Consider the following 110,395-nt stretch of genomic DNA (forward strand, 5'->3'; position numbering starts at 1 on the left):
TTACCGCCCATGTTCGGGCCAGTCAGGAGCCAGATGGCGCCGTCCTTGCCGTCGGCCTGCGGCGAAAGATCGCAATTATTGGCGACGAACGGGCCGCCGGCCTGACGGCGCAAGGCCTGCTCGACGACAGGATGACGGCCGCCCTCGATGGCAAACATGCGGCTTGCATCGACGGCAGGCCGGCAATAGGCCTGCTCCTCGGCAAGCAGCGCAAGCCCGGCCGCGACATCGATCACCGACAGAGCGCGGGCGCCGGCTTTGATCGCCTCTGCATTGGCCACTACGGCCGCGACCATGCGATCGAAGGCCTCGAGTTCGATCGCCAGCGCTTTGTCGGCGGCGTTGGCGATGCGGCTTTCGAGATCGGCAAGCTCGGTCGTGGTGAAGCGCATGGCGTTCGCCATGGTCTGACGATGAATGAAGCGCGCCTTCGCTTCGCTCGTGTCGGTCATCGGACCGGCATTGCCGGCCGTGACCTCGATAAAATAGCCAAGCACATTGTTATGCTTGATCTTCAGCGACTTGATGCCGGTTTCCTCGGCATATTGCAGCTGCAGGCCGGCAATGACGCGGCGTGATTGATCGCGCAGTGCCCGCACTTCGTCCAGCTCGGCATTCGCCCCATCCCGCAGAAAGCCGCCGTCCCGCTTCAGCAGGGGTAGTTCTTCGGCAAGCGTTGCGGCAAGCATGTCTTCGAGATCGGCAGGCAGGGCGCGCAGGCCGGCGAGCGCGGCGGCAAGCTCTTCCGGCAGCAAGGCACTACAGAGCAGACGGGCGAGATCGGCGGCAGCGGCCAATCCCTGGCGGATCGCCCAGAGGTCACGCGGGCCGCCGCGATCGAGCGCGAGGCGCGACAGGGCGCGCGGCATGTCAGGCACATGCTTCAGTGCTGAGCGCAGTTCGCTGCAGAGAGACGGCTCCTCCGCCAGAAAGCCGATCGAATCCAGCCGCTCGTTGATGCGCTGGGGGTCAGTCAGCGGCGACATCAGCCGCTCGGCGAGAAGACGGGCGCCGCCGCCGGTGACGGTGCGATCGATCGCCTTCAGGAGCGAACCATTGCGGTCGCCGGAGAGCGTGCGCACCAGCTCGAGATTGGCGCGCGTGGCGGGATCGATGAACAGCGTCGATGCGCCGCTTTCCCGCTCCGGAAGCCCGAGCGGCGGCCGCTCGGCAAGCTGGGTCTTCTCGACATAGGCGATGGCGGCGGCGGCAGCGGCCATTTCGGCGCGGCTGAAGGTGCCGAAACCATCGAGCGTCGACACGCCGAAGTAACGGGTGATGCGCCCCTCGGCACTGGCGCTGTCGAAGAGCACCGCCGGCTGCGGAACGGCGGTGCGACCGAGGATGTCAAAGACCGGCTTCAATTCCGGATCGTGGAACATCGTATCCGGCAGGATCAGCTCTCTCGGATCGATGCGCAGGATATCGGCGAGCAGCCGCGAGCCCTCCGTCTCCGCCAGCCGGAACACACCCGTCGAAATATCGATCCAGGCGAGCGCCAGCTGCGGTTCGGCGCTACCGCGAATACGGGTGAGCGCCATCAGATAGTTGGATTCGGAAGGCGAGAGCAGCTTTTCCTCGGTGATCGTGCCTGGCGTAACCAGGCGCACGACATCGCGCCGCACCACCGACTTGCCACCGCGTTTCTTTGCCTCGGCCGGATCTTCCACCTGCTCGCAGACGGCGACGCGGAAGCCAAGAGCGATCAGCTTCTGCAGATAGTCGTCGGCGGCGTGAACCGGCACGCCGCACATCGGGATATCCTGCCCCATGTGCTGGCCGCGCTTCGTCAGCGTGATGCCGAGCGCGCGCGAGGCATCGACGGCGTCTTCGAAGAACAATTCGTAGAAGTCGCCCATGCGATAGAACAGCAGCGAACCGGGATTGTTCGCCTTGATCTCGATATACTGCTCCATCATCGGAGTGGCCGAAGCGCGGCTCTCCTCCGAGGCAAGCTCGGCGGCCGAGAAAGCATCGATGCTGGCGGTAATACGTTCGTTCACGGAGGTGCAGTTTTTCCAAAAAAATGAGGTGCCACCCTATCCGCGCGCCGCTATAGAAGACAACAGCTATCGGGCAAGAGGGACCGGTCGCCCACAGGAGGTTTGGAGGAACAATGGCTGACAGCAAGAGCAAGTCGCGTCCGGGGACGGGGATCACCGATCAGGAAGCACTCGATTTCCACAGGAACGGCCGCCCCGGCAAGCTTGAGATCAACCCGACCAAGCCGATGGCGACCCAGCGCGATCTTTCCCTTGCCTATTCGCCCGGAGTGGCCGTTCCCGTGAAGGCGATCGCCGCCGATCCGGCCACCGCCTACGACTATACCTCGCGCGGCAACATGGTCGCCGTCATCTCGAACGGTACGGCCATTCTCGGCCTCGGCAATCTCGGGGCTCTGGCCTCCAAGCCGGTCATGGAAGGCAAGGCGGTTCTCTTCAAGCGCTTCGCCGACGTCGATTCGATCGACCTTGAAATCGACACGGAGAATGTCGACGAGTTCATCAATTGCGTGCGCTATCTCGGCCCCTCTTTCGGCGGCATCAATCTCGAGGACATCAAGGCGCCGGACTGCTTCATCATCGAGCAGCGGCTGCGCGAGCTCATGGACATCCCGGTATTCCATGACGACCAGCATGGCACCGCCATCATCGCCGCCGCCGGGCTGATCAACGCGCTTGAGCTGACCGGGCGAGACCTGAAGAACACCAAGCTCGTCTGCAACGGCGCCGGCGCTGCAGCCATCGCCTGCATCGAGCTGATCAAGGCCATGGGCTTCAACCCGGAAAACATCGTCCTTTGCGATACGAAGGGCGTGATCTATCAGGGCCGCAGCGAAGGCATGAATCAGTGGAAGTCGGCCCATGCCGTCAAGACCGACAAGCGCACGCTGGCTGAAGCGATGGCGGGTGCCGACGTGGTTCTCGGCCTTTCGCAGAAGGATGCCTTTTCCGAAGACATGATCCGCTCCCTGGCGGACAGACCGATCATCTTCGCCATGGCCAATCCCGATCCGGAAATCACGCCGGAGGAAGTCGCCCGCATCCGCGACGACGCCATCATGGCGACCGGACGCTCGGACTATCCGAACCAGGTCAACAACGTCCTCGGCTTTCCCTATATCTTCCGCGGAGCGCTCGACGTGCGTGCCACCACCATCAATGACGAGATGAAGATCGCCGCCGTCAACGCGTTGGCAAGCCTTGCGCGAGAAGACGTGCCTGATGATGTGGTCGCCGCCTATCAGGGCGCAAGGCCGCGCTTCGGCGCGCAATACATCATCCCCGTGCCGTTCGATCCGCGTCTGATCTCGGCAATTCCGGTGGCCGTCGCCAAGGCGGCGATCGAAAGCGGCGTCGCCCGCCGCGAAATATCGGATATGGCGGCCTATGCGCGCGAACTCTCGGCCCGGCGCGATCCGATCGCCTCGACGCTCGCTCAGCTCTACGAGCGTGTCCGCCGGTATCAGAAGCGCATCGTCTTTGCCGAGGCGGAAGAAGAACAGGTCATGCGTGCCGCCCTTTCCTATGCCAATCAGGGGCTCGGCACCGCAATCCTGCTCGGCCGCGAGGATCTGATCGAGGCCACCGCCGAGCGCGCTGGCATCGATCTCAATCGCCCCGGCCTTGAAATCGTCAACGCGCGTATTTCCAAGCGTGGCGATTCCTATATCGACTATCTCTATGCCCGGCTGCAGCGCCAGGGCTACCTGCATCGCGATGTGACGCGCCTGATCCACAACGACCGCAATCACTTCGCCGCCTGCATGGTGGCGCTGGGCGACGCCGACGGCATGGTAACCGGCGTGACGCGCAACTATTCGACGGCGCTCGGCGACGTGCGCCGCTGCATCGACGCCAAGCCGGGGCACCGGGTGATCGGCATATCGATCGTGCTCGCCCGCGGCCGCACCGTCTTCGTCGCCGATACCGCGGTGCACGATATGCCGACGGCCGTGGAGCTCGCCGATATCGCCGAGGAAGCAGCCGGCTTTGCCCGTCGCATGGGCTATGAGCCGCGTGTCGCCATGCTCGCCTATTCCACCTTCGGCCATCCCTCGGGCGAGCGCTCCGAGCGGGTGCGCGAAGCTGTCAGCATCCTCGATCATCGCCATGTGAACTTCGAATTCGACGGCGAAATGTCCGCCGACGTGGCGCTGGACCGCAAGATCATGGAGAGCCTCTATCCCTTCTCGCGGCTTTCCGGGCCGGCAAATGTGCTCGTCATGCCCGCGTTCCATTCGGCGGCGATCTCCACCAAGATGCTGCAGGAACTCGGCGGCTCCACGGTGATCGGGCCGTTGCTCGTCGGCCTCGACAAGCCGGTGCAGATCACTTCCATGGGTGCCAAGGATTCCGACATCGTCAACATGGCTGCAATCGCAGCCTATGGCGCGGGCACGTGACTTTTGCCACTGGTGGGGCAGCCGAACAAAGATGATGGCTGCCCTCTGAAATAGGTGTAGAATAGGGGATGACTGAAGCTCAGCCCCTATTCGAAGTGCTGCGCCATTCAGCGCGGCCGGATATCGTCGACGCAATCGAGCGGATGGTCCTTGAGGCGCCCGACCGCAAGCTCAACCGCATGAATGCGCTCGCCTTTGCCGGTGAACATGGCTTCGACGAAGAACAAACCATCAGTGCCTTTCTCCATGCCGCGCGCCTTGGCCTGTTCGAGATGTCCTGGAATGTGCTGTGTCCCGGATGCGGCGGCGTGCTGGATGCCAATACATCGCTGAAGTCGGTCCAGAGCGAAACCTACAGCTGTACCTTGTGCGCAGCCGGCTACGAGCCGACGCTCGACGAGATGGTCGAAGTCACCTTCACCGTCAGCCCGCGCTTGCGCCACATCGGCGCCCACAATCCGCATGATTTGCCGCCTCATGAATATTTTCGCCAGATATACTGGAGTTCGGGCGTCGACCTTCCGGAGGACGGCTATGAGGAAAAGGTCGACGAATTCCTGTTGGAAGCCCTGGAGCTGCCGGCGGGGGAAAAGGCTGTCGTATCGCTGCAGCTGCCAGCCGAATTCGTCATTATTTTTGAACCGGTTACCCATAGCGCGCAGTTCCTCGACATAAAGGGCGAACCAACCAGGGAGCGGCAGAGCATATCGCTCGTCTTCGATCGCATGCATCGGCACCACGACACGATCGGGCTTCGACCCGGCCCGCTGCGCATCGTCATAGAAAACCATACGGAGGTCCGCACCCTGCCGTCGGTGTGCATCGCCAACGACGCACTTCACACGCTGCTCGGCCAACGCCGGCCATTCCTGACCGCCAAGCGGCTGCTCTCCAACCAGACCTTCCGGGACATATACCGGACTGACACGATCGACATCAACCAGCGGCTGAAAATCGCGAGCCTCACCTTTCTCTTCACCGATCTGCGCGGTTCGACGGAGCTCTATGAGAGGGTCGGCGATCTGGCGGCCTTCGATCTGGTCAAGACACATTTCAGCATCCTGCACGAAATCGTGGGCGCGGAGGCCGGTGCGGTCGTCAAGACCATCGGCGACGCGGTCATGGCCACTTTCCCGACGCCAGACCGGGCGCTCGCCGCGGCGATGCGGATGCGCGAGGCCATGTCCAGCCTCAACAGGGAACGCGGCAACGACGACCTCCTTCTGAAGATCGGCATCCACGAGGGACCGTGCATTGCGGTCAGCCTGAACGAGCGGCAGGATTATTTCGGACAAACGGTCAATATCGCCTCGCGCGTGCAGCATCTGGCGACGTCGAGCGAGATATTTGCCACGGGTGCGGTGCTGGAGAATGCCCGCGCCGCCGAATTGCTGACAATGCGAGGCGTAAAGCCGCAATCGCATCATGTCGCGCTTCGCGGCATCACGGATGCGATCGATATCTTTGCTATCCCTTAATACCTATCAGCTCGCGAAGCGGCCGGCGTCCGCGCCGTAGTAATTCACGTAGCGATCCGAGATGCTGGCGATCGGCAGGACGATCAGCACGTCGGTTGTATTGAAGGCCTGATCGACCACCGCGTTCGAACCGACCATCGCGCCGAGGCGCAGATAACCCTTGATCAGCGGCGGCAGCGCCATCAGCGCCTTCTTTGGATTGACGGCTTCGACCGGCATCAAGTCCATGTTGCGGGCAAGCGACGGCAAAGCGCCGACAGTCCATTCGTCCTTGGCGACAACATTGTGATAAAGGAAGGACAAAGCCAGCGCATGCTGCTCAGGAAGGACGCCCGGGAAAGAGGCGCAACCGATCATCGCGCCCATGCCATGCTTCAGCGCATAGGCCCAATTGCCCTGCCACAGCAGCTCGACCGTGCGCTTGTTGCGATATGCCGGCAGTACGCAGGAGCGGCCGAGCTCCATGAAGCGTTTGTCCGCATGGCGCGCAAGCAGCGCGTCGATGTCGAATTCCGAAGAGGAATAGAAGCCGCCATTGGCCATGGCTACTTCCTGGCGCAGCAGGCGATAGGTGCCTACGATCTGATCTTCCGAATCGCCCTCGATCGAACGGTCCAACACCAGAAGGTGGTCGCAAATGGCGTCCCAGCTGTCGACGTCGCGCTGACGACGCATGGCGTCGGCCGGCAGTTGCGCGTTCATCTCCTCGACGAAAACGCGATAGCGGACGGCCTGAGCGGCATCGATTTCACGCGCCGTGCGGGCAAGGCGCGTTTCTAAATTTCCGATGCGTCCGAGCACATCGCTGGCAACCGGTTCAACCGTTGCCTTTGAAGACTGAACCATTTCGCCCTGAGCTTCGCGATTCAAGATTTCGATGGACATGGCGATTCTCCCCCTGCGGGCCGATATAGCGCCATAAACCAAATTCGTGCGACAGGAAAGTGACACGCAGCATTCCTAAAAGCAAGAAGTGTGCCCATTTCAATTTTGGAATGGAGGCACCGTCCCCAACTTAGCAACGGCAATTGCCTTAGGTTGAGCCATATTGCCGGCCGCTGTCGAGCATTGATGAGCCGGCTTTCGTAAGCTTTATCCGAAGACGCGCGATGATGTCTGGGCGCGCTCGAAAACCGACCTCGACAAGCCCTGCAGCGTTGCCGACAGCTTTTCAGGATCGACCGGCTTGACGATCACGGCATCGGCCCCGGCCAGCAAAGCCTGACGGCGGACCGAATCGCGGCTGTCCGCGGTCAATACGACGATCGGAAGCGGCGGCAAACCGTGCCGACGCTCGTAGGCCCGCAATTGCGCGAGCACGGCGGCACCCGAGCCGCCGGGCATATTGAGATCGGTCACCAACACCTCCGGCCGCGCCTCGACGTTTTCGACGCGAACGCGAAGGCCGTCGAAATCCTCGACGAGGCGAACCCTGTGGCCTGCCTTGGAGAGCATGGCCCGCACCAGCATCGCATTGACCGGATCATCCTCGCCAAGCAGGATATCCAGCGTGCGATCTTCCGCCTCCGGTGTCGTTATGCCGATCTCGGAGACCGCTTCGATAAAGGCATCGCGCTTTTCCATGCCCCGCATGCGGCCCCTCAGCACATCGATCAGCGACTGCTCGCGCAGCGGCCGGATGAGCCAGGCATCGAAGAGATCGAGCGGATGGGTGTTGCGCTCCTCCGGATTGACCAGGAAGATCTTGCGCAGGCCTGGCACGGCAATCGCAGTTCCCTCACTGAAGTACCAGGGCGCCATGCGGTGGTCGACAACGAGATCCGTCCATATCCCCTCCTCGCCCATCGGAAACGAGCGAAGGAGATCGTCCATGTCGCCGGCGTCGATCAGCCTGCAATGGCCGCCAAGGGTCCGGATGGTTTGCGTGATTGCCTCGCTTGCGGCCCCTTCGGGTGCCAGCAGCAGCACGCGCGATCCCTTGAGCATGATGTCGCGCCACTCATGTCCGCTCTCCCCGGCATCCAGGCCGACCGGAAAGGAAATGATGAACTCGCTGCCCTTGCCGCGCTCGCTGGCGACGCTGAGCCTGCCGCCGAATTCGCGCAGGATGCGGGCGGAAATGGCCAGGCCCAGGCCGGTGCCGGCGCTTTTTTCCACGATCGTGCCGGCCTGTTCGAACTCGCCGAAGACACGCGCCTGTTCTTCCTCGGTCATGCCGGGGCCGCTATCCCGCACCGATATCGTCAAATCCTGTTCCCGGAGATCGACACGGACAAGCACGCCACCGGCCTGGGTGAACTTCACGGCGTTGCCGATGACGTTGAACAGGATCTGGCGCAGACGGGCCGGATCGAATTCCATGCTCTCGGGGACCTTGGCCGCAACGCTCGCAGCGATTTCGATGCCCTTTTCATGGGCTCGATGGGCGAGCATCTCGATGACGCCTTCCAGCAGCGGGCGCAAAGCCTCCTTGCGCGGATGCAACTGGAAGCGGCCGACCTCGATCGTGGAGAAATCAAGCAGGTCTTCGACCAATTGCACCAGCGCATGACCCGATTGGCGAATGCCCGTCAGGTAATTTGCCTGTTCCAAGTTCAACGGCGTCTGGGCAAGCAGATGGTTCATGCCGAGAATGCCCGACAGCGGCGTGCGGATCTCATGGCTGACGGTGGCCAGAAGCCGAGACTTGGCCGCGCTGTTATATTCGGCCTTCAGCCGCGCATCCTCGCGCAGGCGGGCGATCTGCCGCTCTTCCGTCACGTCGCGCGCGATGCTCTGTATGCACAATTGCCCGGTCGTCGGGTCGCGAAACATGACATCGTGCCAAGCAAAGATGCGTCGGCCCTCGGGTGTGGCGATTTCCGCGTCCTGATGTTTTGCGTCGGTGACGGCACGGAATACGAGGCCGGCCTCTTCCAGCGTCAAGCCTTCCGGATGCGGCTTGCCGGTCAGTTTGCGGAAGGTGGCGTTGGCGTGCAGAATCCGGCGATCGATGCTGCGCGTGACTGCGATGTCGCCAAGCGCATCGTGGACGGTGGCAAGCAGGCTGGTGCTTTCCCTGTGTTCCCAAAGACGGTCGTGTTCGCTTTCGCTGAAATCGGCTGCGACAATTGCAGGCTTTTGCGATGCAGTGCGGGCATTGAAAATGCCAACGGCGGCAAGGACAAGGGCAACAAGGCCAAGAACGCCTGCGAGCGTCAGCGGACCGCCGGCAAAGCCGATCGCAAGAAGAGCGGCGCCGGTCACGAGACCACCGCCATTCAGCCAATGGCCTTCCAGCCACCATGCCTTTGCCGGCGATGGCGGCTGGCGGAGTGCATCCTGCGATGGCTCGATCGGTTTCGCAGGCGACAGCTCGCTCTCGGCCGGTCCTTCGATCGGTCCCGCATGGCCGCGGATTTCGGCTGCGGCAAGCTTTTCCCGCAGATTTGCCAGAGTGCTCATGCAATCTGGCTAACACATGCAACCTTCCCGATGCCTTCAGGGATTCGCTAGAATTTTAGGTTTTCGGCTTTTTCGGCATCAAAAGCTCATCGAGAATGACGCAGCCCGCCCCGACGGTGATGAAACTGTCGGCGAGATTGAACACCGCAAAAGACCATGTCTGCGTGTGGAAGAGGATATAGTCGATCACATGGCCATAGAGAAAGCGGTCGATCAGATTGCCGAGCGCCCCGGCAATGATCAGGGCAAAGCCCAAATGGGCAAGCCAGCGATGATCGGGCGTGCGCCACCAGAGCCACAGCACGAAGGCGACGATGACGAGCCGCATACCGACGATGAACCAGCCGTCCATGCCTGAGAGCATGGAGAACGCGACGCCGAGATTGTAGGTGCGGTAGAGCGCCAGCATCGGAATGACCGGCACCATCTCCTGCAGCGGCAGCCAGTGATCGACCATGATCTTGATGGCCTGGTCGAGGACGACCGCAACCACGATGAAGATCAGGATGGGCAGGGGCCGTGAAAACAGGGCCGGCTTCGCGGTCGACTGTCCGTGGGTCTCGCTTTCGGTCATCGGGTCTCGCTAGTTAAGTGTCAGGATATGGCGGCGGGCCTCGAACAGCATGACCGCCGTCGCAACCGCCAGATTGAGGCTGTCGGCGCGGCCGGCCTGCGGGATGCGGGCAAGCGCATCGGCCTCTTTCGCCAGGGCATCCGGCAGGCCGGACTGCTCGTTGCCCATCAGGATGACGACGGGCTTCTTCTTGTAATCGATGGTACGATAGTCCACCGCGCCAGCCAGATGGGTGGCAACAACGGAAACCTCAGCCTTCTTTTTCCAGGCCAGGAAATCTTCCGGTGTCGCCTTGACGACAGGAACGGCGAAGACCGAGCCCATGGTGGCGCGTACGGTTTCCAGCGAAAAGGGATCGGTCGTCTCACCGACGAGGATGACGCCGGAAGCGCCGGCCGCATCGGCGGTGCGGATGATCGTGCCGAGATTGCCGGGATCGCGGACGCGGTCGAGCGCTACCCAGGTTTCGCCGGCCTTCGGCTTGACGTCCCGAAGCTGCTGCCAGCGCTGCTCGAAGACGCCGACTACCATCTGCGGATTGTCGCGGCGGGTGATCGAGCCGATGACCTTTTCGCTGACCTCCAGCACCAGCCCGCCGGCCGCGACCGTCTTGGCGGCCACCTGTTCGACGAGAGGCTTGCCCTTGGCGGCCTTGGCATAGACCAGCGTGCGGATCGTCCAGCCGAGCTCGAGCGCGTCGATGACGAGCTTCAGGCCCTCGGCCAGGAACGCGCCGCTTTCCTCGCGGGACTTCTTGACCGTCAGCGCCTTGATATCCTTGACGATCGGATTGGCAAGCGAGGTAACCTCCTTGACCTGTCCGACCTTGCGCGGGCCGTCGTTACGGAAATCCTGGTTCATTTCGGCACCCAGCGGCTGAAGAGAGAGGTGGAAAGCGCCCGGCCCGGCGTGCGCCCGTCAGGGCCTGCCTCGCGAATGACGAGCTCGCCGGATTCGACGGCACCGCCGGCGCCGCGCATCGTTTCGCGCATCAGCTCGTGGATCGAATAGAAGCTGGCGCGGATGGAATAGGCCGTCAGCACGAGGCCGAGCGCCTTCGGCGACAGGATCTCGCGGCAGACATCGAGCATCAGCGGCAAATGCTCGAACAGATGCCAGACCTCGCCATTCGGGCCGCGGCCGAACTTGGGCGGGTCGGTCAAGATGATGTCGTATTTGCTGCCGCGCCGCTCCTCGCGCAGGATGAATTTCATCGCATCCTCGCAGATCCAGCGGATCGGCAGCTTTTCCATGCGGCCCAAGGCCTGGTTTTCACGCGCCCAGCCGATCGCCTTCTTCGAGGCGTCGACGTGGGTCACTTCCGCGCCCGCCGCAGCCGCCACCAGCGACGCGACACCGGTATAACCGAAGAGATTCAGGACCTTGAGCGGCCGTTTCGCCGCCTCGACCTGTTCCTTCATCCAGGCCCAGTGCACGATCTGCTCCGGGAAGACGCCGACATGGCGGAAGGCGGTGAAGCGGCCGAGAAAATCGACGCCGAGCAATTGCAGCGGCCAGGTCTCGCCGAGCGCTTCGCGCTGGAAACGCCACCGGCCCATGCCGTCCTCATCCGTATCGCCGGTGAAGATGGCGTCGGCATTGTCCCAGACATGCGGGGCAAGCGACGGCGGCCACAGTGCCTGTGCTTCCGGCCGGACGATGCGGTAGGGACCGTACTGCTCGAGCTTCAGCCCATTGCCGCTGTCGATGAGGTGAAAATCCCCGGCACCCAGCGACTCGAGGATAACCGGCACACGTTCGGCCGGTCGCTCGCCGCTTCGCGTCATCAGCGGGCGCTCGGGCGCCACATCGCGCGGCTCTGTCACCCGCTCGCCGTGATCGCGTGAAGGCTTGGCTGGCTTTGAAGCATGCGCGGGCTTTGCCGGCGGTTTGCCGGACATGTCGCGCCGGGGTCTTGCCCCAAGACCGCCGGCGGCCTTATGGCCGGGGCGGCTTTCCCTGTGTTTCACCATGCTTGTCTCAAAATTGATATGTTCGTGCAAATAGCATCTGACCGCCACTTGGCAAAGCGCTTTCCGATCTGCGATGATCCATGCACAAAATGTCACATTGGGAGGATTGCGCATGGACATGACCGGCGAGGAGCGGATCGCAGCACCCAGGGACGCGGTGTGGGCGGCGTTGAACGATCCGGAAATCCTCAAGCAATGTATTCCGGGCTGTCAAAGCCTGGAGAGGATTTCTCCGACGGAGCTGACAGCGACCGTGAAGCTGAAGATCGGCCCGGTTTCCGCCTCCTTCAATGGCGAGGTCAAGCTTTCCAACATCAATGCGCCGGAAAGCTACACGATATCGGGCGAGGGAAAGGGCGGCATCGCCGGTTTCGCCAAGGGCGGCGCCGACGTCGTCCTCAAGCAGGACGGCAACGAGACGATCCTGCAATATGAGGCGAAGGCGCAGGTCGGCGGCAAGATCGCCCAGCTCGGCTCACGACTGGTCGATTCCAGCGCCAAGAAGCTTGCTCAGCAATTTTTTGCCGATTTCACCGCTGCGATCAACGGTCAGGCCAACGCCTGATTGCCGTGGGCATATTTGGCGCCCATATAAACGATCATGACATCGAAATCCGAGACGTGGGCTGTCCGGCCGGCACGCGAACAAGACATGCAAACCCTCGCGGAGATCTATCTCCACGTCCGCCGCGGGACATTCCGATGGGTCGATCCCGGCCGCTTCAGCCTCGAGGATTTCGCCGTTCATACGAACGGCGAGCGCCTATTCGTCTGCGAAGACAAGGATGGCATGGTTGCAGGCTTTGCCGCTGTGTGGGAGCCGGACGACTTCATCCATATGCTCTATATCCTGCCGGCTTTCCAGGGACGCGGTGCCGGCAAGGCCCTGCTCACCGCCCTGCCGGATTGGCCAGCGCGCCGCTATCGGCTGAAGTGCCTGGTCAAAAACACGCACGCCATGACCTTCTATCGAAAAATCGGCTTCGAGATCATTGGCGACGGCGCGTCGCCCGAGGGCGACTATAAAGAGATGCGGCTTGACGGCAGCCCGTCATTTTGACGGAAGCTGGCCGGCGATTTCTTCCGCTCGCGTGCGATGCTTGTCGGCCTCTGCCTGCCAGCGTACCGCCTCCCGAGACTGGTTGCGGGCACGCTTGCGGTGTTTTCCCTGATTGAACCAGGTAACCGCTGCTCCGACGACCATGCCGAGGATCAGAGCGACAAACATCAGCACGAACAGAGGAGCATTCAGCGACAGAACCTGATCGTCTGGCCTGAACGGGTTGAGAGCCAGCGTCACGGTTTGCCTGTTGGCAACGCAGAATATTACGAGGATGATGCCGAGCGGCAGCAATATCAGCAGATTGACGATCTTTTTGGCCATTGCGCTGCTCCTTTATCCGCAGTCATGGATGCCCACACCCATGACGCCTCCAGCCGCAGAATAGAAAAGAGGCGGCTGAATTCAAGTGCCACCGCGTCGCGGCACAATCATGTCCAACGGCATTCCATCGCAAGATTTTCGGGCACGGCATTTTCGGGAGAGCTCGGCGCGATCGGGCCGATCAGTTGTCGTCTTCGTCGTCGCCGGCGCCCGGATTCAGGCGCTCGCGCAGCTCCTTGCCAGTCTTGAAGAAAGGGACCCATTTTTCCTCGACGAAAACCGTGTCGCCCGTGCGCGGGTTGCGACCGGAGCGCGAAGGCCGGTTCTTGACGGAAAAAGCGCCGAAGCCGCGAAGTTCAACCCGGTTTCCCGCGGCGAGCGCATCGGTGATCTCATCCAAGACGGCATTGACAATATTTTCGACGTCGCGGTGATAGAGATGCGGGTTGCGGGCGGCAACAATCTGCACCAGTTCCGACTTGATCACAGCTATCCCCTTAAATCATTGATTTATCAATTGGCTGCACCCTGCCAAACAGAAAGCAGGCCGTCAAGAAACAACTTATCGGTCATGATTTTCTGGAGACTCTCTCCTTTAATAAAATCATCATAACCGAGACGATTTAGCAACCAGGAAGCGGCACCCGGCCAAAAGAAGGACGAAGTTTTGTCTTCCGGCTTCCAATCGACGATCGGCAGGTCCTTCTTGACCTTGCGCGTCTCGAGATAGGCAAGAATTTCGTCTTCGCCGCCGAGCGTATCGATCAGCTTGTTCTGCAGCGCCTGCCGGCCGGTGAAGATGCTGCCGTCGGCAAGCTTCAATACGTCTTCACGCGGCAGCTTGCGACGATCCGCCACGAGGTCCACAAACCAGCCATAGCTGTCCATGACCATGCTGCGGATCATGCTCTTGGCCTCCTCGCTTGCCGGATGAAAGGGCGACGGCTCGGCTTTCAGCGGCGCCGACTTGATTTCGTCGAGAGAAACGCCGAGCTTGTCGAACAGATCCTTGAGTTGCGGATACTGGAAGATGACGCCGATCGACCCGGTGATCGAGGTATCGCCGGCAACGATATCGTCGCCGGCGGTCGCGATCATGTAGCCGGCCGAGGCGGCAACCGTGCGAATGTCCGATACGACGGGCTTCTTGGCGGCGACGGCGCGGATCGCCTTGAAGATGCGCTCGCCGCCATAGGTGGTCCCGCCGGTCGACGAAATCGAGACGATCAGCGCCTTGACCTGGTCATTGTCGCGGATCTTCTTCAGCCGTTCCAGGAGTTCCGGATCGTCCTGGATGAGCCCGGAAATCTTGACACGGGCTATTTGCGGACCGCGGCTGTCGGGGAGGTCTCCGGCAACGAAGCGATAGAGCGCGAAGCCGAGCCCAATAAGGAGCAAAACGGCAACAACGCGCCAAAAACCAACCTTGCGGCGCAATTGTCGCCGATCCGCGATTGCAGAACTGTCCATCACGCCTTATTTCTCCCTGCAACAAATCGAATGCACTGCCAACCGGATAATGACACCTTGAAACGGGCACAATCCTCAGAGAAAAGCGTTTCCCGTTCTCGATGTCGTCGGCGGGCGGCCGCTCTGCTGTTCATCAGATAGGACATTGCCCGACCTGATGAAACGGGCCAACGGGATATTTTTCTGCCGAAATTCGTCGGCTGCGGGAAAAAATCCATATTGGCAAGCCAGTGCAATAATGCGAAACGATCCGATGGGCTTTTTAGCGCAGCCTCGCATAGCGTGAATGCGGTTCCCGGATCAAAAAAGACGGACCTGTTGCATGCTCAATACGATCGAGACCCCCGGCGAGGCAATCCGCCCGGTGCCGGAACGGAATGTGTATAAGGACGCAATCTTCCACTCTGCGCGCGTGAAGCGGCTGAGGGTATTGCTGCCGCTTGCCGCCCTCATCGTCTCGCTCATCTTCATCACCGTCTCGTTGATCCGCGCTTATTTGCCGGCGGACATACAGATCGAGGGTGCCAGGATCGAGGACGGCAAGGTGGTCATGGAGCGTCCCGCCATCGCCGGCCGCAACAAGGACGGCATCAATTATTCCCTGCTCGCGGAGAAAGCGCTGCAGGATATCAAGAACCCGAACATGATCACGCTCAAGACCATCAAGGCATCCATGCCGGTCAATACCGACGTGATCGCCCACGTGACGGCCCAGAGCGCGGATTTCGATCGCCAGGCCGACACGCTGAAGCTGACGGAGCCCTTCGTCGTCCAGATGGACAATGGCCTGCGCGCGGAGTTCAAGACCGCGTTCCTCGATGTCAAGAAGGGCGACCTGTCCAGCCAGGATCAGGTTGCAATCCAGCGAGGCGGCATGTCGGTTGTTGCGCGTTCGCTCAAGATGACGGATAAGGGGAGCGTAATCGAATTCGACGGACAGGTTCAGATGCATATCGAACCGTCCGCACTCCACAATTCAGCTAGCGAACAGAAGCCGGGCGGTTCATGATAAAGTATTGGCCAAACTCAATTTTCAACTCCGGCCTGCGCAAAGCGGGCCTTCTTGGCGCTTTCAGCGCGCTCGCCTTCTTCGCAGCAGCAGAGGCAGGTGCGCAGTCGACGACCAGCTCCATGCCGGGCCTTGCCCTTTCCAGCGATCAGCCGATCCAGATCGAAAGCGACAAGCTGGAAATCCACGACCAGGAAAGCCAGGCCGTGTTCACCGGCAACGTCAAGGTCGTTCAGGGCACCACGACCATGCAGGCTGGCAAGATGACGGTCTTCTACAAGAAGAAGCAGCCGACAGATGCCAAGCAGGCTGACAATCCCGTCGCCAAGGTCGCCAAGGAGCAGAACCAGTCGCTGGTGTCAGGCGATGCCAACATCGACCATATTCTGGTCACCGACAAGGTTTACCTCGTTTCCGGCACGCAGACGGCAACGGCGGAGGACGGCTCCTTCGACATGGCCAACCAGCTTGCTATCCTCAAGGGCAAGAAAGTGGTTTTGACCGACGGCCCGAACGTTTTCACCGGCTGCCAGCTCACCGTGCACATGGCGACGGGCGAAGCACAGCTGGATTCCTGCGGAGGCCGCGTTCAGATCCAGCTCGATCCGAAGTCGCAGCAAGTGCAGCAGCAGCAACAAAAGAAAAATTGATACCGGCCCTCCCGTGACCACATCGACCACTTCCACTTTGCCCGGCGTGCCCGGGCCGTCTTCCGCGGCATCGGGCGCACCGGCCGCGGACAAAGCACGCTATAAGGGCACCCTGATAGCGCGCGGCCTCACCAAAACCTACGGTAGGCGGCGCGTCGTCAATGGCGTTTCGCTGGTGGTACGGCGCGGCGAAGCCGTTGGCCTGCTCGGGCCGAACGGCGCTGGCAAGACGACCTGTTTCTACATGATCACCGGTCTGGTGCCGGTCGATGAGGGTACGATCGAGATCGACGGCAACAATGTCACGTCGATGCCGATGTACCGCCGCGCGCGGCTCGGCGTTGGCTACCTGCCGCAGGAAGCTTCGATCTTTCGCGGCCTGACGGTGGAGCAAAACATCCGCGCCGTGCTCGAGGTCCATGAAAAGGACAAGACGAAGCGGGAGCGCAAGATCGACGAACTGCTGGAGGAATTCCACATTCGCAATCTGCGCACGGTGCCGGCGATCGCGCTTTCGGGCGGTGAGCGGCGGCGACTGGAAATTGCCCGCGCATTGGCGACCGATCCAACCTTCATGCTCCTCGACGAGCCTTTCGCCGGCGTCGACCCGATTTCGGTCGCCGACATCCAAAACCTGGTGCACCACCTGACGGCGCGCGGCATCGGCGTGTTGATCACTGACCACAATGTCCGCGAAACGCTCGGCCTGATAGACCGCGCCTATATCATCCATGCGGGTGAGGTGCTGACACACGGCAGGGCGAACGACATCGTCAGCAATCCTGAAGTACGCAAGCTTTATCTTGGTGATAATTTCAGCCTCTGATAGGCTGAAATTCAATTCCTTCACGCACTAATATTACCGGGCGCCGGCGCGCCCCGTAAATTTACTTTCGCTTCACAGTTCCACTTGACCAAATCCCATAAAAAAGCAATTTTTGGGCCAGTTGGAATTTCGCGAAGATTTTATTAATCGAAGACGCGGAATCCCGAGGAGTTCAAGGGGAGTCCCGCGTCCGCCATGGCATTATCGGCCAATCTTTTCCTGCGCCAAAGCCAGAGCCTGGTGATGACTCCGCAACTGATGCAATCCATTCAGTTGCTGCAGATGACCCATTTCGAGCTGAGCCAGTTCATCGCCCAGGAGGTCGAGAAAAATCCGCTGCTGGAATTTGCGTCAAATGACGAAGATCTGGGCAGCAACGGCGAACGCGAACCCAAGGACGATCCTTTCGAAGCCCAGGAAGAACCGCGCGGAGAAGATGGCTTCGAAGGCGGTGCCGGCGACCTTGCGAGCGACTGGTACGAAAACGACAATACAGGCAACGCCAAGCGGCTGAGCGACGAACTCGATACCAATTTCAACGATGTCTTTCCGGATGATGGCCCGCCGCAGCGCGCCGATGCGCCGGAGCTGCTGAGCCAGTGGAAATCCATGCCTGGTGGCGAGGCCGGCGAAAGCTACGACCTCGACGACTTCGTCGCCGGCCAGGTGTCGTTGCGCGATCATCTCAACGAACAGATCCCCTTTTCGCTGCCCGCCGTGGGCGACCGGCTGATCGCCCAGCATCTCGTCGACCAGCTTGACGACGCCGGCTACCTCCGCGCCGATCTCGGGGAAACGGCGGGGCGCTTCGGCGCTACCCCGAAAGATGTGGAGCGCGTGCTGGAGGCCCTGCAGCAACTCGATCCGCCCGGCGTCTTCGCCCGCTCTCTCAGCGAATGCCTGGCAATCCAGCTCCGGCAGAAGGATCGCTTCGACCCGGCGATGGAACGCCTCGTCCAGAACCTGGAACTGCTCGCGAGGCGCGATTTTGCTTCGATGAAACGGCTCTGCGGCGTCGATGAGGAAGACCTGCTCGACATGATGGCGGAAATCCGCCAGCTGAACCCCAAGCCCGGCAGCTGCTTCGAGACCGACATATCCGAGGCGATCATGCCCGATATCGTCGTGCGCTCTTCGGCCGACGGCAGCTGGCTGGTGGAGCTCAACCCCGATGCGCTGCCGCGCGTGCTGGTGAACCAATCCTACTTCGCCTGCGTTTCCAAGACCGGGCAGGATCACGCCTTCCTGTCGGAATGCCTGCAGAATGCCAACTGGCTGACCCGCAGCCTCGACCAGCGCGCCAAGACGATCATGAAGGTGGCAAGCGAGATCGTGCGGCAGCAGGACGCATTCCTCTTGCACGGCGTCGATCATCTGAGGCCGCTCAACCTGAAGACCGTAGCCGACGCCATCAAGATGCACGAGTCTACGGTCAGCCGCGTGACCTCTAACAAGTACATGCTGACGCCGCGCGGGCTGTTCGAGCTCAAATATTTCTTCACGGTTTCGATCAGCGCCGTCGAGGGCGGCGACAGCCATTCCGCCGAAGCCGTGCGCCACAAGATCCGCCTGATGATCACGAACGAGAGCCCGGATGCGGTGCTGTCCGACGACGATATCGTCGATACGCTGAAGAAGGGCGGGATAGAGCTTGCTCGCCGCACGGTTGCAAAGTACCGGGAGGCCATGAACATCCCCTCCTCCGTTCAACGACGCCGGGAGAAGCGGGCACTGGCCAAAGTTTCCGGTTTCTGACGACCGCCGACCGTCAACCACAGGATGCATATCTCCTAACAGTCCGTTAAGATGCAGTTGACTTTCGCATGCGGCGGGGCTAGAAGCCCGCCGCAATCGCTGCAGGACAGCAGACCATGAAACTTATCCCCACCATCCCAAAGGCGGTCGATATACGCAATTTGCCTTTGACTGCGTGAAGTGCTTGGATGAGCTTGAGGCTTGGCGTAAACTGGTACGCGCAATAACCACTACAAGAAGGGAAACTCCATGAGTGTGCGTGTCTCCGGTAAACATATGGAAATTGGTGACTCCTTCCGGCAGCGGATCGAGGACCAGATCGGTATGGCCGTGACCAAATACTTCGACGGGGGGTATTCGGGTCAGGTAACTGTACATAAGTCCAGTTCGCGCTTTGCGGCCGATTGCAAGCTTCATCTCGATAGCGGGGTCGTGCTGCATGCTGCCGGTGAAGCTATGGACCCGCAGCTTGCTTTCGATGCAGCGTCCGAGCGCATCGAGAAGCGCCTGCGCCGCTACAAACGCAAACTCAAGGACCATCAGGCCGGCAATCATGTCAACGGACAGGCGGAAGTCGCCTATACCGTCATGGATGGCGTTCCGGATGACGACGAGGAGATTGCTGCCGATTTCGCGCCGGCGATCGTCGCAGAGAGCACGAAGCAATTGAAGACCATGTCGGTGGCGACTGCCGTGATGGCACTCGACATGACCGACGAGCCGCTGCTGCTTTTCCGCAGCCCCGGCAACGAACACTTGAACATCGTCTACCGCCGACAGGACGGTAACATTGGCTGGATCGACGCCGCCAATATTAAAGGCTGAGAATAGAAGATAAGCGGCGGCTGCGCATCATCGCAGCTGGCCGCCGCTTGCCCGTCATCGGCTCTCGGCGACACGAAGGATAAAGAGAATGGCATTGGCAGATTTGCTACAGCAAGATGCGATCATCCCCGCCTTGAAGGCAAATTCCAAAAAACAACTGCTTCAGGAGCTGGCCGCCAAAGCCTCCAAGCTGACCGGATTGCCGGAGCGCGAAATTTTCGACGTTGTGCTGCAGCGCGAGCGCCTGGGCTCCACCGGAGTCGGCAACGGCATCGCCATTCCGCATGGCAAGCTTGCCAGCATCAAGTCCATCGCCGGCATTTTCGCGCGCCTTGAGGCGCCTGTCGATTTCGAGGCTCTGGACGACCAGCCCGTCGATCTCGTCTTTTTGCTGCTTGCGCCGGAAGGCGCAGGTGCAGACCACCTGAAGGCGTTGTCGCGCATTGCCCGCGTTCTGCGGGACCAGGATCTCGTCGCGAAGCTCCGCGCCACCGAATCCGCCTCAGCCATCTACGCCTTCCTCAACGAGGAGCAGGCGTCCAACGCCGCGTGACGCCCTGCGTCGCATCGGACCAAGGCCAAAATAAGAGCCGGATGATCTGACATCATCCGGCTCTTTTCATTTGCCAGTGCCTGAAAAGAATCAGGCGTCTTTTTCATCCAGCGGACTGTTGGCGCCCTGCTCGGCATTTTCCACGATCTTCGGGCCACCCTTGGCGACGCCGACCATGGCCGGGCGCAGAACGCGGTCGCCGATGGCGAAACCGGCCTGCACGACCTGAACGACGGTGTTGTTCGGTACCTCGGGATTGGGCACTTCGAACATTGCCTGGTGGAAATTGGGGTCGAACTTCTGCCCGACCGGCTCCAGCTGGCGCACGCCATGGCGCTCGAGAGCAGAGAGCATGGAACGCTCGGTCATCTCAACACCTTCGATCAGCGTCTGCAGGCCGGCATCACCGCCGGCGCGTGCTTCAGCCGGAATGGCATCCAGCGTACGGCGCAGATTGTCCGCCACCGAAAGCATGTCGCGGGCGAAGCTTGCCACGGAATAGGACTTTGCATCCTTTACATCGCGCTCGGTGCGGCGACGCAGGTTGTCCATCTCGGCAGCGAGGCGCAGATAGCGATCACGCAGTTCGCCGTTCTCGGCCTTCAGCAGCTCAACCGGATCCGGCTGAGACGGCTCGGCCGCATCAACGGCTTCGGCTGCGTCCTGCGCGAAATCCGCTGACGTGTCGGCCGCCGTGGCGTCAGGTCCGGTTTTTGTTGTTTCGTCGGTCATGACGGTCTCCGAATTGCTTGGTCTTTGGATGTGCCCGATATCGAGGTTTGGCCGGAAAAAATCAAGGCTTTGTCGAGAAGAACAGCCAATTCGCAGCTATGTGTCGACAGCAATGTGCTCCCCCGCCCCTGAATGCCGTTCGAGACATCGACTGTTCAGCCCTCCTCCCCGGTGGTATGTTGAAACGCAGCTGAGCACAGCGTGGGGTGAGATCAATGTCTAATGGCAAATCCCTTTCAGGCAAGTGTTTCTGTGGGGCAGTGGAAATTGCAGTCGACGGCGAGCCAATGGCAATGGGCTACTGTCATTGCGACTCCTGCCGCGAATGGTCGGCGGGACCGGTCAATGCCTTTTCGCTCTGGCCGCCGCAGGCCGTTCACGTCACCAGGGGTGCGGACAAGATCGGCAGCTACCAGAAAACCGAGAAGAGCGTGCGCAAGTGGTGCACGGTCTGCGGCGGTCATCTGCTGACCGAACATCCGCCGTGGGGCGTAACCGATGTCTACGCCGGCGTCCTGCCCGGCCTCGATTTCCAGCCGGCACTGCACGTCAATTATGAAACGACGGTGCTGCACCTGAGCGACGGGCTGCCGAAGCAGAAGGACGTTCCGGCTGAGATGGGCGGATCGGGAATGCTGCTTCCCGATTGAGCGCCGCCGTCAGATCCGTCTCGTCAAATCCCTGGCCGCGTCAGCCGCGAAATCAGTTGCGCCGTATAATCGACCATGGGCACGATGCGGGCATAGTTCAGCCGCGTCGGACCGATGACGCCGACCGCGCCGACGATACGATCGTCGTCGTCGCGATAGGGCGCAACGATCAGCGAGGAGCCGGACAGCGAAAAGAGCTTGTTTTCCGAGCCGATGAAGATGCGCACGCCCGGCCCGCTTTCGGCGAGGTTGAGGATCTCGATAAGGCTGTCCTTCTTTTCGAGGTCGTCGAAAAGAAGGCGCAGACGATCCAGATCCTCGACGCCGCCGATCTCGGCGAGCAGATTGGAATGCCCTCGCACGATGAGCTGCGTCGGCTTGCCATCGTCATCGCCACCGGACCAGACGGCAATGCCGCGCTCGACCAGCTGATGGGACAGGCTGTCCAGCTCCTGGCGCACGCTCTGCTTGAGGCTCTGCAATTGCCGCCGCAATTCCGGCAGCGTCTGGCCGGTCATATGCGCATTGAGGAAGTTGGCAGCTTCCGTCAGTTGCGATGACGTCGTGCCGGCCGGCAGTTCGATGATGCGGTTTTCGACCTGATCGTGATCGCCGACGAGCACGGCAAGCGCCTTGGTCGGTTCAAGCCGAATGAACTCCACATGCTTGAGCACCGGGTCGCTCTTGGCGGTGATCACTAGGCCGGCGCCGCGCGAAATGCCCGACAGCACCCGGCTTGCCTCCGACATCATCGATTCCATCGGCTGATCGCGATTGCTGCCGCGCACCTGCCGGTCGATGTTGGCCCGATCCTCGGCGGAGAGATCGCCGACCTGCATGAAGGCATCGACGAAGAAGCGCAGCCCCACCTGCGTCGGCAACCGGCCGGCGCTCACATGCGGCGAATAGATGAGCCCGAGCTCTTCCAGATCGCTCATGACATTGCGCACCGAGGCCGGCGACAGGGACATGGGCAACAGGCGAGACAGATTGCGCGAACCAAGGGGTTCGCCGTTTTCCAGATAGCCTTCGACGATGCGACGGAAGATTTCCTTGGAGCGTTCGTCCAGTGCGGCAATGACATCCGAGACCGATGATGTCGTGAATACCATTTCGCTGTCAAATCCATTCCGTTGAGCCTTATGCAAAATATAATCATTCAGTTAGCAATGGCAAAAGGGAAAATGCGACTGGGAATGCAGACGGGCGTCGCAACCTGCTTTTCCTTTGCAAAAGCGGCCTGTGGGTCGTAGAAGCGGTCAACGAACATTCAGGAGAGTGGAATGCGGCCTTCAGGCAGAAAAACCGACCAGATGCGTAAGGTGTCGTTCGAGCGCAATTTTTCCAAGCATGCGGAAGGCTCGTGCCTGGTCAAGTTCGGCGATACGCATGTGCTCTGCACGGCAAGCCTGGAAGACAAGACGCCGCCATGGCTGCGCAACAGCGGCAAGGGCTGGGTCACGGCCGAATACGGCATGCTGCCGCGCGCGACCGGCGAGCGCATGAAGCGCGAAGCCGCTGCCGGCAAGCAGGGCGGCCGCACGCAGGAAATCCAGCGCCTCATCGGCCGGTCGCTACGCGCCGTCGTCGATCTCAAGGAACTGGGCGAACGTCAGATCACCGTCGACTGCGACGTCATCCAGGCGGATGGCGGCACGCGCACGGCGTCGATCACCGGCGGCTGGATCGCGCTTTACGACTGCCTGAAGTGGATGGAAAGCCGCAACATGGTGAAGGTCGAGCGTGTGCTGAAGGATCACATCGCCGCCATCTCCTGCGGCATCTTCGCCGGTCAACCTGTCATCGACCTCGACTATCTCGAGGATTCCTCGGCCGAAACCGACGCCAATTTCGTCATGACGGGCAAGGGCGGCATCGTCGAGATCCAGGGAACCGCCGAGGGCGCGCCCTTCAGCGAAGAAGAATTCGCCACTCTGATGCATCTTGCCAAGACCGGCATCGCCGAACTGGTGGAGCTGCAGAAGCAGGCCATCGCCTGAGGATATCAACGAATGTGGAGCGTGCAGCTTGCCCTTCATCCGGCCCCTGAGTTTATCGAAGGGCGGCCACCTCCTTCCCGTCTCGGCGGCGAGAAGAGGCAAGACGCACCTTCCGTCACCTCTCTTCATCATGCGGGAATCGGAGGACGATCGAGATTGAGGTCGTCTCCCCGCCTGCGGGGAGAGGGTTAGGGTGAGGGGCTAATCGGTTGAGCAAGGCGATACTCGTAGGCATATTGGAAACCGCGCTTTACGCGGACGATCTCGATGCCGCCGAAGCTTTCTATGGCGGCATACTCGGACTGCAGAAGATTTCGCGTGGCGGCAATCGCCACGTTTTCTATCGCTGCGGGCCGGGCGTGCTGCTCATTTTCAATAGCGAAGAGACCGTCAAGCCGCATGAGCCGGGCGCCCTGCCCGTGCCGCCGCATGGCACCAAGGGGCACGGGCACGTTTGTTTCCGCCTCGACAACGACGAGATCGAAGCGATGACGCGAAAGCTGCAAGCGGCCGGTGTCGATATCGAAGCCGATTTCCACTGGCCGAATGGCGGCCGTTCGATCTATTTCCGCGATCCGGCCGGCAACAGCCTGGAATGCGCCGAACCCCGCATCTGGGGGCTATGACAGGACAGCACATGCGCAAGCTCGATACCAAGACCATCGTCGTCGCCAGCCACAATGCCGGCAAGATCCAGGAAATTCGCGATCTCATCGGCCCGCTCGGCTTTACCGCCAAATCCGCCGCCGATCTCAACTTCATCGAACCGGACGAGACAGGCACCACCTTCGAGGAAAATGCGACGATCAAGGCGCTTGCCTCCGCCAATGCTTCCGGTCTGCCGGCGCTCTCGGACGATTCCGGCCTGGTCATCGATGCACTCGGCGGCGATCCCGGCGTCTATACGGCCAACTGGGGGGAAAGGCCTGACGGCACGCGCGACTTCGCCATGGCGATGCAAAAAGTCGAGACCGCACTCGAGAAGGTCGGTGCCACATCGCCGGAGAGCCGTACGGCGCGTTTCGTCAGCGTACTTTGCCTTGCCTGGCCTGATGGGCATACCGAGCTTTTCCGCGGCGAAGTGGAAGGCAACGTCGTCTGGCCGCCGCGCGGCACGCAGGGCTTCGGCTACGATCCGATCTTCCAGCCGCAGGGATACGAGACCACATTCGGCGAGATGAGCAGCGACCAGAAACATGGCTGGAAGCATGGCGATCAGCATGCACTGTCGCATCGCGCCCGCGCTTTCAAGACCTTTGTCGAAACCTGCCTGGAGGCGTAAGCTAACCCCGTGGAAATCGTGGACACACAGGACCTGATGCGCGGGGCGCAATTACTGCCCGATACCGGTGAACCCGGTTTCGGCGTCTATGTGCATTGGCCCTTCTGCGCGGCCAAGTGTCCCTACTGCGATTTCAATAGCCATGTCCGCCACCAGCCTGTGGATCAGGAGCGCTTCGCGGCCGCCTTCCTGAAGGAAATGGCGACGATGCGGATGATCAGCGGCCCGAAGACGGTCACCAGCGTCTTCCTCGGCGGCGGCACGCCTTCGCTGATGAAGCCGGAAACCGTTGCCGCGATCCTGGAGGGCATCGCCAAGGCCTGGCACGTGCCCGATGGTATCGAGATCACCATGGAAGCCAATCCGTCGAGCGTCGAAGCGGAGCGCTTTCGCGGCTATCGCGCCGCCGGCGTCAATCGCGTGTCGATGGGCGTGCAGGCACTGAACGACCGCGACCTGAAATTCCTGGGCCGTCTGCACAATGTCGAGGATGCGCTGAAGGCGATCAAGTTGGCGCGCGAGATTTTTCCGCGCATGTCCTTCGATCTCATCTATGCCCGCCCGAACCAGACCGTCGAGGAATGGGAGCGCGAGCTGAAGGAGGCGATGTCCTACGCGGTCGATCACCTCTCACTCTATCAATTGACCATCGAAGAAGGGACGCCCTTCTATGGCCTCCACAAGGCCGGCAAATTGATCGTGCCGGACGGAGATCAATCGGCGCTGCTCTACGAGGCGACACAGGAGATCACCGAGCGCGAGGGCATGCCGGCCTACGAGGTCTCCAATCATGCCCGTCCGGGCGCCGAGAGCAGGCACAATCTCACCTATTGGCGCTATGGCGACTATGCCGGGATCGGTCCCGGCGCCCATGGCCGCTTGACCCGCGGACCACAGAAGCTGGCGACGGCGACCGAGCGCAAACCGGAGAGCTGGCTTGAGATGGTCGAGCGCGACGGCCACGGCATGATCGATCAGGAAATGCTTGGGTTCGACGAACAGGCCGACGAATTGCTGCTGATGGGCCTGCGGCTCAGGGAGGGCGTCGATCTCGCCCGCTGGCAGCAACTTTCCGGCCGCGATCCCGATCCGCAGCGCGAGGCGTTTTTACTGGAACACGGCTTCATCGAGCGGATCGGCAATTCCCGCCTGCGCTGCACACCGGCGGGAATGCTGGTTCTCGATTCGGTGGTCGCCGATCTCGCTTGCTAGTTACGTCCCTTTTGAATGAGTGGTCTCAACGCTTGCCGAGATCACCCCACCCGGCACTACGTGCCGACCCTCCTCCTCAAGGGGAGGGTAAGCAGGCGCCCATCGATTGCCGCAAGGCCGACCGCGATCAGTGCCATGCCGATGAAATGCTTCGGCTGCAGGCTCTCGCCGAGGACAAGCGCGCCGAGCAGGATGGCACTGACGGGAATGAGGAAAGTCACCAGCATCAGGTTGGTGGCGCCGGCGGCCGCGAGGATGCGGAAGAACAATACATAGGCGATGGCGGTCGACAGGAGCGCCAGGCCGGCGAGCGCCAGCCAGATTTCGGTCGATGGAATTGCGAGCGTCCAGGGGCGGTCGACAAAGAGCGCGATCGGCAGAAGCAATATGGCCGAGCCGGTGACCTGACCGGCGGCCGGAATGATGGGCGCCAGCCCCATGCGGCGGAAACGACGCCCGAATATGCCGGCCAGCGAGTAGCTGAAGGCGGCACCCAGCACGGCAAGCTGCGCCAGCACGTTAGAGCCTAGGCTTGCAAGCACCGAAGGGCCGATCATCAGGGCGACGCCGGCAAAGCCGACGATGACCCCGATCAGGCGATTGCCGGTCATCTTCTCATCCTCGGTCAGGAAATGGGCGACGACGACAGCAAAGAGCGGCGTGGTGGCATTGAGGATCGAGGCGAGGCCGCTGGCAATATGAGTCTGGCCCCAGACGATCAGCAGGAATGGGATGACATTGTTGAGGAAGCCCATGCCGAAGAAGGCGAGCCAAGTTTCACGGTCTCTCGGCATGGAATGTCCGGTTGCACGTACAATGACATGCAAGGCAATGGCGGCGAGCGCGACACGCGCGGCAACGATGGTAAAGGGCGGCAGTTCATGCACCAGAATGCCGTTGAACAGGAAGGAGCCGCCCCAAAGGATGGATAGGCCCACCAACATGCTCCATTCGACTGCGCCCATGGTTTTCTGCAGCATGAGATTATCTCCAGCATGTTCCAATTGAGTTTTACTTGTCGATTGATGGTCTCGACATGATTGCTAACCATCCGTATTATCGCAATAATACTCGCGGTATCGAGGCTTGAGCAAACGAGTCTTTCTCGGATCATGATTTAGCTGAACTCAATCATCATGGATCAATTGCCATCCCTTTCGGCGCTCCGCGCCTTCGAAGCGTCCGCCCGGCATCTCAGCATGACGCTGGCGGCGAACGAACTGCATGTGACGCCGGGAGCCGTCAGCCTGCAGATCCGCGATCTCGAAAGCGCACTCGGCGTGCGTCTTTTCGAGCGGCGGACGCGCAGCCTCGCATTGACGAGCGACGGCGCGGAATATTTCGCGACCATGCGCACAGCCTTCCGCCTCATTCGCGAGGCGACCGCGACGCTGACAATGCGCTCGAAGGATACGGTGCTGACCGTCACCTGTACCGCCGGCTTTGCCACGCACTGGCTGGTGCCGCGGCTGCGGCGGTTCGAGGAGGCGCACCCGGATATCGACCTGCGCATCAGCGCCTCGCACCGCATGATGGATTTCCAACGGGATGGAATAGATATCGCCATTCGTCACGGTCTCGGCGGGTATGAGGGACTGGCAAGCGAAAGGCTGCTGGATGACGAATATGTGCCGGTCTGTACGCCCGAGACGGCAGCGACGCTTGGTCCTTCTCCCACGGTCGACGATCTCGCAAATCTGACGCTGATCCACGATGTCTATCGGCGGGACTGGGAGCTCTGGCTGCAGGCCGCCGGTGCGACACGCGTCAATGCCATGCATGGACCGGTCTTTACCGACGGCGCGGGTGCCTATCACGCCATGAAGGCAGGCCTCGGCATTGCGCTGATGCGCCGGTCCTTCGTGGAGCAGGAACTGGCTGAAGGCACGCTCGTTGCGCCCTTCCCGATCGGACTTGCGAGCGCGCTTGCCTATCACCTCGTCTATCCCACCGGCGCACTGGAGCGGCCGGCGATTGCGGTCTTGCGATCCTGGCTGTTTTCGGAAGTGTCTCGCACGGCGCCGCCGGCGTGAAACGGCACACGCTTTCGCAGGACATAGAGCGGTTCAGCTTTTCACGGATCTCCTGAGCCGCTCTATTCCTTTGTTTTCCCGCGATTCCGGACGGAAAACCGCTGCGCACTTTTCCTGGAATTGCTCTAGCGATTCCGGTTGGATTGCGGCCTGCCGCTCGCAGCGGCAGGACAAAGACTTACAAAAGAAACGGCCGGCGGTTAGGCCGGCCGTGAAACACGGAGTGAAGGCTGCCCGCGCCTACTCGTTGATGAGGCGCTTCAGCAGCTCGATTTCATGCGACAGCTTGCTGTCGCCGGAAATCAGTTCCTCGATCTTGCGCACGGCGTGCAGCACGGTCGTATGATCGCGACCACCGAAACGGCGGCCGATTTCCGGGAAGGAACGCGGCGTCAGGGTCTTCGACAGATACATGGCGATCTGGCGCGGCTTGACGATGACGCGCGTGCGGCGGTTCGAAACCAGCTCCTGGCGCGAGACATTATAGTGGCGGGCCACGATGCGCTGGATGTCCTCGATGCGGACGCGGCGCGGCTCACCGGAGCCGACCAGATGTGCCAGCAATTCGTCGACGCGCTCGACCGTCAGGTTCGGCTCGAAGGAGCGGCGGAAGATCAGCTGGTTGAAGGCTCCTTCCAGCTCGCGGCCGCTTGCCGTGACATTACGGGCGACATGCGAAAGAAGCTCGGCCGGGATTTCCAGCGACGGATCGTCCTGACGGGCAGCATCAAGGCGGCGCTTGAGGATCTCAAGGCGCATTTCATAGTCCGGTGCCTCGACTTCGATGGCAACACCGCCCTGCAGGCGCGACCGCACGCGCGGGTCGAGCGATTCCAGCTCCCAGGGCGCGCGATCGGCGGCAACGACGACCTGCTTGGCGCTGTCGAGCAGCATGTTCAAGAGATGGCAGAACTCGTGCTGGATCATCTTGCCCTGCAAGAACTGCATGTCGTCGATGATGAGCAGATCGATATTGCGCAGCGAATCCTTCAGCGTCAGTGCATCATTGTCACGGATCGCGGTGGCGAAGCGCCACATGAAATATTCCGCCGTCAGATAGACGACACGCAGGCCGCGCGGGTTCTGCACGGCGGCATTGGCGATCGCCTGAAGAAGGTGCGTCTTGCCGAGACCGACCGTCGCATGGACGAAGAGCGGGTTGAAGCGCACGGCGCCCGTACCGGCTTCGGCGATGGTCTTTGCAGCAGCAAGGCCGACGCGGTTCGAGCTGCCTTCGACGAAGGTGTCGAAGGTGAAGCGGGAATCGAGCGGAGAGCCAAACAGCGGCGTACCTGCCATTGCGGGCCGCGCGGCAGCAGCCGCATTCACCGCCTGTGCCACTGCATGGCCGGCCGGCTGCGCGGTGGGACGGCGGATCGGCGCCACAGCCGCTTGATCCGGCATCGCGGGCTGCTCGTCGGCGATGGGCTTTATGCCCTGCCGCGTCGCGGTGCGGACCAGAATTTCGACTTTCAGGATCTCGGCATCCTCAGCCTTGAACAGGCCGGTGATCAAATCGAGATAACGATTGTTGATCCACGACTTCAGAAAGGTCGTCGGAACTGTGAGACGAACGACGCTCTTCGATACCGAATGGAGCTTAAGTCGTGCAAACCAGCTGGCGTAGACATCGGGTCCGACCTGGGCCTTCAAGCGCGCGCTGACGCGCTCGAACAGATTATTTTGCGCCACGTCACCCTTTTCCCCCGCCGCCTCTAAGCAAACCGCACCGAACGTCTGCGCATTGTCCCCATTCTCCAATGCGCCCCTCGTCCTCGTATGTATCTGCATTATAATTGCCGCCTTCCACAGTCTCTTATAGGGCGGGAGAGCAATGCACCGCCGCCCCTAGGTTCTTCGCCATAGCATGACAATCGCGCCCGTTGTCCCAAGCCGCGCCGCATACCGGTTCATCAGCCATGCCCGACCAACGGGCACTACAGAAACACTGTGGCGAAAACCGCTCTTGAAGCAGCCTTCGTCTAGGCATCTGCATATGGAGCGTCAATCGGCCCTCGTATTCCGACCGGCTGCCCCGATGGCTGTCAATTTTTCTCCCCTCCCCGCAGCCACGCCACTAACTCAGGCTGCAAAGGACAGACAAGCTTCCTCGTTCCGCAAGCGTTGCAGCTTCCAGCTTTAACTCGTCAACTGTTTGAAAAAACGGAGCTGAACTGCTCCGTCACAAGAGACAAAACCACCCACGCCGCCTAAATGACGGTGTTTGCCGAAGCCGTTTAAGGTGAAATCCGCGCCCCTTGTTGAAATGCATTTAGGCAGGATCACGGGCAGATATCAACGATGAATTTTACACAAAATTAAGAGCCGGCCATTGACTCCGGAGGCCATTTTTGACTGTCACAAGCCCTTCAAAAAAGAATCGCTGTTGAATCAAAGAGATTCCCGACAAACGCGATTCCCACAGCTTTCAAAACAAAAAAAATAAAAAATCCCTTGACTCACTTGTGAGCCGGCAATGCGTCATGCAGATCACCCAGCGCTGAGATATCCTGCTGTAAGCCCTTGTTTTAAAAGGCGTATTTCTGTCACGCCAATGACATGATCGGCCGGTCGTTTTTGGCAATACGGCAATTTTTTGGCCAAACTCAAAAAGCCCGGCACAAGGCCGGGCTCAAGTCTAACGACGGAATCGTTAAGAGAAAGTTACGCGGTCGGGGCCGAAAGGGCCTTCACACGCTTAGCAAGACGCGAAACCTTGCGGGAAGCCGTATTGGCGTGAAGCACGCCCTTCTTTGCCGCGCGAGCCAGTTCCGGCTGGGCAGCGACGAAGGCTGTCTTTGCGCGATCTGCGTCACCCGATGCGATGGCTTCTTCGACCTGGCGAACGAACGTGCGAACGCGCGAGCGACGAGCCTTGTTGACATCGGTGCGGCGGGCGATCTTGCGGGTCGCTTTTTTCGCCGAGGTAGTATTGGCCATGTATGCCTCTCTTAGAATTCGAACAAAACTCCATCGTTGCAGCGCGGGCCCTGCGGCCACCTCATCCAGCAATGCGGGAGCAATTGCGGAAAACCAGAGCGGCTTTCCAAACTGTGGCGGGCATATAGCCGGAATGAGCCCCGGCGTCAACGCGGATTCTCGCCAAACCCGCGCATTTCCGAAATCACGGCCTCACCGGTTCTTGAACTCCGGCTTGCGCTTCTCGATGAAGGCGGCCATGCCTTCCTTCTGGTCCTCCGTGGCGAACAGGCTATGGAACAGGCGGCGCTCGAAGCGCAACCCCTCCTCGAGGGTGGTTTCCAAGGCGCGGTTGACCGCTTCCTTGGCCATGAGCACGGACGGACGGGAATGGGAGGCAATCTTGGCGGCGGCGGCCATTGCCTCGTCCAAGAGCTTGTCGGCCGGCACGACGCGCGCCACCAGGCCCGAACGCTCGGCTTCAGCCGCATCCATCATCCGGCCCGTCAGCACCAGATCCATAGCCTTTGCCCTGCCGATGGCGCGGGTCAGCCGCTGCGAACCGCCCATGCCCGGGATAACGCCGAGGGTGATTTCCGGCTGGCCGAACTTGGCGGTCTCGGCGGCAATGATGAAATCGCACATCATGGCCAGCTCGCAGCCGCCGCCGAGCGCAAAGCCGCCGACAGCCGCGATGACTGGCTTGCGGGCGTTGGCGATATCAGCCCAGCCGCCGAAGAAATCATTCTTGTAGGCGTCGACGAAACCAAGCGACTGCATTTCCTTGATATCGGCACCGGCGGCGAAGGCCTTTTCCGAACCGGTCAGCACGATCGCGCCGATGGCATCATCCTCGTGAAAGGCGGCATAGGCTTGCTTCAGCTCGGTGAGCACGGTGGAATTCAGCGCGTTCAGCGCCTGTGGCCGATTGAGCCTGATAAGGCCGACAGCCCCATGAGTTTCGACGATGAGGGTTTCGTAAGCCATCTGTCTCTCCCTTTAATCAGCTTTGGCCTTCAATCAGCTTTGGCAGGAGGCGCAATAGAAAGAAGAGCGTCCCGCCTGGACGATGCGACTGACCGTACCGCCGCAGCCGGGCGTACCGCAAGGCTGGGCTTCGCGATCATAGACGGAAAAGGAGTGCTGGAAGTAGCCGAGCGATCCGTCCGTCTGGATATGATCGCGCAGCGACGAGCCGCCCGCGGCGATCGCATCGGCAATGACCTCGCGGATGGCCTCGACCAGCGTCAGCAGCGCTTTCGCCGGCTTACCGCTATCGGTGACCAGCGTGCCAGCGGCACGCAGCGGCGACAGATGCGAACGCCAAAGCGCCTCGCATACATATATATTCCCGAGACCGGCGATATTCTTCTGATCCAGCAGCGCGCTCTTCAGCGGCTGCGCCTTGCCGGCAAAGCGCTTAGCCAGATAATCGGCATCGAATTCATTGCCTGTGGGTTCCGGGCCGAGATCGCGGAAGAAGGGATGGCCGGCCATGTCGGCCCGCCTGACGATGTCCATGAAGCCGAAGCGGCGCGGGTCATTATAGATGACACGCGCATCGCCGCTGCCGCCCATCAGATGGAAGACGACATGATCATGCTTTTCGTCCTTCGAACGGGGATGATGGAAAGCTCCGGGCGCCTCGGCCGCAGCGCCCGCCTCGACCCGGAACGAACCGGACATGCCGAGATGGGCGATGATCGTCTTGCCATCGTCGAGATCGATCAGCAGGTATTTGGCGCGGCGCGACAGCGACGTGATGCCGCGCCCCGAAACCATGCGGGCGAAATCGATCGGGAACGGAAAGCGCAGATCGTTGCGGCGCAGCTCCAGCTCCTTCAGAACGGCGCCTTCCATCGAAGGCGCGAGCCCCCGCCTGACGGTTTCGACCTCTGGTAATTCCGGCATGGCTATCCATCTTTATGTTTCAACCGCTTATGATCTGAGCTATAGCCCAAGACATCGCGGCTGGTGATCAGGCTGATGAGATAGCGTGGCAAACGCGATTTCGCTATGGCCCGCCGCTGGATACTGCGTAATTCCTTAAATCGGAGTCGATTTAAGGATTAAATTATGCAGCAGATTTAAAATGCTGCAGCGACCTTTGCGCGTCGCATATGACGCGCGGCGCTGCAGTGTAACGGAGTTGAGCCGATGGCAGAAAGCCGCACCTCCGCCGATGGCGGCATGGAAACATCCTATGGCTTCCGCGAAGTGGCCGATGGCGAAAAGCAGGGCCTCGTCAACGAGGTGTTCCACAAGGTCGCCAAGCGCTACGACGTCATGAACGACGTCATGTCCATGGGCATGCATCGCGCCTGGAAGGACGCGATGATATCGGCGCTCAATCCGCGAAAGGACGCGAGTTACAAGACCCTCGATGTTGCAGGCGGCACGGGTGACATCGCCTTCCGCATCGTCGAGGCCTCGAACCGGCTGGCGCATGCAACCGTGCTCGACATCAACGGCTCTATGCTTGCCGTCGGCGCCGAGCGCGCGGAAAAGAAGAAGCTTTCAGACAACCTCACCTTCGTCGAGGCGAATGCCGAGGAATTGCCTTTCGAGCCGAACTCCTTTGACGCCTATACGATCGCTTTCGGCATCCGCAACGTGCCGCATATCGATGTCGCGCTGAAGGAGGCCTATCGCGTGCTGAAGCGCGGCGGCCGGCTGCTCGTGCTCGAATTCTCCGAAGTCGATCTGCCGCTGCTCGACCGCGTCTACGACGCCTGGTCCTTCAACGCCATTCCAAAGTTCGGCAAGGCGATCACGGGCGAGGCCGAGCCCTATCAGTATCTGGTGGAATCGATCCGCAAGTTCCCGAACCAGCAGGACTTCGCAACGATGATCCGCGAAGCCGGCTTCTCCCGCGTGAGCTTCACCAACTACACCGGCGGCATCGCCGCGCTGCACTCCGGCTGGAAGCTCTGAAGCATGATGTCGAGCCATGCAATGCGGCTGACGGCCTCCGCTCTTCGAGACCTTGAGACGCTATGAGTGCTTTCAGCGCATATTTCGGCCTCGTCCGGGTCGGCTGGGTGCTTGTGCGCGAAGGCGTGGTCATGGCGCTGCCATCGGAGGGATTGCCGCCCTCCATCAGCCTTGCCAAATCCTTCGTCAGTATCTTTGCCCGCAGGAAGGCGAAGAGCCAGGCCCGCAGCGACCGGCTTGCCAAGGCGGTCGAGCGGCTCGGGCCGTCCTATGTGAAGATCGGCCAGTTCCTGGCGACCCGCCCCGATGTCGTCGGCGTCGACATGGCCAATGACTTGTCGCAGCTCCAGGACCGCATGGCCTTCTTTCCGCATGATACGGCGACAGCGGCAATCGAGGCCTCGCTTGGCCGCCGGATCGACGATCTGTACGTGAATTTTGGCGAACCGATCGCCGCCGCCTCGATTGCACAGGTGCATCCGGCCGAAATCGAGACAGCCGAGGGCCGCAAACGCGTTGCCGTCAAGGTGGTCCGGCCGGGCGTTCGTCAGCGTTTTTCAAACGATATCAAGGCGATGTATCTCGTCTCGCGGCTGCAGGAGCGCTTCATGCCCTCCAGCCGCCGCCTTCGGCCGGTGGAGGTGACCAAGACGCTCGAGCAGACCACCAAGGTCGAGATGGATCTGCGGCTGGAGGCGGCAGCCCTCTCGGAAATTGCCGAGAACACCGGGAAGGATCCGGGTTTCCGCGTTCCGAAGGTCGACTGGGAAAGGACTGGGCGCGACGTCATCACCATGGAGTGGATCGACGGCGTGAAAATGTCCGACGTCGAGGGGCTGAAGGCCGCCGGCCACGATCTCAACGTGCTTGCCGACACGCTGATCCAGTCCTTCCTTCGTCACACGCTGCGCGACGGCTTCTTCCATGCCGACATGCATCCCGGCAATCTTTTCGTCGATCCCACCGGCACGATCGTCGCCGTCGACATGGGCATCGTCGGCCGTCTCGGCAGGAAGGAGCGGCGTTTCCTGGCCGAAATCCTCTACGGCTTCATCACCCGCGACTATATTCGCGTGGCCGAGGTGCATTTCGAAGCCGGCTATGTGCCCGCCCATCACAATACCGAGAGTTTTGCACAGGCCATCCGCGCCATCGGCGAGCCGATCCACGGCCAGCCGGCCGAGACGATCTCCATGGGCAAGCTTCTGACGCTGCTCTTCGAAGTGACCGAACTCTTCGATATGGAAACACGGCCTGAACTCGTCATGCTGCAGAAGACCATGGTCGTGGTCGAAGGCGTGTCGCGCATGCTCAATCCACGCTTCAATATGTGGAAGGCTTCGGAACCGGTCGTCGGCGACTGGATCCGCACCAATCTCGGCCCGAAACGGATCATGACGGACCTGCGGGATGGCGTGAAGGCAGCCGTGAAGCTCGCCGAAGCCGTGCCGGAAATCGCCGCCAAGACCGAGAAGTTCCATCACGAACTTCTCGCCATGAGCGAAAACGGCCTGCGTTTCGACCCACAGACCGCCGAGGCAATCGGCAAGGCCGAGGCCAAGCACAGCCGCTCCGGCCGTTTCGCATTGTGGGTGATCGCGCTGACGCTGCTCTATATCGCCTGGCATCTAAGCTGATCGGCGAAGGACTCCTTCCCTTCTCTGTCCGCTCTTTGCCTCTCCGAGCCTATATATACGTGCAAACACAGAGTTGCGCGTCGGCCTGACTCGTCCGAGAATTCATCGGCACGCGCACCTATCGAGGTGTTCGCCATTTGGGATATCCCATTGGCGACAAGGCTCGCATAGCCTTGCGAAAAAGGAGAACAACGGACATGGAGCATCGGAAAGCCGGCATCGAACTCAGCGGCCAACCCTTAGGCTTCAGCGATCTGGTGCGGATCGGCTCGGGCAGCGTGGTGCCCTCGGCTTCGGAAAGCGGCATGGCCCGGGTGCGGCTCGCGCGCGGCGTTCTTGAAAGCACGATCCAATCCGGCATGCCGGTCTATGGCTCCACCACCGGCGTCGGCGCCATGAAGGATGTGGAGTGGTCGCCGGAAGATCTCGATACCTTCAATCTCGGGCTCGTGCGCGCCCATCATTTCGGCACGGGCGCGCCTTTCTCCATGTCGGTCGTTCGCAATGCGATGGCGATCCGGATCAATACCGCGCTCACCGGCAAGGTCGGATGCTCGCAGGAGCTGATAGATGCCTATCTGCAGCTGCTCGGTGCCGATGTCATTCCCGTCGTTCGGCGCACCGGCTCGATCGGCTGTGCCGATATCGGTCTGATGGGCCAGATCGGCGCGGTTCTGACCGGCGTCGGCGAAGCGGTCTATCGCGGCCGACGGATGCAGGCGGCCGATGCCTTCGATGCCGCGGGGATTATGCCGGTCAGGATGCTGCCACGCGACAGCCTGGCCTCGCTCAGCGTCAATGCCGTCAGTTTCGCGGCTGCGGCCGAGACGACCCGCAACGCCGCCTCCTCGATCCGCGTGCTGCTCGCCACCGGCATGATGGCTTCGGGTGCGCTTGGGGCATCGCGCGATCCTTGGATATCCGTGCGCCATGTCGGTACGGCGCGGGAAGCGCTGATCGGCGCCTGGCTCTGCAACGCCTCGGACGAATGGCCATGGCCGGTCGCCACCCATGTGCAGGACCCCTTGAGCTTGCGCATGATCGCCCAGGTCTTCGGCGCCGTCATTGAGAACCTGCTGACCGCCGGCCACAAGATTCTCGCCGCCACCGGCCGTTCCGACGACAATCCCGTCATCGTCGACGGACGCGTCATGACGTCAGGCGGCTCGCTGCCGCTCGACGTCACCATCCTGCTCGAAGGCGCGCTCATCTGCATGGCCCATGCCGCGCGCAATGCCTTCAATCGCTGTGTCCTGCTCGGCAACGGCCAACGGCGCGGCCTGCCGGTCAATCTCGTGCCGGAAGGTCGGATCGCGACAGGCTTCGGCCCGATCATCAAGCTCGCCGGCGAGATCTTCTCACGCGTTCTTTCCATGTCCAATCCGGTCTCGGCGCAGTCGCTCGTCGTGGCGGCCGGCATGGAGGACGAGGCTGCCTTCCTGCCGCTGGTCATCGAACGCTTCGAACGGCAGATGCGGGCGCTAAAGCGCCTGGCCGCTCTGGAAGCGCTGCTTTCGGCACAGGCGATGGACATTCTCGGCGATAAGCCGGAGGGCGTGGCGCGCATGCTCTACGAGGTCGTGCGCAAGCATGCGGATTTCTATGTGGTCGACCGTCCCCTCTCGGCCGAAGTCGAAGCGATCGAGGAGGAACTGGCCTCCGAGGCCTTCGTTTCGGAAATGATCGCCCACAAGCCGATCCTCGCCTATGATGATTTCTTCGCGCTGGGCTCGCTGGAGCGGGTCGAAGAGCGGCTTTATCACGACACCGTTGCCATCTGAGCCAACCGACTGAACCAACCGACTGAACCAACCGACCGGCGGAGAGAATGCACATGGCCGATTTCGATCTTGTCCTGCAAGGCACCGTGGTTTTGCCTGATCGTATCGTGGAAGCCGGCTACGTCGCCGTTCGCGACGGCAAGATCGCCGAGATCGGCATTGGCGTGCCGCCGCAAGCACGCGAGCGGCATCTGCTCGGCAAGGCACTGATCCTGCCCGGCGCGATCGACGCGCAGGTCCATTCCCTCTCGCAGAAGGATCAGGAGGATTTCATCTGGTCGACCCGCTCGGCGGCGGCCGGCGGCGTCACCACCATTGTCGATATGCCCTATGACGAAGGCAATCTCGTCTGCTCGGCAGCGGCGGTGAAGAGGAAGATCGATCATGCCGCGCCACAATCGCGTGTCGACTTTGCTCTCTATGGTACGGTCGATCCGGAAGAAGGCCCGGCGCGCATTGCCGAGATGGTCGAGGCCGGCGTTTCCGCCTTCAAGTTCTCCACCTTCGGCACCGATCCGAAACGCTTTCCACGCATCCCGCCCGCCCTGCTCGATGCCTGCTTTGCCGCGATCGCCCCGACTGGCCTCACCGCCGGCGTCCACAACGAGGATGACGAAGCGGTCCGCACCTATATGGAGCAGGTGAAGGCGAGCGGCGTCACAGACTATCGCGCCCACGGCCTTTCCCGCCCACCGATATCAGAGCTGCTCGCCATGCACACAATCTTCGAGACGGGTGCGGATACCGGCTGTCCGGCGCACGTCGTGCATTGCTCGCTCGGCCGCGGCTATGACATCGCCCGCGCCTATCGCCGCGACGGCTTCGAAGCCACGGTCGAATGCTGCATCCATTATCTGACGCTCGACGAAGAAAGCGATGTGCGGCGCCTCGGCGGCAAGGCGAAAATCAATCCGCCCATCCGCCCGCGCGCCGAAGTGGAAACCTTGTGGCGCAAGGTGGCGGAAGGCAATGTCTGGCTGGTCTCGACCGACCATGTCAGCTGGTCGGAAAACCGCAAGACCAATCCGGATATGCTGGCAAACGCATCCGGCGTACCGGGACTGGAGGTCATGGTGCCGCTCTTCGTCAAGGGTGCTCTGGAACGCGGCGTGCCGCTGACCTGGGCGGCAAAGCTGATGGCCGAAAACCCGGCTAAGCATTTCTGCCTTGATCATGTCAAGGGCGCGCTGACGCCGGGCAAGGACGCCGATATCGTCGTGCTGGAACCGCGCGAAACGGTCTATGACGCCGCCGCAAGCGGCAATAACGTCGTCGGCTGGAGCCCCTATAATGGCATCCGCCTGCCCTGGACGGTGTCCGCCGCCTATCTGAGAGGCAAACAAATTACCGAGGGACAGAAGGTGCTGGCCGAACCCGGCTCCGGCAGTTTCGTCCGCCCCCTGCCTCGCCAAATTCTTGCCGGAGATGCTGCCTGATGTCCGACGCCAAGCGCCACAACCTGCCCGTCAACGCCGACCGTATCGCCGAGGATATCGATGCGCTGGCAGGGATCACCGACCCCGGCCACCCCTGGACGCGCCGTGCCTTCTCGCCGCTCTTCCTGGAAGGACGCGCCTATATCGACGCACGGATGAAGGCGGCTGGACTTGAGACGCGGATCGACGCTGCCGGCAATCTGATCGGCCGGCGCGCGGGCACAAAGCCCGGCCTCGGCACCATCCTTGTCGGCTCGCATTCCGATACCGTTCCCGACGGCGGCCGCTTTGATGGCATCGCCGGTACGATCGCGGCGCTCGAAGTGGCGCGCTCCTTGAAGGATCGCGGCATCGAGCTCGACCATGATCTGGAGATCGTCGATTTCCTGGCCGAGGAAGTTAGCATCTTCGGCGTTTCCTGCATCGGCAGCCGCGGCATGACCGGGCAGATCCCCGAGGCGTGGCTCTCCCGCGTGAGCGGCGACCGCACGTTATCGCAGGGCATTGCCGAAGTCGGCGGTGATCCCGCCGTGCTGCTCTCCCAGAAGCGTCCAGATCTTGCCGGTTTCCTGGAGCTGCATATCGAACAGGGTCCGGTGCTGGAAGCCGAGAACAAGGATATCGGCATCGTCACCGCGATCGCCGGCATCACCCGCATCGAAATCACTGTGGAAGGCCGCGCCGATCATGCCGGCACGACGCCGATGGATCGCCGCGCGGATGCGCTCGTGGCAGCTTCGCAGCTCGTACTTGATATCAGGAGCCGCGCGGCCGAACAGGCAAAGACGCCGGGTCATTTTGCCGCGACGGTCGGCGAATTCCGTATCGAGCCGAACGCGGCCAATGTCGTGCCCTCGAAGGTCGTGCTGCTGATCGACGGACGAGCCGAAATCCGCAGCGACATGGAAGATTTCCTCGCCTGGATCGACGGCGAGGTGAAGACCATCGCCGCCGATTATGGCGTCACGATCAACCCGCCGCTGCGCGTCTCCGACAATATGCCGACGCCGGGCACTCCGGCGCTGCTCGAAACGCTCGAGCGCGCCTGCGATACGGTTGGTGCAAAGCATCGCCGCATGGCCTCCGGCGCCGGCCACGACACGGCCTGGATCGCCAAGGTTGCGCCTGCCGCCATGATCTTCGTGCCCTGCAAGGAAGGCCGCAGCCATTGCGCCGAGGAATGGGCCGAGAATGACGACATCGCCATGGGCGCCGCCGTTCTTTTCGAAGCGGTGCGCGACATGGACAAGAACCTCAAACAGAACCGGGAGTAGCCGATGGGACGCGTACTCGTTGCCAAGGATGTGGAAGCGGCCGTCAAGGGCGGCTCGGTTTATGCCGCCGGCGGTGGCGGCTGGGCCGATCACGGCCGCATGCTCGGCTATGCGGCCGTCAATGTCGGCAAGCCGGAGCTGGTGTCGATCGACGAGCTTAACGACAACGACTGGATCGCGACGGCCGCCGCCATCGGCGCGCCGGCCTCCACGACCCCCTGGGAAATGCAGGGCATTGATTACGTCAAGGCCGCACAACTGCTGCAGGACGAACTCGGGGAGAAGCTTTCCGGCCTGATCATCGGCCAGAACGGCAAGTCCTCGACGCTGAACGGCTGGCTGCCATCGGCCATCCTCGGAACGAAGGTCGTGGACGCGGTCGGCGATATCCGCGCTCATCCCACGGGCGACATGGGTTCGATCGGCATGGCGAGCTCACCCGAGCAGATGATCCAGACCGCCGTCGGCGGCAATCGCGCCGAGAACCGCTATATCGAGCTGGTCGTCAAGGGCGCGACGGCGAAGATCTCGCCGATCCTGCGCGCGGCATCCGACCAGTCCGGCGGCTTCATCGCTTCCTGCCGCAATCCGCTGCGGGCTTCCTATGTCCGTACGCATGCGGCGCTCGGCGGCATTTCGATGGCGCTTTCCCTCGGCGAAGCCATCATCGAAGCGGAAAAGAAAGGCGGCAGCGCCGTCATCGACGCCATCTGCAGGACCACCGGCGGCCATATCCTGGCCGAGGGTACGATCACCAGGAAGGATGTCGTCTACACGAAGGAAGCCTTCGACATCGGCACCGTCACGGTCGGCAGCGGCGACAAGACCGTGGTCATGCACGTGATGAACGAATACATGGCCGTCGAGGATGCCGACGGCAAACGGCTCGCGACCTTCCCCTCCGTCATCACGACGCTATCGCCGGAAGGCGAGCCCTTGAGCGTCGGCCAGCTGCACGAGGGCATGAAGGTTTTCATCCTGCATGTGCCGATGGGTATCATTCCGTTGTCTGCCAGCGTGCTCGACCCCACAGTCTATCCCTCCGTCGAAAAGGCCATGGGGATCGAGATCGCGAAATACGCTCTGGCCGGCAAGAAAGGCTGAGAAGTTCGGGAGGCGCAGATGGCGCGTGACGCAGGTCTCGAAGAATTGCTGAGAGAAGAGCTCGGGCACCGGCCCGGGCTCAGCGAGAAAACGATGTTCGGCGGCTGGGCCTTTCTGCTCAACGGCCACCTGCTTTGCGGCGCTCGCGAGGACGGGATGCTGGTCCGCCTCGGCAAGGGCAATGATACCTGGGCGCTGGAGCAGCCTGATATCAAACCCATGCTGTCACGCGGCCGCGAAATGCAGGGATGGGTGCGCGCCGGGCCGGAAGCCTATGGCAACGACATGCTGCGCAAGCGCCTGCTTTTGGCCGCGCTGGACTTCGTCGAAGGCCTGCCGCCGAAATAGCCGGGCCGCCGAAACAACAATGAAAACAGGGAAGGGAAATCCATGCCGAAAGCCAATCCACGTCACCCGAAATTCCCCATTCCCGGTGGTCCGGAACTGCGTGCCAAGGGCTGGCGGCAGGAGGCCCTGTTGCGCCTGCTCGAAAACGTGCTCTCGGTCGGCGAAGATCCGGATAATCTCGTCGTCTACGCAGCCCTCGGCAAGGCGGCGCGCAACTGGGCGGCGCACAAGGGCATCGTGAAGGCGCTGACCGAGATGGATGAGAACCAAACCCTGCTCATCCAATCAGGCAAGCCGATCGGCCTCATCCGTACGCATGACAAGGCACCGCTCGTCATCATGGCGAATTGCAACATCGTCGGGCAATGGGCGAAGGCCGAGGTGTTCTACGAGCTGCAGCGCAAGGGCCTGATCTGCTGGGGCGGTCTGACAGCCGGCGCCTGGCAATATATCGGCAGCCAGGGCGTCATCCAGGGTACCTACGAAATCTTCATGCGCATCGCGGAGCGCCGCTTCGACGGCGATCTCTTCGGCCGTTTCGTCCTGACGGCCGGCCTCGGCGGCATGGGCGGCGCGCAACCGCTCGCCGGCCGCATGGCGGGTGCTGCGATCCTCTGCGTCGACATCGATGCGGAGCGCGCCCGAAAGCGTCAGGAAATCGGCTATCTGCAGGAAATCGCGCCCGATCTCGATTCCGCTTTGGCGATGATCGACGCTGCGGTCAAGGAAAAGCGGGCGCTTTCCGTCGGCCTCGTCGGCAATGCGGCCGAGATCTACCCTGAGATCGCGCGGCGCGGCATTGTGCCCGATATCGTCACCGACCAGACCTCGGCCCACGACCTCGTCTATGGTTATGTGCCGAAGGGCATGACCGTGCAGCAGGTTAGGGATCTCCGCGACGACGGCCAGGGTCAGCTCATGGCGGCAAGCCGCGCTTCGATCGTCGAACATGTGAAGGCCATGCTGGACTTCCAGAAAAAAGGCTCCGAAGTCTTTGACAACGGCAATCTGATCCGCACCCAGGCGAAGGAAGGCGGCGTTGCCAACGCCTTCGATATCCCGATCTTCACCGAAGCCTATCTGCGGCCGCTCTTCTGCCGCGCCATCGGCCCGTTCCGCTGGATGGCGCTTTCGGGCGAGGAGAGCGATATCGCCCGCATCGACGATCTGCTGCTCGAAATGTTCCCGGACAACAAGATCATCACCAACTGGATCAAGCTTGCCCGTCAGCATGTGCCCTTCGAAGGGCTGCCGGCGCGTATCGCATGGCTCGGCCATGGCGAGCGCACGGCGCTTGCCCGGCGCGTCAACGAACTTGTGGCAAGCGGCGAGCTCAAGGGGCCGATCGCCTTTTCGCGCGACCATCTCGACGCCGGCGCGATGGCGCATCCGAACATCATGACCGAAGGCATGAAGGACGGCTCCGACGCCATCGCCGACTGGCCGCTGATCGACGCGATGATGCTCTGCTCGTCCATGGCCGATCTCGTCGTCGTCCATTCCGGCGGCGGCGGCTATGCCGGCTACATGACGAGCTGCGGCGTCACCGTGGTCGCCGACGGCACGCCCCCCGCCGACGAGCGGCTCGATCACGCGCTGACCAACGACACGGCGCTCGGCGTCATGCGCTATGCCGATGCCGGGTATGAGGAAGCACTGGACGAAGTCGCGAAAAAGGATGTGCCCTATATCCGTCTGGGATAGGCGCATCTGTTCTTACCCGCTTTGAAAGACTATGGTCCCGCGCAATTCGAAACGATCTATCTTACATGCAATTCCAGGCGGAAGACCGCAGCGCATTTTTCCTGGAATTGCTTTGGAGAGTTGCCTGTGATCCCCTGGACCCTGCTCGACACTGCGAAAATCCCTGGCGGCGGCGAGCTGCGGCTGAAGCAGCGCGGCCAGGAATTCTCGATCATGCTCGGCACCAACGAGCTGATGAACAGCCGCCTGAGCGGCTCCGAGCGGGCACTAGCCACGCTTTCCTGCGAGAAGATCAAGGGCCGGAAGGCGCCGCACATATTGATCGGCGGCCTGGGCATGGGCTTTACCCTGCGGGCGGCACTCGGAGAACTCGATGCAGACGCCAAAGTCACGGTCGCAGAACTGGTTCCGGCAGTCGTTTCATGGGCACGCGGGCCGATGGCAGCGGTCTTCGACGGCTGCCTCGACGACCCGCGCGTCGCCATTCACGAGGGCGATGTGCGGCCGCTGATCCGCGCCAGCAAGGCGACTTACGACGCCATCCTGCTCGATGTCGACAACGGCCCCGACGGTATCACCTCCGAAGCCAACGATGGCCTCTACGACTATCCAGGCCTGAAGGCGGCTCGCGATGCGTTGCGCCCGGGCGGCGTGCTAGCGGTCTGGTCTTCTGGCCCTGACGAACGCTTTACAAGGCGGCTGCGCGACAGCGGTTTTGCCGCCGAGATGGTCAATACGCGCGCCAATGGCAAGAGCGGCGCGCGCCACGTCATTTGGCTGGCGACAAAGGCGGCCTCATGACATCCTCGAATTGAAATCACACTGCAGTTGCTATATATCAATGTCATATCTCAAAGGAGTTATGGCATGGACACCGCAAAAATCTTCTGGTCCGGCCGCTCGCAGGCCGTGCGCTTGCCGAAGGAATTCCGCTTCGACGGCGAAGAAGTGCGCATCCGACGGCAGGGAAAAGCAATCATTCTGGAGCCGATCGCCGAAGATTGGGATTGGCTGGAAGCCGTGACAGGATCGGTCGATCAGGATTTCGTGGAAGCGACCGAGGAAGAGCCGGCTGAGCAGCAACGCCCCGAACTGGATATCTTCAAGTGAAGTATCTGCTCGATAGCAATGCCGTCATCGCTCTGATGAAAGGGCATCCCGGCTTCGTGAGCGAACTTCGCAGACATAAGCCGCAGGATTTCGCCATTCCGGCCATCGTCGCGCACGAGCTGTTTTATGGTGCCTATAAGGGTCAGCGTGTTGCCGAGAACCTTGCGCGAGTCGATGGCTTGCAGTTCGAGACACTGGATTTCGATAGGGAAGATGCCCGGATAGCCGGCGAAATCCGGGCAAGCCTTGCTTCCCTCGGCACGCCGATCGGCGCCTATGACGTTTTGATCGCGGGCCAGGCAGTCGCCCGCGATCTCATCCTGATAACGCATAACGTCAGGGAATTTGAGCGCGTTCACAAGCTACGTTTCGAGGACTGGGAGTCCTCGCCGAGCGGCTAGAGTGGTTCAGCTTTTCACGGAATCGCAGGACCGCTCCAGCTCTTTGTTGTCTCGCAATTCCGGACGGAAAACCGCTGCGCACTTTTCCTGGAATTGCTCTAAAGATAGCGCGTTTCCTCCGGCGCGCGATCGAAACGATCGTCGCGGCCGTCGAAATATCCCACAGGAAGGGCGGCTAATTCCTCATCGGTGGTGTCGTCGAGACAGCTTATGCTGATCGCATAGAACTTGCCGCCGAGTGCGGGATTTTCACCCCAGTTGAAGGAGCTGATGCCGCAAGTCTTGCAGAAGAGATGATGCAGGATGCGCGGGCCGAACTGGTATTCGCCGATGTTGTCATCGCCCGAGGTCAGGCGGAAATCGGCCGGTGTTGCCACCGCCAGCCAATTGCGCTTCTTCTTGCAGATCGAGCAATTGCATTTGAAGGTGCCACCCTGCAGATCGAGATCGGCCTCGTAGCTGACGGCGCCGCAATGGCAACTTCCATGATAGGTCTTCTTCATCACTCTCATCCTTCCCTTGAGGTGGCTTCTGCGTAGGCGGTATATTTGTCGAGAGCCTGCTCCCAGCCGCCGGTCTGCAGCTTCAGTTCGGTATCATCGGGCAGCTCGACCTTGCGGAAGACGAGGCGCGTCTTCTCGCCAAGCTCATGAAATTCCAAGGTAACCTGCATGGAGTGACCGGGCTTGCCGTCCTGATTTTCCCAGGCGAAGGTGAAGACGAGACGCTCGGGCGGAACGATCTCCAGATAGCGGCCGCGGCTCCAATATTCCCTGCCCTCCGGCGTCAGAATGCAGTGCCGCCAGGCACCACCTTCCCGCAGATCGACGGAGACGGATGACGCCGTCATGTTCTGCGGCCCCCACCAGCGCATCAGATGTTCCGGCTCCGTCCAGAGGCGAAACAGCAGGGCGCGCGGCGCGGCAATGTCGCGGGTCAGCACGATCTCGCGCGGCGGGCGCATGCTGCCGCCCTCATGTGCTGGGGTCATCCGCTCCTCCCTTTTGCAATAGTGCCGCATAGGCTTCGAGGCGATCGAGATTGTCGTTCCAGAACTGGCGATAGCTCTCCAGCCAGTCATCCACCTGCCGGAGTGGCTTGGGCTCCAACCGACAAGGGCGCCACTGCGCCTCCCTGCCCTTCGAGATCAGGCCAGCTTTTTCCAGCACCTTCAGATGCTTGGACACGGCGACCAGCGACATGTCGAAAGGCTCGGCCAGTTCAGAGACGGACGCCTCGCCACTCGCCAGGCGCGCCAGGATCGCCCGGCGTGTCGGATCGGCAAGGGCCGAAAGGGTCATGCTTAATGTGTCCATGCCGCCTGATAAACCAGAAAGTTAATTAACTTAATGGTTTAATATAGGTCGAAAATTCGGGAGTCAAGCAGCCGCGTTCAGAGGCGGACCTCATAAGGAGCAATCCGTATAGGGGGCGGTGTGATCTCAGGAGAGACTGTTGGACACTTCGATCAAGTTGTTGTCCGGATCGCGGAAATAAACCGAGAGAATGGGGCCGGTCGCGCCGGCCCGACGGACGGGACCTTCCTCGATGGCGACGCCCTCGGCATGCAAATGAGCGACGATGTCATCCAGCGGCGTGGTGCTGATGAAGCAAAGATCGGCGGAGCCCGGCGTCGGCTGCTTCGCCTTGGGCTCGAATTCATGTCCAACGCGATGCAGATTGATCTTCTGGTTGCCGAAGGTAAGAGCCTTGCGGCCCTCCCCGAAGGTTTCGATGCCCATGCCAAGGACGCGGGCATAGAAATCACAACTCTGTTCGATGCTCACAACCGTGAGCACGAGATGATCGAGATGGTCGATGCGGATCATGGCTGCCTCCTGCCTTAACGGCGCGCTAGCCTAGCGATGGCAAGGGCACTGACGAGACACATTGCCAGCATCACGAGGATGAAGGCAACCACGGCATTCCAGCCATCGGCAAGCCAGAAATAGCCGCCGACGGAGCCCGCAATGCTGGAACCGAGATAATAGGCCAGCAGGTAGAGCGACGAGGCATGCCCCTTAGCACCATGGGCCAGCCGTCCCACCAATGCGCTGGCGACGGAATGGGTCATGAAGAAGCCGATCGTCACCAGAACGATGCCGAGAATGATCAGCGGCAAGGAGCTGGAAAGCGTCACCGCCGCCCCGAGTGCCGCGATCAGCACGCCGACCGGCAGCACGGCGAAATGGCCGATGCGATCGCCGAGAAGACCAGCGACCCAGGAGGCGACGATACCGAAGAGATAGGCAGTGAAGATAAGGCCAAGCTCGGTCTGGTTGAGGTCATAGGGATCGGCGACGAGGCGGAAGCCGGCATAATTATAGACCGTGACGAAGGAGCCCATGACAAGAAAGCCGATGGCAAAGAGCAGAGGCAACGCGGCATTGCGGAAATGACCACCCCAGGCCTTTGCGTGGAAGGCGGCATCGAAGCCCTTGCGCGGAGTAAAATTGCGCGACGGTGGCAGGAGATAGAGGAAGCCGACGGCGGCGATCAGGCCGAGAATGCCGACGGCTGCGAGCGCCGGCCGCCAGCTCAAGGATTCGGCGATCGTGCCGGTGACCACACGGCCGGCCATGCCGCCGAAGGCGTTGCCGGCAATATAGAGGCCCATGGCGCCACCAAGGCCGCGTGGCTCGATCTCCTCGGCCAGATAGGTCATGGCGACAGCCGGGACACCGCCCAGCAAAATGCCCTCGAGCGCACGGACGACGAGCAGCATATGCCAGCTCGGCGACACCGCGCAGACGAGCGTACAGATCGCCGCGCCCAGCAGCGATATGAACATCAGGCTGCGGCGGCCGAGGCTTTCGGAAACGGCGGCGGCGCCAAAAATCGCAAAAGCCAGGAAGCCGGTCGAAAGCGACAGCGACAGCGAGCTTGCAGCCGGCGTAACGCCGAAATCCTCCGAGAAGATCGGCATCAGCGGCTGCACGCAATAGAGCAGCGAGAAGGTGGCAAACCCCGAGAGAAACAGCGCGATGGTCGCGCGGCGGAAGGCGGGCGTGCCGCGCGTCAGGAATTGGCGAGGATCGGCAGGCGGCTCGCTCCTGACGAGCGTCAATTCGGGACTGGACAGAACTTCGGAAGCAGTGGTTGCCTGCTTTCCAGCGGCGCGAAACATGGGGCACCCAACCTTTCTTGCCCTGAAATCTAGTCAGGTCCGCCTTATTAGTCCAATATATGGAACAGGCGATCTCAATAGCTTTTGGAGATAGCGATGGAGCTGCGTCATATCCGCTATTTTCTGGCGCTCGCGGAAGCGGGAAACTTCACCCGTGCGGCCGCCAAGCTCGGCATCGGCCAGCCGCCGCTCAGCCAGCAGATCCGGGACCTGGAAAACGAGGTGGGCGCGCAGCTGTTCCACCGCGTGCCGCATGGAGCTGAGCTGACGGTGGCCGGCGAAGCCTTTCTCACCGAAGCGAGAATGGCGGTCGATGCGGCTGAAAAGGCAAAGCTTGCCGCCCAGCGCGCCAATCGCGGCGAAATCGGCCGCCTCTCGCTCGGTTTCACCGCCTCTTCCGCCTTCAACACCATCGTCACGGCGACCATTCGCGAGTTTCGGGGACACTGGCCGGAGGTGCGGCTGTCGCTGACCGAGATGAATACCAATGCGCTGATGGAGCGGCTGATACGAGGCGAGATCGACGCCGCCTTCATCCGCCCGGGCCTTGAAGATCCGAGAGACGTGCGGCTGAAGCGTTTTGCCGATGAGCCGATGCTGATCGCGCTGCCGGCTCATCATCCGCTGGCGAAAAAGGAGCGCGTGCCGATCGCGGCACTGGCCGGTGAACCCTTCATTCTCTTCCCGCGCATGGTGGGGCTCAGCCTCTATGACGATATTGTCGCCGCCTGCCGCGAGGCGGGCTTCGACCTGGTGGTGACGCAGGAGGCACCGCAAATCCCCTCCGTCGTCAATCTCGTCGCCGCCAATCTCGGCGTCTCCATCGTTCCCGCTTCGATCGCGCAGATCAAGCTCGATGGCGTCGCCTATCGACAGATCGACGGGCCGCCGGTGGTGGCGCGGCTCGGCCTTGCCAGCCTCAAGGCGCAACGATCGCCGGTCATTGCCAATCTCATGAACCTGATTGCGTAATTAGCCAGCTATTTGTTTTCAAGTAATTCCCGACGCAAAGCCGCTTCATACTTTTGCTGGAATTACTCCCGTTCCCAATAGGGCGGATCGCCGAAGGCCTTCTTCAGATGATCCGCGATCGCCCGGAGCTTGGCCGAGGGATTGCGCCCTTCCGGATGGGCCATGAAGATGAATTCCGGCTCCGGCCGATAGCCGACATCGATTTCGACGAGCCGCCCCTCCCTCACCGAAGGCCCCGCGATGAAGGCCGGCAGCAAGGCAATGCCGAGCCCGGCAATCGCGGCGTCGTGGAGAACATCGCCGTTATTGACGCCCAGAGCCAGCTTCGCACGGATGACCATAGCACCGTCTGGTCCCTGGAAACGCCAGTCTGCGACGCCGCGATTGGTGTAAAAAATACCGCGATGGTCCTCAAGATCGGAGAGCGAAGCGGGCTTGCCGCGGCGTGTCAGATAATTCGGCGAAGCCACGAGAAGGCGGCGGCTGCGGGCGAGCTTCCATGCGATCAGGCGCGAGTCGGCAATCAAGCCATTACGAATAATTGCGTCATAGCCATCCGAAGCAGCATCGACCCGGCGATCGTCAAGATCAAGCGTCAGTTCGATTTTCGGATGCTCGGCAAGAAACGGATAGAGAGCCGGCCCCAGATGCAGGCGGCCGAAGGCGACAGGCGCGGCGATGCGCAGCGGCCCCATCAACGTGCCGCGCCGCTCGGCGAGATCGGCCGCAGCCTCGCGCACCTCCTGCGCGATGCGGGTCGCGCGCTGCAGAAAAGCGGCGCCATCCTCCGTCAGGGTCAGCTTGCGGGTCGTGCGGTGAAGCAGGGTTGCCCCCAACGTTTTCTCCATTTCCGACAGCCGTTCACTGACGACGGATTTCGACAGGCGCAGGCGTCGCGCCGCCTCGCTGATCGAGCCGGCCTCGGCTACGGTTACGAACGTCACGATCCCATCGATCTTCAGCATCGTTCGGAAACTCCGAATTCGAATTCCTCTTTTTACAGACTAATCCGAACGATCGGAAAAGGCCATCTTCCACGTATCGGAGAAACCGAAAGACACGTCCTCACACAGGAGATGGAACAATGAACCGCTTGAATGGAAAAGTCGCAATCGTCACCGGTGCCAGCTCCGGCATCGGCCGCACCACGGCAAAGCTCTTCGCCACCGAAGGCGCCAAGGTTATCGTCGGCGCTCGCCGCATCGCAGAACTGGAAAGCCTTGCCGCTGAGATCAAAGGCGCCGGCGGTGAGGCAGCCGTATTGGCCGGCGATGTACGCTCGGAAGATTACCACAAGGCGCTGGTCGCCCTTGCGGTCGAGCGCTACGGGAAGCTCGATATTGCCTTCAACAATGCCGGCACGCTCGGCGAGGCCGGCCCGAGCACCGAGGTTTCAGAGGCAGGCTTTGCCGAAGCGCTGGCGATCAACCTCACCGCGTCGTTCCTGGCGGCCAAGCACCAGATTGGCGAAATGATCAAGCACGGCGGTGGTTCTGTGATTTTCACGTCGACCTTTGTCGGCCACACCGTCAGCTTCCCGGGCGTTGCCGCCTATGCCGCCAGCAAATCCGGCCTGATCGGCCTGACGCAAACGCTGGCCGCCGAATTTGGGCCGCAGAATGTGCGCGTCAATGCCGTACTGCCGGGCGCTGTTGATACCGATATGTACCGCGAAATGAACGACACGGCCGAAAAGCAGGCCTTCATAACCAATCTGCATGCGCTGAAGCGCGTCGCCGGTCCCGAAGAGATTGCTCGCTCGGTCCTCTATCTCGCCTCCGATGACGCAAGCTTCGTCAGCGGCACGGCTTCGCTCGTCGACGGCGGCCTATCGATCACGCGTACCTGACCGCCCGGCATCGGCAACTTCGGAACACGGACATGATCCCGCAAACATGAATTGGTTGCGGGATCATGTCGCAGAAATGATTTGAATAGAGAAGGACGGGCCGTGGATCTGTTTTCCTTGCGGCCTTCCACTCAGAACATCGTATTGCTGTTCTTCGATGTCTCTGGGATCGGCTGCACCGAATCCCAATGTTCCTGGATCTTGTTATCCTCGACCCGGAAGATATCGACGATGGCGCTGCCTCGATCGCCCGGCTGGCGAATGGCGTGGACGCGCAGGATCACGTAATCGCCGTCGACCATCACGCGCTTGATCTCGCTCTTCGACTGCGGATAGTTTTTCTTCAGGTAGTCGAGGAAGCCACGCAGGCCTTCGGGGCCATCGGCGGCAAGAGGGTTGTGCTGGATGTATTTGCCCAGGTATTTGGAAGCCGCGTCGAAGTCCTTGTCGTTCAGCGCCTTCTGGTAGAAATCCAGAACGATCTCCTTGTTCTTTTGCTCTTGCGGGGAATAAGCACGTTCGGCAAAAGCCGGCATGGCGGCGGCCATGATTGGCAGGGCGATCATCGCGACTTTCATCAGTTTCAAGGCGTTACTCCTTCGATCGTTAACGCGCTCAGATTTGTCGAGCCGGAGGACCCACGCAAATGACAAGTAGGTGATGCCGGTGTGATCGCCTGCCTGGAATACCAACAAGACGGATCATTTGCGTCGCAATCACCGACACGTCGACCTCGAACGAAGCACGCCGCGATTGCCTATGACACGCCAAAGGCTTAGGCTTATCGGCAAAAGAACAGGCGACGGGTTCAGGCATGGTTCTCGCAGGAAAGCGCATCCTTCTCATCATCTCCGGCGGCATTGCGGCTTATAAGAGCCTCGATCTCATCCGCCGGCTGCGCGAGCGCGGCGCGAGCGTGCGGCCGGTGATGACATCAGGCGCGCAGGAGTTCATTACGCCGCTTGCCGTCGGCGCGCTTGCCGCCGACCATGTCTTCACCGATCTGTTTTCACGTCAGGACGAGCAAGATATCGGCCATATCAGGCTGGCGCGCGACTGCGACCTGGTGCTGATCGCGCCTGCTACCGCCGATCTGCTCGCCAAGATGGCAAACGGGCTGGCGGACGATCTGGCCTCGACCATATTGCTTGCCACGGACCAGCCCGTCCTTGCCGCGCCGGCGATGAACCCGAAGATGTGGGCTCATCCGGCGACCAAGCGCAATGTCGAGACGCTGCGCAGCGACGGCATCGCCTTCGTCGGGCCGATGACCGGCGAAATGGCCGAGAGCGGCGAGAGCGGCGCGGGCCGAATGGCGGAACCGCTCGATATCGTCGCGGCGGCCGAGAGGCGGCTGGATGACGGCGCCAAGCCGCTTGCCGGCAAGAAGGCGGTCGTCACCTCCGGTCCGACGCATGAGCCGATCGATCCCGTGCGCTATATCGCCAACCGCTCGTCGGGACGGCAGGGCCATGCAATTGCCGCAGCGCTTGCAGCACTCGGCGCCGATGTCACCCTCGTATCCGGCCCCGTCACCATACCCGATCCGGTCGGCCTCAACGTCATCCATGTCGAGCGGGCGGACGAGATGCGCGACGCGGTGCTCACAGCCCTTCCCGCTGACATCGCTGTCATGGTGGCGGCGGTCGCCGACTGGCGCGTCGCCTCCGCATCGGACCAGAAGATCAAGAAACATCCGGGCGAGTCGATCCCGACGCTGGCGCTCACGGAAAATCCCGACATATTGAAGACGGTCGGCCACCATACGCAGCGGCCGAAACTCGTCATCGGCTTTGCCGCCGAAACGCAGGATGTCGAGAGCAATGCCCGCGCCAAGCTGGAGCGCAAGGGCGCCGACTTCATCGTCGCCAACGATGTCTCACCCGCAACCGGCATCATGGGCGGCACGCGGAATCGCGTGAAGATCATCAGCCATGACGGGGTCGTGCAGTGGCCCGACCTCGACAAGGATGAAGTGGCCGTGCGGCTGGCGACGCTGATAGCGGCTCAGTTTACGCACGGATAGCGGCTATCGGCGGACGCTCTGCGGATGCGCGCTCTTCCGGCTGGAAGGGCGTGACATGGACGCCGGTCTCATCGATCATGACGGCGCTGCCATCTGGAATTTCGCGCCAGGCATCGATGTCGTCGTTCAGCGGCTCCGACACGAGGCAGTATCCCGCGCCGACTGGCGAGGCATAGAGCGTCGGCGCCTTGCGGTCGGTCGCATAGCGGATGGCGTAGAGCGACTTTCCGTCGGAGAAGGCGGCCGTGAAGCGCACCAGCACCGAGCCAGTCCGATGCAACGACAGCCCTTCGACGAAGCCGATGGTCTGAGCGATCGCCGCAATCGGATTGGTCGCCAAACCGAACTGCATCGCCAGCAGGAACAAGAGCTCGGAATCGGTTGTGCCGCTGCGGGCATGAAACAACCGGTCGTCGAGCATGGCTTCCATCGGCCGGCGCAGGCGATCGAAGTTGGAAATCTGGCCGTTGTGCTGGAACGACCAGTTTTCGAAGACGAAGGGATGGCAATTGTCCCGCCGCGTGCCACCGCCTGTTGCGGCGCGGACATGGGCGAGAAAGAGCGGCGAGCTGATCTGCCGCGCCAGGCTCTTCAGATTACAATCGGACCAGGCCGGCAGGATGTCCCGATAGCGGCCCGGCTCCGGCCGATCGCCATACCAGGCGATGCCGAAACCATCACCGTTGGTTGCCGTCTTGGCGCGCGTGGCGCAATGGGATTGTTCGATCAGGGAGTGGGCGGGCGAAGACACCAGCTCCTCCAGATAGAGGGGGTCTCCACGATAGGCTGCCCAGCGACACATGCGTCTTTATACTCCGATTCCCGCTGTATTCCTGTCCCGCGGGAGAATGGCAAATCTTGGACGATTGTTTATGCGGAATGGGTAATAAAGTCTTAATTTTCCATCGCCTGCGGCGCAAGACGACAGATATTTGACGCTTCGTCCGATCACATTCCGCATCGAAACATTTTCTTCGTGAAGCCCGATGTCATAGGGCTTTTCGCTGGGATGTGCCGGGCATGGGCATTTCACTGCGACAACAAGTGTGAAGCTTTCCAAGACCATGCCTCTTGCATCGGGTCAAATTTAAGCTACGTTTAGCCTGTCTGAAACGTAACGAAAGGAAGGTGATCCAATGTCTAGTGAGATTTCGGTCTTTGTATACGGCATGGAAATGGTTGTGAACGTTGCGAGGCAGCCCTCGCTCTAACCACCACCTTCCCGAAGCGTTTGTCGCTTCAGGCCAGTTACGGGCCAAAGCTCATGGGGGGTCGCTTCAGGCGGCCCCTTTTGATTTCCAGCCGTTCGTTTTTTTCCTTGCCAAATGGGAAGAGCGCCTTAGCTAACCCTGCATGTCTTCTCAGGAACAGCCCGAACAGGGTGAAGCCAAGCCGAGGCCGCTGAACGAGCCGGCCCTTACCGCACTCTCATTGTATCCTCAGGACTGGGCGCTGTTCCTCGATATCGACGGAACCTTGCTCGATCTCGCCGAAAGGCCGGAAGCGATCGTCGTGCCCGACTATCTGCCTGGCACGCTTCATGCGCTCTCCCGCCAGCTCGGCGGCGCGCTGGCCTTGGTGACGGGCCGCGCCATCGAATTCGTCGACCCCCTTTTTGCCCCTTTCCGCTTCCCCGTCGCCGGCCTGCATGGCGCGGAACGGCGCGATGCGGCGGGCCGGCTGCGGCGTGCGCATATTCCGCCCGCCTTCCAAGCGATGAAGCAGACCATTGCATACGAGGCCCAGGCCTGGCCCGGTACCATCGTCGAGGACAAGGGGGCCGCGGTCGCCGTTCACTTCCGCCATGCACCCGCATACGAGGCCGAAATCGGCGAAGCCATGCAACGCCATCTGGAGGAAGCCGGTCCCGACTGGAACCTTCAACGCGGCAAGATGGTGATCGAAATCTGCCCGGCGCACGCCAGCAAGGGACATGCCGTCGAGGCGTTTCTTGCCGAAGCCCCCTTTGAGGGACGCCGCCCGGTTGCGATCGGCGATGACGTGACCGACGAGACGATGTTTGCCGCTGCCAACCGTCTCGGCGGCCAATCCGTGCGCATCGGCGATGCCAACGGAAAAACGCTGGCGCGTGCATCCATTGGCTCACCTGCGCGTTTAAGGGACGTGCTGGGAACGCTCGTCAAGTAATCCGTCGATCACTTCGGCGCCCTCCAGCTTCTTAGTTTCCCGCAATTCCGAACGAAAAACCGCTGCGCACTTTTCCTGGAATTGCTTTAGCCTTCTCGAAAGGAAGTTACCGTTGAGTCGTCTCATCATCGTTTCCAACCGCGTTTCCGTACCCGATCACAAGGGCGCAGCAGCCGCGGGTGGCCTTGCCGTGGCGCTGCAAGCTGCTCTTGCCGAACGTGGCGGCATCTGGATGGGCTGGTCCGGCAAATCGAGCGGCGACATCGAGCCCGAGCCGCTGCAGATGACGCAGGACGGCAATATCACCTATGCACTCAGCGATCTGACGCAGACCGATGTCGAGGAATATTATCAAGGCTTTGCCAATCGCGTGCTCTGGCCAATCTGCCATTACCGGCTCGATCTCGCCGAATATGCTCGCAAGGAAATGACCGGCTATTTCCGCGTCAACCGCTTCTTCGCCCATCGGCTTGCACCGCTTGTCGAGCCCGACGACATCATCTGGGTTCACGATTATCATCTAATACCATTGGCGGCGGAACTTAGGCAGATGGGCTTGAAGAACCGCATCGGCTTCTTCCTGCACATTCCCTGGCCGCCGGCGGACGTCGTGCTCGCCATGCCGGTGCATGAGGAGATCATGCGGGGCCTTTCCTCCTATGACCTGCTCGGCTTCCAGACCGATCACGATCTGGAAAACTTCGCGGGCTGCCTGAAACGCGAAGGCATGGGCATCGAGAAAAGTCCCGGCCATTTCAATGCCCACGGCCATGATTTTCGCGGCGGCGCCTATTCGATCGGTATCGAGACGGCAGGCTTTGCCGAATTCGCCCGCAAGGCCGCATCGCACAGCATGGTGCAGAAAGTGCGCAAAAGCATCGAGGGCCGCGACCTGATCCTCGGCGTCGACCGGCTCGACTATTCCAAGGGCATTACCCAGCGTATCGATGCCTTCGAGCGTTTCATCACCAACAATCCGGCCCACCAACGCAGCGTCACTTACTTGCAGATCACCCCGAAATCGCGTTCCGAAGTGCCGGAATACGAGGCGATGCAGCATGCGGTTGCGGAACAGGCCGGCCGGGTCAACGGCGCGATCGGCACGGTCGACTGGGTGCCGATCCGCTATATCAACCGCTCGATCAGCCGCCCAATACTGGCCGGCCTTTATCGGCTTGCGAAAGTCGGGTTGGTGACGCCGCTGCGCGACGGCATGAACCTGGTCGCCAAGGAATATGTCGCGGCACAGGACCCGGAAAATCCAGGTGTGCTGGTGCTATCGCGCTTTGCGGGGGCGGCACGCAAGCTGAAGGGCGCCTTGCTGGTCAATCCCTATGACGTCGACGGCACCGCCAATGCGCTGGCGCGCGGCATCAACATGCCATTGCAGGAGCGACAGGAACGCTGGCGCGGCATGATGGATTATCTGCTTGAGAATGACGTATCGCATTGGTGTGAGACGTTTCTTGCCGATCTCACGGCGGAATAGAACCGGATTATTAGCCGGCGGCGGCTTCGGCGAGCAGCCATAGCGCCAGTTGCTCGGCATGCGGGTTCGGCGTCGATGGCGGCAGCAGCCAATAACCCCGGGCAGGCGCTTCCAGCACGGGGCCGGCCGTCACCAGCGTCCGGGCGGCAAGTAGCGAATCGACAAGACCGATCCAGCCGATGGCAACACCCTGTTCGCTGAGCGCAGCCTGCACGACGAGCGAATAGGTATTGAAGCGCAGGTCGCCCCGACCGGCATAGGCATCCCGAGCGATACCGAAGGCGGAAAGATAACTCTCCCAATCGAACCATGGCGACGGCATCTCCGAATCGAGATGGACGAGCGTGGTGCCCGCAAGCTGCGAGGGATCGGTGAACGGGCCGTGACGTTCGGCAAAGCCCCTGGTGCAGATCGGCACGACCTTTTCCGGCAACAGCAAACTGGCTGCCGGACCGAATTCGCTGCGCGTGCCGAAGAAGACGGCGATATCGCCACTCTCCGGCCCGCCGCGATCCAGCCGCTGCGTGGCGACGATCTGGATATCCACCTCCGGGTGGAGAAGCCGGAACGCATGCATGCGGGGTATCAGCCACAGGGCGGAAAAGGCATAGTCCGTGCGCAGACGAACGGATGGCCGCTCCGCCTCGGCGCGGAAACTGCGCACCAGATTATCGACACCGCCGACCGCCTTTTCGGCGATCTCGAACAGGCGCTGCCCCTCCGGCGAAAGCACGACGCCGCGATGCTGGCGGCGAAACAGGGCGACACCCATCTGCTCTTCGATGCGGCGAACCTGATAACTGACGGCCGGCTGGGTGAGGCCAAGCGCCGAGGCGGCGGCGGACAGGCTGCCGGAGCGCCCCACCTCCAGGAAAATCCGCAGCCAGCCAAGATCGACGACACGTTCAGCCATAAAATTTCCTTTTGGCATCCATCGAAAAATGCCTGCTTCACAGCGGGAACTCTAGTGATGTTCAATAAAATAATCCAATAACAAGAGGGAACCATCGTCATGCGCATGTCTGCAATGGGTCGGCTGGCGGCCGGCGCTCTTCTTTCCGTTCTTTCCTTTGCCGGCATCGCCCAGGCCGATGGCGACAGCTGCAAGACGATTCATCTTTCGGATCCAGGCTGGACCGACATCACCTCGACCAACGGCGTGACCGGCGTATTGCTGAGCGCCCTCGGTTACGAGCCCGACATCAAGACCCTCTCCGTGCCGATCGGCTACCAAGCGATGAAAACAGGCGAGATCGACGTATTCCTCGGCAACTGGATGCCCGCGCAGAAGGCATTCGTCGACGATCTCAACAAGGCAAAGGCCGTCGAGGTGCTGAACCGCAACCTTCAGGGCGCGAAGTTCACGCTTGCCGTGCCGACCTATGTCGCCGACAAGGGCATCAAGGACTTCGCCGACCTGCAGAAACATGCCGACGATTTCGACCGCAAGATCTACGGCATCGAGCCGGGTGCGCCCGCCAATGCCAATATCCAGAAAATGATCGATGCCAACGACTTCGGTCTGAAAGGCTGGGAACTGGTGGAATCCAGCGAGCAGGCCATGCTGTCGCAGGTGGAGCGCGCCTCGAAGGACAAGCAGGCGATCGTCTTCCTCGCCTGGGCGCCGCATCCGATGAACGACCGGTTCAAGATCGCCTATCTCGCCGGCGGCGATGCCTATTTCGGCGCGAATTACGGCGGGGCCGAAGTCTACACGCTGGCGCGCACCGGCTGGGCGGCCCAATGCCCGAATGCCGCCAAGCTCTTTCATAACATGACCTTCGACATCGGAATGGAGAATTCGCTGATGGGGTCGATCCTCGGCGGTGAGAGCGCCAAGGACGCGGCGACCGCCTGGCTGAAGGCGAATCCGGATGTCTTGATGCCCTGGCTTACTGATGTCACCACTATCGACGGCAAGCCCGGCCGCGATGCCGTCAAAGCCGCCATTGGCCTCTAGAGCCGGATGATTTTAGGTCGAACCGACCTAAAATCTGAATCCGCTCTAGAATCAAAAAAGTAGAGCATGATGTCATCCGAAAACCGCTCACACTTTTTGGCATCATGCTCCAATTTCCGAGAAAGACGCTCAAATGTCCCGCCCGAATATCCTCATCCTCATGGTCGATCAATTCAACGGCACATTGTTTCCCGACGGCCCGGCCGATTTCCTACATGCGCCGGTCCTGAAGGCTCTGGCGAAGCGCTCGGTGCGCTTTGCCAACAGCTATACGGCAAGCCCGCTCTGCGCGCCGGCGCGGGCCTCCTTCATGTCCGGGCAGTTGCCGAGCCGCACCCGCGTCTATGACAATGCCGCCGAATTCTGCTCCGACATCCCGACCTTTGCCCATCACCTGCGCGCCGCCGGCTATCAGACAGCGCTATCGGGCAAGATGCATTTCGTCGGCCCGGACCAGCTGCACGGCTTCGAAGAGCGGCTGACGACCGACATCTATCCCGCCGATTTCGGCTGGACGCCTGACTATACCAAGCCCGGCGAGCGCATCGACTGGTGGTATCACAATCTCGGCTCGGTCACCGGGGCCGGCACTGCCGAGATCACCAATCAGATGGAATATGATGACGAGGTCGCCTATCACGCGAACCGCAAGCTCTACGATCTCTCACGCAGACAAGACGAGCGGCCCTGGTGCCTGACGGTCAGCTTTACGCATCCGCACGACCCTTACGTCGCGCGCCGACGCTTCTGGGATCTTTATGAGGATTGCCCGGCGCTCGACCCCGAAATCGGCGAAATCCCCTTCGAACAGCAGGACGCGCATTCGCAGCGGCTGATGAAGGCATGCGATCACACCGCCTTCGACATCACGCCGGAACAGATTCGCCGGGCGCGGCGTGGCTATTTCGCCAATATTTCCTATGTCGACGAGAAGATCGGCGAAATACTGGAAACGCTCGAGCGCGGCCGCATGGCCGATAACACCATCATCCTCTTCGTCTCGGACCATGGCGACATGCTCGGCGAGCGCGGCCTCTGGTTCAAGATGAACTTCTTCGAGGGCTCTGCCCGCGTGCCGCTGATGATATCAGCCCCCGGCTGGCAGCCGAAGCGGATCGATCAGCCGGTTTCGACGCTCGACGTGACCCCAACGCTGGCAGCTCTTGCCGGGATAGACATCGCATCGCTGCGTCGATGGACCGATGGCGAAGACCTGACGCCGCTCGCTCTCGACACGGGAAGCCGCAGCGCCGTTCCGATGGAATATGCCGCCGAAGGCTCCGAAGCGCCGCTCGTGGGCTTACGTGACGGCCGCTACAAGCTAACGCTTTGCGAGAAAGATCCGCCGATGCTCTTCGACATCGAGGCGGACCCGAAGGAGCTGACCAACCTGGCTAATGACCCTGCTCATGCCGAAACGCTGAAAAGGCTGACGGCGCGGGCCATGGAGCGCTGGAACCTTGCAAGCTTCGACTCCGCCGTGCGCGAAAGCCAGGCGCGGCGATGGGTGGTCTACACTGCCCTGCGTAATGGCGCCTATTATCCCTGGGACTATCAGCCGCTGCAGAAGGCGTCCGAGCGGTACATGCGCAACCACATGGACCTCAACGTGCTGGAGGAAAACCAACGCTATCCGCGGGGCGAATAGGAACGAACAGAATTCGGTAGCCCACCGACGGTCGACGCAATAGGGTCGCACCGTCACAAGGGAGACTATCCATGAAAATCAGCGCGAGAAACCGCCTCAAGGGCAAGGTCGTCGAAATCACCAAGGGTGCGACAACAGCGCATGTCCGCATCGATATCGGCAACGGCTCGATCGTCACTTCCTCGATCACCAACGAGGCAGTCGACGAACTGGGCCTGACGGTCGGCTCCGCCGCCTATGCTGTCATCAAGGCATCCGATGTCATGGTCGCTGTCGACTAACTTTTCTGACAATAATGCGCCGTTTCGCCGTCGCCGGTCTGGAAATCTCCGGGCTGCGGCGGCGCGATCGGCTTGAACAGCGTGCGATCCGGTTTCACGTCGAGCAGCGGCGTGCCGTCAAGACAATCGAGGCCACGCACCAGCAGCACGGCGCCCTCGACGGCTTCCAGCTTGACGATGGATGTGCCGATGGGATTGGGCCGAACCGGTGAGCGCAGTGAGAAGGTACCGTGCACCTTGCCGCTGCTGGCCGGGCTCTGCAGCACGAGATCCCTTCTGGAACGATCCAGCCAATAGAGAACTTCCAGCCGCTCGAAGGCTTCCACCCCCTGCAGCGCCGCCACCCAGGGCTCGAAGATTTCGATCCGGCAAATGGGGCCGTCATGCCGTCCCTGGCGCGGCGTTTCCATGCGCGATGTCCACGGCGTGGAGATGCGGCCGATGAAGGTGAGACCGGCATCCAACCCCGAGGGCGGCTCGACGGCCACTTCGTTTTCACGAATTTCGTTTTCCCGGACCATCAGCGCTTTCCTTATCAGAGCGATTATTTCATGCCCTTCAGCAGTGCCGCCAGCTGATCGTCGGTCAGATCGACCTGATAGAACAGCTTGTAGAATTGCTTCACGTCGTCGGAAAAATTGCTGCGGAAGAGTTTTGGATAGAGCAGCTTCTCCATCCAGCGCACGCCGAACAGCCGGTTGACGCCGGGCGGCGAATCGAACCAGCCGAAGGGCAAGGACGGCGGCACGAAGATCTTGCCGTCCTTGACGGCCTTGATCCCAGCCCATTGCGGATCGCTCCTCACCGAGGCGGCGAAAGCAGGGGTCTCGGCGATGATGATATCCGGATTCCAGCCGACGACCTGTTGTACGGTCACCTTGGCGAGACCACCCTTGCCGGCGGCGGCGGCGACGTTCATCGTGCCGACTGCATCAAGGATCTCAAGATTGATCGAGCCGGAGAGCCCGGTTTCCAGGCCATCGGCACCACGGCCGTAATAGACGCGCGGGCGCGGATCGTTCGGCAGGGTCGCGAGCTTCTCGTTCAGGTCCTTGATCGCCGAATCCGCATAATCAGCCAGCTTGTTGGCGCGGTCCTCGACGCCGATCAGGGCGCCGACGTCACGAAGCGTATCTGCGGTGCGGGCGAAGCTGCCGTCGATGAGGATATAGGGAATGCCCGTCGCGCTCTGCACCTTGTCGGCCAGCGCCTTGTAGGTGGGATCGACCGTGCCGGCATCGAGAATGATGTCGGGCTTGGCGTCCATGACGGCCTGCGCGCTGATGGTGCCGTCCTTGCCCGTCAGGCGTCCGACTGACGGCAGCGACCGCACCGATGGCATCAGATAAGCCTTGGCGGCATCATCGGGCGCATGCGCCCAGCCAACCAACTTCTCGGGCGCCAGCACATAGACGAGTACGGTGGCGGGCGGCCCGGCTACCAATATGCGGTTGATCTTGTCCGGGACGGACACCGTGCGGCCGGCCGCGTCTGTGATAACCCGCGCTTCGGCCACGGCCGGCAACAAGCCGACGAAGGCTAGCGCGAGAACCGCAAAAAATTTCATCATAAAAGCTGCTCGTTCTGCTCCAGGGGACCTCGGGGCGGCACTATGGCATAGCGCTATATTGGATGGAACATCGCGAAGGCACTATTCCAAAACGAAACGCATTCGAACCGATCACGTCGGCTTGAGGCGTAATCGACGGGTCTTCATTACATCTGATGTAATTGAGAACGGCATTCGTCTCGGCGTATTTAAAGACCATCTTCTTGCAGGAGGAGCTTATTCAGCCCTTCAACCAAAGAGAGCCTTCACCCGGCATGACGTCGACGGCCACGGCGTCATTCCAACGGCAGGCTCAGGAGAAATCCATGACGACGATGTCATTCACCAAAAAAGACGCCCCGCAATGGCTACTCGCCTTCTGGCGGGAGATTGACGACAAGACCTTCGGCGACGGCTTCGATTGCCTCGCGGAAGACGCCACCTGCAATCTCGGTATTGCCGACTGGAACGGGCGCGACACCATTCGCCAGAACTTGCGCGCCTTCATCGACACCGGCTTCACGGCATTGCATGATGTCATCGAATATTGGGACGCCGGATCGCTGAAGGTGTTCCGGGGGACCGTGACCATGACACCCGACGACCGAACGCAAACGGTGGTCAAACCGGTCATGACGCACTTCTTCTATATGGACGAGGCCGATCCGACCAAAGTGCGGCACTGGTATGGATCGGTCGGCCCTGTTGCCTTCTCATAAGAATTGAGCTGGCGGGGCGGCTGAACAACGCCCCGCCACAATAAACGAACGACGCGCAGAGGCCTTTGCAGGATGAATTCTTCCGGTTTGAATCCAAGAATGCCAAACGAACTCGGCCCGCAGCTGCGCGCATGGCGCGATACGCGCGGCAAAAGCCAGCTCGAGCTTTCCCTCGACACCGGCATTTCGCAGCGTCAGATCAGCTTTATCGAAAGCGGCAGGAGCACGCCCGGCCGCCAGAATGTATTACGTCTCGCCGACGCATTGGACGTGCCGTTCCGCGAGCGCAACACACTGCTGCTCGCTGCCGGTTATGCGCCGATCTATTCGGAAGGAAGCTTTGACGATCGGGAAATGCAGGGGTTATCAACGCCCTCAAGCGCATGCTGCGTCAGCATGAGCCGTTTCCGGCTGTTGTGATGGACCGCTACTGGAATGTCCTGATGACCAATGACGCGACCCTTCGCTTCTTCGGCCGGTTCGTCGATATGGCCGCACGCCCGGCGCCGCGCAATCTCCTGCATCTCATGTTCGACCCCGCGGGCATGCGGCCCTTCATTCCGGACTGGGACAAGACGGCCGAAAGCCTTTTGAGACGCGTCTTCCGCGAATCCGTCGGCCGCGTCATCGATGCTCGGACGAAGGAGCTCATCGATAGCCTGCTCGCCTACCCCAATGTGAATGCCGAATGGCAGACGTCACCGACGATCGAAAATGCGCCGCTCATCCCCCTGTCCTTCATGAAGGACGGGCATATCCTGAGATTTTTCTCGCTGATCACGACGGTCGGCACCGCGCAGATGATCACGACGCAGGAGCTGAGGGTCGAATGCATGTTTCCGCTGGATGAAGTCACTGAGGCTCGTTACGCGGAACTGATGAATGCAGCAGCGGAACAATAGCATTATGAACCACAGGCCGGTTGCCTGTGGCTGCAACATCCTTGATATCACGCCGCCTTGACAGCGTGATATTCCTTGATGGCGACCATCTTGATAGCCGGATAACGTTCCGCTTCATAGCGCAGAGAGAAGCCGTCCTGGGCGAGGAAGACCGGATCGCCGTCGAGGTCGCGGGCGATATCGCCGCGCCGCTGGGTGACGAATTTTTCGAGATCGACGGATTGATCGGCCGAGATCCAGCGGCAGACGGAGAAGCGCGACATTTCGAAGGAGACCGGCAGGCCATATTCGGCCATCAGCCGCTCCTTCAGCACGTCGAGCTGCAGCGCGCCGACCACACCGACGATGGCGGGCGAGCCGTCCTCGGGCGAGAAGAGCTGCACGACGCCCTCTTCGGCCATCTGCTGCAAGGCTTCCTTGAGCTTCTTCGCCTTCATGGCATCCTCGAGGCGCACGCGGCGGAGGATTTCCGGCGAGAAGTTCGGCACGCCCTGGAAGACGAGGGATTCGCCTTCCGTCAGCGTATCGCCGATGCGCAGCGTCCCGTGGTTCGGGATGCCGACGACATCGCCGGCGTAGGCGGTATCGGCGAGCTGGCGCTGCGAGGCGAAGAAGAACTGCGGCGCGGTGAGACCGAGCTGCTTGCCGGTGCGCGACAGCCGGGCCTTCATGCCGCGCTCCAGCTTGCCGGAGCAGATGCGCGCGAAAGCGATACGGTCGCGATGGTTCGGGTCCATGTTGGCCTGGATCTTGAAGACGAAGGCCGTCATCTTGTCGTCGGTGGCGTGAACCGTCCTGATATCGGCGACCTGGTCGCGTGGCGGCGGCGCGAAGTCGCCAAGCGCGTTGATGAGATCGCGCACCCCGAAGTTGCGCAGCGCCGAGCCGAAGAAGACCGGCGTCATATGTCCCTCAAGGAACGATTCCCGGTCGAACGGCCGGCACGCCTCGATTGCAAGTTCCGTTTCGTCGATAAAGGCCTTGCGCTCGTTTTCCGGCAGTCTGTCGGCGACGGTCCGCGGGCCATTGACGGGGGTTGCGGTGACCTCGGTATCGGAACCACGAACGGTATTGGATGCCAGATGATAGGAGCCGCAGAAGGTCTTGGAGCGACCGATCGGCCATGTGATCGGCGCTGTATCAAGCGCCAGCTTCTCTTCCACCTCATCGAGAATCTCGAAGGGGTCGCGGCTTTCGCGGTCCATCTTGTTGATGAAGGTGATGATCGGGATGTCGCGCATGCGGCAAACTTCAAACAGTTTCAGCGTTCGCGGCTCGATGCCCTTGGCGGCGTCGATGACCATGACCGCGGCGTCGACGGCCGTCAGCGTGCGATAGGTATCGTCGGCGAAGTCTTCGTGGCCGGGCGTATCGAGAATATTGAAGACGTTGCCTTCATATTCGAAGGTCATCACCGATGTGACAACCGAGATGCCGCGCTCGCGCTCGATCTTCATCCAGTCGGACCGCGTCTGCATGCGGTCCTTCTTCGCCTTGACCTCGCCGGCAAGCTGAATGGCGCCGCCGAAAAGCAGCAGCTTTTCGGTGAGCGTCGTCTTGCCCGCGTCCGGGTGAGCGATAATAGCGAATGTGCGGCGGCGGGAGACCGCCTCGGCGAGACTTTCGGCCATGCGTGTGAATCCTGTGAATTGGCGCCGTATCTAGCGACTCAAAGCCCTAAATGCAATTGACCTCGGGCGTTCGCGCGCAAACTAATGCCGCATGACCATTCACACCGATATCAGCCCGACCCTGAACCTCATCCGCCTGCCGCATGGCGAGGGCCTGGAGCTGCCTGCCTACGAGACCCGAGGTGCAGCCGGCATGGACCTGCGCGCCGCCGTTGACGACGAGGCCACGCTAACGATCCTTCCCGGCAAGCGCGCGCTCGTTCCCACCGGCTTCATCTTCGAAGTTCCGGACGGTTTCGAGGCACAGATCCGCCCGCGCTCCGGCCTCGCCTTCAAGAACGGCATCACATGCCTGAATTCCCCCGGCACGATTGACAGCGACTATCGCGGTGAAGTGAAGGTGCTGCTGATCAATCTCGGCGAAGAGCCCTTCGAGATCACCCGCGGCATGCGCATCGCGCAGATGATCATCGCGCCGGTTACCCAGGCCCGCATCGTAGAGACGACCGAAGCGAGCGAAACCAAGCGCGGCGCCGGCGGCTTCGGCTCGACCGGCGTGTGATGACGGAGCTTGCAACGCGGTATGGTCTGACTCTGCGTCAGGATTATTTTGGCGATCCCTCCGCCTGGGGTGCGCTCGTTGATTTGCTGCAGGATACGTTCTCGATCGATGTCGACCTGCAGGCTTCGTTCGGTGGCCCGGACCCGACAAGCATGCCATCAGGCTATTTCGATGGCGAGGGGCGCTGCGTCGCCAATTTCAGCGCCTTTTCCATGCCGATGATCATCAATGGCCGTGCCATCAAGGCGGCGGGCTATCAATCCGGCGCGGTCCGGCCGGAATGGCGCGAGCGCGGCCTCTACCGCGATCTCATGCAACGCGCCTTTGATCGAACCGCCGCCGAGGGCTGCGAACTCGATCTCCTGCTTACCGACAAGCCTGCACTCTATGAGCGATACGGCTTTCGCAGCCTGCCACAGCATATCTTCGGTGCCCGAACGCCAAAGCTGCAGAAGTCCGAGTTGACTGCCCGGCAGCTCTCCCTGGAAGCGCCTGATGATCTGCGTCTCATCAAGACACTCCTGCAGAGCCGGCAGCCGGTCTCCGCCCGCTTTGCCGTTGTCAGGCAGATGGAGATGTTTCTGCTGAATGCCTGCTTCAATTCCGCGATCCGCTTGACGGCACTCGGGGATGACGCGGTCATTGCCTGGACGTTTGACGGTGCGACTTTCTGGCTTCTCGATATTGCGGGAACGGCCGTTCCATCTCTGGCGACGATCCTGTCGGCGCTTGATGTCGAACCCGAGCGCATCGAGATCTGCTTTTCGCCTGATCGGCTGGATTGCGAGGTGTCGCCGGAACCCTATGAGGGTTACACGGTGCTGATGGCACGCGGCAAAGCGGCCGACGAGATCATAGGGCCGCTCATGCTTTCGCCGATGGCGGAATTCTAGAGCCGTCAAGCGGCTCTAGCTTATTGCATCCCGCAATTCCGGACGGAAAACCGCTGCGCACTTTTCCTGGAATTGCCCTAGCGGGAAAGCGGCGGCAACCGTCGCTTGACCGGCGTCGCCTTGATCATCGACGTGTTCGTCTCGGCACGTTCGGTGATCTTGTCCAATATCCCATCGAGTTCGCCCATCGAGCGCACCACCAGCCGCCCGATAAAGCAATCGTCACCGGTGACCTTGTCGCATTCGATGAATTCCGGCGTCTCCTGAATGATCCGCTCGACGACATGGAGCTGACCGGGCAGAGGCCTGACGCGGACGATTGCCTGCAAGGGATAGCCGATCGCCTCGGGCGCGATATCGACCGTAAAACCTGATATGATGCCGCGCTCCTCAAGCCGGCGAAGCCGCTCGGCCGCACTCGGCGACGAAAGACCGGCAGCTTCCGCAAGCTCCTTCAGCGATATCCTGGCGTTGCGCGCCAGCGCCTCCAGCATCCGTTGGTCGATCGCATCAAGATCCAAGGAAGCGTTAGGAACACCCATTGTTCAGCCTCATTTAATTAGGTAACTAAATCTTCTCCCCTCATTAAATCTATATTATCCACGCTCGTGCCGCAATATGATTGGCTTCGATAGGCGGGAGCGAAGACAAATGAACGAGACAAGACGCGGCACGATGGAAATGACGGCGGCGATGCTGATTTCAGGAACGATCGGATGGTTCGTGCTGATGTCGGGGCAGGCCGTGACCGGCGTTGTCTTCTGGCGCTGCTTGTTCGGCGCGCTGACATTGCTCGTCATCTGCGCGGCCATGGGCCTGATCCGCCCTGGCATCCTCAATCTCAAGAGGTTCTCCATCGCGGTCGGCGGCGGCATCGCCATCGTTCTCAACTGGCTGCTGCTGTTCGCTGCCTACTCGCACGCCTCCATTTCCATCGCCACGACCGTCTACAATACGCAGCCCTTCATGCTGCTGGGGCTCGGCGCGCTGTTCCTCGGCGAGCGGATCACCTTCACCAAGCTCTTCTGGCTGCTCCTCGCCTTTGCCGGCATGGCTGTCATCGTCGAGGGCAAGCCCGCCGAGGCGGCGGGTGCCGGAAGCTATGCGATCGGTATCCTGCTTTCGCTGGGCGCGGCCTTCTTCTATGCGCTGGCGGCGATTGCGGCGAAATGGCTGAAGGGTACGCCGCCGCATCTGATCGCGCTCATCCAGGTTTCGACAGGTATCCTGATGCTGGCGCCCTTTACCGATTTCTCCGCGGCCCCGCGGGATGCCGGCGGATGGTCGATCCTCGTCACCATGGGCGTCGTTCATACCGGCCTGATGTATGTGCTGCTCTATGGCGCCATCCAGAAGCTGCCGACACATCTGACCGGCGCATTGTCCTTCATCTATCCGATCGCCGCCATCGTGGTCGATCGCTTTGCCTTCGGCCACGTGCTCGGCGCGGCACAGATCGCCGGCGCGATCATCATCCTGGGAGCCGCTGCCGGCATGAATCTAGGCTGGACGATCTCCCTGCCCCGTCATAGAAACGATCGTCTTTCAAAGGGGACCGCCGAATGATCACCTGCTATCTGCGCTATACGATCGACCCTTACAAGCTCGCCCAGTTCGAACACTACGCCAAGCTCTGGATTCCGTTGGTCAACCGGCTGGGCGGCACCCATCACGGCTATTTCATGCCGCACGAAGGCACGAACAACATTGCGCTGGCGCTGTTCAGCTTTCCGAGCCTTGCCGCCTATGAGGAATATCGGCTCAAGATGGCCGAGGATGCGGAATGCCAGGCCGCCTTCGCCTATGGCGAGGAAACGCGCTGCATCGTCAGCTATGAGCGCAGCTTCATGCGGCCCGTGTTCTAAGATTATTTGGCCGGCTGCGGGCAAGCCTGCGGCTGGCCGTCGAGGCCTTCCGCCATTTTTTCGAACGTAACCGCCGATCCGGCTTTGCTCCCGCCGATGCGCAGCACATAGAGGCTGTCGAAATCCTTGCCGTGCCATTTCGGCACCGCACCGGCATCGCCGCCGTTCTCACTCATCAGCTGGCGGGCGAGATTGACTATCTGCTTGTGCTCCCAGGCGACGAAGATCAGCTTGCCGGCATAATCAGGCTTCTTCAGCTCGGCTTTCAGGTCGTCGATATCCTCATAGCCGAAGCTGGTATCGACCGGCATGCCGAGGGCGATAGCGGTCGGCTCGATGGTCGCGAGTGGGCGGATATAATCGTAGGACGCGCCGGAATCCTCTTTCCGTTTCGACGCATCGGGCGCAAAGATCGCCGCGGGCTTGCCGAAGAGCTTTGTCAGCACCGGTGGTAGCGCCAGTGCCCGGTTAAGCCCCTGGCAGCTCAATTGGCCAAGACCCGCTTCCGGCTTTTCACCATGACGCATGAAGACGATCGTCCGCGTTCCCGCCTCCGCTGCCGAAACGGGCGGCGCGAAGCTTGCGAGCGAGGCGAGCGCCAGAAGACCCGCGGTGACGGCTTGCGACACGCCTCGCATCAGCGCTGCGCTTCGAAAGCCATTCGTACGGCGAGCCCGGCCAGCACCGTGCCCATCAGCCAGCGCTGCACCAGGGCGAAGGACGGGCGGTGGGTGAGGAACATCGCGATCCAGCCTGCGCTGAGCGCGAAGATGGCATTGAATGTCACGCTAATGACGATCTGCGCAAAACCGAGAACAAGCGATTGAGTGAAGACGCTGCCGGCGGCGGGATCGATGAATTGCGGCAACAGCGACAAATAAAGGATCGCGACCTTCGGGTTCAGCAGGCTGGTCACCAGCCCCATGGAGAAGAGCCGGCGTGTGCTGTCCTTCGGCAGTTCGCGCACCTGAAATGCGGAACGGCCGCCAGGCTTCAGCGCATTCCAGGCGAGCCAGGCAAGATAGGCAGCGCCCACCAGCCGCAGAGCATCATAGGCGAAGGGAACGGCGAAGACGAAGGCGGTGATGCCGAGTGCTGCCGACAGCATGTAGAAGAGGAAGCCGCATGCCACACCGCCGAGCGAGATCAGCCCGGCTACCGGCCCTTGCGAGATCGAGCGCGACACCAGATAGATCATGTTCGGTCCGGGTGTCAGCACCATACCGAGAGCGATCAGGGCAAAGGTGATCATACTGGTCAGATGCGGCATAAAGCCTCCGGCGGCGGGAAGATCTTCAGAAAAGAATTTCGCTGGAAACAGCGAGCTTGATTTCATGCGGCCCGGCATCGAAGCCGTCAAGCAGCATATTGTGGTGGGTGACAATGTCTTCGAAGGTGAGCTTGCCCATATCGGCCGTGGTGTGGCCGTCGGAGACCAGCGTGACGTCGAAACCGAGCGAAACGGCACGCCGCACGGTCGTATCGACGCAGAACTGCGTCATGCAGCCGCCGACGATGAGATGAGTGACGCCGCGCGCCTGCAAGCGCGCTTCCAGATCCGTCTCGAAGAAGGAATCGCAACTTGTCTTGTGCACGACGACATCGCCGGCTTCGGGCGCGATTTCCCGGCGCAGCTGCCAGCCTTCGCTGCGCTTGACCAGGCGATGCCCCGGGCTGCCGTCATGCTGGACGATGAAGGCGGGGATGCCGGCGGCACGCGCCTTGTGCTTCAGTGCCGCGAGCTTGGCGACGACCGCCTCCAGCGCCGCATCGATATCAGGCTGACGCTCCGGCGTGCCAAGGCCGGTCAGGATGGAGTTCTGAAGATCGATCAGGAGCAATGCGGAAGACATGATATCCTTGGGCAAAGCGGTTTCGACGCGCCGTCAACGCCTTGGTAATATGTTCGCAGCGCCAGCGCAATCGCTTGAAACCGCAAAGGTGGTGCGGTAGAGCAGGCACCATCTGAGGAGGAAATGGCCATGACGCTTGCGTCCCTGCTCGCCTATTGCGGCGCGCTCTTCGTTGCGGCGGCCATTCCAGGCCCCGGCATCACGGCGATCGTGGCGCGCGCCCTCGGCTCCGGTTTCCGCGAGACCTTCTTCATGGGCCTCGGCCTTGTGCTCGGCGACACCATCTACCTGACGGCGGTCGTTCTCGGTCTTGCTTTCGTGGCGCAGGCGTTCACCGAGGTGTTCATCGTCATCAAGATCGCGGGCGCGCTTTATCTCGGCTATATCGCCTGGAAGCTTTGGACGGCGGGCCTGCTCGCCACCGATATCGCCGCCAAAAAATCGAACGGTGCCGGGATGTCCTTTCTCTCGGGCCTGCTGGTGACGCTCGGCAACCCCAAGACCATGCTTTTCTATGTCGCGCTGGTGCCGACTCTGATCGACATCGGCAGCATCGGCCTGCGGGAATATGCGATCCTGATGGCGGCAACCTTTATCGTTCTTCTGATCGTACTCGTTCCCTATATGCTGCTCGCCTCGCGAGCCCGGACTTTCCTCAAGAAGCCGAGAGCGCTGCAGTTCCTGAACAGGGCTGCGGCCAGTATCCTCGCCGCAACGGCTGCCTTCATCGCGGCGCGAGCAGCCTGAAATAAACATCCCCAAAGAAGGGCCGTGAGAGATTCTTTTCTCACGGTCGACGCGGCGACAAAGGGCGCGCACTCTGGTTTCCGCAGGCGTTTGATCCTATTGTCACTGCATAATTCAAATGTAGGGAGAGCTACCCATGTCCGACACCCGCAAACCCGGTCGCGGCCGCGTCTATACCTCGATCACCGAGACCATCGGCGACACGCCGATCGTCCGTCTCGACAAGCTGGCGAAGGAGAAGGGCGTCAAGGCCAACCTCCTGGCAAAGCTTGAATTCTTCAATCCGATCGCCTCCGTGAAAGACCGCATCGGCGTCGCCATGATCGAGAGTCTGGAATCGCAGGGCAAGATCGCCCCCGGCAGGACCGTGCTGATCGAGCCGACCTCGGGCAATACCGGCATCGCGCTCGCCTTCGCCGCCGCCGCCAAGGGTTACCGGCTGATCCTCACCATGCCGGAGACCATGTCGATCGAACGCCGCAAGATGCTGGCGCTGCTCGGCGCCGAACTGGTGTTGACCGAGGGACCGAAGGGCATGAAGGGCGCCATCGCCAAGGCGGAAGAACTGGCTTCGACCCTACCGGATGCGGTCATTCCGCAGCAGTTCGAAAATCCGGCCAACCCGGAAATCCATCGCAAGACGACGGCCGAGGAAATCTGGAACGATACCGAAGGCAAAGTGGATATTTTCGTTTCCGGCATCGGCACCGGCGGCACGATCACCGGCGTCGGCCAGGTGCTGAAGGCCCGCAAGGCCGATATCAAGGTCATTGCGGTCGAGCCGACGGATTCGCCAGTTCTTTCCGGCGGCAATCCCGGCCCGCACAAGATCCAAGGCATCGGCGCCGGCTTTGCGCCGAAGATCCTCGACACCCATGTCTATGACGAGGTGGTCACCGTCAGCAATGATGAGGCCTTCCAGCATGCCCGTCTCGTGGCCAAGCTCGAAGGCGTGCCTGTCGGTATCTCCTCCGGCGCGGCGCTGGCAGCAGCCATCAAGGTCGGCCAGCGTCCTGAAAACGAGGGCAAAAACATCGTCGTCATCATCCCCTCCTTCGCCGAGCGCTATCTCTCGACGGCGCTGTTCGAGGGCCTTGGCGGCTGAGAGCCCGCCATCGGATTGAATTGGAAGGGGTGCTTCGGCGCCCCTTTTTCATTCAGGCATGCGCAACCAACCGCTCGCCGGCAATGCGATAGGAGATGGCTTCGGCGAGATGGATGCGCCCGACGGTCGGCCTTGTCGTCGAGATCGGCAAGGGTGCGTGCCACCTTGAGGATGCGATGATAGCCACGGGCCGAGAACTTCATTTTCTCTGCCGCATCGCGCAGCAACTGCAGACCGGCAGCGTCCGGCTCGGCGATGGTTTCGATCATCGCGGTCGAACAGCGGGCGTTGGTCGAAACGTTCTTCACGCCAGCCCTTTCGAAACGTTCCCGCTGCCGTTCACGGGCACGGGCGACGCGGAGCGCGACATCGGCACTCTTTTCGGCCGCTGTCGGCCGGATGAGATCGGCGGCCGATACCGCCGGCACGTCGATGCGGATATCGATACGATCGAGCAAGGGGCCGGAAATGCGGCCCTGATAATCGCTGGCACAGCGTGGTCCACGGGCGCAGGTGTGGCCCGGTTCGCCGGCCATGCCGCAGCGGCAGGGATTCATCGCCGCCACGAGCTGGATGCCGGCCGGATAGGAGACACGGTGGTTTGCCCTGGCAATAACGCACTCTCCGGTTTCCAGCGGCTGACGCAGCGCATCGAGTGCCTGTGGCGAAAATTCCGGCAGCTCGTCGAGGAACAGAATGCCGTGATGGGCGAGCGATGCTTCCCCCGGCCTGGCGCGCAGGCCGCCGCCGACAAGCGCCGCCATGGTGGCTGAGTGATGCGGCGCTCGATAGGGCCGCCGATCGGAGAGCTTGCCGCCGGAAAGCTGACCGGCGATCGAATGGATCATCGACACCTCAAGCAATTCGGTTGTCGACAATGGAGGCAGGATTGACGGCAGGCGAGAGGCGAGCATAGACTTACCGGAACCGGGAGGTCCGACGAAAAGCAGGTTATGCCCGCCGGCCGCCGCCACTTCCAAGGCGCGTTTGGCACTTTCCTGCCCCTTGATATCGGCAAGATCGGGCAGATTGGCAGCATTGGAGCGAACGGACGGTTCCGGCCGTGACAGGACCTGGGTGCCACGGAAATGATTGGCGAGCGCGATCAGGCTGCGTGGCGCCAGGATGTCGATCTCCTTGCCGGCCCAGGCTGCTTCCGGCCCGCTTTCGGCCGGGCAGATCAGCCCCTTGCCCATGGCATTGGCGGCGATCGCCGCGGGAAGCGCGCCGGCAACCGGTGCGATCGTGCCGTCGAGATTGAGTTCGCCGATGACGGTATAGGACGACAGGGCATCAGCCGGGATCGCGCCAAGCGCCGCCATCAGACCGAGTGCGATCGCAAGATCGAAGTGGCTGCCCTCCTTGGGCAGGTCCGCCGGCGCGAGATTGACGGTGACTTTCTTCGGCGGCAAGGCAAGGCCGGAGGCGTGCAGCGCCGCCTGGACCCGCTCCCGGCTTTCGGCGACTGCCTTGTCGGGCAGGCCGACAATATGCATCAGCACCTTTCCCGGCGCGATCATCACCTGCACTTCTACCGGTACGCCTTCGATACCCTGAAACGCAACCGTACTGACGCGCGCCACCATGCCCTATCCCCCGTCACCGAACCCGTTTGCCGTTACGTGCCCCGATCAGCAAACTTCGGGTTGCAATCTGGCATAAGACAAAGAATGAAACAAGAACAATAAACGAACAAAGCTTCACCCAGGCATGTCGAAATCATCGATATGCCTGGTGAAGGCTATTGATCAGCTGGAAAGCATGGCGGGGAACTGCCGATCAGGCCCGCTTGGCTTCGATCGCATCCCAGAGCAGGCTGGCGATATCGGCGCCGCCGAAGCGCTTGACTTCGCGGATGCCGGTCGGCGACGTGACGTTGATCTCGGTCATATAGTCGCCGATGACGTCGATGCCGACGAGCAGGAAGCCGCGCTCTTTCAGGGCCGGGCCGATGCGCTTACAGATTTCCTGTTCGCGCGCCGTCAGCTCGGTGGCTTCGGCGCGACCGCCGACATGCATATTGGAGCGGGCGTCGTGCTCGGCCGGCACGCGGTTTATGGCGCCGACGGCTTCGCCATCGACGAGGATGATGCGCTTGTCGCCCTTGCGCACGTCAGGCAGGTATTGCTGGGCGATGAAGGGCTCGCGGAAGAGCTGGCCGAACATCTCAAGCAGGGACGAGAGATTGCGGTCATCACGCGTCGAGTGGAAGACGCCGGCGCCGCCGTTGCCGTAAAGCGGCTTCAGGATGATATCGCCCATCTCATCGCGGAAGCGGCGGATTTCGGCGGGATCGCGGGTGATCAGCGTCTTCGGCATGAGATCGGCAAATTCGGTGACGAAGATCTTTTCCGGCGAATTGCGCACCCAGGCCGGATCATTGACGACGAGCGTCTTCGGATGGATGCGCTCCAAGAGATGCGTCGAGGTGATATAGGCCATGTCGAATGGCGGGTCCTGGCGCAGCAGAACAACGTCCATGGTCGAGAGATCGACGCGCTCGGGTTCGCCGAGCTCGAAGTGATCGTCCTTAACGTCACGCAGGATCATCGGCTCGACGGAGGCATAGATCTTGCCGTCGCGCATGCTCAGCCGCTCGGGCGTATAGTGGAAGAGCTTGTAGCCGCGGTTCTGTGCCTCGAGGCTCATGGCGAAGGTCGAGTCACCCGCAATGTTGATGCTCTTCACATGGTCCATCTGGACCGCAACATTCTTGATACCAGCCATAGTCAGCCCTCGCTCGAATTTGCGGACAGATGTAGGTCGGCCCGCATTCAAACGCAACGGCTATTCAATAGCTTCCGTCAAGGCTGATCGGTTCAGGCGGCGAGGCCCTGCGCGCCGCCCTGGCGGACGAAGTTGCGCAGCCGATACGCCATGCTCAAAGGCTTCGGGAACGGCCTGCGTAAAAAGGCGACCTTGCGCAAATAGCGGTCGATGCGCCATGTCGCCCAGGTGCCACCGGCGAAATAGGCGACGTCGCCGGCGCTGAGCGTACGCTCGACGCCGTCTTCGGTGGTGATATGCACTTCGCCTTCGAGGATCATCACCGTTTCGTCCCAGCCGAAATACCAGCGAAATTCGCCGGCGGTGCAATCCCACAGCGCCGTCATGGCGGCATCGTCCTGCCCACGCGAATGCTCGGCGATGCGGGCAACCGGATTGCCCGCCAGGATCCAGGAGGGCTCGATCGGCGACGGCTTCATTTCCATCTCGGCGCTGGCGCCGGCGACGAAGCTTTTCGATTGCGGCAGCGCGACGACCGCCGGGACGGCACGCGCGGCAAAGGCCGCCATGCTCGTCAACATCAGTTTCAAGACCATGCAATCCCCCAAAATTCCATGCGCGTCTGCGATCTCATCGCATGGAAGCGGTAACGGCGCGGTTCATGAAACCCAGCGCATTTTAACGATTGCAGCGATCAGGCCGAAAAGCCTTCGATCGTGCAGACGATCATGTCATGGTCGGATAGCGGTTTGCCCTCTTCATTGAGGGAGGAAACAAGGTGGCTTTCGCCGATCTTCAAACCGCGGGTGATGAACCAGTCGAGCTTCATGGTGCGATCGGGAAAGCGCGTGATCAGGCTCGGGCGTGTGCTCGTCTGATCCAGCGGCCCGCCGTGGCATTCGAAGCCGCAACCCTCGGCCATGGCAAACAGCGTATCGGTCGAGTAATCGCCGCCGGTGTGGTTGCCGGTATTGAGATCGCCGCCGATCAGGATGGGCAGGCCTGGTGCGAAGGCTTCGACAACATCGATCAGCGCCGCCATCTGCCGCTCGCGATAGGCAGCGGTCGCCACGCTTTCGAGGTGAACGGAAACAGCGACGATGGGACCGGCCTCCGTTGCGACGATGGCGCCAAGAGCACAGCGATCGCCGATGCGCGGCTGTTCGTTGCTATCGTTGAACCAGACGGCCTCGCCCGGCAGGCGGATCATGAAAGCATCCTTCAGGGCGACGGCGGCCATCAGCGCATTGCCGTGAAAGCCCTTTTCGTTGAAATCGTCGCGGCAGTAGGAGCGCTCGATTTCCGAGCCGAGGCTGAGCTCCAGGAACTCGACGCCATAGGCATGGTTCATACCGAGCTCATCGGCGATAACAGCGGTCGGGTCGCGTTGCTCGGTGCGGGCCATGCCCTGATCCATTTCCGACAGCAGGATCAGCGGCGCCCCCGTCGCCCGCAGCTTGGCAGCACTTTCCTCAGGAAACAGGCAGCGCTCGAGATTCCACGCAGCGACTGTAAACGGGAAGGACAAGGCCTCGATTTGCGCATCAGCCCCGCCGATGCGCACCGTATTCAGGCAGGCGAGCGATGAGAGCTTCGCGGCGTGAACGGCCGGGGTCTTTTCGAGCAAGACGAAGCTCTTGCGCTCCTCCTGCGAGGGAACGGTGAAAGCGGAGACGGTGTTGCGGATCATGATGGGGCCTGTCGAAACGAGATGAGCGCCGGCGGAAAATCGCTTGGGTTGGTCGCCCGGCAATAGGCTGATTTTATGACGGTCCTGTAACGTCGTGCTCAAAAAGCATCCGGAAAATGCCGCGGCCAGCGGCCGGGCAGCATGGCGACGATGTCGTAGCGTTGCGACAGGCGGGCGAAATCCGGTTGCCGGGCCAGCCAAAGATCGCTGGCGGCGCGGATGCGGTTCTGCGAGGAGAAGGAAACAGCGTCGATCGCCTCCCGCGCACCGCGCCGCGATTTGACCTCGACGAAGACGGCGAGATCGCCCTTGCGCGCGACGATATCGATTTCGCCGAGCTTGGTGCGATGGCGGATGGCCAGGATGCGGTAGCCCTTGAGCATCAGGAAGGCCGCCGCGAAATATTCGGCGGCATGGCCGCGTCGCCAGGCCTTTTGCCGCTTCAGCCTTTCGCCTGCGTCAGGCCCCCTATCGGCCATGGCGCTCTTTCATGTCGAGAAGGCGCTGATAAAGATCCTTGCGCGGCAAGCCGGTCAAGCGCGCAGCCTCGGCTGCCGCCTTGGCCGTCGGCAGCGTGCCGGCAAGATCGGCCAGAATGGCATCGACATCGGCTTCGGTGGCAACGCTTTCCGCCGGCGGGCCCACGAGCCAGACGATCTCGCCTTTTACATTGTCAACGGCCTCATAGAATGCCGCGAGTTCGGCAAGCGTGCCGCGGCGAAATTCCTCGAAGGTCTTGGTCAGCTCTCGGCAGACGGCACCGGCCCGCTCACCGCCGAGCACATCGGCGGCAGCGGCAAGCGTGGCGGCAATGCGATGCGGTGATTCAAAGAAGATGAGCGTCGCGGGGACGCTCGCAAGTTCTGCCAGGCGATCGCGTCGGCCCTTGTCCTTGGCGGGCAGGAAGCCGGCAAAAAAGAAGGCATCGTTCGGCAGGCCGGAGCCGACGAGGGCCGCAAGCGGCGCCGAGGCGCCGGGAATGGGAACGACCTTGTATCCCGCCTCGATCGCCTGAACCGCAAGCCGGTAGCCGGGATCGGAGACGAGCGGCGTTCCGGCATCGGAGACCAGCGCCACCGATCGGCCGGCTTCCAGCGCCTGCAGCAGCCGGGGTCCGGCCTCATCGGCATTATGCTCGTGGTAGGCATAAGGTTTGTTCTGGATGCCATAGCGATCGAGCAGGACGCGGGTGACGCGCGTATCCTCGCAGGCCAGCACGTCAGCGCCGGCCAGCGTCTCCAGCGCCCTCAGCGTGATATCGCCGAGATTGCCGATGGGTGTGGCGACAAGATAGAGCGCCGGTCCGAGGGGGCGGGCCGGAATCTGGTTGTTATGCAGGCGGAAACTGCGCGCCCCGCCGCTTGATTGCTCTTCGGTCATGCCGGTCCTGAATTCACTTCGGATAAACCGCCTTTATGGGCGAGGCGCAGGCGGACGGCAAGAGCGGTGCAATTCCTGTGGAGCATTGTCGACGAAATGTCGAATTGCCGCCTGGCAAATCGCCTATGCCTCTTGCATTCGGATGGAGAAGTCTGCCAAGTTGCCTGTCCAATCTTTCGGGCCTCGTCCGAAAACATGTCGCTCGGGCGCCTCGGGCCGCCCGGCAAGTCACGGTCGAAAGCGGTAGCATCCATGCGTATTACAATTGAGCGGTCGAACCTCCTGAAGTCGCTGAACCACGTGCATCGCGTGGTCGAGCGTCGCAACACGATCCCGATCCTGTCCAACGTGCTGCTGAAAGCCGAGGGTACAAACCTCGACATGAAGGCAACCGACCTCGATCTCGAAATCACCGAGGCGACGCCCGCCAATGTCGAGCAGCCCGGCGCCACCACCGTACCGGCGCATCTGCTCTACGACATCGTGCGCAAGCTGTCCGACGGATCGGAAGTGCTTCTTGCCACCAACACCGACGGCAGCTCGATGACGGTCGCCTCCGGCCGTTCGAAGTTCTCGCTGCAATGCCTGCCGGAATCAGACTTCCCGGATCTCACCGCCGGCAGCTTCAGCCACTCCTTCAAGCTGAAGGCCGCCGATCTGAAGATGCTGATCGACCGGACGCAGTTTGCGATTTCCACCGAAGAGACGCGCTACTACCTGAACGGCATTTTCTTCCATACGATCGAGAGCGGCGGCGATCTGAAGCTCAGGGCCGTCGCCACGGACGGTCATCGTCTGGCCCGTGCCGATGTCAGCGCTCCTTCCGGCTCCGAAGGCATGCCCGGCATCATCATCCCGCGCAAGACTGTCGGCGAGCTGCAGAAGCTGGTTGACGCGCCGGACACGATGGTCACCGTCGAAGTCTCCGACGCCAAGATCCGCCTGACGATCGGCTCGATCGTCATGACGTCGAAGCTGATCGACGGCACCTTCCCCGATTACCAGCGCGTCATCCCGGCCAACAACGACAAGGAAATGCGCGTCGATTGCCAGAGCTTCGCACAGGCTGTCGATCGCGTATCAACGATTTCGTCGGAGCGGGGCCGCGCCGTAAAGCTGGCACTGTCGGACGGGCAACTACTGCTGACGGTCAACAACCCCGATTCGGGAAGCGCGACGGAAGAAGTCGCTGTCGGCTACGAAATGGATCCGATGGAAATCGGCTTCAACGCGAAGTACCTGCTTGATATCACCGCGCAGCTTTCGGGCGATTCTGCCGTGTTCCTGCTGGCCGATGCCGGCTCGCCGACACTCATCCGCGACACGGCCGGCGACGACGCGCTTTACGTGCTGATGCCGATGCGCGTGTAGAGCATGATGCTGAAAAGTGTGAGGGGAGTTCGGACGATATCATGCTCCACTTTTTTGATTCATGAGCAGGATGGTTTTGGGTCGAACAGACCTAAAATCACCCGGCTTCAGCGAAACCAAAGCGCCCTTTCATGCGTTTATACAACGCAAGGGCGCTTTTATTTGATCCTTTGTGAATTGCGACATTTTCTCTTGTTATTGCGTCATCGCATTGCAAGATTTTAGAGAAGCGATATGTAAGTCGCGACCGTAACATCTGGTGGGGGAGAACATGGCGCTGCGTCTCAAGGAACGGCTGGGCAAGAAGTTCGACGAGGAGATCCGTTTCTTCAAAGGCATGATGCAAGGGCCGAAGACGGTGGGGTCGATCGTTCCCACCTCATCGATTACAGCCCGCAAGATGGCGAGCGTCGTCAACACGCAATCCGGCCTGCCCGTACTGGAGCTCGGGCCGGGAACCGGTGCCATCACCAAGGCGATCCTGGCACGCGGCGTCGAGCCGCAAAATCTCGTCGCCGTCGAATATTCGACCGATTTCTACAATCATCTCGTCAAGCTTTACCCCGGCGTCCACTTCATCAATGGCGATGCCTTCGATCTCGATACGACGCTTGGCGTGCTGCGTGGCCAGACCTTCGATTCTGTCGTGTCGGGTATCCCTCTCCTCAATTTTCCGATGAAGGCGCGCGTCGCATTGCTGGAAAGCCTGCTGGACCGCATGCCGCCAGGCCGCCCGGTAGTGCAGATCTCCTACGGGCCGGTTTCGCCGATCATCGCCAAGCCGGACCGCTACCATATCCGCCACTACGACTTCATCGTCCGCAACATTCCCCCGGCCCAGCTCTGGGTCTACAGCCGCGGCTGAGGCAATCGCTGGGACAATTCCATGTACGCTCTTTATATTACGCACCCGCAGGTGCGCATCGACCCTGCCGTGCCTGTGCCGGAGTGGGGCTTGTCCGAAATAGGCGCCGAGCGGGCGCGGCTGGCGGCGAGCCGACCTTGGGCACGCGAGCTTGGCCTGATCGTCTCCAGCGGCGAACGCAAGGCGATCGAAACGGCCGAAGCTTTGGCGACGGCAAGCGGCGCGCCGATCGAAATCATCGAGGCCATGCATGAAAACGACCGCAGCGCCACGGGCTTCCTGGCCCCACCGGAGTTCGAGAAGGCGGCCGACTGGTTCTTTGCCCATCCGCATGAAAGCTTCAAGGGCTGGGAGCGTGCCATCGACGCGCAGGCAAGGATCGTCTCCCATGTCGACGCCGTTCTCGCACGACACGACCCGCAGGTGCCGATCGCATTCGTCGGCCATGGCGGCGTCGGCACGCTGCTGAAATGCCACCTCGAGGGCAAACCGATCGCGCGCCAGGGCGACCAGCCGCCGGGCGGCGGCAATCTTTTCTGTTTCGATCTTGCGAAGCGCGCCGTCTCATGCGACTGGACACCCATGGAAGATTGGATGGGATGGGCTTGAGATGACCGCACGCGACCGCTTGATCGTTGGACTGGATGTTCCAAACCTTCAGGAGGCCGAAAAAGTGGTCGGCGCCCTCGGCGATGACATCCTCTACTACAAGATCGGCTATCAGCTCGCCTTTGCCGGCGGGCTGGAGTTCGCCCGCGATCTCGCCGCCAGCGGCAAAAAGATCTTCCTCGATATGAAGCTGCTCGACATCGACAACACGGTGGCCTCCGGCGTGGAGAATATCGTCAAGATGGGCATGTCGATGCTGACGCTGCACGCCTATCCGAAAGCGATGAAGGCGGCCGTCGAGGCTGCCAAGGGGTCCGACCTATGCCTGCTCGGCGTCACCGTGCTGACCTCGATGGACGAAGGGGATCTCATCGCCGCCGGTTATGAATATGATCCGCATACGCTAGTGCTGCGCCGGGCCGAACAGGCGCATCTCGCCGGCATGGGCGGCATCGTCTGTTCAGCGGAGGAGTCCTCCGCCGTCCGCAAGATCATCGGGCCTGACATGGCGCTGGTGACCCCTGGCATCCGGCCAGCCGGCAGCGACAAAGGCGACCAGAAGCGGGTGATGACGCCGGCAGACGCCATCAAGGCCGGATCGAGCCACCTCGTCGTCGCAAGACCAATCGTCAAGGCGATCGATCCGAAGGAGGCCGCACGCGCCATCCTCGCCGAGATGGACTCCGCGCTCTAAGATACCGAAACACGCAGGGAGGAAAACATGGCAAAGGGATATTGGATCGCGCGCGTGGATGTCCGCGACCCCGAGCGCTACAAGGACTACGTCGCCGCCGCGAAGCCGGCCTTCGAGAAATACGGCGCGAATTTCCTCGCGCGCGGCGGTGCGTTCACGCCGCTTGAGGGACCGGCGCGCGGCCGCAATGTCGTCATCGAATTTCCGTCGCTGCAGCACGCCGTCGATTGCTACAATTCGCCGGAATACCAGATCGCCGCCAAAATCCGGCAGCAGGTGGCGGATGCTGAAATGGTCGTCGTCGAAGGGGTTTAAACCCTTTGAAAACGCGACGCCGCAACGCAGCGCGATAGCACTTCACCTCGGCGCCCGGATCGGCTAAGACGAAACCAGATCAGCCCAATCAAAGCCTTTCGAGGAGCCTGCCATGACCCTGTCCAACCTCCCACCGCTCGTTACCGTGTTCGGAGGATCGGGCTTCATCGGGCGGCATGTCGTGCGTGCGCTCGCCAAGCGCGGCTATCGCATCCGCGTTGCCGTGCGCCGTCCCGATCTTGCCGGCTTCCTGCAGCCGCTCGGCAATCTCGGCCAGATTTCGATCGTCCAGGCCAATGTGCGCTACCGCAACTCGATCGACCGTGCGGTCGAAGGCGCGCAGCATGTCGTCAACTGCGTCGGCATCCTCGCCGAAAGCGGCCGCAACACCTTCGACGCCGTGCAGGAATTCGGCGCCAAGGCGATCGCTGAGGCCGCACGCGGCGCCGGTGCATCGCTGACGCATATTTCCGCCCTCGGTGCCGATGCCAATTCGCCTTCGGCCTATGCCCGCACCAAGGCTCGCGCTGAAACCGCCATCCTGTCGATCAAGCCGGACGCAATCATCCTGCGCCCCTCGATCGTCTTCGGCCCCGAAGATAGCTTCTTCAACAAATTTGCCGACATGTCGCGCACGGCACCCTTCCTGCCGCTGATCGGTGGCGGCAAGACGAAATTCCAGCCGGTCTATGTCCAGGATATCGCCGAGACCGTTGCCCGTAGCGTCGACGGCAAGCTGAAGGCCGGCACGACCTATGAACTCGGCGGCCCGGAAGTGTTGTCCTTTCGCGAATGTCTCGAGACCACGCTTGCCGTCATCAACCGGAAGAAGTCGCTCGTCTCCATTCCGTTCGGCATCGCCTCGCTGATCGGCTCGGTCGCTTCGCTGGTGCCGCTCATCACCCCGCCGATCACTTCCGATCAGGTCACGCTGCTGAAGAGCGACAACGTGGTTTCCAAGCAGGCGGAAACGGAAGGACGCACGCTGAAAGGCATCGGCCTGCTGCCGACGCTGCTTGCCTCCGTGCTGCCGTCCTATCTCGTCCGCTATCGTCGGCAGGGTCAGTTCACCGGTTCCGGCAAGGCTGCCTGACGATTCGGCAATTCAGTGAAATTCAAAACGCCGCCGGCTCTGCCGAGCGGCGTTTTTTATCGTTCGAATGCCGCGGTAAACGCTTGTGTGTGCCCCGCAATCCCGCTCTCATTCACAGCTTAGCGTTGCCTAAAAGACGCACTGTGGAAATAGTAGCATTAACGTCAAATTTAACATGAACATTTATTGCTATTGCTCATCTCACTGACTAACACAGCCGCGCGTCTCAGGCTTGGACAATGAACCGGTCTGCGGCGCGCTTCACACTTCTGCGGAAAGGCATTTTTCGATGGGCAAGTCTATCGCGCTTTTGTTTGCGTGCGCGGCATTGGTGATTCTCGCCGGCTCTTTCGTAGCCCGCGGCAGCATCGCCTCGGTAAAGGGCGAATGTGCGCCGACCTACGGCGTCGATCCCTGCACCACGGGCTCTATCGACACGTCCTCTTCGAACTGACCGGGCACGGAAAAGGCCGGTTCTCACCGGCCTTCGTGTTCTTCGGTATCTTGACGTCAGGCGATGCGCCTCAGCCGATCGTGTAAAGACCGATCAGGCCGAGTACGCCGATGATGATGCGCCACCATGCAAAGGGGGCGTAGCCACGACGCGAGACGAAATCGAGCAGTGCGCGCACCACGAACAGCGCCGAGATGAAGGCGGTAAAGAAGCCGACGACGATCAGCAGCCCCTGATCCATGCTCAGATCGTGACGGCTCTTCCAGAGATCGAGCGCAAAGGCGCCCGCCATTGTCGGCATGGCGAGGAAGAAGGAAAATTCGGCGGCGGAGCGCTTGTCGGCGCCGAGCAGGAGCGCGCCGACGATGGTGGAACCGGAACGCGAGGTTCCGGGAATCATGGCCAGGCACTGGAAGAAACCGATCTTGATTGCCATCGGCCAGGAGAATTCATAGGCGCTGGTGTATTTCGGCTTGAACTCGATCTTGTCGATGACAAGCAGGACGATGCCGCCAAGAATCAGCGAGATACAGATGACCTTCGGCGAGTCGAACAGCACGGTCTTGATGAAATCATGCGCGAGAGCGCCGATGACGGCGGCCGGCAGGAAGCCGAACAGGACGGCCAGCACGAAGTGGCGGGCCTTGACACTGACGGGCAGTGCCTTGGCGATCTGGACGAGCCGATTGAAGTAGACAAGCAGGATGGCGAGAATCGCACCGAGCTGGATCAAAACATCGAAAGTAGCGGCTTCCTTGAAGCCGAGAAAATGTCCGAGCAATATCAAATGGCCCGTCGAGGAGACCGGAATGAACTCCGTAAGCCCCTCCACGAGGCCCAAAACCAGCGCGATAATAATTTGTTCAGCCATATCGTGTCCTTTGTCAAACGGCCGGGCGGCCCGATTCGCTTGTGCAAACTAGGCCAAGATCCTATAGCTTCAACCGATGACAAATGACTAGGGTCGCAGAATAGCGACCAAAACTCCGTAGCATCAATCAGAAACACCCGAGTACCAATGCCGACGCTGTATCACCATCCGATGTCATCCTCCTCACGGTTCGTTCGTCTGATCCTGACCGAATACGGCTATCAGACGGAACTGATCGAGGAGCAGACCTGGGAAAAGCGACGCGACTTCCTGGCGCTCAACCCCGCCGGCACCCTGCCTGTCTATGTCGATGACAGCATGCGGGCGCTCTGTGGCGCGACCGTGATTTCCGAATATCTCGACGAGACGCACGGTGTTCTGAAGCGCGATCGTCGGCTGCTGGCCGAAGATCCGTTCCAGCGCGCCGAGATCCGCCGGCTGACGGAATGGTTCATGCAGAAGATGGAGCAGGACGTCACCCGTCCGCTGACGCGCGAGCGCGTGTTCAAGCTGCAGATGACCGCCGAGCAGGGCGGCGGCGCGCCCGATTCCAAGGTAATGCGCATGGCGCGCGGCAATATCCGCCAGCACATGAAATATCTGTCCTGGCTCGCGGGCTCCCGTCAGTGGCTCGCCGGCGAGCGGCTCAGCTATGCCGATCTTGCCGCCGCAGCCTCGGTTTCCGTGCTAGATTATTTGGGTGAAATCGACTGGACGGAATCGCCGATCGCCAAGGAATGGTATCAGCGTCTGAAGTCGCGCCCGTCCTTCCGACCGATCCTGGCGGAGCGCGTGCGCGGTGTCACTCCGGTTTCGCACTACGCCGATCTGGATTTCTAGATCACTTTTTTCACGCGATTCCGAATAGAAACCCGCTAACGCACTTTTCCTGGAATTGCTATGACGAGGGCCCAGTATGCCCGATGATTGCGAAACGGAAAAAGCGGACAAGCGCAGAAGCACGTTGACGGCTTTCCTGCGGGAGGAAGCGCGCGCCCAAGGCTTCGATCTCTGTCGCATCACCAAACCGGACGCCATTCCCGAGGCCGCTGTCCGGCTCGGCCAGTTTCTCGACAAGGGCCATCACGGCACCATGGGCTGGATGGAGGAGACGCGCGAAAGGCGTAGCGATCCGCGCGTGCTCTGGAGCGAGACGCGCTCCATTGTCGTCTTCGGCCTCAACTATGGGCCTGATGAAGATCCGCGCGGCATCCTGGAGAAAAAGGACAAGGCTGCGATCTCCGTCTACGCGCGAAACCGCGACTATCATGACATCATCAAGGGACGGCTGAAGGAAATCGCCACCCGCTTTGCCGCGCGCTCGAAGGAGGACGTCAAGGTCTTCGTCGATACCGCGCCGGTCATGGAGAAGCCGCTGGCGGCCACGGCCGGTCTCGGCTGGCAGGGCAAGCACACCAATCTCGTCAGCCGCGCCTTCGGCTCCTGGCTGTTCCTCGGCTCGATGTTCACCACGGCCGATCTCGAGTCGGATCAGCCCGAGATCGACCATTGCGGCTCCTGCCGGGCCTGCCTCGACGTCTGTCCAACCGCCGCCTTCCCTGCGCCCTACCAGCTCGATGCGCGCCGCTGCATTTCCTATCTGACCATCGAGCACAAGGGGCCGATCGATCCGCAGCTTCGACCATTGATCGGCAACCGCATCTATGGCTGCGACGATTGTCTTGCCGCCTGTCCATGGAACAAGTTCGCAAGCGCCGCCTCGGAAATGAAGCTGGTGGCACGGGAAGACCTGAAGGAGCCATCGATCGCCTTCCTTCTTGATCTCGACGACGTGGCATTCCGCGCATTCTTCAGCGGCTCGCCGGTCAAGCGCATCGGCCGCGACCGGTTCATCCGCAATGTCCTCATCGCGGCCGGCAATTCCGGCGAGCGCGCCTTTATAGAAAGATGTCGCGAATTGGCCGCGGATCCCTCGCCCGTCGTGCGCGGAATGGCCGTCTGGGCCTTATCGCAGCTGATGACGGCTGGCGAGTTCCGTGCATTTGCGGCAGAAAGAGATGACGAGGCGGACGAAGAGGTTCGCGCGGAATGGACATTGGCTGGAGTTCTATGATGCATGTGATGATTTTCGGCTGCGGCTATTCCGGAACGGCGATCGCCAAGGCTTTCGCCGGCTCCGGCATTCGCATCACAGGTACGACCCGCTCCGCCGACAAGGCGGAGCTGCTGACGAAGGAAGGCATCGAGGCCTTTGTCTTCGACGGGGAGACGCTCGACCCCGCTCTGGCTGAGACAATGACCACAGCGACGCATCTGGTGCAATCGATCGCGCCGGGGAAAGCGGGCGATCCGCTGCTGCGGCTGGCGCAGCTCAATCTCAAAGCGCTGATGCCGAAGCTGGAATGGATCTGCTATCTCTCGACCGTCGGCGTCTATGGCGATCACAAGGGCGCCTGGGTCAGCGAGCAGACCTCGCTGCATCCGATCGCGGACCGCTCCGTCGAGCGCGTCGAGGCGGAAGATGGCTGGCTGCGCGCCGGCATCAGGCTCGATCTTCCCGTCGCCGTGCTCAGGCTTTCCGGCATCTACGGCCCCGGCCGCAATGCCTTCTGCAATCTGGAAAAGGGTACGGCGCGGCGGCTGATCAAGGCGAACCAGGTGTTCAACCGTATCCGCGTCGAGGATATCGGCGCCTGCGCCCGCTTCCTGTCCGATCGCAAGGTCGGCGGCATATATAATGTCACCGACGACGAGCCGGCGCCGCCGCAGGATGTGATTGCCGAGGCCGCCCGGCTCATGGGTGTCGAGCCGCCGCCGGAGCAGGCTTTCGAGACAGCCGAGCTGACGCCGATGGCGCGCTCCTTCTATGGCGAGAACAAGCGCGTTTCGAACAAGAAGTTGCGTTCACTCGGCTTCGCCTTCCGCTATCCGGAATACCGCATGTCGCTTGCCGAACTCTGGTCGTCCGGACGCTGGCGCGGCTAAACTGCCGCTCTCCGCACAGAGAAAATCGCACGAAAATTCCTACTTAGCCGGCTTGGCTAGTTCAATTTACTCCGCATTTATGGTTAACGACCTCTAAAATTGCACAAATGCGGCAGCAATTATGGCAAAGCCGGAAAATTATTTTTCCGATTTTCGTGATCTTTCGCGATGCAGCATGACCGCGAGAAAAATCGTTCCATTTTTAACTGATTTTATTAGGTTTTTTCCAGAACCAAGCAAAGTCCCCGAATAGTCCTGGTATTTGCTTTGATCCGCAAATGTTACACCATGTAATATTCCGTGATTGAAAGAGGCACTTTTTCGCCATTTTTGGCCGGATTTAAGCCCCCGCCGCCTACCCAGGGCGCAAGTTCAATAGCTTGAGGGAAAAATTGGTTTGAAGAAAATCGCACGTTCTTTGGCAATCGCCGCAACTATATCTGCCTCCATTGCTGTCGTTTCGACACCGGCATCTGCATCCGCCGGATGCGGGGGCGCTTCCTGGTATGGCGGAAGCTCCAAAACTGCTTCCGGGGAACGCATGAGTTCCGGAAATCTTACTGCAGCCCATCGCTCGCTTGCTTTCGGCACGCGCCTGCGGGTCACCAACAAGCACAACGGTCGTAGCGTCGTCGTTCGCATCAATGACCGCGGACCCTTCATTCACGGCCGCGTTCTCGATCTCTCGCGCGCCGCAGCACAGAATATCGGCATGGTTGCCTCCGGCACCGCCAAGGTTTGCTACGACGTCGTCGCCTCGAAGTAATCGCTCGATCAAGCCGGAACCATCAGGCATTTCGGCGCGACGCTTGCTCTCTCCGTCAATCGCGGCTACGACGCGGTTGGGACGTCTCAATAATCCGCCGCCATGTGTATTCTTCGCGCGGATTGATGAGGCGTCAGCGATTTTGATAGGGCGCAACGCTTCCCGGTAAACTCCGCTGAGTTCGGGGCGGTGCGCGAGCAGGAGAGTGTGAATGCGTCTGGGCGGCCGATTGCAGGGGGCCATCGAAGTTCTTGCCGATATCGAAGCGCGCAAGCGACCGGTGGCTGACGCCCTGAAGGATTGGGGCCTTGCCCATCGCTTCGCCGGTTCCGGCGACAGGGCCGCGATCGGCAACATCGTCTACGACGCTCTGCGCATGCGGCTCTCCCATGCCTGGCTGATGGGTGACGACAGCCCCTCGGCACTTGCCCATGCCGTGCTTTTTCGCCAATGGGGACTGACCCCCGAGACGCTGGCCACAGAACTCGACGGCGATAAATTTGCCCCCGAAGCGCCGAGTGCCGAGGCGCTGGCGGCCTTTGCCGCCCGCAAGCTCGAAGACGCTCCGCTTCACATCCAGGGCGATATTCCCGAATGGGTCGAGACCTCATTCCAGCACGCATTCGGCGATGACTGGCTCTCCGAGGCGCAGGCTCTTTCCGAACGTCCCACACTCGACCTTCGCGCCAACGCCCTGAAGGCGGATCGCGCCAAGGTCGTGAAGGCGCTGGAACGAGCAGGCGCGCAGGCATCGAAGATCGCCCGTTTCGGCATCCGCATTCCCGCTGGTGAAGGCGCATCGCGCCTGCCGAATGTCACCGCCGAGCTTTCCTTCCAGAAGGGCTGGTTCGAGGTGCAGGACGAGGGCTCGCAGATCGTCGCCGATCTGGTCCTGCCCGAGGAAGGCGATCAGGTGCTCGATTATTGCGCCGGCGGCGGCGGAAAGACGCTCGCCATGTCGGCCGCCATGCACAACAAGGGTCAGGTCCACGCCTATGACAGCGATCGCCGACGGCTGGCGCCGATCATCGAGCGGCTGAAGCGGGCCGGAACCCGCAACGTTCAGGTCCATGACGAACGCAATGCCTTGCTGGCGCTGCGCGCCAAGTTCGACAAGGTTCTCGTCGATGCCCCCTGCACCGGTACGGGCACATGGCGCCGTCGTCCCGACACGAAATGGCGGCTGACGCAGAAGAACCTTGACGAGCGAACCAGCCAGCAGCAGGAAGCTCTGACCCAGGCCAGCGAATTCGTCCGCCCCGGTGGAGCTCTCCTTTACGTCACCTGTTCGGTCCTGCCGGAAGAAAACGAAGCGCAGGCTAACCGTTTTGCCAGCCTCAATCCGGATTTCGAGGTCGTCGAAGCCCTGAGTTCCTGGGAAAAGCTGTTCGGCAGGGAGACGCCGCAGCCGCTATCCTCGGACGGCCGAACCATCACGCTGACACCTGCCTCCACCGATACGGACGGCTTCTTCTTCTGCCGCCTGAAGCGGAAGGGATAAGGCTAAATCAATTCGCCCGTGACCGACGCCGGGCGGATTCTGCTTTTTCGACGCTCGATCCCACTCTCAGGGCCGATATTCATCAGCGCCAGCCTTAAAACCGTTCTAAACTAGAGCGTTTGACACAAGTTTATTTTTCATACATGACACAAAACGCCAAGTTTTTGACGGTGCCCCCGCCGTCACCAGGAGAGGAACATGAAATTTAAGATCAATTTTGGCGCCGTGCTCGCGGTGGCCGTTGCCACAACCGTTGCGTCCGGCCCGCCCGCCCTTGCCGCCGCCCCTGAACCGGCTGCCGTTCTCAAGCACTATGCCGAGCTTGCTCATGCCAAATATCAGGACTCGCTGACGACTGCGAAGACGCTCGACAAGGCGATCGATGCCCTGCTTGCCAACCCGAGCGACAAGACGCTGAAGACGGCGCGCGCGGCCTGGATCAAGGCTCGCGCTCCCTACGCACAGACGGAAGTCTATCGCTTCGGCAACCCGATCGTCGACGACTGGGAAGGCAAGGTGAATTCCTGGCCGCTGGATGAAGGCCTGATCGACTATGTCGACGCCTCCTACGGCACGGAAAGCGACGAGAACGCGCTCTATGTCGCCAACGTCATCGCTAACAAGACGATCAAGATCAACGGCAAGGATGTCGACGCTTCGCATCTGACGCCGGAATTCCTGTCGGGCACGCTGCATCAGGCTGGCGGTGTCGAGGCCAACGTCGCGACCGGCTACCACGCCATCGAATTCCTGCTCTGGGGTCAGGACCTGCACGGCACCAGACCGGGCGCCGGCGAACGCCCGGCAACCGACTATGACCTGAAGAATTGCACGCATGGCAATTGCGACCGCCGCGCCGAATATCTGAAGTCCGCCTCGACGCTGCTCGTTGCGGATCTGCAGGACATGACTGAAAAGTGGACGCCGGAAGGCGAAGCGACCAAGCATCTCGAAGCCGATCCGAAGGCTGGCCTCACCGCCATCCTGACCGGCATGGGCTCGCTCTCGTATGGCGAGCTTGCCGGCGAGCGCATGAAGCTCGGCCTGCTGCTGCACGATCCGGAAGAAGAGCAGGATTGCTTCTCCGACAATACCTATAACGAACACAATGGCGACGCCGTGGGCATCGCTGCGGCCTATACCGGCAATTACACTCGCGCCGACGGCACCAAGATGAAGGGTCCGTCGCTGCACGATCTGGTCAAGGCCAAGGATCCAGCACTCGACAAGGAAATGGAAGGCAAGCTCGACACGACGCTCGCCGCCATGAAGGCGCTGGTGCATCGCGGCGAGACGGTCGAAAAATACGACCAGATGATCGGCGAGGGCAACAAGGAAGGCAACGCCACGGTTCAGAAGGCTATCGACGGCCTGCTCGATCAGACGAAGAGCATTCAGCGCGTCATTGCCGCACTCGATCTCGGCACGATCAAGCTTGAAGGTTCGGACAGCCTGGACAATCCTAACGCCGTCTTCAAGAAGTAATAAGGGATGGTGGCAGCGCCACACGGCGCTGCCACCCCGATACTCATGACAAACATCCCGGCCAACCGCGCCCTGCTGCCCGCCCTAGCCGCGGGTTTTTTGGTTTTTTCGATCACCCTGGCCGCTGCCGGTATTCTCGACTTTCCGACTGTTCGTACCGATCTTTCCGCCGAACAGCTGAAGCGGGTACACGACGTGACCCGCGCGACCGCGGATTTCTCAAAGGCCGAACCCTATGAGGCGATGCAGGGCGGCGCGCTGACCTCGATCGATCCCGTCGGCCGCGATATCTTCTCGCAGCCCTCGGCCAATCTGAGCTCGGAGCGCGGACAGGATTTCCATCTCGGCAACGCCCTCTTCCGCAAGCTCTGGGTTTCGGCTCCCTCTTCGACGCAGGCTTCCGACGGGCTGGGACCGCTGTTCAACGCCCGTTCCTGCCAGAGCTGTCACGTCCGTGACGGGCGCGGCCATCCGCCCGATGTCGCCGCAACGGCCGCGACCTCGATGGTCCTGCGCCTGGCACGGACCGCCGTCATGCCGGAAGAGGGGCAGGCGATCAGGGATTTCCATGCGCTGAATTTTCCGGACTCCACCTATGGGGCGCAACTGCAGGATCTCGCCGTGCCCGGGCTTGCCGCCGAAGGCAAGGTGACGGTCAGCTATAGCGTGGAGACCGTGACGCTTGCGGGCGGTGAGACCGTAACCTTGCGCAAGCCGACATACGGTGTGAGCGACCTGGCCGATGGGCCGCTCGACCCGACGACGACGATTTCGGCGCGCATCGCACCGCCGATGATCGGCCTCGGCCTGATCGAGGCCATTGCGGATGCCGACATCCTTGCCAATGCCGACCCGGACGACAAGAAAGGCACCGGCATTCGCGGCCGCCCCGCCATCGTCCGCGATCACCGTACTGGCGAGATCGCGCTCGGCCGTTTTGGCTGGAAGGCCCAGAACGCCACCGTGCGCGACCAGGTTGCGGATGCCTTCTCGGCCGATATCGGCATTTCGACGCCGGACCGGCCGAACGCCTATGGCGATTGCACGTCCAGGGAACCGCGCTGCCTCGCCATGCCGAACGGCGTGCAGAAGCGGCTGGGCGATACGGAAGCGCCGGATCCGGTCCTTCCGCTCGTCACCTTCTATTCCGAAAATCTCGCCGTGCCGGCCCGCCGCAAGGCGAGCTTTCCCGATGTGCTGCACGGCAAGGAGATATTCTACCGCTCCGGCTGTGCGGCCTGCCACACGCCGAAATTCGTGACCCGCGACAATCTCAAGGGCAGCGATGGCAAGGACTCTCCGCAGGCCTTCCAACTGATCTGGCCTTATTCCGATTTCCTGCTGCATGACATGGGTGAAGGCCTTTCCGATGGGCAGCAGGTGGGCGTGGCATCCGGTCGCGATTGGCGCACGCCGCCGCTCTGGGGTATAGGCCTGACGCAGACGGTGAGCGGCCGGCAAGCTTATCTGCATGATGGCCGCGCCGGCACACTGACCGAAGCCATCCTCTGGCATGGAGGAGAGGCGGAAAAAGCCCGCAATGCATTCGCCGGTCTTTCGAAGGACGATCGGCAAGCCCTCATCAACTTTCTGGAGTCTCTTTGATGCGCCACTGGAAACGCCTCGCCGCCACCCTTCTGCTTACCGTTGCGGCCCTGCCTGCCCATGCCGAGGACACGGCGACCAATGGCGCTGGCCTGAACGAAGCGGCGGTGCCGGCCACCCTGCAGAAGACGGTGGACGACGTCATCCGCCCTGGCTATCGCGCCATGCACGGCTCCGCATCGAAGCTGACGGCGGCAATGAAGGCGCTTTGTGCCGACCCCACGGACGCGACGCTCACCAGTGCCAAATCAGCCTTCGGTGATACGGTGAAAAGCTGGTCGCGCATCGAGATCGTCGATACCGGCCCCGTCATCGAGAAGAACCGCTTCGAACACATCCTCTTCTACCCCGACCGCAAGGGGGTCGGCCTCAAGCAGGTGCAGGCGCTGATCGCCAAAGCGAACGAGCAGGATACGACCGTCGAGGCCGTCGCCGGCAAGAGCGTGGCGCTCATGAGCATGACGGCGCTGGAATATGTGCTCTTCGGCAACGGTTCCGACGTTCTCGGCAAGGACAAGCAGAGCTTCCGTTGCCGCTATGGCACGGCAGTTGCCGGCAATATCGAAAACACGGCCAAGGAAATCGCCGACGAATGGGATGCTGCCGACGGCGTGCAGAAATCCTGGAAGTTTCCCGGCAAGTCCAGCGATGACTTCATGGACAACAAGGAGGCCGTGACGGCGTTGCTGGGCATCCTCGTACATGGAGCTGCCAATGTCCGCGACCAGCGGCTGGAAACCTTCTATAAGGGCGACCCGGCGGCAGCACGGCCGAAGATGGCGATCTACTGGCGCTCGGCCAACACCTGGACCTCGTTATCAGGCAATATCGAAGGCTTGAAGACGCTCTGGGAAAAGGCCGACATGGCAAGCCTGCTGCCATCAGACAAGCGCGCCGTCGCCACCAAGATCGACGCCCTCCTGAACGAGCTTGCGACGACGGCGACAACGATCAATCCGGATATCGAGGCGGCCATCGGCAACGATGCGGAGCGCGCCAAGATCGACAAGCTGCTCTCCGTCAGCCGCGACCTCGCCACCAGCTTCAGCGATGACTACGGCGGCGCCATCGGCCTTTCGGCCGGCTTCTCCTTCGCAGATGGAGACTGAGCGCGATGCGCAGCGGCCTCATCGATCGGAGAGCTTTCGTCAAGGCGGCGGGGCTGACCTTCCTCGCGGCGCTCAAGCCCAGTGCCTTGATGGCACTGGAGCGGGCCGACGCGGTCTATGCCTCCGGCATCCGCGCCGCCGACGGCTCCTTTGCCGTGGCGACGGTGACCGAACAGGGCCGTATCATCGATCAGGTCGCCCTGCCCGCGCGCGCCCATGGCATGGCCTTTTCGAAGGCCAGCGGCAAGACCGTCGCCTTCGCGCGCCGGCCCGGCACCTATGCGATGATCTTCGATCCCTGGAACAAGGCCGAGCCGGTCGTCATATCAGCCAAAGAGGGCCGGCACTTCTACGGGCATGGCACGTTTTCGCCCAGCGGCAAGCTGCTCTATGCCAGCGAAAATGATTTCGACACTAATCGCGGCATCATCGGGCTCTATGACAGCAGCAATCGCTTTGCCCGCATCGGCGAGTACGAGACCTATGGCGTCGGCCCGCACGACATGACGGTTTCGGACGATGGCCGGTTCCTGATCGTCGCCAATGGCGGCATCGAGACGCATCCGGATTTCGGACGCACCAAGCTCAACCTCGACCATATGGAACCGTCTCTGACGCTGATCGACGCGGCCACCGGTCGGCTGATCGAGAAACATATCCTGCCGCCGCAATATGCCCAGGTCTCGACCCGTCATGTCGACATCGATGCCAGCGGCCGGGTCTGGTTTGCCTGCCAGTATGAGGGCCGTCGCAACGACCTGCCGCCGCTCGTTGGCCATTTCGCGAGGGGCGAGGACCTGACCTTCGTCACCCTGCCCGATGAGACGACCCGGGCGCTCAGCAATTATGTCGGCGCTATCGCCGTCAATCGCGCTGAAAACCTCGTCGGCGTCACGTCGCCGATCGAAGGGACCTCGGTGACGCTGGACGCGAAGACCGGCAAAGTGCTGAAGGTGGAACGCATTGTGGATGCGGCCGGCATCGCGCCAGCCCGCCATGGCTTTGCCGTTTCCTCCTATGGTGGCGATTTCCTCGGCGAGCACAGCAATGTCGCCTGGGACCAGCACATCGTGCGCATCGCCCGCAGCTGATCGTTGGCTGACCTGGCCTAGGCAAGCTTGCCGGCTTCGATGAAACGCCGCAACGCCGTCGCCGCATTCAGCATATGCGCCCGCATGCGCCGCGACGCCATTTCTCCGTCTCCCTCCGCGATGACCTGCATGATGGCTTCACGCTACGAATACGGTCGGACAATAACTCGCGTTCTTCAGCCGCGTCACGCTAACCCATCCATCACTCCCAGCACTCCGGGACTGACCAAGGCTTGTATGCAAAAACATCCCCCGCCCATTATTTCTGCATACAGATAGGCAATCACGCAACCGTTACGCATCCAATTATTGACTAAAAACGCCAGTTAGAATACAAAAGCAATCAGCAGCCTCGCTTTTGCATACACAAGGTAATCTCGACGCTGAACCGGAATACAGGATCGGTCATATTTGATCCGCTTGTTCGGTCAGATGCCGCACTAAGACATACAAGATTTCAGAAGCTTCACCGTTCCGACATTCGGCGCGGATGGCTTTCTGCTGCCCATTTATCCTCAACACCATAAGGATCACGATGATGATGATGACCAGACGGAATTTCTCGACCGCCATTGTTGCCGGCGCCGCCGCCTCCCTCATTTCCGCGCGCGGCATGGCCGCCAGCAACCTGGCTCCGGCCTCAGGTGCGGCCAAGTCTGCACCATTGAAGGCCCGCAACGTCGTCCTTGCACATGGACTTTTCGCAGACGGCTCCTGCTGGACCGAGGTCATTGCCCGGCTGCAAGCCAAGGGGCTGAACTGCACGGCGGTGCAGAACCCGTTGACGACCCTTCCCGAAGCGGTCGCATCAGTGCAGCGTGTTCTCGATCGCCAGGACGGCCCGACCGTTCTCGTCGGCCATTCCTTCTCCGGCATGCTCGTTACCGAAGCCGGCGTGCATCCGAAGGTTTCCGCGCTCGTCTATGTCGCGGCCCGCGCACCGGATGCCGGCGAGGATTATACGGCGCTCGCCAAGACATATCCGACCCCGCCCGCCTCGGCTGGCATCGTCTTCGATGGCGATGAAGGGCGGCTGACCGAGGAAGCTTTCCTGCGCGACTTCGCCGGCGACCTGCCCAAAGCCAAGGCAGAGGTGCTTTACGCTGTGCAGGAGCCCTTCCAAAAGGCCTTGCTGACGGGCAAGACCACCCAGGCCGCATGGCGCAGCAAGCCAAGCTGGTACGCTGTTTCCACCGAAGACAGGACGATCAATCCGGATCTGGAGCGCTTCATGGCCAAGCGCATGGGCGCCAAGACCATCGAAGTGAAGGCCGGCCATCTCTCACTGATCTCGCATCCCGATACGATCGCCCGCCTGATCCGGGAAGCCGCCGGGCATTGATCGATCTCCTGGCCGGATCAGCCCTTCCTGGCAAATTCGGCTTGTTCCGCACTGACCGCGACGGTGGCCGCCTTGGCCGCCGCGCGCAGCCAATCAGATCTTCGAGCATCGAGATCGGCAAGAATGCCTGGGATGAGCGAAGCATCGTTGGCGTGACAATTGGCGATCTCGAAGCCCATCAAATCCAGCATGTCGGGCGACAGCAGCACCTGCGCATCGCCGTCGACTTCGATCTTGCGGCTGTTGGGCGACAGGCGGCGCACCAATAGGGTTCCGGCGACCTGATAACGCGGATCGGGCGAACGCGCCCGTCCACCGGCGATGATCCCCGTGCGGATCGTCTTGTCTGACGGGTCGTGCTTCAGCGACCAGCCGGATTGCAGCAAGGCTTTGACCTCACGCAATACCGGCCCGCCACGCCAATCGATATAGGCGACGAAGCGCGGACGACCGAGACTGCCGGTACCGGCCAGACGCGGCTTCGGCTCGAATGCTGTCACCGGATCCGGCAATGCCTTGTGTAGCGCCTTGAGATAGCGATCCGCCACGGGATCGGTCGCCGGCGGCAGGCTGCGATATTTTTCCCAGAAAGCCTTGCGCTCGGCATTGGGCAGCAGCACGGCGTTGCGCAGCCATTTGTAATCGCGCTCGAGAACGACGGGAGACGGCTGCCGCAAGCCGCGGCGATAGCCTGCCAGAATGCTGTCGGCGACGATGCGCGGCGTCGGTCCGTCTTGACCGCCCGCCATGATCGCGCTCACCGCAAGACGCACGAGATCGAGCGCATAGGGCATGACGGCCGCCTCGTCGAAATCATTGGCGCCCCAGACGAGCCTTCCCTCATCATCGCGCCAGGTGCCGAAATTTTCGAGATGCGTATCGCCGATCGCCAGTAGCTGCGGGGCATTCTTGAGGTCGGGATAAATGTCGAGGATGGTCTCGGCCCAGCGCCAATAGGTGCCGCGCAGGAAAGAGAAGCTGTCGCCCTTCATCAGCTTGTGCTTTTTCGCCAGCCCCCCTTCCACAAGATCTGCGCCGAGCTGCGCCCGCATCCAGGTCTCGTAGGCCGTTACCGATTGCAGGATCGTCGTCATCTAAGCCCTCGCGATAAGCTTCATTGCTTGGGATAGCATGGTGATCCGATCGTGGAAATTCGATGTCGGCAAGGCAGGCCGGGACGCTTCCGCTTTTCCACCGGATAACCCTTGTCCAAACGGCCTCTCCATGCCAATTTCGCACCCGCGAAAGGGGACGGCATGACAGGGCCAGATGACACGGTGACCAGCGGCGATTTTCGAACCCGCATCCGAACGAGCTTCGAGCGGCAGGCGGCGATGGCGACGATCGGCGCGGAACTGACGCGCGTCGAACATGGCACGGTGGAAATCGAGCTGCCGTTCGATGTGAAGCTGACGCAGCAGCACGGCATCCTGCACGCCGGCATCATTGCCGCGGCGCTGGATTCGGCCTGCGGCTTTGCCGCCTACAGCGTCATCGACCCTTCAGCATCCATCCTTACCATCGAATTCAAGGTCAACCTGATGTCGCCGGGGCGCGGCGAGCGCTTCCTGTTCCGCGGCGACGTCACCAAGCCCGGCACGACGATCATCGTCGCCGACGGCCGCGGCTACGCCATCGGCGACGGACCGGCCAAACTGATTGCCTCGATGACAGGAACGATGATGGTCATCCGGGGCAGAGAGGGAATTAGCGGATGAAATTCGAATTGAAGCGGGTATCGGGCAAATCGATCCTGTTCGTCATGGCGGCCGAGGCCGAATACGGCCCCTTCCTGCGCTCGCGCATCGATCCGCTGATGACAGGCGTCGGCCCGGTCGAGGCGGCCATCGCGCTCACCCGCGCCTTTGCGCAGCTCGAGGCACAGGGCGACCTGCCCGATCTCGTGGTTTCGCTCGGCTCAGCCGGCTCCGCCAAGCTGGAACAAACGGAAGTCTATCAGGTCACCTCCGTTTCCTACCGCGACATGGATGCCTCCCCGCTCGGCTTCGAAAAAGGCCGCACGCCCTTTCTCGACCTGCCCGCGACGATCGAGCTGCCGTTGCGCATCCCGACTATGGCAGAGGGCAGCCTTTCGACGGGCGCCAATATCGTCTCCGGCACGGAAGCCTATGAGCGCATCGGCACCGACATGGTCGATATGGAAACCTTCGCGGTGCTGCGCGCCTGCCAGATCTACAGCCTGCCGCTGATCGGCCTGCGGGGCATTTCCGACGGCCAGGTCGAGCTGCAGCACATTTCCGACTGGACGGAATATCTGCACGTCATAGACCGTAAACTGTCCTACGCCGTTGACGGGCTGTTTACCGCGCTGGAAGACGGCGTATTCTGGTTCTAAAAGGCTGGAAACGACAGGAATCGAGGACAATCGGGACAATAAAATCGGCTCTTGCGTGATTTGCCCGATTGCCAGGGAAAGCGCTTTTCATTAAAGGCTCGCCATGACCCAGACAGCACATCCAGACACCGTTCTCATCGTCGATTTTGGCAGCCAGGTGACGCAGCTTATCGCACGCCGCGTGCGCGAAGCGGGCGTCTACTGCGAAATCGTTCCCTTCCAATCCGCCGAAGCCGGCTTCAAGCGGCTGCAGCCGAAGGCCGTGATCCTCTCCGGCAGCCCGGCCTCGACCGTGGATGGAGGCTCGCCCCGGGCGCCGCAGATCGTCTTCGACAGCGGCATCCCGGTCTTCGGCATCTGCTACGGCCAGCAGACCATGTGCATGCAGCTCGGCGGCAAGGTCGAAAGCGGACATCACCGCGAATTCGGCCGCGCCTTCCTGGAAGTTGACAAGGATTGCGCCCTCTTCGAAGGCCTGTGGTCGAACGGTTCGCGCCATCAGGTGTGGATGAGCCATGGCGATCGCGTGACCGCGCTGCCCGAGGGCTTCGAAGTGGTTGCCACCTCCTCGAACGCGCCTTACGCCTTCATCGCCGACGAGAAGCGCAAATATTACGGCGTGCAGTTCCATCCGGAAGTGGTGCATACGCCCGACGGCGCCAAGCTGATCGGCAACTTCATTCACAACATCGCCGGCATCAAGGGCGACTGGTCGATGTCGGCCTATCGCGCCAAGGCGGTTCAGGCGATCCGCGATCAGGTGGGCGACAAGCGCGTCATCTGCGCACTCTCCGGCGGCGTCGATTCCTCGGTTGCCGCGCTGCTGATCCACGAAGCCGTCGGCGACCAGCTGACCTGCATCCTCGTCGACCACGGCCTGATGCGCAAGGACGAGGCGGCGGGTGTCGTTGCCATGTTCCGCGAGCACTACAATCTGCATCTCCTGCATGTCGATGCCTCCGACCGCTTCATCGGCGAGCTGGAGGGTGTTTCCGACCCCGAAACCAAGCGCAAGATCATCGGCCGCCTCTTCATCGAGACCTTCGAAGAGGAAGCCAAGAAGCTCGGCGGCGCCGATTTCCTCGGCCAGGGGACGCTCTATCCCGACGTTATCGAGAGCGTTTCCTTCACGGGCGGTCCCTCGGTCACCATCAAATCGCACCACAATGTCGGCGGCTTGCCGGAGCGCATGAAGATGCAGCTCGTCGAGCCGCTGCGCGAACTGTTCAAGGACGAAGTGCGCGCGCTCGGCAAGGAGCTCGGCCTGCCCGACAGCTTCATCGGCCGCCACCCCTTCCCCGGTCCGGGCCTTGCCATTCGCTGCCCCGGCGGCATCACCCGCGAGAAGTTGGAGATCCTGCGCGAGGCAGACGCCATCTATCTTGACGAAATTCGTAAGGCTGGCCTCTACGACGCCATCTGGCAGGCATTCGCCGTGCTTCTGCCGGTCCAGACCGTCGGCGTTATGGGCGACGGCCGCACCTACGAATTCGTCTGTGCACTGCGCGCCGTGACTTCCGTCGACGGCATGACGGCCGATTTCTATCACTACGACATGGAATTCCTCGGCCGCGCCGCGACCCGCATCATCAACGAAGTCCGCGGCATCAACCGCGTGGTCTACGACGTGACATCGAAGCCGCCCGGCACGATTGAGTGGGAGTAATTCAGGGCACATTATCAATGAGATTGATAAATCTATCAAGTCATTGAAATCGTTAAGCTTAGCGGAGCACCTGGCGCGGCTCGCAGCTTGTAGCAGATCATTCTGACGGTACTTTTGACGGTGTTTTCGTATCCGACAGAGCATTCTAAAAAGTACCGTCATTCGTTTTTAGGGTTTGACGGTACTTTTTTTGCGTGTCAACGCTTTGAAATATATAACGAAAATTCGCCGTGGCATGACATTTCCGCGCTGACGGTACTTTAGTTATCGACATACATAGTTTCAGCTTTGGCTGCGGTACCGATCGATGTTCCGGACCTGATCACATATCGTCGGATGGCACCGTCGCATCACCTATCAAATGTTGTCCCGACTGCTGCCGAATCTGCGATGGGGAGAAGCGTCGACCTCATCCAGGCGGGAGCTTGGACCGCGGTAGATGCGAGCGTCTTTTTATCGTTGAGAGAAAGATGAGGTGCCGCGATCTGTGCAAGCTCGGCAGCGCGCGCCGGCCCAATATGGCGACGCGCCTGGACGACGGTCCCGGCCAAGCTGCCTGGAGCAATCAAATGCCTATCCGCCCGCGTGGTCGCTGCCACCGTGCGCGGCGATGAACATGGCGACGGCCGACCGGCAGTAGGATTCGATTTCGTTGTCGTCCTCTGCTCTCGCCTCATCGAAGCGTGCGATAATCAGGAGATCGGAGCCTTTAAAAAGCGCGGCAAACAAGCGGGCAGACCGGAGAGGATCGGGCACGTTCAGAACCGCCTTCGCGTGCAACTGACGCAACAGGGCCTCGATTTGGGCTATGATATGGGCGGGGCCGGCTTCGTAATGGAGCTTGCTCAGCGACTTTTGACTCGTGACGTCGGCCATGACCATGGCTTCGACATTGCGGACGTCCGGGCGCAACAGCGTGCGAAGCAGTGATGATCCCACTGCCATGAGCTGACCTTCTGCCGAACCGTCGACACCTTCAAAAAGGGCCTGTGGTATTAACTGATGGCAGCGGGCCGCAAACGCCGCGCCAAACAGGGCCTCCTTGTTCTCGAAGTGCCGATAAATGCTGAGCTTGGATATCTTCGCTCGCTGGGCGACCTTGTCCAATGTTGTTGCTTGGAAACCCAGTTCCGCAAAGAGTTCGCCCGCGGCGTCGACTATGGTTTGGCCAAGCGCCTCGTTGGCGGGCCGGCCGCGCCGGCCCTGGCTATTTTCGGTCACGACAATTCCAGTCCTTGACAGTATCGTTATTCTTGAATTACGATACCATATAGTATCCAAAATGCGCAAGCCAATGGGTGGGTTTTAACCATGTCCTCTAAATCAAGTTTCCCCATCCACATGGATGACGTCATCATCATCGGCGGCAGCTTTGCCGGCCTCGCAGCCGCTCTGCAGCTCGGCCGTGCCCGCCGCAAGGTCACCGTTCTCGATACCGGCCTGCCGCGCAATCGCTTCGCCGGCCACTCGCATGGCCTGCTTGGCCACGATCACAAGCCACCGCTGGACATCCTGGCAGAGGCGCGGCAGCAGCTGGCGCGTTATCCCACGATCAGGCTGGTCAGTGCCCGGGCCGACAGCGTCTCCGGCGCCATCGACGATTTCTCCGTCCTCACTGGCGATGGCAAAAGCCTTAAGGCGCGCCGCCTGATCCTGAGCTATGGCGTCGCCGACCAGATGCCCGACGTGACGGGCTTTGCCGAAGGCTGGGGCACGTCCATCGTGCCCTGTCCCTATTGCGACGGCTTTGAAGTCGCTGGCCAGCATTGGGGCCTCGTCTGGTCCGGCCCGCAGTCGCACAATCAGGTCAGGCTGTTCCACGATTGGACCGACAGGTTGACGGTCTTTGCCGATGGTCACGACATCCCGCCCGATATCCGGGCCGATGTGGCGCGCCGCAACATACCTGTCGTCGATGGCCGGATCACCGAGATCGCCCGTCATGGGGGCCATAATGCCACCGTCAAGCTCAATACCGGCCCCGATGTCACTGTCGACATCCTGTTCGCGCATCCGCGCAACAAGCCGTCCGCAAGCCTGCATGAATCACTGGGCCTCGCCACGGTCGATACACCCCTTGGCATTGCTCTCAAGGCGGACGAGCGCCGCGAAACCAGCATGCCCGGCATCTACGCCGCCGGCGACCTCGCCAACCCCCTCATGCCCTCGGTCACCACGGCATCATGGCAAGGCGCTATTGCGGGCATCTCCGCCCAGCAGTCGATGCTAGTTTGAGAACACAGATTCCCTTCTCCGGTTGCCGCGGGCTATCATATTCTGAGGGTTGCGGGCCAGTGCCACGGAACGCAGGCCCCCTCTCCCCTGAGGGGCGTCTTTGGCCGGTCAGCGGCTCCGGAAAGGCGATCAACTTCGATAGATGCCGAAACCGCACAAAAAGTTTTCGTGCTATTTTTCCCTTTGAAATCAAAACTGTAACGTTTTGACGGTCCATGGGTCGGCTTTTTGCGCGGCAACGAATAAAAAAACTAGGCTATATCAATGGTCTAACTAGATTTAGGACAATCGAGTGGGAATGACGAGGCGTACCGTGGAGTAGTAGCGGATAGCAGAAGACACCCGGGCGAATCCCAGGCCATCGATAGCAACCGATAGGTTCTAGCGACCTGGGGATCTGGGCTCCGCCGAGTGTCTTGCCGCTCTACGAACAGCGCCTATACGCCTTCGATTACTGCTCCTTCTTGAACAGATCCTGGAAGATGAGCTGGCCCCAAGTGCGGCCGCGCGCGTGCACCAGCGCGCCACCCTCATTGAGCTTTCCCAGCTCGACCGGTGCGAACCCGAGTTGTTTGGCTAATGCCGCCACGGGAGCGGTCGCGTACTCGTCGTCGCTCGACAGAAAGACGACCCGGTGACCGCTCTCGACGATCGGATCGGCAGCCAGGGTGGCCGCAATCAGATGGTTGAACCCTTTCACGAGCTTGGCGCCGGTGAACGCCTTCGCGGCGAAGGCGGAGGACGGGAGGCCGTCCAGCTCCTCAGGCACCGGAAACGCGTTCGTCGCGTCGATGACTGTCTTGCCTTTCCAGCTCGGCAGCGCCTTCGCAACCTCGCGATGCTCCCCGAACGGGACCGCCAGGATGATTGTGTCGGCCTCGAGTGCATCCCGCAGCGACTTGGCGACGACCGTGGGTCCAATCGCCCGAGCCTGCGGCGCTAGCGCCTCGGGCGGTCGGCGGCTCGCGACGGCCACTTCGATGTTTTTACGGGCGAAGGCGTGGGCGAGGGCCTGGCCTATCTTGCCGAATCCTACAATTGCATAGATCATAATACTTCTCCAATCCGTGCAGATATTGATTCCCCGGCCTTCAACGGCGCTGGGTTATCCGTTCCGCTGTGTGGCGACCTTTGCGTGGACGTCCTGCCGTGAACGACTTCCGCGAGCCGGGCGGACCGTTCAGCACGGAAGTCGTTTCACCACGGACACTCTGGTTGCCGCCGGTCAGCCGCTTCCCGCGATCCGGCGCGATTTTTCAGATAGCCGAGAAGCCGCCGTCGACAGACAACTCCACCCCATTCACGAAGCTCGAATCGTCTGAAGCAAGAAACAGTGCGACCGCCGCAATTTCCTCAGGACGACCCATCTTTCCCCGCGGGATCAGGGATTCGAACATCCGCTTCGCCTCCTCGGTGAGGACTTGGTCCTGCATCGGCGTGGCGATAGGCCCGGGGTGCAGCACGTTCACCCGGATATTCCTGCCCTTCAGCTCGTTGAGCCATCCGCGTGCGAATGCGTGCAACGCCGCCTTGCTCGCCGCATATACGCTGTAACCAGGAAAACCTTTCACCGAAGCAACTGATCCGGTCATGAAGATCGATCCGCCATCTTTGAACAGCGGCAACGCCTTTTGCACCGTGAACAGCGTGCCGCGCGTATTCAGGCCGAAGGTCGCGTCGAAATACTGCTCGGTAATCTCGCCCAGTGGGACGGCTTCGCCCGTGCCGGCGCTTGCATATAGGACGTCGATCTTGCCCTTTTCCCGCTTGACCGTATCGAACAGACGGTCGAGGTCGTCGAGATTGGCCGCGTCGCCGCGCACGCCGGTCACGTTCCGGCCGATCAGCTTAACGGCCTCGTCCAGCGCCTCCTGTCTCCGGCCCGTGATGAAAACATAGGCGCCTTCTTCAACGAACCGCTTGGCGCTCGCGAGCGCCATACCGCTCGATCCACCCGTAATGACTGCAACTTTACCGTCTAGCTTTCCCATGACTTCTCCTTCCAGGCTCCGCCTTTGGTCGTTCGGGGATGTCCCCGAGACCCTCGAAATGGGTCCGCCGGCATCAGTTGTTCAGTGCGAAAGCGCGCACATGGGTGGTGCAAAATCCATCCGGCTGGACGACTGACGCCGGCCGTGACGATCGGTGTTCGCTGTTGGGAATTGGGGCCACGCTTGTCGACATAAGCTATGAAGACTGCCTGTACTGCTGTACGATGCGTTAGATGCCGGCTTTGGAAAGCGCACCGTGTGGTGCCGGATTGCACCATGATCGACTGGGATGACATTCGCTACTTTCTTGCCGTGGCGCGCGGAGGCTCAGTGCGGGCTGCCGCCGAGCGCCTCGGAGTGAACCACTCGACCGTGCTGCGACGCATCGCACAGCTCGAGGACCGCCTCGGGGCGCAGATGTTCGAAAAGCTGCCTTCGGGCTACCGCCTGACAGCCGCGGGCGAGGAGGTCCTTGAGCTCGCGAACCAAATGGAAGCGTCGTCGCACCAGCTGGAGGCGCGCGTCTTCGGGCGCGACCAGAGCGTGCGCGGGCTTCTGCGGGTGACATTGACACCGATCCTCGCGACACACTTGCTCATGCCGGACTTCGCCGATTTCGCGCGTCTGCATCCGGATATCGAGATGGAAATCCTATCGTCCGGGGAGCTGGCAAATCTGACCAACCGAGAAGCCGACGTCGCGATCCGCGTCGTCTACGACCGCAAAACCCTGCCGCTCAATCTTCACGGCTTGAAGGGACCGGAGCTGTTCGGCGGCGTCTACATGTCTCGCGATCGACTGGCCGCATGGCGTGCGGGCGCGTCTGATCCCATCCGGTGGATCGTGATAAGCATGCATGGCATTCCGGATTGGGCCAGCGAGGGTGAGATTCGTACCACGGGGGTTCCCTTCAGGGTCACGGACGCCGCGGCAGAGATCGCGGCTGTACGGCAAGGGCTCGGGATCACGACACTGCCGTGCTTCGTCGGAGATGCCGACCCCCTACTGGTGAGGGTGCCGGGCACCGACCTGCACATGTACGGAACGCTCTGGCTTCTCACACAGGGGGAGACACGCAAGACGAAGCGCGTCCGGCTCTTCACGGAGTTCGTATCCCGCAGGCTCGCCGCGTACGCTCCGCTTCTCGCGGGGCTGTCCATATCGCGCGACTGACGCCCGGCAGGTCGCCGGCGACGCCTGCCGCAATCCGGTCGGAAGCCGCGCTGCGATCGCTTGAAGCGGCGATGTTCAGTCCGCGAATCCGCGCAGGCCAGCCTTCCAGGCTTGCACCCAAGCTCGGGGTACCCGCCATCGTTGAGGCGTCGCATCCGCCGGCGGCGTATCCTTTTGCTGGACCCGTCCGTCTTAGCTGTTCATGGGCGGTCGTTCCTCGGTATCGCCCCCCTCAACGAATTGGAGCGTGGCAATGAACAGCAAACAGAGCTCAGCGAACAAGATACACTACGAAACGCTTGCGGAGGCTTGGGGCAGCGGTCGAGAATTGCCGCCGGAAGTCTCCGAGTGGTCTGTTTTGACGGCAGAACCGGGCGGCGTCGATTACGTCGAAACGAATCTCGGCGACAAAACCGCGCTGTGGATTCAGCCAAAACTGGCGGCCAAAGACCGGGTCATGCTTTACCTGCATGGCGGCGGCTATGTTGGCGGATCGATCTGGACCCATCGCAAGATGGTCGCTCACCTCGCCAAGGCGATTGGCTGTCACGCTTTGCTCGCCACTTACGACTACTCGTTTCAGAGCAAGTTTCCGCGTCAAATCGAGCAGGCCGTGGCCGCGTTCGAGTGGCTGGCCGAGCAGGGTATCGAACCGAAGCACACTATAGGTGCAGGCGATTCCGCCGGCGCAGGCCTGATCATTGCGGCCGCTATGAAACTGCGTGATGCGGGACGTCCGCTGCCGGCCGCGATCCTCAGTATCTCTGGCTGGCATGATCTGTCGGCGAGCGGGCTCTCTTACGAAGCTAACCGCAAGAAGGATGCCTTCTTCCAGAAGGCGACCGTGGATATGCTGGCATCGCAAGTGCTCGCAGGGACCGATGCCCGACATCCATTCGTCAGCCCAATCTTTGCCGATCTCGAGGGCCTGCCGCCGATCTATTTGCAAGCGGGCGAAGACGAAAGCCTTCTCGACGACAGCCGGGCGCTCGCCGGCCGTGCGAAGGCCGCCGGTGTCGAGGTGCGCTTGGATGTATTTCCGGGGATGCTGCACTCGTTCCAGATGATGGCCGGCCGCGCTCCCGAAGCCGACGACGCGATAGAGCGGTTTGCACAATGGGTTCGCCCCAAACTCGGCCTGACGGCAACCGCGGCAACACGCAGTGATAGTCAGGAGGTCGCATGACTCGCAAATTGAAAGTGACCAGCTTGGTCTCGCCTCCGGGGACGAAAGGTGGCAGATACGCAACTCGCCTCGGTGGCACGAAGAAGCTCATCGCCTCCCGGATGCTCAAGGCGATGGCGTGGAACGCGCCGTTGATAAAGGGCGGCCTGGCAGCCGAGCTCGCAAAGACCAAACAACCTCCGGGCGGCAACATCGCAAAGGACAGGATCTCCAGCCTCGATCCGACCCTGCACACCGCAGGCCCTGTCGATGAGTGCCGAATTTGGGCGATCCCCAAGATGGTCGGCGAGGGCAAGCACGTATTTGAAGACGTTGACCATGAGCTCGTCCGCCTTCATGGTCCTCACCCATCCTCAATGGCGCTAAGATGTGGCAGGTGAAGGACATGCCCGAACGACCGATCGGCCTATTCGACGCGCGGTATCGAGCCTTCCTGGAGACGGTATCGGACACCCGCGCTCAACTGCATCGCTACTGCGCCCGCATGACCGGCTCACGGCTCGACGGTGAGGATCTCATGCAGGAGACACTGTTCGAGGCCTACACGAAGATCGAGACCCTCGATGACGCCCACAGGCTGAAACCCTGGTTATTTCGCATCGCTCACAATCGCTGCATCGACTTTCTGAGGCGGCGCAATGCGCGCGAGCGCGCGGAGAGCGCCTATTCGGACGACATCGGCGTCGTTGCTGCGGAGCCCGCGACGACCGATGCACATCGCGCCATCGAACGGCTGGTCGGCCACCTGCCGCCCAAGGAACGCGCCTGCGTGCTCCTGAAGGATGTGTTCGACTATTCGCTGGAGGAGACTGCGGAACTCGTGGACTCGACGGTTGGCGGCGTCAAATCCGCGCTCTCCCGTGGACGGGCGAAGCTCGCCGGCTTGCCCGCAGAACCTACCGGCGAGCCGAACCATCCGCTTGATCCTGACACCGCGCAGCTCTTGCAGCGCTATGTTGACCTCTTCAATCGCCATGACTGGGATGGCGTGCGGGGCCTGACCAGCGCCGATGCTCGGTTGCGGGTCGCCGACTGTTTCGACGGCCTGCTTACGAACTCCATCTATTTCGCCGAATACGAGCGAAACCCAGAGAGGTGGACCATGGAGCTCGGGGCGATCGACGGAGAGCCTGTCCTCTTCGTGCTCTTCCAGAGAGGCGATCGGTGGGAAGTCGCGTGGCCGGTTCGCGTCCATGTCGCCGGCCGCGTCATCGACCGCATCGAAGACTATTATGCCTGCCCGTGGATCATTGGAGACGCCTCGGAATCCGATTGAAACTCATGACTGGGCCGGTCGTCCTGCAAGGAGCATGATGGAGGCAGCGAGGGAATCGCCGGGTGTCGAATATCGCGCTGCGAAGGAAGGGAGAACATGCGCCCATTGATCGAGTTTGCCGAAGCTTAGGGCAGAGAACGAATGACGAAGCCAGCTACCCGGGACTTAGGTGTTGCCACAAAGTGATCTGCGGGATCGCGGATATGATGATGCCATCTGCCACCCGGCAGACTATGAACAATCGTTTGACCGACATGGGGGAACAATGAAAGCGATCGCGCTTGGCATAAGGTTTGCCCTTGAACTTTGTATCCTTGCGTCACTTGCCGCATTGGCCGCGCATCTGGCAGTGCCATTGGTGGTGCAAGCACTGTTGGGAATAGTATTCTGCGCGGCGGGCGCCGTCGTCTGGGGTAGGTTCCTCTCCCCAAAGCGGAGATACGAAATCGGACCGGCCGGACGACTGATGCTTGAAGCCGGATTCTTTGCGGGCGCGGCCTTGATTCTGAACTATGTCGGCTGGCCGGCGTTGGCGATCGCGCTGATCGTCGTGGCTGCCGCCGATCGGATCGCTCTGGCGCTGCTTCCGTAAGCCAGAAATCTTGGGTTCCTCGCTCACCTCCCGCGTCCGCCGCTTGTGAGGGAGCCGATCAATGTCGGTCGAATGCTGCGATCTGAAAATAGTGTCGTCGTGTCACGGCACAGAACTCGTCGGCCCGTGATTTTCTCATAGTTGCGTCAAAACCAATTTCGCGCGCCATCCAGTCGATTCCGTGCACGACGCCGAGCGCCCTGCTCGCGACAGGGACCGGCAATCCTGAAGAGCGTGTACCCGACGGCAGCGCTTAATGAAGCCCGCGCCCATGCGGGGGAGCCCCCAATCTGCCGAGCGGCAACCCGGCGCAGACAGTTGGGCGGCAGCCTATGTGGTGAGCGGTGACCTGACGGAAGAAGTCGCGAAGTTGAAAGCCCAAGGGGGCGAGCCGATCATCGCCCATGGCGGGGTCAGCTTCGCCCGCAGCCCGATCGCTGAGAAGCTGGTCGACCGATTTGTGCTCGGCGTGGACCCCGTGGCGCTGGGCAAAGGCCTGCCGCTATTCTCGGAACTTGCCGCGCCGATGCCTCTCAAGCTGACAGACTCGAAGGCCTTCCCGGGCGGCGTGGTGGCGCAGATCTATCGGCCGGCATGAATCCCGGACGTGCCCGATCGCCAATTCAGCAAATCGGGCCCATCCGGGGAATGACCGCCGGAGTAGCCCTTACTTCACCCTGATGCTCATGCCGCTGATATCGGCATTGACCTGCAGGCCGACCTGCCGGCCTGTGAGCTCGAGCTGGGCGCCCTTGTCATTGGTCATGACGATCATCTGGGCGCCTTTGCCGACGGCGCCGCCGCCGCCCGCTGCACCGTAGACGCCGCTGACATCCTGGGCGCGGCGAATGTGGCGAACCGTACCACTGAAATAGGTCTTGGAGGCACCGAAGGCGAGGCCGCCGGAGATGCCGCCGATCGTGACGGGATAGCGTCGGCCGTGGAAGGTCAATGTGCCCTCGCCTCCGGAACCACCCACGAAAAAGGCCGCCTTGTAGACAGCAAAACGGATCGTGCCGCTATCGGCATGCGCGGCGCTGGCAAAGCCAATTCCCGCGGCGGCGATGGCGGCAACTGCGACTGAACGAAATCCGGACGAAATCTTCATGATGAGATACTCCTCAAGAGCGCCGCTTATCCCAGCCGGCCGGGTACGACGTTAGTGTCGTATCAAAGTTCAAGATAAACGATCTCGCACGACCTTTAGTTCCAAAGCAAGGTAATAACAAAGCGTTAGAACCTATCCAGATGATCGGGTGGGAATGCGGGCAACTGCGCTGCCTTCCATCCGGGAAGACACCGAATATTGCATGACGTCTTCCTTCTCGATACGCGCAGCCTTACGGTTTGCGGTGCTTGATGTGGTCGACGAAGGCTCGCAATTTCGGCATCATTTGATGGCGGCTGGGATAATAGAGAAACATGCCGGGGGCCATGGGTGCGAATGGCTCCAGAACACGCACGAGCTTGCCCTCTTTGATCAGGCGGGCGGCGATCGGCTCGGGCACCTGCGCGAGCCCCATATCCTCCGCGGCCGCACCAAGAATGGTGGGAAAATCGTGGGCGATCAGCGGGCCTGAGACGATCGCTTCGATCGACTTGTTGCTGTCAACAAAGGACCAAGGCGCAATCGACCCGTTTGAGCGGCGCATTCGCAAGCAGGCATGCTGACGCAGATCGTCGATACGCTCGGGTCTTCCCTGCCGGCGCAGATATTCGGGGTTGCCGACGACCACGAAGGGAAAGGGCGGGGTCAGCCGAACCGCAACCATGTCCGCGGCGATGAACTGGCCGAACCGGACGCCGGCATCAAACC

The 110,395-nt window shown here is 61.3% G+C and carries 113 protein-coding genes and 3 pseudogenes (2 of these 116 cut by a window edge); 70 read left to right on the plus strand and 46 right to left on the minus strand.

Translation table 11 applies throughout. The features are described from left to right. A protein-coding gene (gene mutS, locus HGP12_RS23450) for a DNA mismatch repair protein MutS (RefSeq protein WP_205926613.1) crosses the window boundary here: on the minus strand, positions 1-1,919 show its 5' portion. The gene continues 739 nt to the left of window position 1, outside the view; only the first 1,919 of its 2,658 coding nucleotides appear in the window; it begins with the start codon at positions 1,917-1,919; its stop codon lies off the left edge, out of view. 197 nt (positions 1,920-2,116) lie between these two features. On the opposite strand from mutS, the gene HGP12_RS23455 reads away from it, so the two are divergent. Then, complete coding sequence (locus HGP12_RS23455; RefSeq protein WP_168841215.1) at positions 2,117-4,405, plus strand: NADP-dependent malic enzyme; 2,289 nt, start codon at positions 2,117-2,119, stop codon at positions 4,403-4,405. Between the two features lie 68 nt (positions 4,406-4,473). Beyond that, positions 4,474-5,883 carry an adenylate/guanylate cyclase domain-containing protein gene (locus HGP12_RS23460; RefSeq protein WP_168841216.1) on the plus strand — a complete coding sequence of 470 codons (1,410 nt, stop codon included), beginning with the start codon at positions 4,474-4,476 and terminating at the stop codon, positions 5,881-5,883. Positions 5,884-5,889: 6 nt separating this feature from the next. Here the strand turns inward: HGP12_RS23460 and HGP12_RS23465 are convergent, their stop codons facing one another. The 5 genes from HGP12_RS23465 to HGP12_RS23485 form a co-directional block, all read right to left on the minus strand. Continuing rightward, a complete protein-coding gene (locus tag HGP12_RS23465) occupies positions 5,890-6,768 on the minus strand; it encodes a GNAT family N-acetyltransferase (RefSeq protein ID WP_168841217.1) in 879 nt (292 codons plus the stop codon). A 207-nt stretch (positions 6,769-6,975) separates the two neighbouring features. Continuing rightward, the gene (locus tag HGP12_RS23470) at positions 6,976-9,288 is read right to left on the minus strand and encodes a hybrid sensor histidine kinase/response regulator (RefSeq protein ID WP_168841218.1); all 2,313 of its coding nucleotides are present in this window, start codon (positions 9,286-9,288) and stop codon (positions 6,976-6,978) included. A gap of 55 nt (positions 9,289-9,343) precedes the next feature. Continuing rightward, on the minus strand, positions 9,344-9,862 hold the full coding sequence (lspA, locus tag HGP12_RS23475) for a signal peptidase II (RefSeq protein WP_168841219.1): 519 nt from the start codon (positions 9,860-9,862) through the stop codon (positions 9,344-9,346). Between the two features lie 9 nt (positions 9,863-9,871). Further along, on the minus strand, positions 9,872-10,723 hold the full coding sequence (locus HGP12_RS23480; protein ID WP_168841220.1) for a TrmH family RNA methyltransferase: 852 nt from the start codon (positions 10,721-10,723) through the stop codon (positions 9,872-9,874). Continuing rightward, entirely contained in the window at positions 10,720-11,835 is a 1,116-nt protein-coding gene (locus tag HGP12_RS23485; RefSeq protein ID WP_168841221.1) for a class I SAM-dependent methyltransferase, read from the minus strand. Before HGP12_RS23485 ends, HGP12_RS23480 begins: the two co-directional genes overlap by 4 nt. Before the next feature lie 112 nt (positions 11,836-11,947). Between HGP12_RS23485 and HGP12_RS23490 the strand changes: the two genes are divergently transcribed. Together HGP12_RS23490 and HGP12_RS23495 are read left to right on the plus strand one after the other, a co-directional pair. Beyond that, a complete protein-coding gene (locus tag HGP12_RS23490) occupies positions 11,948-12,400 on the plus strand; it encodes a carbon monoxide dehydrogenase subunit G (RefSeq protein ID WP_168841222.1) in 453 nt (150 codons plus the stop codon). Between the two features lie 36 nt (positions 12,401-12,436). After that, a complete protein-coding gene (locus tag HGP12_RS23495) occupies positions 12,437-12,895 on the plus strand; it encodes a GNAT family N-acetyltransferase (RefSeq protein WP_168841223.1) in 459 nt (152 codons plus the stop codon). Here HGP12_RS23495 and HGP12_RS23500 read toward each other — a convergent pair. The 3 genes from HGP12_RS23500 to sppA all read right to left on the minus strand — a co-directional run bounded on the left by HGP12_RS23500 (position 12,887) and on the right by sppA (position 14,689). Next, on the minus strand, positions 12,887-13,219 hold the full coding sequence (locus HGP12_RS23500) for a LapA family protein (RefSeq protein WP_168841224.1): 333 nt from the start codon (positions 13,217-13,219) through the stop codon (positions 12,887-12,889). The genes HGP12_RS23495 and HGP12_RS23500 overlap by 9 nt on opposite strands. Positions 13,220-13,400: 181 nt before the next feature. Beyond that, positions 13,401-13,706 (minus strand): integration host factor subunit beta, encoded by a 306-nt coding sequence (locus HGP12_RS23505; RefSeq protein ID WP_168841225.1) that lies wholly within the window; start codon positions 13,704-13,706, stop codon positions 13,401-13,403. 26 nt (positions 13,707-13,732) lie between these two features. Then, a complete protein-coding gene (gene sppA, locus HGP12_RS23510) occupies positions 13,733-14,689 on the minus strand; it encodes a signal peptide peptidase SppA (RefSeq protein ID WP_168841226.1) in 957 nt (318 codons plus the stop codon). Positions 14,690-15,011: 322 nt separating this feature from the next. Here sppA and lptC point away from each other — a divergent pair, with 322 nt between their 5' ends. The 6 genes from lptC (at position 15,012) to ptsN (ending at position 20,307) form a co-directional block, all read left to right on the plus strand. Continuing rightward, entirely contained in the window at positions 15,012-15,698 is a 687-nt protein-coding gene (lptC, locus tag HGP12_RS23515) for an LPS export ABC transporter periplasmic protein LptC (RefSeq protein ID WP_168841227.1), read from the plus strand. After that, positions 15,695-16,348 carry an LptA/OstA family protein gene (locus HGP12_RS23520; RefSeq protein ID WP_168841228.1) on the plus strand — a complete coding sequence of 218 codons (654 nt, stop codon included), beginning with the start codon at positions 15,695-15,697 and terminating at the stop codon, positions 16,346-16,348. The genes lptC and HGP12_RS23520 overlap by 4 nt, the downstream gene beginning before the upstream one ends. A gap of 37 nt (positions 16,349-16,385) precedes the next feature. Beyond that, positions 16,386-17,174, plus strand: a complete 789-nt coding sequence (gene lptB / locus HGP12_RS23525) for an LPS export ABC transporter ATP-binding protein (protein ID WP_205926615.1) — start codon at positions 16,386-16,388, stop codon at positions 17,172-17,174. Positions 17,175-17,369: 195 nt separating this feature from the next. After that, positions 17,370-18,929: an RNA polymerase factor sigma-54 gene (gene rpoN, locus HGP12_RS23530; protein ID WP_168841229.1), complete on the plus strand. Its 1,560-nt coding sequence runs from the start codon at positions 17,370-17,372 to the stop codon at positions 18,927-18,929. Between the two features lie 249 nt (positions 18,930-19,178). Beyond that, a complete protein-coding gene (hpf, locus tag HGP12_RS23535; RefSeq protein ID WP_168841230.1) occupies positions 19,179-19,754 on the plus strand; it encodes a ribosome hibernation-promoting factor, HPF/YfiA family in 576 nt (191 codons plus the stop codon). 88 nt (positions 19,755-19,842) lie between these two features. Then, entirely contained in the window at positions 19,843-20,307 is a 465-nt protein-coding gene (ptsN, locus tag HGP12_RS23540) for a PTS IIA-like nitrogen regulatory protein PtsN (RefSeq protein ID WP_113348039.1), read from the plus strand. Between the two features lie 90 nt (positions 20,308-20,397). On the opposite strand, the gene grpE is transcribed toward ptsN, so the two are convergent. Next, positions 20,398-21,039, minus strand: coding sequence for a nucleotide exchange factor GrpE (gene grpE / locus HGP12_RS23545; RefSeq protein WP_168841231.1), 642 nt, complete (start codon positions 21,037-21,039; stop codon positions 20,398-20,400). 215 nt (positions 21,040-21,254) lie between these two features. Here grpE and HGP12_RS23550 point away from each other — a divergent pair, with 215 nt between their 5' ends. Beyond that, a complete protein-coding gene (locus HGP12_RS23550; RefSeq protein ID WP_168841232.1) occupies positions 21,255-21,689 on the plus strand; it encodes a GFA family protein in 435 nt (144 codons plus the stop codon). Positions 21,690-21,712: 23 nt separating this feature from the next. On the opposite strand, the gene hrcA is transcribed toward HGP12_RS23550, so the two are convergent. Further along, positions 21,713-22,801 carry a heat-inducible transcriptional repressor HrcA gene (hrcA, locus tag HGP12_RS23555; RefSeq protein ID WP_168841233.1) on the minus strand — a complete coding sequence of 363 codons (1,089 nt, stop codon included), beginning with the start codon at positions 22,799-22,801 and terminating at the stop codon, positions 21,713-21,715. A 171-nt stretch (positions 22,802-22,972) separates the two neighbouring features. Here hrcA and rph point away from each other — a divergent pair, with 171 nt between their 5' ends. The 4 genes from rph to hemW all read left to right on the plus strand — a co-directional run bounded on the left by rph (position 22,973) and on the right by hemW (position 26,183). Continuing rightward, the gene (gene rph / locus HGP12_RS23560; protein ID WP_168841234.1) at positions 22,973-23,689 is read left to right on the plus strand and encodes a ribonuclease PH; all 717 of its coding nucleotides are present in this window, start codon (positions 22,973-22,975) and stop codon (positions 23,687-23,689) included. 209 nt (positions 23,690-23,898) lie between these two features. Further along, positions 23,899-24,315: a VOC family protein gene (locus HGP12_RS23565; RefSeq protein ID WP_205926600.1), complete on the plus strand. Its 417-nt coding sequence runs from the start codon at positions 23,899-23,901 to the stop codon at positions 24,313-24,315. 11 nt (positions 24,316-24,326) lie between these two features. Further along, entirely contained in the window at positions 24,327-24,971 is a 645-nt protein-coding gene (gene rdgB / locus HGP12_RS23570; protein ID WP_168879632.1) for an RdgB/HAM1 family non-canonical purine NTP pyrophosphatase, read from the plus strand. Between the two features lie 36 nt (positions 24,972-25,007). Beyond that, entirely contained in the window at positions 25,008-26,183 is a 1,176-nt protein-coding gene (hemW, locus tag HGP12_RS23575; protein WP_168841438.1) for a radical SAM family heme chaperone HemW, read from the plus strand. A 56-nt stretch (positions 26,184-26,239) separates the two neighbouring features. Here the strand turns inward: hemW and HGP12_RS23580 are convergent, their stop codons facing one another. Next, the gene (locus HGP12_RS23580; protein WP_168841236.1) at positions 26,240-27,163 is read right to left on the minus strand and encodes a DMT family transporter; all 924 of its coding nucleotides are present in this window, start codon (positions 27,161-27,163) and stop codon (positions 26,240-26,242) included. Positions 27,164-27,319: 156 nt separating this feature from the next. Between HGP12_RS23580 and gcvA the strand changes: the two genes are divergently transcribed. Then, positions 27,320-28,216: a transcriptional regulator GcvA gene (gene gcvA / locus HGP12_RS23585; protein WP_205926601.1), complete on the plus strand. Its 897-nt coding sequence runs from the start codon at positions 27,320-27,322 to the stop codon at positions 28,214-28,216. A 240-nt stretch (positions 28,217-28,456) separates the two neighbouring features. Here gcvA and dnaA read toward each other — a convergent pair whose 3' ends face one another. From dnaA to mutM, 4 genes are all read right to left on the minus strand, one after another. Next, entirely contained in the window at positions 28,457-30,007 is a 1,551-nt protein-coding gene (dnaA, locus tag HGP12_RS23590; protein ID WP_168841237.1) for a chromosomal replication initiator protein DnaA, read from the minus strand. A gap of 873 nt (positions 30,008-30,880) precedes the next feature. Further along, positions 30,881-31,156: a 30S ribosomal protein S20 gene (gene rpsT, locus HGP12_RS23595; protein ID WP_132715658.1), complete on the minus strand. Its 276-nt coding sequence runs from the start codon at positions 31,154-31,156 to the stop codon at positions 30,881-30,883. A gap of 192 nt (positions 31,157-31,348) precedes the next feature. Then, a complete protein-coding gene (locus HGP12_RS23600) occupies positions 31,349-32,122 on the minus strand; it encodes an enoyl-CoA hydratase (protein ID WP_168841238.1) in 774 nt (257 codons plus the stop codon). A 33-nt stretch (positions 32,123-32,155) separates the two neighbouring features. Next, positions 32,156-33,046, minus strand: coding sequence for a bifunctional DNA-formamidopyrimidine glycosylase/DNA-(apurinic or apyrimidinic site) lyase (mutM, locus tag HGP12_RS23605; protein WP_168841239.1), 891 nt, complete (start codon positions 33,044-33,046; stop codon positions 32,156-32,158). A 246-nt stretch (positions 33,047-33,292) separates the two neighbouring features. On the opposite strand from mutM, the gene ubiE reads away from it, so the two are divergent. The 11 genes from ubiE to HGP12_RS23660 all read left to right on the plus strand — a co-directional run bounded on the left by ubiE (position 33,293) and on the right by HGP12_RS23660 (position 44,864). Continuing rightward, entirely contained in the window at positions 33,293-34,069 is a 777-nt protein-coding gene (gene ubiE, locus HGP12_RS23610) for a bifunctional demethylmenaquinone methyltransferase/2-methoxy-6-polyprenyl-1,4-benzoquinol methylase UbiE (RefSeq protein WP_168841240.1), read from the plus strand. A gap of 62 nt (positions 34,070-34,131) precedes the next feature. Continuing rightward, positions 34,132-35,706, plus strand: a complete 1,575-nt coding sequence (ubiB, locus tag HGP12_RS23615; protein WP_168841241.1) for a 2-polyprenylphenol 6-hydroxylase — start codon at positions 34,132-34,134, stop codon at positions 35,704-35,706. A gap of 197 nt (positions 35,707-35,903) precedes the next feature. Further along, on the plus strand, positions 35,904-37,487 hold the full coding sequence (locus HGP12_RS23620; RefSeq protein ID WP_168841242.1) for an aromatic amino acid lyase: 1,584 nt from the start codon (positions 35,904-35,906) through the stop codon (positions 37,485-37,487). A gap of 53 nt (positions 37,488-37,540) precedes the next feature. Next, positions 37,541-38,923, plus strand: a complete 1,383-nt coding sequence (locus HGP12_RS23625; RefSeq protein WP_168841243.1) for a dihydroorotase — start codon at positions 37,541-37,543, stop codon at positions 38,921-38,923. Next, positions 38,923-40,197, plus strand: coding sequence for a Zn-dependent hydrolase (locus HGP12_RS23630; RefSeq protein WP_168841244.1), 1,275 nt, complete (start codon positions 38,923-38,925; stop codon positions 40,195-40,197). Before HGP12_RS23625 ends, HGP12_RS23630 begins: the two co-directional genes overlap by 1 nt. Positions 40,198-40,200: 3 nt before the next feature. Continuing rightward, positions 40,201-41,301, plus strand: coding sequence for a DUF917 domain-containing protein (locus HGP12_RS23635; protein WP_168841245.1), 1,101 nt, complete (start codon positions 40,201-40,203; stop codon positions 41,299-41,301). A gap of 18 nt (positions 41,302-41,319) precedes the next feature. After that, complete coding sequence (locus tag HGP12_RS23640; protein WP_168841246.1) at positions 41,320-41,649, plus strand: TfoX/Sxy family protein; 330 nt, start codon at positions 41,320-41,322, stop codon at positions 41,647-41,649. A gap of 42 nt (positions 41,650-41,691) precedes the next feature. Next, positions 41,692-43,353 (plus strand): urocanate hydratase, encoded by a 1,662-nt coding sequence (locus tag HGP12_RS23645; protein ID WP_168841247.1) that lies wholly within the window; start codon positions 41,692-41,694, stop codon positions 43,351-43,353. Between the two features lie 126 nt (positions 43,354-43,479). Beyond that, positions 43,480-44,154, plus strand: a complete 675-nt coding sequence (locus tag HGP12_RS23650; protein WP_168841248.1) for a spermidine synthase — start codon at positions 43,480-43,482, stop codon at positions 44,152-44,154. A 66-nt stretch (positions 44,155-44,220) separates the two neighbouring features. Further along, positions 44,221-44,463 (plus strand): type II toxin-antitoxin system antitoxin VapB, encoded by a 243-nt coding sequence (locus HGP12_RS23655; RefSeq protein ID WP_168841249.1) that lies wholly within the window; start codon positions 44,221-44,223, stop codon positions 44,461-44,463. Further along, positions 44,460-44,864 (plus strand): type II toxin-antitoxin system VapC family toxin, encoded by a 405-nt coding sequence (locus HGP12_RS23660; protein ID WP_168841250.1) that lies wholly within the window; start codon positions 44,460-44,462, stop codon positions 44,862-44,864. The genes HGP12_RS23655 and HGP12_RS23660 overlap by 4 nt, the downstream gene beginning before the upstream one ends. A gap of 98 nt (positions 44,865-44,962) precedes the next feature. Here the strand turns inward: HGP12_RS23660 and HGP12_RS23665 are convergent, their stop codons facing one another. From HGP12_RS23665 to HGP12_RS23685, 5 genes are all read right to left on the minus strand, one after another. After that, on the minus strand, positions 44,963-45,367 hold the full coding sequence (locus HGP12_RS23665) for a GFA family protein (RefSeq protein WP_168841251.1): 405 nt from the start codon (positions 45,365-45,367) through the stop codon (positions 44,963-44,965). Positions 45,368-45,372: 5 nt separating this feature from the next. After that, positions 45,373-45,855: an SRPBCC domain-containing protein gene (locus HGP12_RS23670; RefSeq protein ID WP_168841252.1), complete on the minus strand. Its 483-nt coding sequence runs from the start codon at positions 45,853-45,855 to the stop codon at positions 45,373-45,375. After that, positions 45,839-46,180, minus strand: a complete 342-nt coding sequence (locus HGP12_RS23675; protein ID WP_168841253.1) for an ArsR/SmtB family transcription factor — start codon at positions 46,178-46,180, stop codon at positions 45,839-45,841. The genes HGP12_RS23670 and HGP12_RS23675 overlap by 17 nt, the downstream gene beginning before the upstream one ends. Before the next feature lie 126 nt (positions 46,181-46,306). Next, positions 46,307-46,693: a VOC family protein gene (locus HGP12_RS23680; protein WP_168841254.1), complete on the minus strand. Its 387-nt coding sequence runs from the start codon at positions 46,691-46,693 to the stop codon at positions 46,307-46,309. Between the two features lie 14 nt (positions 46,694-46,707). Next, on the minus strand, positions 46,708-47,991 hold the full coding sequence (locus HGP12_RS23685) for an MFS transporter (RefSeq protein ID WP_168841255.1): 1,284 nt from the start codon (positions 47,989-47,991) through the stop codon (positions 46,708-46,710). Positions 47,992-48,087: 96 nt separating this feature from the next. Between HGP12_RS23685 and HGP12_RS23690 the strand changes: the two genes are divergently transcribed. Continuing rightward, on the plus strand, positions 48,088-48,963 hold the full coding sequence (locus HGP12_RS23690; protein WP_168841256.1) for a LysR family transcriptional regulator: 876 nt from the start codon (positions 48,088-48,090) through the stop codon (positions 48,961-48,963). Positions 48,964-49,025: 62 nt separating this feature from the next. Here the strand turns inward: HGP12_RS23690 and HGP12_RS23695 are convergent, their stop codons facing one another. Continuing rightward, complete coding sequence (locus HGP12_RS23695; protein ID WP_168841257.1) at positions 49,026-49,928, minus strand: LysR family transcriptional regulator; 903 nt, start codon at positions 49,926-49,928, stop codon at positions 49,026-49,028. A 119-nt stretch (positions 49,929-50,047) separates the two neighbouring features. On the opposite strand from HGP12_RS23695, the gene HGP12_RS23700 reads away from it, so the two are divergent. Then, positions 50,048-50,812 (plus strand): SDR family oxidoreductase, encoded by a 765-nt coding sequence (locus HGP12_RS23700; RefSeq protein ID WP_168841258.1) that lies wholly within the window; start codon positions 50,048-50,050, stop codon positions 50,810-50,812. Between the two features lie 131 nt (positions 50,813-50,943). Here HGP12_RS23700 and HGP12_RS23705 read toward each other — a convergent pair whose 3' ends face one another. Then, positions 50,944-51,390, minus strand: a complete 447-nt coding sequence (locus HGP12_RS23705) for an ester cyclase (RefSeq protein WP_205926617.1) — start codon at positions 51,388-51,390, stop codon at positions 50,944-50,946. Positions 51,391-51,626: 236 nt separating this feature from the next. Between HGP12_RS23705 and coaBC the strand changes: the two genes are divergently transcribed. Continuing rightward, on the plus strand, positions 51,627-52,838 hold the full coding sequence (coaBC, locus tag HGP12_RS23710) for a bifunctional phosphopantothenoylcysteine decarboxylase/phosphopantothenate--cysteine ligase CoaBC (RefSeq protein WP_168841260.1): 1,212 nt from the start codon (positions 51,627-51,629) through the stop codon (positions 52,836-52,838). Here coaBC and HGP12_RS23715 read toward each other — a convergent pair. Next, positions 52,825-53,640 (minus strand): class II glutamine amidotransferase, encoded by an 816-nt coding sequence (locus HGP12_RS23715; protein ID WP_168841261.1) that lies wholly within the window; start codon positions 53,638-53,640, stop codon positions 52,825-52,827. The two genes, coaBC and HGP12_RS23715, sit on opposite strands and share 14 nt — an antisense overlap. A gap of 551 nt (positions 53,641-54,191) precedes the next feature. On the opposite strand from HGP12_RS23715, the gene otsB reads away from it, so the two are divergent. Beyond that, positions 54,192-54,986, plus strand: coding sequence for a trehalose-phosphatase (gene otsB / locus HGP12_RS23720; protein WP_168841262.1), 795 nt, complete (start codon positions 54,192-54,194; stop codon positions 54,984-54,986). A 112-nt stretch (positions 54,987-55,098) separates the two neighbouring features. Continuing rightward, the gene (otsA, locus tag HGP12_RS23725) at positions 55,099-56,475 is read left to right on the plus strand and encodes an alpha,alpha-trehalose-phosphate synthase (UDP-forming) (RefSeq protein WP_168841263.1); all 1,377 of its coding nucleotides are present in this window, start codon (positions 55,099-55,101) and stop codon (positions 56,473-56,475) included. Positions 56,476-56,485: 10 nt separating this feature from the next. Here otsA and HGP12_RS23730 read toward each other — a convergent pair whose 3' ends face one another. Further along, positions 56,486-57,388, minus strand: coding sequence for a choline sulfate utilization transcriptional regulator (locus HGP12_RS23730; RefSeq protein WP_168841264.1), 903 nt, complete (start codon positions 57,386-57,388; stop codon positions 56,486-56,488). A 99-nt stretch (positions 57,389-57,487) separates the two neighbouring features. Here HGP12_RS23730 and HGP12_RS23735 point away from each other — a divergent pair, with 99 nt between their 5' ends. The 3 genes from HGP12_RS23735 (at position 57,488) to HGP12_RS23745 (ending at position 60,364) form a co-directional block, all read left to right on the plus strand. After that, positions 57,488-58,435, plus strand: coding sequence for a choline ABC transporter substrate-binding protein (locus HGP12_RS23735; RefSeq protein WP_409526847.1), 948 nt, complete (start codon positions 57,488-57,490; stop codon positions 58,433-58,435). 133 nt (positions 58,436-58,568) lie between these two features. Further along, positions 58,569-60,083 (plus strand): choline-sulfatase, encoded by a 1,515-nt coding sequence (gene betC / locus HGP12_RS23740; RefSeq protein WP_168841265.1) that lies wholly within the window; start codon positions 58,569-58,571, stop codon positions 60,081-60,083. Positions 60,084-60,154: 71 nt separating this feature from the next. Further along, positions 60,155-60,364 carry a molybdopterin-binding protein gene (locus HGP12_RS23745; protein WP_120662771.1) on the plus strand — a complete coding sequence of 70 codons (210 nt, stop codon included), beginning with the start codon at positions 60,155-60,157 and terminating at the stop codon, positions 60,362-60,364. On the opposite strand, the gene tsaA is transcribed toward HGP12_RS23745, so the two are convergent. Then, complete coding sequence (gene tsaA, locus HGP12_RS23750; RefSeq protein ID WP_168841266.1) at positions 60,361-60,885, minus strand: tRNA (N6-threonylcarbamoyladenosine(37)-N6)-methyltransferase TrmO; 525 nt, start codon at positions 60,883-60,885, stop codon at positions 60,361-60,363. The genes HGP12_RS23745 and tsaA overlap by 4 nt on opposite strands. A gap of 23 nt (positions 60,886-60,908) precedes the next feature. Then, positions 60,909-61,934 (minus strand): iron ABC transporter substrate-binding protein, encoded by a 1,026-nt coding sequence (locus tag HGP12_RS23755; protein WP_168841267.1) that lies wholly within the window; start codon positions 61,932-61,934, stop codon positions 60,909-60,911. A gap of 305 nt (positions 61,935-62,239) precedes the next feature. Here HGP12_RS23755 and HGP12_RS23760 point away from each other — a divergent pair, with 305 nt between their 5' ends. Then, positions 62,240-62,632, plus strand: a complete 393-nt coding sequence (locus HGP12_RS23760) for a nuclear transport factor 2 family protein (RefSeq protein ID WP_168841268.1) — start codon at positions 62,240-62,242, stop codon at positions 62,630-62,632. 99 nt (positions 62,633-62,731) lie between these two features. Further along, a pseudogene (locus HGP12_RS23765) lies at positions 62,732-63,534 on the plus strand (helix-turn-helix domain-containing protein). Between the two features lie 47 nt (positions 63,535-63,581). Here the strand turns inward: HGP12_RS23765 and HGP12_RS23770 are convergent. Further along, positions 63,582-65,165, minus strand: coding sequence for a peptide chain release factor 3 (locus HGP12_RS23770; protein WP_149632836.1), 1,584 nt, complete (start codon positions 65,163-65,165; stop codon positions 63,582-63,584). 91 nt (positions 65,166-65,256) lie between these two features. Here HGP12_RS23770 and dut point away from each other — a divergent pair, with 91 nt between their 5' ends. Together dut and HGP12_RS23780 are read left to right on the plus strand one after the other, a co-directional pair. Beyond that, positions 65,257-65,727 carry a dUTP diphosphatase gene (gene dut / locus HGP12_RS23775; RefSeq protein ID WP_168841269.1) on the plus strand — a complete coding sequence of 157 codons (471 nt, stop codon included), beginning with the start codon at positions 65,257-65,259 and terminating at the stop codon, positions 65,725-65,727. Then, positions 65,727-66,620, plus strand: a complete 894-nt coding sequence (locus HGP12_RS23780; protein WP_168841270.1) for a GNAT family N-acetyltransferase — start codon at positions 65,727-65,729, stop codon at positions 66,618-66,620. Before dut ends, HGP12_RS23780 begins: the two co-directional genes overlap by 1 nt. A 77-nt stretch (positions 66,621-66,697) precedes the next feature. Here HGP12_RS23780 and HGP12_RS23785 read toward each other — a convergent pair whose 3' ends face one another. Beyond that, on the minus strand, positions 66,698-67,162 hold the full coding sequence (locus HGP12_RS23785) for an Lrp/AsnC family transcriptional regulator (RefSeq protein WP_168841271.1): 465 nt from the start codon (positions 67,160-67,162) through the stop codon (positions 66,698-66,700). Positions 67,163-67,271: 109 nt separating this feature from the next. On the opposite strand from HGP12_RS23785, the gene HGP12_RS23790 reads away from it, so the two are divergent. Together HGP12_RS23790 and HGP12_RS23795 are read left to right on the plus strand one after the other, a co-directional pair. Continuing rightward, the gene (locus tag HGP12_RS23790) at positions 67,272-68,186 is read left to right on the plus strand and encodes a DMT family transporter (protein ID WP_168841272.1); all 915 of its coding nucleotides are present in this window, start codon (positions 67,272-67,274) and stop codon (positions 68,184-68,186) included. Further along, positions 68,183-68,485, plus strand: a complete 303-nt coding sequence (locus HGP12_RS23795) for an NIPSNAP family protein (protein ID WP_149632832.1) — start codon at positions 68,183-68,185, stop codon at positions 68,483-68,485. The genes HGP12_RS23790 and HGP12_RS23795 overlap by 4 nt, the downstream gene beginning before the upstream one ends. Positions 68,486-68,487: 2 nt before the next feature. On the opposite strand, the gene HGP12_RS23800 is transcribed toward HGP12_RS23795, so the two are convergent. The 3 genes from HGP12_RS23800 to HGP12_RS23810 are packed head-to-tail and all read right to left on the minus strand — an operon-like array spanning position 68,488 to position 70,338. Next, positions 68,488-69,123: a hypothetical protein gene (locus tag HGP12_RS23800; RefSeq protein WP_168841273.1), complete on the minus strand. Its 636-nt coding sequence runs from the start codon at positions 69,121-69,123 to the stop codon at positions 68,488-68,490. Continuing rightward, a complete protein-coding gene (locus tag HGP12_RS23805) occupies positions 69,123-69,755 on the minus strand; it encodes a LysE family translocator (RefSeq protein ID WP_168841274.1) in 633 nt (210 codons plus the stop codon). Before HGP12_RS23805 ends, HGP12_RS23800 begins: the two co-directional genes overlap by 1 nt. Before the next feature lie 25 nt (positions 69,756-69,780). Continuing rightward, positions 69,781-70,338 carry a cysteine hydrolase family protein gene (locus HGP12_RS23810; RefSeq protein ID WP_168841275.1) on the minus strand — a complete coding sequence of 186 codons (558 nt, stop codon included), beginning with the start codon at positions 70,336-70,338 and terminating at the stop codon, positions 69,781-69,783. Between the two features lie 129 nt (positions 70,339-70,467). On the opposite strand from HGP12_RS23810, the gene HGP12_RS23815 reads away from it, so the two are divergent. Further along, positions 70,468-71,085, plus strand: a complete 618-nt coding sequence (locus HGP12_RS23815) for a LysE family translocator (protein WP_168841276.1) — start codon at positions 70,468-70,470, stop codon at positions 71,083-71,085. Positions 71,086-71,221: 136 nt separating this feature from the next. Beyond that, positions 71,222-72,190, plus strand: a complete 969-nt coding sequence (cysK, locus tag HGP12_RS23820) for a cysteine synthase A (protein WP_168841277.1) — start codon at positions 71,222-71,224, stop codon at positions 72,188-72,190. Positions 72,191-72,242: 52 nt separating this feature from the next. Here the strand turns inward: cysK and HGP12_RS23825 are convergent. The 6 genes and pseudogenes from HGP12_RS23825 to rsmI all read right to left on the minus strand — a co-directional run bounded on the left by HGP12_RS23825 (position 72,243) and on the right by rsmI (position 77,987). Next, positions 72,243-73,776 (minus strand): annotated as a pseudogene (locus HGP12_RS23825) (YifB family Mg chelatase-like AAA ATPase). 193 nt (positions 73,777-73,969) lie between these two features. Beyond that, positions 73,970-74,917 carry a glutathione synthase gene (gene gshB / locus HGP12_RS23830; protein WP_168841278.1) on the minus strand — a complete coding sequence of 316 codons (948 nt, stop codon included), beginning with the start codon at positions 74,915-74,917 and terminating at the stop codon, positions 73,970-73,972. A gap of 92 nt (positions 74,918-75,009) precedes the next feature. Continuing rightward, positions 75,010-75,513 carry a cupin domain-containing protein gene (locus HGP12_RS23835; protein ID WP_168841279.1) on the minus strand — a complete coding sequence of 168 codons (504 nt, stop codon included), beginning with the start codon at positions 75,511-75,513 and terminating at the stop codon, positions 75,010-75,012. A gap of 98 nt (positions 75,514-75,611) precedes the next feature. Further along, positions 75,612-76,607 carry an endonuclease/exonuclease/phosphatase family protein gene (locus tag HGP12_RS23840; protein ID WP_168879634.1) on the minus strand — a complete coding sequence of 332 codons (996 nt, stop codon included), beginning with the start codon at positions 76,605-76,607 and terminating at the stop codon, positions 75,612-75,614. Positions 76,608-76,705: 98 nt separating this feature from the next. Continuing rightward, positions 76,706-77,086: a YraN family protein gene (locus HGP12_RS23845; RefSeq protein ID WP_168841280.1), complete on the minus strand. Its 381-nt coding sequence runs from the start codon at positions 77,084-77,086 to the stop codon at positions 76,706-76,708. After that, positions 77,076-77,987, minus strand: coding sequence for a 16S rRNA (cytidine(1402)-2'-O)-methyltransferase (rsmI, locus tag HGP12_RS23850; protein ID WP_168841281.1), 912 nt, complete (start codon positions 77,985-77,987; stop codon positions 77,076-77,078). Before rsmI ends, HGP12_RS23845 begins: the two co-directional genes overlap by 11 nt. A 195-nt stretch (positions 77,988-78,182) precedes the next feature. Here rsmI and dnaN point away from each other — a divergent pair, with 195 nt between their 5' ends. From dnaN to HGP12_RS23885, 7 genes are all read left to right on the plus strand, one after another. Further along, a complete protein-coding gene (dnaN, locus tag HGP12_RS23855; RefSeq protein ID WP_312862927.1) occupies positions 78,183-79,358 on the plus strand; it encodes a DNA polymerase III subunit beta in 1,176 nt (391 codons plus the stop codon). 271 nt (positions 79,359-79,629) lie between these two features. Next, positions 79,630-80,223, plus strand: coding sequence for a phospholipid N-methyltransferase PmtA (gene pmtA, locus HGP12_RS23860; RefSeq protein ID WP_168841283.1), 594 nt, complete (start codon positions 79,630-79,632; stop codon positions 80,221-80,223). A 21-nt stretch (positions 80,224-80,244) separates the two neighbouring features. Continuing rightward, the gene (locus tag HGP12_RS23865; RefSeq protein ID WP_168841284.1) at positions 80,245-80,832 is read left to right on the plus strand and encodes a histidine phosphatase family protein; all 588 of its coding nucleotides are present in this window, start codon (positions 80,245-80,247) and stop codon (positions 80,830-80,832) included. Position 80,833: 1 nt separating this feature from the next. Beyond that, a complete protein-coding gene (gene pyrF, locus HGP12_RS23870; RefSeq protein ID WP_168841285.1) occupies positions 80,834-81,526 on the plus strand; it encodes an orotidine-5'-phosphate decarboxylase in 693 nt (230 codons plus the stop codon). Between the two features lie 27 nt (positions 81,527-81,553). Then, a complete protein-coding gene (locus HGP12_RS23875; RefSeq protein WP_168841286.1) occupies positions 81,554-81,841 on the plus strand; it encodes a DUF1330 domain-containing protein in 288 nt (95 codons plus the stop codon). A 112-nt stretch (positions 81,842-81,953) separates the two neighbouring features. Further along, a complete protein-coding gene (locus tag HGP12_RS23880) occupies positions 81,954-82,934 on the plus strand; it encodes a complex I NDUFA9 subunit family protein (RefSeq protein WP_168841287.1) in 981 nt (326 codons plus the stop codon). 289 nt (positions 82,935-83,223) lie between these two features. Then, a complete protein-coding gene (locus tag HGP12_RS23885) occupies positions 83,224-83,388 on the plus strand; it encodes a hypothetical protein (protein ID WP_168841288.1) in 165 nt (54 codons plus the stop codon). A gap of 70 nt (positions 83,389-83,458) precedes the next feature. On the opposite strand, the gene HGP12_RS23890 is transcribed toward HGP12_RS23885, so the two are convergent. Beyond that, the gene (locus HGP12_RS23890; protein WP_168841289.1) at positions 83,459-84,259 is read right to left on the minus strand and encodes an undecaprenyl-diphosphate phosphatase; all 801 of its coding nucleotides are present in this window, start codon (positions 84,257-84,259) and stop codon (positions 83,459-83,461) included. A gap of 147 nt (positions 84,260-84,406) precedes the next feature. Between HGP12_RS23890 and HGP12_RS23895 the strand changes: the two genes are divergently transcribed. The 9 genes from HGP12_RS23895 to HGP12_RS23935 all read left to right on the plus strand — a co-directional run bounded on the left by HGP12_RS23895 (position 84,407) and on the right by HGP12_RS23935 (position 94,762). Further along, positions 84,407-85,099: a glutathione S-transferase family protein gene (locus HGP12_RS23895; RefSeq protein ID WP_168841290.1), complete on the plus strand. Its 693-nt coding sequence runs from the start codon at positions 84,407-84,409 to the stop codon at positions 85,097-85,099. A 76-nt stretch (positions 85,100-85,175) separates the two neighbouring features. Further along, complete coding sequence (gene queG / locus HGP12_RS23900; protein WP_168841291.1) at positions 85,176-86,333, plus strand: tRNA epoxyqueuosine(34) reductase QueG; 1,158 nt, start codon at positions 85,176-85,178, stop codon at positions 86,331-86,333. Next, complete coding sequence (locus HGP12_RS23905) at positions 86,333-87,205, plus strand: SDR family oxidoreductase (protein WP_168841292.1); 873 nt, start codon at positions 86,333-86,335, stop codon at positions 87,203-87,205. Before queG ends, HGP12_RS23905 begins: the two co-directional genes overlap by 1 nt. Positions 87,206-87,602: 397 nt before the next feature. Next, on the plus strand, positions 87,603-87,971 hold the full coding sequence (locus HGP12_RS23910; protein WP_168841293.1) for a septal ring lytic transglycosylase RlpA family protein: 369 nt from the start codon (positions 87,603-87,605) through the stop codon (positions 87,969-87,971). 211 nt (positions 87,972-88,182) lie between these two features. Beyond that, the gene (locus HGP12_RS23915) at positions 88,183-89,472 is read left to right on the plus strand and encodes an RsmB/NOP family class I SAM-dependent RNA methyltransferase (RefSeq protein WP_168841294.1); all 1,290 of its coding nucleotides are present in this window, start codon (positions 88,183-88,185) and stop codon (positions 89,470-89,472) included. 198 nt (positions 89,473-89,670) lie between these two features. After that, entirely contained in the window at positions 89,671-90,957 is a 1,287-nt protein-coding gene (locus HGP12_RS23920) for an imelysin family protein (RefSeq protein ID WP_168841295.1), read from the plus strand. A gap of 45 nt (positions 90,958-91,002) precedes the next feature. Further along, positions 91,003-92,562 carry a di-heme oxidoredictase family protein gene (locus HGP12_RS23925; RefSeq protein ID WP_168841296.1) on the plus strand — a complete coding sequence of 520 codons (1,560 nt, stop codon included), beginning with the start codon at positions 91,003-91,005 and terminating at the stop codon, positions 92,560-92,562. Beyond that, entirely contained in the window at positions 92,562-93,671 is a 1,110-nt protein-coding gene (locus HGP12_RS23930; protein ID WP_168841297.1) for an imelysin family protein, read from the plus strand. The genes HGP12_RS23925 and HGP12_RS23930 overlap by 1 nt, the downstream gene beginning before the upstream one ends. 5 nt (positions 93,672-93,676) lie before the next feature. Beyond that, positions 93,677-94,762 (plus strand): DUF1513 domain-containing protein, encoded by a 1,086-nt coding sequence (locus HGP12_RS23935; protein WP_168841298.1) that lies wholly within the window; start codon positions 93,677-93,679, stop codon positions 94,760-94,762. Positions 94,763-94,779: 17 nt separating this feature from the next. Here HGP12_RS23935 and HGP12_RS23940 read toward each other — a convergent pair. Beyond that, positions 94,780-94,902: pseudogene (locus HGP12_RS23940) on the minus strand (GntR family transcriptional regulator); the annotation flags it as partial. Positions 94,903-95,300: 398 nt separating this feature from the next. Here HGP12_RS23940 and HGP12_RS23945 point away from each other — a divergent pair. Beyond that, a complete protein-coding gene (locus HGP12_RS23945; RefSeq protein WP_168841299.1) occupies positions 95,301-96,104 on the plus strand; it encodes an alpha/beta fold hydrolase in 804 nt (267 codons plus the stop codon). A gap of 17 nt (positions 96,105-96,121) precedes the next feature. Here the strand turns inward: HGP12_RS23945 and HGP12_RS23950 are convergent, their stop codons facing one another. Then, positions 96,122-97,198, minus strand: a complete 1,077-nt coding sequence (locus HGP12_RS23950; RefSeq protein WP_168841300.1) for a DUF2252 family protein — start codon at positions 97,196-97,198, stop codon at positions 96,122-96,124. Between the two features lie 162 nt (positions 97,199-97,360). Between HGP12_RS23950 and HGP12_RS23955 the strand changes: the two genes are divergently transcribed. The 3 genes from HGP12_RS23955 (at position 97,361) to guaA (ending at position 100,126) form a co-directional block, all read left to right on the plus strand. Continuing rightward, on the plus strand, positions 97,361-97,822 hold the full coding sequence (locus tag HGP12_RS23955) for a PaaI family thioesterase (RefSeq protein WP_168841301.1): 462 nt from the start codon (positions 97,361-97,363) through the stop codon (positions 97,820-97,822). Beyond that, positions 97,819-98,460 (plus strand): 5'-methylthioadenosine/S-adenosylhomocysteine nucleosidase, encoded by a 642-nt coding sequence (locus HGP12_RS23960; protein ID WP_168841302.1) that lies wholly within the window; start codon positions 97,819-97,821, stop codon positions 98,458-98,460. The genes HGP12_RS23955 and HGP12_RS23960 overlap by 4 nt, the downstream gene beginning before the upstream one ends. Before the next feature lie 103 nt (positions 98,461-98,563). Further along, positions 98,564-100,126 (plus strand): glutamine-hydrolyzing GMP synthase, encoded by a 1,563-nt coding sequence (gene guaA, locus HGP12_RS23965; RefSeq protein WP_168841303.1) that lies wholly within the window; start codon positions 98,564-98,566, stop codon positions 100,124-100,126. Between the two features lie 573 nt (positions 100,127-100,699). Here the strand turns inward: guaA and HGP12_RS23970 are convergent. Continuing rightward, positions 100,700-101,347 (minus strand): TetR/AcrR family transcriptional regulator, encoded by a 648-nt coding sequence (locus HGP12_RS23970; protein ID WP_168841304.1) that lies wholly within the window; start codon positions 101,345-101,347, stop codon positions 100,700-100,702. A 120-nt stretch (positions 101,348-101,467) separates the two neighbouring features. On the opposite strand from HGP12_RS23970, the gene HGP12_RS23975 reads away from it, so the two are divergent. Continuing rightward, positions 101,468-102,361, plus strand: coding sequence for an NAD(P)/FAD-dependent oxidoreductase (locus tag HGP12_RS23975; RefSeq protein ID WP_168841442.1), 894 nt, complete (start codon positions 101,468-101,470; stop codon positions 102,359-102,361). A 451-nt stretch (positions 102,362-102,812) separates the two neighbouring features. Here the strand turns inward: HGP12_RS23975 and HGP12_RS23980 are convergent, their stop codons facing one another. Together HGP12_RS23980 and HGP12_RS23985 are read right to left on the minus strand one after the other, a co-directional pair. Continuing rightward, positions 102,813-103,412 carry an NADPH-dependent F420 reductase gene (locus HGP12_RS23980; protein ID WP_168841305.1) on the minus strand — a complete coding sequence of 200 codons (600 nt, stop codon included), beginning with the start codon at positions 103,410-103,412 and terminating at the stop codon, positions 102,813-102,815. A 205-nt stretch (positions 103,413-103,617) separates the two neighbouring features. Beyond that, entirely contained in the window at positions 103,618-104,352 is a 735-nt protein-coding gene (locus tag HGP12_RS23985; protein ID WP_168841306.1) for an SDR family NAD(P)-dependent oxidoreductase, read from the minus strand. Between the two features lie 276 nt (positions 104,353-104,628). On the opposite strand from HGP12_RS23985, the gene HGP12_RS23990 reads away from it, so the two are divergent. The 6 genes from HGP12_RS23990 to HGP12_RS24015 all read left to right on the plus strand — a co-directional run bounded on the left by HGP12_RS23990 (position 104,629) and on the right by HGP12_RS24015 (position 109,177). Continuing rightward, positions 104,629-105,525, plus strand: coding sequence for a LysR family transcriptional regulator (locus HGP12_RS23990; protein ID WP_168841307.1), 897 nt, complete (start codon positions 104,629-104,631; stop codon positions 105,523-105,525). A 253-nt stretch (positions 105,526-105,778) separates the two neighbouring features. Next, a complete protein-coding gene (locus HGP12_RS23995) occupies positions 105,779-106,711 on the plus strand; it encodes an alpha/beta hydrolase (protein WP_168841443.1) in 933 nt (310 codons plus the stop codon). Then, the gene (locus HGP12_RS24000; RefSeq protein WP_168841308.1) at positions 106,708-107,091 is read left to right on the plus strand and encodes a hypothetical protein; all 384 of its coding nucleotides are present in this window, start codon (positions 106,708-106,710) and stop codon (positions 107,089-107,091) included. The genes HGP12_RS23995 and HGP12_RS24000 overlap by 4 nt, the downstream gene beginning before the upstream one ends. Positions 107,092-107,096: 5 nt before the next feature. Then, positions 107,097-107,987, plus strand: coding sequence for an RNA polymerase sigma factor (locus HGP12_RS24005; protein WP_246703518.1), 891 nt, complete (start codon positions 107,097-107,099; stop codon positions 107,985-107,987). A 265-nt stretch (positions 107,988-108,252) separates the two neighbouring features. After that, a complete protein-coding gene (locus tag HGP12_RS24010; protein WP_168841310.1) occupies positions 108,253-108,579 on the plus strand; it encodes a DUF2568 domain-containing protein in 327 nt (108 codons plus the stop codon). Between the two features lie 337 nt (positions 108,580-108,916). Further along, complete coding sequence (locus HGP12_RS24015) at positions 108,917-109,177, plus strand: dihydrofolate reductase family protein (RefSeq protein WP_312862928.1); 261 nt, start codon at positions 108,917-108,919, stop codon at positions 109,175-109,177. A gap of 69 nt (positions 109,178-109,246) precedes the next feature. Here HGP12_RS24015 and HGP12_RS24020 read toward each other — a convergent pair whose 3' ends face one another. Together HGP12_RS24020 and HGP12_RS24025 are read right to left on the minus strand one after the other, a co-directional pair. Then, complete coding sequence (locus HGP12_RS24020) at positions 109,247-109,687, minus strand: hypothetical protein (protein ID WP_168841311.1); 441 nt, start codon at positions 109,685-109,687, stop codon at positions 109,247-109,249. Between the two features lie 232 nt (positions 109,688-109,919). Continuing rightward, on the minus strand, positions 109,920-110,395 hold the 3' portion of the coding sequence (locus HGP12_RS24025) for a LysR family transcriptional regulator (protein WP_168841312.1). It continues 436 nt past the right edge of the window; the window shows 476 of its 912 coding nt (coding positions 437-912); its start codon lies off the right edge, out of view; it ends in the stop codon at positions 109,920-109,922.

Origin of the sequence: Rhizobium sp. P28RR-XV (assembly GCF_012641385.1) — a bacterium.
Lineage (GTDB): Bacteria > Pseudomonadota > Alphaproteobacteria > Rhizobiales > Rhizobiaceae > Rhizobium.

What these genes read in the sequence shown, in the direction of transcription:
- HGP12_RS23455 (WP_168841215.1), top strand. Translation starts at nt 2,117, where the DNA reads ATGGCTGACAGCAAGAGCAAGTCGCGTCCGGGGACGGGGATCACCGAT.
- HGP12_RS23460 (WP_168841216.1), top strand. Translation starts at nt 4,474, where the DNA reads ATGACTGAAGCTCAGCCCCTATTCGAAGTGCTGCGCCATTCAGCGCGG.
- HGP12_RS23465 (WP_168841217.1), bottom strand. Translation starts at nt 6,768, where the DNA reads ATGTCCATCGAAATCTTGAATCGCGAAGCTCAGGGCGAAATGGTTCAG.
- HGP12_RS23470 (WP_168841218.1), bottom strand. Translation starts at nt 9,288, where the DNA reads ATGAGCACTCTGGCAAATCTGCGGGAAAAGCTTGCCGCAGCCGAAATC.
- lspA (WP_168841219.1), bottom strand. Translation starts at nt 9,862, where the DNA reads ATGACCGAAAGCGAGACCCACGGACAGTCGACCGCGAAGCCGGCCCTG.
- HGP12_RS23480 (WP_168841220.1), bottom strand. Translation starts at nt 10,723, where the DNA reads ATGAACCAGGATTTCCGTAACGACGGCCCGCGCAAGGTCGGACAGGTC.
- HGP12_RS23485 (WP_168841221.1), bottom strand. Translation starts at nt 11,835, where the DNA reads ATGGTGAAACACAGGGAAAGCCGCCCCGGCCATAAGGCCGCCGGCGGT.
- HGP12_RS23490 (WP_168841222.1), top strand. Translation starts at nt 11,948, where the DNA reads ATGGACATGACCGGCGAGGAGCGGATCGCAGCACCCAGGGACGCGGTG.
- HGP12_RS23495 (WP_168841223.1), top strand. Translation starts at nt 12,437, where the DNA reads ATGACATCGAAATCCGAGACGTGGGCTGTCCGGCCGGCACGCGAACAA.
- HGP12_RS23500 (WP_168841224.1), bottom strand. Translation starts at nt 13,219, where the DNA reads ATGGCCAAAAAGATCGTCAATCTGCTGATATTGCTGCCGCTCGGCATC.
- sppA (WP_168841226.1), bottom strand. Translation starts at nt 14,689, where the DNA reads ATGGACAGTTCTGCAATCGCGGATCGGCGACAATTGCGCCGCAAGGTT.
- lptC (WP_168841227.1), top strand. Translation starts at nt 15,012, where the DNA reads ATGCTCAATACGATCGAGACCCCCGGCGAGGCAATCCGCCCGGTGCCG.
- HGP12_RS23520 (WP_168841228.1), top strand. Translation starts at nt 15,695, where the DNA reads ATGATAAAGTATTGGCCAAACTCAATTTTCAACTCCGGCCTGCGCAAA.
- rpoN (WP_168841229.1), top strand. Translation starts at nt 17,370, where the DNA reads ATGGCATTATCGGCCAATCTTTTCCTGCGCCAAAGCCAGAGCCTGGTG.
- hpf (WP_168841230.1), top strand. Translation starts at nt 19,179, where the DNA reads ATGAGTGTGCGTGTCTCCGGTAAACATATGGAAATTGGTGACTCCTTC.
- ptsN (WP_113348039.1), top strand. Translation starts at nt 19,843, where the DNA reads ATGGCATTGGCAGATTTGCTACAGCAAGATGCGATCATCCCCGCCTTG.
- grpE (WP_168841231.1), bottom strand. Translation starts at nt 21,039, where the DNA reads ATGACCGACGAAACAACAAAAACCGGACCTGACGCCACGGCGGCCGAC.
- HGP12_RS23550 (WP_168841232.1), top strand. Translation starts at nt 21,255, where the DNA reads ATGTCTAATGGCAAATCCCTTTCAGGCAAGTGTTTCTGTGGGGCAGTG.
- hrcA (WP_168841233.1), bottom strand. Translation starts at nt 22,801, where the DNA reads ATGGTATTCACGACATCATCGGTCTCGGATGTCATTGCCGCACTGGAC.
- rph (WP_168841234.1), top strand. Translation starts at nt 22,973, where the DNA reads ATGCGGCCTTCAGGCAGAAAAACCGACCAGATGCGTAAGGTGTCGTTC.
- rdgB (WP_168879632.1), top strand. Translation starts at nt 24,327, where the DNA reads ATGCGCAAGCTCGATACCAAGACCATCGTCGTCGCCAGCCACAATGCC.
- hemW (WP_168841438.1), top strand. Translation starts at nt 25,008, where the DNA reads ATGCGCGGGGCGCAATTACTGCCCGATACCGGTGAACCCGGTTTCGGC.
- HGP12_RS23580 (WP_168841236.1), bottom strand. Translation starts at nt 27,163, where the DNA reads ATGCTGCAGAAAACCATGGGCGCAGTCGAATGGAGCATGTTGGTGGGC.
- gcvA (WP_205926601.1), top strand. Translation starts at nt 27,320, where the DNA reads ATGGATCAATTGCCATCCCTTTCGGCGCTCCGCGCCTTCGAAGCGTCC.
- dnaA (WP_168841237.1), bottom strand. Translation starts at nt 30,007, where the DNA reads ATGCAGATACATACGAGGACGAGGGGCGCATTGGAGAATGGGGACAAT.
- rpsT (WP_132715658.1), bottom strand. Translation starts at nt 31,156, where the DNA reads ATGGCCAATACTACCTCGGCGAAAAAAGCGACCCGCAAGATCGCCCGC.
- HGP12_RS23600 (WP_168841238.1), bottom strand. Translation starts at nt 32,122, where the DNA reads ATGGCTTACGAAACCCTCATCGTCGAAACTCATGGGGCTGTCGGCCTT.
- mutM (WP_168841239.1), bottom strand. Translation starts at nt 33,046, where the DNA reads ATGCCGGAATTACCAGAGGTCGAAACCGTCAGGCGGGGGCTCGCGCCT.
- ubiE (WP_168841240.1), top strand. Translation starts at nt 33,293, where the DNA reads ATGGCAGAAAGCCGCACCTCCGCCGATGGCGGCATGGAAACATCCTAT.
- ubiB (WP_168841241.1), top strand. Translation starts at nt 34,132, where the DNA reads ATGAGTGCTTTCAGCGCATATTTCGGCCTCGTCCGGGTCGGCTGGGTG.
- HGP12_RS23620 (WP_168841242.1), top strand. Translation starts at nt 35,904, where the DNA reads ATGGAGCATCGGAAAGCCGGCATCGAACTCAGCGGCCAACCCTTAGGC.
- HGP12_RS23625 (WP_168841243.1), top strand. Translation starts at nt 37,541, where the DNA reads ATGGCCGATTTCGATCTTGTCCTGCAAGGCACCGTGGTTTTGCCTGAT.
- HGP12_RS23630 (WP_168841244.1), top strand. Translation starts at nt 38,923, where the DNA reads ATGTCCGACGCCAAGCGCCACAACCTGCCCGTCAACGCCGACCGTATC.
- HGP12_RS23635 (WP_168841245.1), top strand. Translation starts at nt 40,201, where the DNA reads ATGGGACGCGTACTCGTTGCCAAGGATGTGGAAGCGGCCGTCAAGGGC.
- HGP12_RS23640 (WP_168841246.1), top strand. Translation starts at nt 41,320, where the DNA reads ATGGCGCGTGACGCAGGTCTCGAAGAATTGCTGAGAGAAGAGCTCGGG.
- HGP12_RS23645 (WP_168841247.1), top strand. Translation starts at nt 41,692, where the DNA reads ATGCCGAAAGCCAATCCACGTCACCCGAAATTCCCCATTCCCGGTGGT.
- HGP12_RS23655 (WP_168841249.1), top strand. Translation starts at nt 44,221, where the DNA reads ATGGACACCGCAAAAATCTTCTGGTCCGGCCGCTCGCAGGCCGTGCGC.
- HGP12_RS23665 (WP_168841251.1), bottom strand. Translation starts at nt 45,367, where the DNA reads ATGAAGAAGACCTATCATGGAAGTTGCCATTGCGGCGCCGTCAGCTAC.
- HGP12_RS23670 (WP_168841252.1), bottom strand. Translation starts at nt 45,855, where the DNA reads ATGACCCCAGCACATGAGGGCGGCAGCATGCGCCCGCCGCGCGAGATC.
- HGP12_RS23675 (WP_168841253.1), bottom strand. Translation starts at nt 46,180, where the DNA reads ATGGACACATTAAGCATGACCCTTTCGGCCCTTGCCGATCCGACACGC.
- HGP12_RS23680 (WP_168841254.1), bottom strand. Translation starts at nt 46,693, where the DNA reads ATGATCCGCATCGACCATCTCGATCATCTCGTGCTCACGGTTGTGAGC.
- HGP12_RS23685 (WP_168841255.1), bottom strand. Translation starts at nt 47,991, where the DNA reads ATGTTTCGCGCCGCTGGAAAGCAGGCAACCACTGCTTCCGAAGTTCTG.
- HGP12_RS23690 (WP_168841256.1), top strand. Translation starts at nt 48,088, where the DNA reads ATGGAGCTGCGTCATATCCGCTATTTTCTGGCGCTCGCGGAAGCGGGA.
- HGP12_RS23695 (WP_168841257.1), bottom strand. Translation starts at nt 49,928, where the DNA reads ATGCTGAAGATCGATGGGATCGTGACGTTCGTAACCGTAGCCGAGGCC.
- HGP12_RS23700 (WP_168841258.1), top strand. Translation starts at nt 50,048, where the DNA reads ATGAACCGCTTGAATGGAAAAGTCGCAATCGTCACCGGTGCCAGCTCC.
- HGP12_RS23705 (WP_205926617.1), bottom strand. Translation starts at nt 51,390, where the DNA reads ATGAAAGTCGCGATGATCGCCCTGCCAATCATGGCCGCCGCCATGCCG.
- coaBC (WP_168841260.1), top strand. Translation starts at nt 51,627, where the DNA reads ATGGTTCTCGCAGGAAAGCGCATCCTTCTCATCATCTCCGGCGGCATT.
- HGP12_RS23715 (WP_168841261.1), bottom strand. Translation starts at nt 53,640, where the DNA reads ATGTGTCGCTGGGCAGCCTATCGTGGAGACCCCCTCTATCTGGAGGAG.
- otsB (WP_168841262.1), top strand. Translation starts at nt 54,192, where the DNA reads ATGTCTTCTCAGGAACAGCCCGAACAGGGTGAAGCCAAGCCGAGGCCG.
- HGP12_RS23730 (WP_168841264.1), bottom strand. Translation starts at nt 57,388, where the DNA reads ATGGCTGAACGTGTCGTCGATCTTGGCTGGCTGCGGATTTTCCTGGAG.
- HGP12_RS23735 (WP_409526847.1), top strand. Translation starts at nt 57,488, where the DNA reads ATGCGCATGTCTGCAATGGGTCGGCTGGCGGCCGGCGCTCTTCTTTCC.
- betC (WP_168841265.1), top strand. Translation starts at nt 58,569, where the DNA reads ATGTCCCGCCCGAATATCCTCATCCTCATGGTCGATCAATTCAACGGC.
- HGP12_RS23745 (WP_120662771.1), top strand. Translation starts at nt 60,155, where the DNA reads ATGAAAATCAGCGCGAGAAACCGCCTCAAGGGCAAGGTCGTCGAAATC.
- tsaA (WP_168841266.1), bottom strand. Translation starts at nt 60,885, where the DNA reads ATGGTCCGGGAAAACGAAATTCGTGAAAACGAAGTGGCCGTCGAGCCG.
- HGP12_RS23755 (WP_168841267.1), bottom strand. Translation starts at nt 61,934, where the DNA reads ATGATGAAATTTTTTGCGGTTCTCGCGCTAGCCTTCGTCGGCTTGTTG.
- HGP12_RS23760 (WP_168841268.1), top strand. Translation starts at nt 62,240, where the DNA reads ATGACGACGATGTCATTCACCAAAAAAGACGCCCCGCAATGGCTACTC.
- HGP12_RS23770 (WP_149632836.1), bottom strand. Translation starts at nt 65,165, where the DNA reads ATGGCCGAAAGTCTCGCCGAGGCGGTCTCCCGCCGCCGCACATTCGCT.
- dut (WP_168841269.1), top strand. Translation starts at nt 65,257, where the DNA reads ATGACCATTCACACCGATATCAGCCCGACCCTGAACCTCATCCGCCTG.
- HGP12_RS23780 (WP_168841270.1), top strand. Translation starts at nt 65,727, where the DNA reads ATGACGGAGCTTGCAACGCGGTATGGTCTGACTCTGCGTCAGGATTAT.
- HGP12_RS23785 (WP_168841271.1), bottom strand. Translation starts at nt 67,162, where the DNA reads ATGGGTGTTCCTAACGCTTCCTTGGATCTTGATGCGATCGACCAACGG.
- HGP12_RS23790 (WP_168841272.1), top strand. Translation starts at nt 67,272, where the DNA reads ATGAACGAGACAAGACGCGGCACGATGGAAATGACGGCGGCGATGCTG.
- HGP12_RS23795 (WP_149632832.1), top strand. Translation starts at nt 68,183, where the DNA reads ATGATCACCTGCTATCTGCGCTATACGATCGACCCTTACAAGCTCGCC.
- HGP12_RS23800 (WP_168841273.1), bottom strand. Translation starts at nt 69,123, where the DNA reads ATGCGAGGCGTGTCGCAAGCCGTCACCGCGGGTCTTCTGGCGCTCGCC.
- HGP12_RS23805 (WP_168841274.1), bottom strand. Translation starts at nt 69,755, where the DNA reads ATGCCGCATCTGACCAGTATGATCACCTTTGCCCTGATCGCTCTCGGT.
- HGP12_RS23810 (WP_168841275.1), bottom strand. Translation starts at nt 70,338, where the DNA reads ATGTCTTCCGCATTGCTCCTGATCGATCTTCAGAACTCCATCCTGACC.
- HGP12_RS23815 (WP_168841276.1), top strand. Translation starts at nt 70,468, where the DNA reads ATGACGCTTGCGTCCCTGCTCGCCTATTGCGGCGCGCTCTTCGTTGCG.
- cysK (WP_168841277.1), top strand. Translation starts at nt 71,222, where the DNA reads ATGTCCGACACCCGCAAACCCGGTCGCGGCCGCGTCTATACCTCGATC.
- gshB (WP_168841278.1), bottom strand. Translation starts at nt 74,917, where the DNA reads ATGGCTGGTATCAAGAATGTTGCGGTCCAGATGGACCATGTGAAGAGC.
- HGP12_RS23835 (WP_168841279.1), bottom strand. Translation starts at nt 75,513, where the DNA reads ATGGTCTTGAAACTGATGTTGACGAGCATGGCGGCCTTTGCCGCGCGT.
- HGP12_RS23840 (WP_168879634.1), bottom strand. Translation starts at nt 76,607, where the DNA reads ATGATCCGCAACACCGTCTCCGCTTTCACCGTTCCCTCGCAGGAGGAG.
- HGP12_RS23845 (WP_168841280.1), bottom strand. Translation starts at nt 77,086, where the DNA reads ATGGCCGATAGGGGGCCTGACGCAGGCGAAAGGCTGAAGCGGCAAAAG.
- rsmI (WP_168841281.1), bottom strand. Translation starts at nt 77,987, where the DNA reads ATGACCGAAGAGCAATCAAGCGGCGGGGCGCGCAGTTTCCGCCTGCAT.
- dnaN (WP_312862927.1), top strand. Translation starts at nt 78,183, where the DNA reads ATGTCGCTCGGGCGCCTCGGGCCGCCCGGCAAGTCACGGTCGAAAGCG.
- pmtA (WP_168841283.1), top strand. Translation starts at nt 79,630, where the DNA reads ATGGCGCTGCGTCTCAAGGAACGGCTGGGCAAGAAGTTCGACGAGGAG.
- HGP12_RS23865 (WP_168841284.1), top strand. Translation starts at nt 80,245, where the DNA reads ATGTACGCTCTTTATATTACGCACCCGCAGGTGCGCATCGACCCTGCC.
- pyrF (WP_168841285.1), top strand. Translation starts at nt 80,834, where the DNA reads ATGACCGCACGCGACCGCTTGATCGTTGGACTGGATGTTCCAAACCTT.
- HGP12_RS23875 (WP_168841286.1), top strand. Translation starts at nt 81,554, where the DNA reads ATGGCAAAGGGATATTGGATCGCGCGCGTGGATGTCCGCGACCCCGAG.
- HGP12_RS23880 (WP_168841287.1), top strand. Translation starts at nt 81,954, where the DNA reads ATGACCCTGTCCAACCTCCCACCGCTCGTTACCGTGTTCGGAGGATCG.
- HGP12_RS23885 (WP_168841288.1), top strand. Translation starts at nt 83,224, where the DNA reads ATGGGCAAGTCTATCGCGCTTTTGTTTGCGTGCGCGGCATTGGTGATT.
- HGP12_RS23890 (WP_168841289.1), bottom strand. Translation starts at nt 84,259, where the DNA reads ATGGCTGAACAAATTATTATCGCGCTGGTTTTGGGCCTCGTGGAGGGG.
- HGP12_RS23895 (WP_168841290.1), top strand. Translation starts at nt 84,407, where the DNA reads ATGCCGACGCTGTATCACCATCCGATGTCATCCTCCTCACGGTTCGTT.
- queG (WP_168841291.1), top strand. Translation starts at nt 85,176, where the DNA reads ATGCCCGATGATTGCGAAACGGAAAAAGCGGACAAGCGCAGAAGCACG.
- HGP12_RS23905 (WP_168841292.1), top strand. Translation starts at nt 86,333, where the DNA reads ATGCATGTGATGATTTTCGGCTGCGGCTATTCCGGAACGGCGATCGCC.
- HGP12_RS23915 (WP_168841294.1), top strand. Translation starts at nt 88,183, where the DNA reads ATGCGTCTGGGCGGCCGATTGCAGGGGGCCATCGAAGTTCTTGCCGAT.
- HGP12_RS23920 (WP_168841295.1), top strand. Translation starts at nt 89,671, where the DNA reads ATGAAATTTAAGATCAATTTTGGCGCCGTGCTCGCGGTGGCCGTTGCC.
- HGP12_RS23925 (WP_168841296.1), top strand. Translation starts at nt 91,003, where the DNA reads ATGACAAACATCCCGGCCAACCGCGCCCTGCTGCCCGCCCTAGCCGCG.
- HGP12_RS23930 (WP_168841297.1), top strand. Translation starts at nt 92,562, where the DNA reads ATGCGCCACTGGAAACGCCTCGCCGCCACCCTTCTGCTTACCGTTGCG.
- HGP12_RS23935 (WP_168841298.1), top strand. Translation starts at nt 93,677, where the DNA reads ATGCGCAGCGGCCTCATCGATCGGAGAGCTTTCGTCAAGGCGGCGGGG.
- HGP12_RS23945 (WP_168841299.1), top strand. Translation starts at nt 95,301, where the DNA reads ATGATGATGACCAGACGGAATTTCTCGACCGCCATTGTTGCCGGCGCC.
- HGP12_RS23950 (WP_168841300.1), bottom strand. Translation starts at nt 97,198, where the DNA reads ATGACGACGATCCTGCAATCGGTAACGGCCTACGAGACCTGGATGCGG.
- HGP12_RS23955 (WP_168841301.1), top strand. Translation starts at nt 97,361, where the DNA reads ATGACAGGGCCAGATGACACGGTGACCAGCGGCGATTTTCGAACCCGC.
- HGP12_RS23960 (WP_168841302.1), top strand. Translation starts at nt 97,819, where the DNA reads ATGAAATTCGAATTGAAGCGGGTATCGGGCAAATCGATCCTGTTCGTC.
- guaA (WP_168841303.1), top strand. Translation starts at nt 98,564, where the DNA reads ATGACCCAGACAGCACATCCAGACACCGTTCTCATCGTCGATTTTGGC.
- HGP12_RS23975 (WP_168841442.1), top strand. Translation starts at nt 101,468, where the DNA reads ATGGATGACGTCATCATCATCGGCGGCAGCTTTGCCGGCCTCGCAGCC.
- HGP12_RS23980 (WP_168841305.1), bottom strand. Translation starts at nt 103,412, where the DNA reads ATGATCTATGCAATTGTAGGATTCGGCAAGATAGGCCAGGCCCTCGCC.
- HGP12_RS23985 (WP_168841306.1), bottom strand. Translation starts at nt 104,352, where the DNA reads ATGGGAAAGCTAGACGGTAAAGTTGCAGTCATTACGGGTGGATCGAGC.
- HGP12_RS23990 (WP_168841307.1), top strand. Translation starts at nt 104,629, where the DNA reads ATGATCGACTGGGATGACATTCGCTACTTTCTTGCCGTGGCGCGCGGA.
- HGP12_RS23995 (WP_168841443.1), top strand. Translation starts at nt 105,779, where the DNA reads ATGAACAGCAAACAGAGCTCAGCGAACAAGATACACTACGAAACGCTT.
- HGP12_RS24000 (WP_168841308.1), top strand. Translation starts at nt 106,708, where the DNA reads ATGACTCGCAAATTGAAAGTGACCAGCTTGGTCTCGCCTCCGGGGACG.
- HGP12_RS24005 (WP_246703518.1), top strand. Translation starts at nt 107,097, where the DNA reads ATGCCCGAACGACCGATCGGCCTATTCGACGCGCGGTATCGAGCCTTC.
- HGP12_RS24010 (WP_168841310.1), top strand. Translation starts at nt 108,253, where the DNA reads ATGAAAGCGATCGCGCTTGGCATAAGGTTTGCCCTTGAACTTTGTATC.
- HGP12_RS24020 (WP_168841311.1), bottom strand. Translation starts at nt 109,687, where the DNA reads ATGAAGATTTCGTCCGGATTTCGTTCAGTCGCAGTTGCCGCCATCGCC.